108 protein-coding genes, 1 tRNA gene and 4 pseudogenes (1 of these 113 running past the window's edge) are annotated in these 115,343 nt (G+C 52.7%); 42 read left to right on the forward strand and 71 right to left on the reverse strand.

From position 1 onward, the window contains the following. Positions 1-112: 112 nt before the first annotated feature. Positions 113-730: pseudogene (locus AAZT04_RS12215) on the forward strand (IS3 family transposase); the annotation flags it as partial. 349 nt (positions 731-1,079) lie between these two features. On the opposite strand, the gene AAZT04_RS12220 reads toward AAZT04_RS12215, so the two are convergent. Beyond that, positions 1,080-1,997: a restriction endonuclease gene (locus tag AAZT04_RS12220; RefSeq protein WP_261255916.1), complete on the reverse strand. Its 918-nt coding sequence runs from the start codon at positions 1,995-1,997 to the stop codon at positions 1,080-1,082. 92 nt (positions 1,998-2,089) lie between these two features. On the opposite strand from AAZT04_RS12220, the gene AAZT04_RS12225 reads away from it, so the two are divergent. After that, positions 2,090-2,992, forward strand: coding sequence for a bacteriophage abortive infection AbiH family protein (locus tag AAZT04_RS12225; protein ID WP_169403192.1), 903 nt, complete (start codon positions 2,090-2,092; stop codon positions 2,990-2,992). 631 nt (positions 2,993-3,623) lie between these two features. Here the strand turns inward: AAZT04_RS12225 and AAZT04_RS12230 are convergent. From AAZT04_RS12230 to AAZT04_RS12280, 11 genes and pseudogenes are all read right to left on the reverse strand, one after another. Further along, a complete protein-coding gene (locus AAZT04_RS12230; protein ID WP_145526035.1) occupies positions 3,624-4,598 on the reverse strand; it encodes a hypothetical protein in 975 nt (324 codons plus the stop codon). An 11-nt stretch (positions 4,599-4,609) separates the two neighbouring features. Then, a pseudogene (locus tag AAZT04_RS12235) lies at positions 4,610-4,820 on the reverse strand (helix-turn-helix transcriptional regulator). Between the two features lie 378 nt (positions 4,821-5,198). Next, entirely contained in the window at positions 5,199-6,176 is a 978-nt protein-coding gene (locus AAZT04_RS12240) for a hypothetical protein (RefSeq protein ID WP_434680263.1), read from the reverse strand. A 3-nt stretch (positions 6,177-6,179) separates the two neighbouring features. Beyond that, a complete protein-coding gene (locus AAZT04_RS12245; RefSeq protein WP_434680265.1) occupies positions 6,180-8,111 on the reverse strand; it encodes a hypothetical protein in 1,932 nt (643 codons plus the stop codon). A 1-nt stretch (position 8,112) separates the two neighbouring features. Next, positions 8,113-10,311 (reverse strand): hypothetical protein, encoded by a 2,199-nt coding sequence (locus AAZT04_RS12250; protein WP_434680267.1) that lies wholly within the window; start codon positions 10,309-10,311, stop codon positions 8,113-8,115. Positions 10,312-10,736: 425 nt separating this feature from the next. Next, entirely contained in the window at positions 10,737-11,126 is a 390-nt protein-coding gene (locus AAZT04_RS12255) for a hypothetical protein (RefSeq protein ID WP_021536972.1), read from the reverse strand. 145 nt (positions 11,127-11,271) lie between these two features. Continuing rightward, positions 11,272-11,697 carry a hypothetical protein gene (locus tag AAZT04_RS12260; RefSeq protein ID WP_434680270.1) on the reverse strand — a complete coding sequence of 142 codons (426 nt, stop codon included), beginning with the start codon at positions 11,695-11,697 and terminating at the stop codon, positions 11,272-11,274. A 788-nt stretch (positions 11,698-12,485) separates the two neighbouring features. Further along, positions 12,486-12,698: pseudogene (locus AAZT04_RS12265) on the reverse strand (transposase); the annotation flags it as partial. 232 nt (positions 12,699-12,930) lie between these two features. After that, the gene (locus AAZT04_RS12270; protein ID WP_434680272.1) at positions 12,931-14,517 is read right to left on the reverse strand and encodes a hypothetical protein; all 1,587 of its coding nucleotides are present in this window, start codon (positions 14,515-14,517) and stop codon (positions 12,931-12,933) included. A 75-nt stretch (positions 14,518-14,592) separates the two neighbouring features. Continuing rightward, positions 14,593-15,456, reverse strand: a complete 864-nt coding sequence (locus AAZT04_RS12275; protein WP_434680274.1) for an FRG domain-containing protein — start codon at positions 15,454-15,456, stop codon at positions 14,593-14,595. Positions 15,457-15,549: 93 nt separating this feature from the next. After that, a complete protein-coding gene (locus AAZT04_RS12280) occupies positions 15,550-15,888 on the reverse strand; it encodes a hypothetical protein (RefSeq protein ID WP_434680276.1) in 339 nt (112 codons plus the stop codon). Between the two features lie 462 nt (positions 15,889-16,350). On the opposite strand from AAZT04_RS12280, the gene AAZT04_RS12285 reads away from it, so the two are divergent. Beyond that, the gene (locus AAZT04_RS12285; RefSeq protein WP_434680278.1) at positions 16,351-16,545 is read left to right on the forward strand and encodes a hypothetical protein; all 195 of its coding nucleotides are present in this window, start codon (positions 16,351-16,353) and stop codon (positions 16,543-16,545) included. Between the two features lie 17 nt (positions 16,546-16,562). Here the strand turns inward: AAZT04_RS12285 and AAZT04_RS12290 are convergent. From AAZT04_RS12290 to AAZT04_RS12310, 5 genes and pseudogenes are all read right to left on the reverse strand, one after another. Then, a pseudogene (locus AAZT04_RS12290) lies at positions 16,563-17,137 on the reverse strand (PhzF family phenazine biosynthesis protein); the annotation flags it as partial. A gap of 5 nt (positions 17,138-17,142) precedes the next feature. Further along, on the reverse strand, positions 17,143-17,685 hold the full coding sequence (locus AAZT04_RS12295) for a DUF3916 domain-containing protein (protein ID WP_434680281.1): 543 nt from the start codon (positions 17,683-17,685) through the stop codon (positions 17,143-17,145). A gap of 29 nt (positions 17,686-17,714) precedes the next feature. Next, positions 17,715-18,578: a hypothetical protein gene (locus AAZT04_RS12300; protein WP_232103201.1), complete on the reverse strand. Its 864-nt coding sequence runs from the start codon at positions 18,576-18,578 to the stop codon at positions 17,715-17,717. Positions 18,579-18,947: 369 nt separating this feature from the next. Then, on the reverse strand, positions 18,948-19,739 hold the full coding sequence (locus AAZT04_RS12305; protein WP_434680283.1) for a PhzF family phenazine biosynthesis protein: 792 nt from the start codon (positions 19,737-19,739) through the stop codon (positions 18,948-18,950). A gap of 218 nt (positions 19,740-19,957) precedes the next feature. After that, on the reverse strand, positions 19,958-20,911 hold the full coding sequence (locus tag AAZT04_RS12310) for a LysR family transcriptional regulator (protein WP_129983393.1): 954 nt from the start codon (positions 20,909-20,911) through the stop codon (positions 19,958-19,960). A gap of 139 nt (positions 20,912-21,050) precedes the next feature. Between AAZT04_RS12310 and AAZT04_RS12315 the strand changes: the two genes are divergently transcribed. Both AAZT04_RS12315 and AAZT04_RS12320 read left to right on the forward strand, forming a co-directional pair. Then, positions 21,051-22,220 carry a M20 aminoacylase family protein gene (locus AAZT04_RS12315; RefSeq protein WP_308530278.1) on the forward strand — a complete coding sequence of 390 codons (1,170 nt, stop codon included), beginning with the start codon at positions 21,051-21,053 and terminating at the stop codon, positions 22,218-22,220. Positions 22,221-22,255: 35 nt separating this feature from the next. Next, a complete protein-coding gene (locus AAZT04_RS12320; RefSeq protein ID WP_129983395.1) occupies positions 22,256-23,044 on the forward strand; it encodes an ABC transporter substrate-binding protein in 789 nt (262 codons plus the stop codon). Positions 23,045-23,113: 69 nt separating this feature from the next. On the opposite strand, the gene tmaR is transcribed toward AAZT04_RS12320, so the two are convergent. From tmaR to AAZT04_RS12335, 3 genes are all read right to left on the reverse strand, one after another. Beyond that, positions 23,114-23,431 (reverse strand): PTS system regulator TmaR, encoded by a 318-nt coding sequence (gene tmaR / locus AAZT04_RS12325; protein ID WP_020827737.1) that lies wholly within the window; start codon positions 23,429-23,431, stop codon positions 23,114-23,116. Between the two features lie 161 nt (positions 23,432-23,592). After that, positions 23,593-24,660: an FUSC family protein gene (locus AAZT04_RS12330; RefSeq protein ID WP_020827738.1), complete on the reverse strand. Its 1,068-nt coding sequence runs from the start codon at positions 24,658-24,660 to the stop codon at positions 23,593-23,595. Positions 24,661-24,759: 99 nt separating this feature from the next. Then, a complete protein-coding gene (locus AAZT04_RS12335) occupies positions 24,760-25,527 on the reverse strand; it encodes an N-acetylmuramoyl-L-alanine amidase (RefSeq protein ID WP_129983396.1) in 768 nt (255 codons plus the stop codon). A gap of 214 nt (positions 25,528-25,741) precedes the next feature. Here AAZT04_RS12335 and AAZT04_RS12340 point away from each other — a divergent pair, with 214 nt between their 5' ends. Further along, positions 25,742-26,488 carry a LexA family transcriptional regulator gene (locus AAZT04_RS12340; RefSeq protein ID WP_020827740.1) on the forward strand — a complete coding sequence of 249 codons (747 nt, stop codon included), beginning with the start codon at positions 25,742-25,744 and terminating at the stop codon, positions 26,486-26,488. Between the two features lie 40 nt (positions 26,489-26,528). Here AAZT04_RS12340 and AAZT04_RS12345 read toward each other — a convergent pair whose 3' ends face one another. Then, positions 26,529-27,638, reverse strand: a complete 1,110-nt coding sequence (locus AAZT04_RS12345; RefSeq protein WP_434680288.1) for an SDR family oxidoreductase — start codon at positions 27,636-27,638, stop codon at positions 26,529-26,531. A gap of 257 nt (positions 27,639-27,895) precedes the next feature. Between AAZT04_RS12345 and AAZT04_RS12350 the strand changes: the two genes are divergently transcribed. The 3 genes from AAZT04_RS12350 (at position 27,896) to sbcB (ending at position 29,904) form a co-directional block, all read left to right on the forward strand. Further along, positions 27,896-28,102: a hypothetical protein gene (locus AAZT04_RS12350; RefSeq protein ID WP_020827742.1), complete on the forward strand. Its 207-nt coding sequence runs from the start codon at positions 27,896-27,898 to the stop codon at positions 28,100-28,102. Positions 28,103-28,181: 79 nt separating this feature from the next. Next, positions 28,182-28,376 (forward strand): DNA polymerase III subunit theta, encoded by a 195-nt coding sequence (locus AAZT04_RS12355; RefSeq protein ID WP_020827743.1) that lies wholly within the window; start codon positions 28,182-28,184, stop codon positions 28,374-28,376. 100 nt (positions 28,377-28,476) lie between these two features. Further along, on the forward strand, positions 28,477-29,904 hold the full coding sequence (gene sbcB / locus AAZT04_RS12360; protein ID WP_434680291.1) for an exodeoxyribonuclease I: 1,428 nt from the start codon (positions 28,477-28,479) through the stop codon (positions 29,902-29,904). Positions 29,905-29,957: 53 nt separating this feature from the next. On the opposite strand, the gene AAZT04_RS12365 is transcribed toward sbcB, so the two are convergent. Together AAZT04_RS12365 and AAZT04_RS12370 are read right to left on the reverse strand one after the other, a co-directional pair. Continuing rightward, positions 29,958-31,325: an APC family permease gene (locus tag AAZT04_RS12365; protein WP_020827745.1), complete on the reverse strand. Its 1,368-nt coding sequence runs from the start codon at positions 31,323-31,325 to the stop codon at positions 29,958-29,960. A 533-nt stretch (positions 31,326-31,858) separates the two neighbouring features. Then, positions 31,859-33,277 (reverse strand): glutamine synthetase family protein, encoded by a 1,419-nt coding sequence (locus AAZT04_RS12370; protein ID WP_020827746.1) that lies wholly within the window; start codon positions 33,275-33,277, stop codon positions 31,859-31,861. Between the two features lie 394 nt (positions 33,278-33,671). On the opposite strand from AAZT04_RS12370, the gene puuR reads away from it, so the two are divergent. The 6 genes from puuR to AAZT04_RS12400 all read left to right on the forward strand — a co-directional run bounded on the left by puuR (position 33,672) and on the right by AAZT04_RS12400 (position 41,401). Next, positions 33,672-34,229, forward strand: a complete 558-nt coding sequence (puuR, locus tag AAZT04_RS12375; RefSeq protein ID WP_020827747.1) for an HTH-type transcriptional regulator PuuR — start codon at positions 33,672-33,674, stop codon at positions 34,227-34,229. 20 nt (positions 34,230-34,249) lie between these two features. Further along, a complete protein-coding gene (locus tag AAZT04_RS12380) occupies positions 34,250-35,530 on the forward strand; it encodes an NAD(P)/FAD-dependent oxidoreductase (protein ID WP_434680294.1) in 1,281 nt (426 codons plus the stop codon). Positions 35,531-35,651: 121 nt separating this feature from the next. Next, positions 35,652-37,163: a sugar ABC transporter ATP-binding protein gene (locus tag AAZT04_RS12385; RefSeq protein ID WP_434680296.1), complete on the forward strand. Its 1,512-nt coding sequence runs from the start codon at positions 35,652-35,654 to the stop codon at positions 37,161-37,163. Next, complete coding sequence (locus AAZT04_RS12390) at positions 37,160-38,155, forward strand: ABC transporter permease (RefSeq protein WP_020827750.1); 996 nt, start codon at positions 37,160-37,162, stop codon at positions 38,153-38,155. Before AAZT04_RS12385 ends, AAZT04_RS12390 begins: the two co-directional genes overlap by 4 nt. Positions 38,156-38,400: 245 nt before the next feature. After that, positions 38,401-40,395 carry a ligand-gated channel protein gene (locus AAZT04_RS12395; protein ID WP_261102667.1) on the forward strand — a complete coding sequence of 665 codons (1,995 nt, stop codon included), beginning with the start codon at positions 38,401-38,403 and terminating at the stop codon, positions 40,393-40,395. A 58-nt stretch (positions 40,396-40,453) separates the two neighbouring features. Next, complete coding sequence (locus AAZT04_RS12400) at positions 40,454-41,401, forward strand: siderophore ABC transporter substrate-binding protein (RefSeq protein ID WP_434680299.1); 948 nt, start codon at positions 40,454-40,456, stop codon at positions 41,399-41,401. A gap of 50 nt (positions 41,402-41,451) precedes the next feature. Here the strand turns inward: AAZT04_RS12400 and AAZT04_RS12405 are convergent, their stop codons facing one another. Then, positions 41,452-42,240: an ABC transporter ATP-binding protein gene (locus AAZT04_RS12405; RefSeq protein ID WP_434680302.1), complete on the reverse strand. Its 789-nt coding sequence runs from the start codon at positions 42,238-42,240 to the stop codon at positions 41,452-41,454. After that, complete coding sequence (locus tag AAZT04_RS12410) at positions 42,237-43,319, reverse strand: FecCD family ABC transporter permease (protein WP_020827754.1); 1,083 nt, start codon at positions 43,317-43,319, stop codon at positions 42,237-42,239. Before AAZT04_RS12410 ends, AAZT04_RS12405 begins: the two co-directional genes overlap by 4 nt. Before the next feature lie 352 nt (positions 43,320-43,671). Here AAZT04_RS12410 and AAZT04_RS12415 point away from each other — a divergent pair, with 352 nt between their 5' ends. Then, positions 43,672-44,769 (forward strand): GGDEF domain-containing protein, encoded by a 1,098-nt coding sequence (locus AAZT04_RS12415; RefSeq protein ID WP_129983400.1) that lies wholly within the window; start codon positions 43,672-43,674, stop codon positions 44,767-44,769. A 55-nt stretch (positions 44,770-44,824) separates the two neighbouring features. Here AAZT04_RS12415 and AAZT04_RS12420 read toward each other — a convergent pair whose 3' ends face one another. Both AAZT04_RS12420 and yieE read right to left on the reverse strand, forming a co-directional pair. Beyond that, complete coding sequence (locus tag AAZT04_RS12420) at positions 44,825-46,303, reverse strand: amino acid permease (protein ID WP_041414759.1); 1,479 nt, start codon at positions 46,301-46,303, stop codon at positions 44,825-44,827. Between the two features lie 200 nt (positions 46,304-46,503). Then, entirely contained in the window at positions 46,504-47,376 is an 873-nt protein-coding gene (gene yieE, locus AAZT04_RS12425) for a DNA-binding transcriptional regulator YeiE (RefSeq protein ID WP_129983401.1), read from the reverse strand. Between the two features lie 261 nt (positions 47,377-47,637). Here yieE and AAZT04_RS12430 point away from each other — a divergent pair, with 261 nt between their 5' ends. Further along, positions 47,638-48,726 carry a YeiH family protein gene (locus AAZT04_RS12430; protein WP_434680307.1) on the forward strand — a complete coding sequence of 363 codons (1,089 nt, stop codon included), beginning with the start codon at positions 47,638-47,640 and terminating at the stop codon, positions 48,724-48,726. Positions 48,727-48,829: 103 nt separating this feature from the next. Then, positions 48,830-49,669: a deoxyribonuclease IV gene (gene nfo, locus AAZT04_RS12435; RefSeq protein ID WP_020827759.1), complete on the forward strand. Its 840-nt coding sequence runs from the start codon at positions 48,830-48,832 to the stop codon at positions 49,667-49,669. 56 nt (positions 49,670-49,725) lie between these two features. Here the strand turns inward: nfo and fruA are convergent, their stop codons facing one another. From fruA to fruB, 3 genes are read right to left on the reverse strand one after another with little or no spacing between them, the layout of a single operon-like run. Next, the gene (gene fruA, locus AAZT04_RS12440; protein ID WP_020827760.1) at positions 49,726-51,417 is read right to left on the reverse strand and encodes a PTS fructose transporter subunit IIBC; all 1,692 of its coding nucleotides are present in this window, start codon (positions 51,415-51,417) and stop codon (positions 49,726-49,728) included. An 11-nt stretch (positions 51,418-51,428) separates the two neighbouring features. After that, a complete protein-coding gene (gene fruK, locus AAZT04_RS12445; RefSeq protein WP_012145945.1) occupies positions 51,429-52,370 on the reverse strand; it encodes a 1-phosphofructokinase in 942 nt (313 codons plus the stop codon). Next, positions 52,367-53,500 carry a fused PTS fructose transporter subunit IIA/HPr protein gene (fruB, locus tag AAZT04_RS12450; RefSeq protein WP_048759223.1) on the reverse strand — a complete coding sequence of 378 codons (1,134 nt, stop codon included), beginning with the start codon at positions 53,498-53,500 and terminating at the stop codon, positions 52,367-52,369. The genes fruK and fruB overlap by 4 nt, the downstream gene beginning before the upstream one ends. A 247-nt stretch (positions 53,501-53,747) precedes the next feature. Here fruB and AAZT04_RS12455 point away from each other — a divergent pair, with 247 nt between their 5' ends. The 4 genes from AAZT04_RS12455 to AAZT04_RS12470 all read left to right on the forward strand — a co-directional run bounded on the left by AAZT04_RS12455 (position 53,748) and on the right by AAZT04_RS12470 (position 59,426). Further along, on the forward strand, positions 53,748-54,170 hold the full coding sequence (locus tag AAZT04_RS12455) for a nucleotide triphosphate diphosphatase NUDT15 (RefSeq protein WP_020827763.1): 423 nt from the start codon (positions 53,748-53,750) through the stop codon (positions 54,168-54,170). Positions 54,171-54,429: 259 nt separating this feature from the next. Further along, positions 54,430-55,590 carry a NapC/NirT family cytochrome c gene (locus tag AAZT04_RS12460; RefSeq protein WP_020827764.1) on the forward strand — a complete coding sequence of 387 codons (1,161 nt, stop codon included), beginning with the start codon at positions 54,430-54,432 and terminating at the stop codon, positions 55,588-55,590. Between the two features lie 12 nt (positions 55,591-55,602). Beyond that, complete coding sequence (gene torA, locus AAZT04_RS12465) at positions 55,603-58,083, forward strand: trimethylamine-N-oxide reductase TorA (protein ID WP_020827765.1); 2,481 nt, start codon at positions 55,603-55,605, stop codon at positions 58,081-58,083. A gap of 164 nt (positions 58,084-58,247) precedes the next feature. Then, positions 58,248-59,426: a sugar efflux transporter gene (locus AAZT04_RS12470; protein WP_129940882.1), complete on the forward strand. Its 1,179-nt coding sequence runs from the start codon at positions 58,248-58,250 to the stop codon at positions 59,424-59,426. Here AAZT04_RS12470 and AAZT04_RS12475 read toward each other — a convergent pair. After that, positions 59,423-59,677 carry a YkgJ family cysteine cluster protein gene (locus tag AAZT04_RS12475; protein WP_044552526.1) on the reverse strand — a complete coding sequence of 85 codons (255 nt, stop codon included), beginning with the start codon at positions 59,675-59,677 and terminating at the stop codon, positions 59,423-59,425. The genes AAZT04_RS12470 and AAZT04_RS12475 overlap by 4 nt on opposite strands. Positions 59,678-59,961: 284 nt before the next feature. Here AAZT04_RS12475 and mtr point away from each other — a divergent pair, with 284 nt between their 5' ends. After that, a complete protein-coding gene (gene mtr / locus AAZT04_RS12480; protein ID WP_020827768.1) occupies positions 59,962-61,206 on the forward strand; it encodes a tryptophan permease in 1,245 nt (414 codons plus the stop codon). A 281-nt stretch (positions 61,207-61,487) separates the two neighbouring features. After that, positions 61,488-62,060: an elongation factor P-like protein YeiP gene (yeiP, locus tag AAZT04_RS12485; RefSeq protein WP_020827769.1), complete on the forward strand. Its 573-nt coding sequence runs from the start codon at positions 61,488-61,490 to the stop codon at positions 62,058-62,060. Positions 62,061-62,098: 38 nt separating this feature from the next. Here the strand turns inward: yeiP and uxuA are convergent, their stop codons facing one another. Then, positions 62,099-63,289, reverse strand: coding sequence for a mannonate dehydratase (uxuA, locus tag AAZT04_RS12490; protein WP_020827770.1), 1,191 nt, complete (start codon positions 63,287-63,289; stop codon positions 62,099-62,101). Between the two features lie 337 nt (positions 63,290-63,626). Here uxuA and AAZT04_RS12495 point away from each other — a divergent pair, with 337 nt between their 5' ends. Further along, positions 63,627-65,108 (forward strand): mannitol dehydrogenase family protein, encoded by a 1,482-nt coding sequence (locus AAZT04_RS12495; RefSeq protein ID WP_197821157.1) that lies wholly within the window; start codon positions 63,627-63,629, stop codon positions 65,106-65,108. Positions 65,109-65,174: 66 nt separating this feature from the next. On the opposite strand, the gene AAZT04_RS12500 is transcribed toward AAZT04_RS12495, so the two are convergent. Next, the gene (locus AAZT04_RS12500; RefSeq protein ID WP_041414761.1) at positions 65,175-65,483 is read right to left on the reverse strand and encodes a type 1 fimbrial protein; all 309 of its coding nucleotides are present in this window, start codon (positions 65,481-65,483) and stop codon (positions 65,175-65,177) included. A gap of 317 nt (positions 65,484-65,800) precedes the next feature. Between AAZT04_RS12500 and AAZT04_RS12505 the strand changes: the two genes are divergently transcribed. The 8 genes from AAZT04_RS12505 (at position 65,801) to yejF (ending at position 76,074) form a co-directional block, all read left to right on the forward strand. Continuing rightward, positions 65,801-66,775, forward strand: coding sequence for a CobW family GTP-binding protein (locus tag AAZT04_RS12505; protein WP_434680319.1), 975 nt, complete (start codon positions 65,801-65,803; stop codon positions 66,773-66,775). 52 nt (positions 66,776-66,827) lie between these two features. Next, complete coding sequence (locus AAZT04_RS12510; RefSeq protein WP_020827774.1) at positions 66,828-67,532, forward strand: phosphatase PAP2 family protein; 705 nt, start codon at positions 66,828-66,830, stop codon at positions 67,530-67,532. Between the two features lie 415 nt (positions 67,533-67,947). Continuing rightward, positions 67,948-68,523 (forward strand): bifunctional murein DD-endopeptidase/murein LD-carboxypeptidase, encoded by a 576-nt coding sequence (mepS, locus tag AAZT04_RS12515; protein WP_041414762.1) that lies wholly within the window; start codon positions 67,948-67,950, stop codon positions 68,521-68,523. A 345-nt stretch (positions 68,524-68,868) separates the two neighbouring features. Further along, entirely contained in the window at positions 68,869-70,455 is a 1,587-nt protein-coding gene (locus AAZT04_RS12520) for a cyclic di-GMP phosphodiesterase (protein ID WP_046373088.1), read from the forward strand. Positions 70,456-70,544: 89 nt separating this feature from the next. Next, positions 70,545-72,353 carry an extracellular solute-binding protein gene (locus AAZT04_RS12525; RefSeq protein WP_261449203.1) on the forward strand — a complete coding sequence of 603 codons (1,809 nt, stop codon included), beginning with the start codon at positions 70,545-70,547 and terminating at the stop codon, positions 72,351-72,353. A 10-nt stretch (positions 72,354-72,363) separates the two neighbouring features. Next, the gene (locus tag AAZT04_RS12530; protein WP_048759238.1) at positions 72,364-73,458 is read left to right on the forward strand and encodes a microcin C ABC transporter permease YejB; all 1,095 of its coding nucleotides are present in this window, start codon (positions 72,364-72,366) and stop codon (positions 73,456-73,458) included. Then, on the forward strand, positions 73,455-74,480 hold the full coding sequence (locus AAZT04_RS12535; RefSeq protein ID WP_434680326.1) for an ABC transporter permease: 1,026 nt from the start codon (positions 73,455-73,457) through the stop codon (positions 74,478-74,480). Before AAZT04_RS12530 ends, AAZT04_RS12535 begins: the two co-directional genes overlap by 4 nt. 1 nt (position 74,481) lies before the next feature. After that, positions 74,482-76,074 (forward strand): microcin C ABC transporter ATP-binding protein YejF, encoded by a 1,593-nt coding sequence (yejF, locus tag AAZT04_RS12540; protein ID WP_434680329.1) that lies wholly within the window; start codon positions 74,482-74,484, stop codon positions 76,072-76,074. A 9-nt stretch (positions 76,075-76,083) separates the two neighbouring features. Here the strand turns inward: yejF and AAZT04_RS12545 are convergent, their stop codons facing one another. The 3 genes from AAZT04_RS12545 to rsuA form a co-directional block, all read right to left on the reverse strand. After that, positions 76,084-76,428: a YejG family protein gene (locus AAZT04_RS12545; RefSeq protein ID WP_020827781.1), complete on the reverse strand. Its 345-nt coding sequence runs from the start codon at positions 76,426-76,428 to the stop codon at positions 76,084-76,086. 603 nt (positions 76,429-77,031) lie between these two features. Beyond that, entirely contained in the window at positions 77,032-78,240 is a 1,209-nt protein-coding gene (locus AAZT04_RS12550) for a Bcr/CflA family multidrug efflux MFS transporter (RefSeq protein ID WP_041415525.1), read from the reverse strand. A gap of 39 nt (positions 78,241-78,279) precedes the next feature. Beyond that, complete coding sequence (gene rsuA / locus AAZT04_RS12555; protein ID WP_020827783.1) at positions 78,280-78,993, reverse strand: 16S rRNA pseudouridine(516) synthase RsuA; 714 nt, start codon at positions 78,991-78,993, stop codon at positions 78,280-78,282. A 309-nt stretch (positions 78,994-79,302) separates the two neighbouring features. Between rsuA and AAZT04_RS12560 the strand changes: the two genes are divergently transcribed. Further along, positions 79,303-81,060: a DEAD/DEAH box helicase gene (locus AAZT04_RS12560; protein ID WP_048759244.1), complete on the forward strand. Its 1,758-nt coding sequence runs from the start codon at positions 79,303-79,305 to the stop codon at positions 81,058-81,060. 162 nt (positions 81,061-81,222) lie between these two features. Further along, a complete protein-coding gene (gene rplY / locus AAZT04_RS12565; RefSeq protein ID WP_020827785.1) occupies positions 81,223-81,507 on the forward strand; it encodes a 50S ribosomal protein L25 in 285 nt (94 codons plus the stop codon). Between the two features lie 84 nt (positions 81,508-81,591). Here rplY and yejK read toward each other — a convergent pair whose 3' ends face one another. After that, entirely contained in the window at positions 81,592-82,602 is a 1,011-nt protein-coding gene (yejK, locus tag AAZT04_RS12570) for a nucleoid-associated protein YejK (RefSeq protein WP_044552555.1), read from the reverse strand. 304 nt (positions 82,603-82,906) lie between these two features. Here yejK and AAZT04_RS12575 point away from each other — a divergent pair, with 304 nt between their 5' ends. From AAZT04_RS12575 to AAZT04_RS12590, 4 genes are all read left to right on the forward strand, one after another. Beyond that, a complete protein-coding gene (locus AAZT04_RS12575; RefSeq protein WP_020827787.1) occupies positions 82,907-83,134 on the forward strand; it encodes a YejL family protein in 228 nt (75 codons plus the stop codon). A 9-nt stretch (positions 83,135-83,143) separates the two neighbouring features. Beyond that, complete coding sequence (yejM, locus tag AAZT04_RS12580; protein WP_129983410.1) at positions 83,144-84,925, forward strand: LPS biosynthesis-modulating metalloenzyme YejM; 1,782 nt, start codon at positions 83,144-83,146, stop codon at positions 84,923-84,925. Between the two features lie 78 nt (positions 84,926-85,003). Further along, positions 85,004-85,080, forward strand: a tRNA-Pro gene (locus AAZT04_RS12585). A gap of 343 nt (positions 85,081-85,423) precedes the next feature. Then, the gene (locus AAZT04_RS12590) at positions 85,424-85,666 is read left to right on the forward strand and encodes a DinI family protein (RefSeq protein WP_434680337.1); all 243 of its coding nucleotides are present in this window, start codon (positions 85,424-85,426) and stop codon (positions 85,664-85,666) included. Between the two features lie 262 nt (positions 85,667-85,928). Here AAZT04_RS12590 and AAZT04_RS12595 read toward each other — a convergent pair whose 3' ends face one another. Together AAZT04_RS12595 and AAZT04_RS12600 are read right to left on the reverse strand one after the other, a co-directional pair. Beyond that, complete coding sequence (locus AAZT04_RS12595) at positions 85,929-87,335, reverse strand: phage head spike fiber domain-containing protein (protein ID WP_434680340.1); 1,407 nt, start codon at positions 87,333-87,335, stop codon at positions 85,929-85,931. 2 nt (positions 87,336-87,337) lie between these two features. Continuing rightward, complete coding sequence (locus AAZT04_RS12600) at positions 87,338-89,413, reverse strand: right-handed parallel beta-helix repeat-containing protein (RefSeq protein ID WP_434680343.1); 2,076 nt, start codon at positions 89,411-89,413, stop codon at positions 87,338-87,340. Positions 89,414-89,582: 169 nt separating this feature from the next. Between AAZT04_RS12600 and AAZT04_RS12605 the strand changes: the two genes are divergently transcribed. Beyond that, positions 89,583-90,587 carry an acyltransferase gene (locus tag AAZT04_RS12605; RefSeq protein WP_434680792.1) on the forward strand — a complete coding sequence of 335 codons (1,005 nt, stop codon included), beginning with the start codon at positions 89,583-89,585 and terminating at the stop codon, positions 90,585-90,587. 24 nt (positions 90,588-90,611) lie between these two features. On the opposite strand, the gene AAZT04_RS12610 is transcribed toward AAZT04_RS12605, so the two are convergent. The 24 genes from AAZT04_RS12610 to AAZT04_RS12725 all read right to left on the reverse strand — a co-directional run bounded on the left by AAZT04_RS12610 (position 90,612) and on the right by AAZT04_RS12725 (position 110,462). Continuing rightward, complete coding sequence (locus AAZT04_RS12610; RefSeq protein ID WP_434680345.1) at positions 90,612-91,463, reverse strand: phage tail protein; 852 nt, start codon at positions 91,461-91,463, stop codon at positions 90,612-90,614. 45 nt (positions 91,464-91,508) lie between these two features. Further along, positions 91,509-92,183, reverse strand: coding sequence for a YmfQ family protein (locus AAZT04_RS12615; RefSeq protein ID WP_234529144.1), 675 nt, complete (start codon positions 92,181-92,183; stop codon positions 91,509-91,511). Further along, complete coding sequence (locus AAZT04_RS12620) at positions 92,180-93,328, reverse strand: baseplate J/gp47 family protein (protein WP_434680347.1); 1,149 nt, start codon at positions 93,326-93,328, stop codon at positions 92,180-92,182. Before AAZT04_RS12620 ends, AAZT04_RS12615 begins: the two co-directional genes overlap by 4 nt. Before the next feature lie 3 nt (positions 93,329-93,331). After that, positions 93,332-93,769: a phage GP46 family protein gene (locus tag AAZT04_RS12625; protein WP_234529142.1), complete on the reverse strand. Its 438-nt coding sequence runs from the start codon at positions 93,767-93,769 to the stop codon at positions 93,332-93,334. Further along, positions 93,766-94,356 carry a phage baseplate assembly protein domain-containing protein gene (locus AAZT04_RS12630; RefSeq protein ID WP_234529141.1) on the reverse strand — a complete coding sequence of 197 codons (591 nt, stop codon included), beginning with the start codon at positions 94,354-94,356 and terminating at the stop codon, positions 93,766-93,768. Before AAZT04_RS12630 ends, AAZT04_RS12625 begins: the two co-directional genes overlap by 4 nt. After that, on the reverse strand, positions 94,356-95,426 hold the full coding sequence (locus tag AAZT04_RS12635) for a phage baseplate assembly protein (protein ID WP_434680349.1): 1,071 nt from the start codon (positions 95,424-95,426) through the stop codon (positions 94,356-94,358). Before AAZT04_RS12635 ends, AAZT04_RS12630 begins: the two co-directional genes overlap by 1 nt. Beyond that, positions 95,423-96,826, reverse strand: a complete 1,404-nt coding sequence (locus AAZT04_RS12640; RefSeq protein WP_434680351.1) for a DNA circularization protein — start codon at positions 96,824-96,826, stop codon at positions 95,423-95,425. The genes AAZT04_RS12635 and AAZT04_RS12640 overlap by 4 nt, the downstream gene beginning before the upstream one ends. 55 nt (positions 96,827-96,881) lie before the next feature. Further along, positions 96,882-97,241: a hypothetical protein gene (locus AAZT04_RS12645; RefSeq protein ID WP_234529138.1), complete on the reverse strand. Its 360-nt coding sequence runs from the start codon at positions 97,239-97,241 to the stop codon at positions 96,882-96,884. Positions 97,242-97,325: 84 nt separating this feature from the next. Further along, the gene (locus AAZT04_RS12650) at positions 97,326-99,200 is read right to left on the reverse strand and encodes a hypothetical protein (RefSeq protein ID WP_434680353.1); all 1,875 of its coding nucleotides are present in this window, start codon (positions 99,198-99,200) and stop codon (positions 97,326-97,328) included. Between the two features lie 121 nt (positions 99,201-99,321). After that, positions 99,322-99,612 carry a phage tail assembly protein gene (locus AAZT04_RS12655; protein ID WP_234529136.1) on the reverse strand — a complete coding sequence of 97 codons (291 nt, stop codon included), beginning with the start codon at positions 99,610-99,612 and terminating at the stop codon, positions 99,322-99,324. Between the two features lies 1 nt (position 99,613). Continuing rightward, on the reverse strand, positions 99,614-99,982 hold the full coding sequence (locus AAZT04_RS12660) for a phage tail tube protein (protein WP_062790459.1): 369 nt from the start codon (positions 99,980-99,982) through the stop codon (positions 99,614-99,616). Between the two features lie 9 nt (positions 99,983-99,991). After that, a complete protein-coding gene (locus AAZT04_RS12665) occupies positions 99,992-101,497 on the reverse strand; it encodes a phage tail sheath subtilisin-like domain-containing protein (RefSeq protein ID WP_259189560.1) in 1,506 nt (501 codons plus the stop codon). Further along, complete coding sequence (locus AAZT04_RS12670; protein ID WP_129940355.1) at positions 101,494-101,688, reverse strand: DUF2635 domain-containing protein; 195 nt, start codon at positions 101,686-101,688, stop codon at positions 101,494-101,496. Before AAZT04_RS12670 ends, AAZT04_RS12665 begins: the two co-directional genes overlap by 4 nt. Before the next feature lie 4 nt (positions 101,689-101,692). Beyond that, a complete protein-coding gene (locus tag AAZT04_RS12675) occupies positions 101,693-102,235 on the reverse strand; it encodes an ATP-binding protein (RefSeq protein ID WP_259189562.1) in 543 nt (180 codons plus the stop codon). Further along, positions 102,232-102,576 carry a head-tail joining protein gene (locus tag AAZT04_RS12680; RefSeq protein WP_259189563.1) on the reverse strand — a complete coding sequence of 115 codons (345 nt, stop codon included), beginning with the start codon at positions 102,574-102,576 and terminating at the stop codon, positions 102,232-102,234. Before AAZT04_RS12680 ends, AAZT04_RS12675 begins: the two co-directional genes overlap by 4 nt. Beyond that, complete coding sequence (locus AAZT04_RS12685) at positions 102,576-102,980, reverse strand: hypothetical protein (RefSeq protein ID WP_434680358.1); 405 nt, start codon at positions 102,978-102,980, stop codon at positions 102,576-102,578. The genes AAZT04_RS12680 and AAZT04_RS12685 overlap by 1 nt, the downstream gene beginning before the upstream one ends. 1 nt (position 102,981) lies before the next feature. Next, the gene (locus AAZT04_RS12690; protein WP_259189566.1) at positions 102,982-104,031 is read right to left on the reverse strand and encodes a major capsid protein; all 1,050 of its coding nucleotides are present in this window, start codon (positions 104,029-104,031) and stop codon (positions 102,982-102,984) included. A 101-nt stretch (positions 104,032-104,132) separates the two neighbouring features. Continuing rightward, positions 104,133-104,534 carry a head decoration protein gene (locus tag AAZT04_RS12695; protein ID WP_211130801.1) on the reverse strand — a complete coding sequence of 134 codons (402 nt, stop codon included), beginning with the start codon at positions 104,532-104,534 and terminating at the stop codon, positions 104,133-104,135. Continuing rightward, on the reverse strand, positions 104,534-105,133 hold the full coding sequence (locus tag AAZT04_RS12700) for a hypothetical protein (RefSeq protein WP_434680360.1): 600 nt from the start codon (positions 105,131-105,133) through the stop codon (positions 104,534-104,536). The genes AAZT04_RS12695 and AAZT04_RS12700 overlap by 1 nt, the downstream gene beginning before the upstream one ends. 3 nt (positions 105,134-105,136) lie before the next feature. Next, the gene (locus tag AAZT04_RS12705) at positions 105,137-105,997 is read right to left on the reverse strand and encodes a S49 family peptidase (RefSeq protein ID WP_259189569.1); all 861 of its coding nucleotides are present in this window, start codon (positions 105,995-105,997) and stop codon (positions 105,137-105,139) included. Further along, entirely contained in the window at positions 105,994-107,640 is a 1,647-nt protein-coding gene (locus tag AAZT04_RS12710; protein WP_434680363.1) for a phage portal protein, read from the reverse strand. Before AAZT04_RS12710 ends, AAZT04_RS12705 begins: the two co-directional genes overlap by 4 nt. Next, a complete protein-coding gene (gene gpW, locus AAZT04_RS12715; protein ID WP_145549823.1) occupies positions 107,640-107,903 on the reverse strand; it encodes a gpW family head-tail joining protein in 264 nt (87 codons plus the stop codon). The genes AAZT04_RS12710 and gpW overlap by 1 nt, the downstream gene beginning before the upstream one ends. Positions 107,904-107,911: 8 nt before the next feature. Further along, on the reverse strand, positions 107,912-109,891 hold the full coding sequence (locus tag AAZT04_RS12720; RefSeq protein WP_259189953.1) for a phage terminase large subunit family protein: 1,980 nt from the start codon (positions 109,889-109,891) through the stop codon (positions 107,912-107,914). Then, entirely contained in the window at positions 109,863-110,462 is a 600-nt protein-coding gene (locus AAZT04_RS12725; protein WP_259189571.1) for an RNA polymerase subunit sigma-70, read from the reverse strand. Before AAZT04_RS12725 ends, AAZT04_RS12720 begins: the two co-directional genes overlap by 29 nt. A gap of 211 nt (positions 110,463-110,673) precedes the next feature. On the opposite strand from AAZT04_RS12725, the gene AAZT04_RS12730 reads away from it, so the two are divergent. After that, a complete protein-coding gene (locus AAZT04_RS12730; RefSeq protein WP_434680366.1) occupies positions 110,674-110,808 on the forward strand; it encodes a hypothetical protein in 135 nt (44 codons plus the stop codon). 13 nt (positions 110,809-110,821) lie between these two features. Here the strand turns inward: AAZT04_RS12730 and AAZT04_RS12735 are convergent, their stop codons facing one another. The 7 genes from AAZT04_RS12735 to AAZT04_RS12765 form a co-directional block, all read right to left on the reverse strand. Next, positions 110,822-111,481 (reverse strand): hypothetical protein, encoded by a 660-nt coding sequence (locus tag AAZT04_RS12735; protein WP_434680368.1) that lies wholly within the window; start codon positions 111,479-111,481, stop codon positions 110,822-110,824. A gap of 80 nt (positions 111,482-111,561) precedes the next feature. Continuing rightward, positions 111,562-112,155: an HNH endonuclease gene (locus tag AAZT04_RS12740; protein WP_434680370.1), complete on the reverse strand. Its 594-nt coding sequence runs from the start codon at positions 112,153-112,155 to the stop codon at positions 111,562-111,564. A gap of 192 nt (positions 112,156-112,347) precedes the next feature. Next, the gene (locus AAZT04_RS12745) at positions 112,348-112,599 is read right to left on the reverse strand and encodes a hypothetical protein (RefSeq protein ID WP_434680794.1); all 252 of its coding nucleotides are present in this window, start codon (positions 112,597-112,599) and stop codon (positions 112,348-112,350) included. Positions 112,600-112,742: 143 nt separating this feature from the next. Beyond that, positions 112,743-113,009: an Rz1-like lysis system protein LysC gene (lysC, locus tag AAZT04_RS12750; protein WP_434680372.1), complete on the reverse strand. Its 267-nt coding sequence runs from the start codon at positions 113,007-113,009 to the stop codon at positions 112,743-112,745. Continuing rightward, positions 112,897-113,283 carry a hypothetical protein gene (locus tag AAZT04_RS12755; protein ID WP_434680374.1) on the reverse strand — a complete coding sequence of 129 codons (387 nt, stop codon included), beginning with the start codon at positions 113,281-113,283 and terminating at the stop codon, positions 112,897-112,899. Before AAZT04_RS12755 ends, lysC begins: the two co-directional genes overlap by 113 nt. Continuing rightward, entirely contained in the window at positions 113,280-113,714 is a 435-nt protein-coding gene (locus AAZT04_RS12760) for a lysozyme (RefSeq protein WP_434680375.1), read from the reverse strand. Before AAZT04_RS12760 ends, AAZT04_RS12755 begins: the two co-directional genes overlap by 4 nt. Next, positions 113,701-114,048 carry a phage holin, lambda family gene (locus AAZT04_RS12765; protein ID WP_153860781.1) on the reverse strand — a complete coding sequence of 116 codons (348 nt, stop codon included), beginning with the start codon at positions 114,046-114,048 and terminating at the stop codon, positions 113,701-113,703. Before AAZT04_RS12765 ends, AAZT04_RS12760 begins: the two co-directional genes overlap by 14 nt. Positions 114,049-114,249: 201 nt before the next feature. On the opposite strand from AAZT04_RS12765, the gene AAZT04_RS12770 reads away from it, so the two are divergent. Continuing rightward, entirely contained in the window at positions 114,250-114,696 is a 447-nt protein-coding gene (locus AAZT04_RS12770; protein WP_434680376.1) for a hypothetical protein, read from the forward strand. Positions 114,697-114,966: 270 nt separating this feature from the next. Here the strand turns inward: AAZT04_RS12770 and AAZT04_RS12775 are convergent, their stop codons facing one another. Beyond that, a protein-coding gene (locus AAZT04_RS12775) for an antitermination protein (protein WP_013813827.1) crosses the window boundary here: on the reverse strand, positions 114,967-115,343 show its end. The gene runs 445 nt beyond the window's last position; 377 of the gene's 822 nt are visible here — the last part of the coding sequence; the start codon falls outside the window, past its right edge; it ends in the stop codon at positions 114,967-114,969.

Genomic DNA, 115,343 nt, shown 5'->3' on the forward strand with positions numbered 1-115,343 from the left:
TACCCCTGCGGGAATCACATAGGAATGAAGACGACGTCTGGCAACATGTTGTAGCATCTAAAAAATGACTACGAAGACGACAAAGACCCCATCTGATCCAGATATTGACTGATTAGACGACAAACGTATCTACCGGCTTTACAGCGAACAGGGCCTGTCGCTGCGGCTCAAACGTCCCCGCCGAAACAAATCAGGACAACGCCGACAACCACAGCCTCAGGGGCTGTATCCGAATCACGTCTGGGGCATGGATTTTGTCTCGGACGCGCTGTTTGACGGGCGACGACTGCGCCTGCTGACGGTTATCGACCTGTACACCCGCGAATGTCTGGGGATCAGCGTGGGGCAGAATCTGCGGTCAACAGAAGTCGCGGAGATGCTGGACAGCATAGCGCTCAGACGTCCTTTGCCACAGTTGCTGAAAACCGATAATGGTTCTGAATTTGCAGGAAAAATGCTGGACAGATGGGTGTATGAAAGAGGCATCAGGATCGACTTCTCACGCCCGGGCACTCCGACCGACAACGCGACGGTGGAGTCCTTCAACGGCAGGCTACGGCAGGAATGTCTGAACGAGAACTGGTTCATGTCTCTGGAAGATGCACGGTGCAAAATCGAGGCCTGACGCATACACTATAACCAGAGTCGTCCCCATTCTGCACTGGGCTGGATGACGCCCTCCGAATTCGCCGAAAAATCTGCCGATTGCCAGAATATGCAGCCAGATTGAAGCCGGTTATTCCTGATTATGAATGGATCACATACGGGGAGCGGGTCATTTTTCTGACGGGGTGACCTCATGTTGTATTAACAAACGGGGAGCAGGTCATGGCCATGTACATGACCGGTGAGCTGGTACATCATATTGATGAAATTATGACACTTTTTTACGTTGGGAGCCCCTCAGACGTACTGCTCTGCGGGGTGATTAGCTGATGAATAACCGTCTCGCCAGCAAACTCTGCCAAATCACCAGGGGATGCCTTTCGAGCCTGATGGTTTGGGGCTACGCGTAAGATAGCATTGCTGGTTTTGTCACGTAGATGCACTGCATAGGCGTGAACGGGAAAGTCGGAATATCACGAAACTTTTTTGCGAAGCCATCTTGTTAAGCCACTGTCCAGAATGAGTTCGGCTAACTTATCGGGGCCAATTAATGTAATGCCGTCGGCTTTGATACTTTCGGATAAAGATCCGCTGTGCCAGATAAAAAACATTCTTTTATAAGCAGTAGTTTCCCTGAAAACTTTTTCATACTCTCTAAGAGCGTCAACGTTCGCTCGCGATTTTATCTGCACAATTGCTTTCTCACTGGTAGTGGGCAATTCAAGCTCGAGATCCAGCGTTTTTTGTGTTTTTCCGACAATGCTGGTGCGTCGCCAGCCACTGGTTGAAAAAATAAGGTCAATCAGTAGTTCGAAATCCTGCCAGGTCAACAGTTGACACAGATTTTTAATCGCGGTCAGATACGCCTCCTCAGCCTTTTTCGCAGCTGAAACGGCAGGTAGATCCTCATCGTTTATTTTTCGAATAACATAATCCTGTGCGCTTACGTTGCATATCGTTCCCCGGTATCCCTGAACTTTTAAGAGGTCTCCGCTCAGGTGATCTGTCGTTAGCTGCACACCAGCGATACTTGTATTCTTCCACCCCTCAACTGTCTTTCGGAGTCGACTGCCATCCTCCAGGACATCTACCGGGCCAGTGGGAAGACACCAGTAGAGAAACCCACCCCAAAAAGTGATGAATACTGTCTCTGCTCCTGCCGTGTAGAAAGTTTTAATCTGCCTTAAATCACTGGTCGCGACGGCTTTCCGCATATCACGGATATTGAGCCAAATATCATGGACTTCTTCCCATCGCCCCTCAACACAGAGATTGTCCGGGGTTTCATGATAACCAAACCGAAGTGTGCCATTCGAAAGACACTCGCGCTCCCATTCACCAGCCTCGCCAAGCTTGATAAACTGCACTACTGTCGGGGTGATTTTTTCCATAATGTTCCGGCGGGGTTAGGGTATCTGCTGATATAAAACAGGAGATGTTCAGTTATTTCAATCCAAACTGGCAATGCGTCGTGAGAGAATCTATGCAGACTTCAACACTCTATGTCATCGGAAATGGCTTCGATCTGTGGCATTCCATCCCGTCAAGCCTGGGGCATTTTAAGGACTTCCTCCGGACATCAAGTCCGGCTATCTACCTGGACGTTGAAGAATATTTGCCCGTGGGTGATGACTGGTGTGATCTTGAAACTGCCTTAGCTGGTTTTGATGCCGACATGCTTATCGACAATCTTGGCCATTTCATGAGTTCTTACGACGATGAGGACTGGAGTGATGCCGGTCATCATGATTTTCAGTATGAGGTGAAGCAGGTAGTCGGACGCCTTTCTAAGGACCTGCGTTTCCAATTCGGAGTGTGGATCCGACAGTTGCCGATACCCTCGTTTACAAATGCACCTAACCGTCTGTCAATGCTGGATCCACAGGCTTTTTTTCTGAGCTTTAATTACACCGATACTCTCAGGCGAATCTACAGAGTCGAACCAGAGCGTGTTCTTCACATCCACGGTTCTGCTGAAACGAGGGACGATGATTTAATTCTGGGGCATGCCTGGGAACCTGGATCCCGCCGCTCTCTCAACGAAAGATCCGATATAGCAGAGATTGATACCCGGCTCATGGAAGCGAACAGCACTATTGATAACTATTTCTTCACGACTTTTAAGCCTTCACAGAAGCTCATAGCTAAACACCGGTTTGTTTTTGAGGAGTTGAGTGAAGTAAAGAAGGTGGTGATTTTGGGACATTCTCTTTCTGAAGTTGATGCGGCTTATTTCCAGGCTCTTTTTCAGCAGAAATCCGTTGCAGCGGCACAATGGGTAATAGCGTGCCGCAGCGAAGAAGAGTGGGATGAGAAATCCCGCAACCTTGAACTAATGGGTATCAGACCAGCTTCTGTCAGAAAAGCGGTCTGGGATAAGCTGTAATTGTGTCCAGCACCTGATAGGTTCGATCGTATCCCCATCTGAAACTCGAGCCAAAGAATTACGATCTCCTTTCAGAGGCAAATTAACGACAGCTTAGAGCGTAAAACTGGCGGTCAGATACTTAGAGCCTCTTAACAATCATTCATTTCACATGGACAAAATGTCCCTGGGCGGCGTCAGTCCGGCGGCCTTTGAACAGGCCTCATCGTTAGAACAGAATTTGTCTACAGGTTTGGGGTCAGTCCAACAACGGCTCGGAAGTATCTTGATTATCCGTGGCGATTCCGTTACTCCAGTTAACGGTTTGGTTAATAGCCAAGTTATGTTGCCGCACTTCTGGGTTCCGCTAAATTCATGGTTGCACAAAATCAACATGGTACGCACCAATGCAAGATAAAAGTTCCAAACCTGCTTTCGAACGTTCAGGAAGCACTAAGAAAACATTCGTTTCGAACATGAATTGATTGAGGAAATTAACAAAGCTGCTGGTCCTGGGCAGTTCAGCTCATGGGTAAAAGAAGCTAGCTGGGAAAACTAGCTAAAATAGAGATGGAGTCGACAGGGAGTAAAAAGTAAAGAATGTTCTCTCCCTGTAATAAAAGAAGCTAAGTAGTGTTTTCTAAAACACCTCTTATCTCTTCTTTTTAGGCTTAATGTGAAGTTTAATATCATTTAGCTTCTGAAATCCATTTTCAATCGCTAAAATCACAGCCGAAACGTAAATATACATTTCTTTTGCTGAGTCAACGTCTATATTATCAATTATCTCATCATCATCTCTACCATGCGCAATGGTGTTTCTAACAAGTGTATAATCGCTTAACAGTGAATTTAACTTAGAGAAAGTTTCATGGGTTGTTAATCCAGGCACTGTATCATATGCTTTTTTAAACTTATCTGAAAACCGCTCATCGGTATCTTGACCGTATATTTTTTGATTTATATAACTCTCTAATGCCGCATATGACATAAAACAGGACATTTTGAAATTATTCTCATTGAGTAATGCGTATGCTTCTATGAGTAGCTCAAAGTAAAAAGGCTGGTGGTTTTTAGCCCCTACAATATTTAACTCGCAAACAACTTCATCTGAGTTTCCATGATCCATACCCGTAGAGTAATATGAACCGCTATAAATAATCTTGCTTAAATTATTATCTATAGCATCAATTTCCATCGCCGATATATATGGCGGGTTATTACCATCCATGTGAAATATGCAATCATCAAATTCAGATAGATTTTCTTTGTGAGGGTTGCTCGCGAAATATGAATTAATAAAGTCATCAGAATTCAATGAGTTTATATTAGAAAAAGCCGCTTTGGTTGCAGGGCAAACAGAATTTATCTTTTGTTTTATTTCATCCAAAACAAAAATCTTGTTCACAATCTCCACTTCAAAAACCTTAAAGAAATCGTAATCAAATCCCCAATTTCCTTTGAAGTAATAGTTCTTTTCTGCATAGCCATCATAACCATTGGAGTATGAATAATCGGGATCGACAGATGTAGTATAAAACAACCTATATTTCTTTATAATACCCAAAGATGAATTCACCAAGTCAATATCATCACGTAAAGCATCATACATTTCATTAATTTTCATTTCACACCTTATTAAATTAACCACTCACCTCTAATCCAAGCTTGCACTTCAGATAGACGATAAGCAGTAGCACCAATTTTAATACGTTTGGGGAACTTACCTTCCTTCCCAAGCTTACAGCGTGAGCTGCTCGCAAGAGTAGTCAGCCCGACAATCTTTCTCACGAATCATACGGTCATTGTTAGAAATGTTCTCAAGACCCTTTTTATCAACAACTGCCATTTTTTCATATTAGCCAGCCTTTTGTTTGAGGATTGTCACTTTTGACTCAACGCATGAGATGTTATTGAGGTATGTCGTCCAGAGATCTAACGCTTCCAGTTTCTTCACCATAAATTTACTTCGGTTGTAAATACCCGCCACACCGGGTAATGCAAGGCCTAACTGATCTGTTCCCTATTTATTCATACAGGCAGAGGCTAGCAACGTCGGCTTCAGACACAAAGCGTACAGCCTACAACACCGTAAGGTCTGTTCAGAGCGATCTGCGGACATAGCTAACAGCATTCAACGGGGAGCAAGTCACAAGGCTGTCTAACCTTATACACAACTCAAAAAATAATGGCTCTGTCGCGTTAGACGCCACGCAATTTCGCCCTGTCAGGGAGTTAAATTTTTCCAGATGTCATAGCCGATATAAGCTAGCGTTGAGGTAGCAAACAGGGCAAAAATGATGACAACGTAGCTGAATCTACCCTGACTTGCGGCAATTTGCGCCTCCAGATAGCTCTTTTGCTGGCTCACTGCCTCGGTCAACGCCTGCTGGCTGGTTTGCAGAGACTCAATTGCCTGGGTTAGTGGGGTCAAATGCTGCACCAGTGCTGCCGGGACGTCGGAAGACAACGTTTCAAGGCTGCTTAACACTTGCCTCCGATCGCTTTCCTGCCGTTCCGCGAGCATGGTTCGCGTCGTTTGCACTCCTTGGCTCACGCCCTTGAGCTGCTGGTCAAGTTCGCTTATCGACTGCTTTATTTGCTGCTGGGCCTGCATGATACTTTCCAGCCGTTCAGCCAACCGCTGGTCACGCTCTCGCGTCGACTGTTGCTCGCTGGCTTTCGCGGCGCAGGTTTCCTCCAGGAAGCGGTTAGCATTCAGCAGTTGCTGCAATAAGGCCTCAGCACTGTCGATACCCGTTTGCTGATACTGCTGTATTGCTGCCTGGACACTCTCATTTTGCTGGCCAAGAACATCCGACAGTTTTTCAAAGACCTCACCGGTCGCGGCTTTCAGCTGGCTATCATAGTGTGCCGATTGTTGGCTAAGCGCGGCACTAATATTCTGTTTTTTTTCTTCAACTTGCGTCGAAATAAAATCTCTCAGCTTACTTATCGCCCCAGGGACATCGTCGTCTTGCAGCTCACGTAACGATTTTTTCAGTGGATTAATGATTTCTTCGGTGTTTGCACCTACCGCATTAATGGCATCATTGATTTCTTCAACCTTATCTTTGGTGTCCAGAACCTCTGTGTTGAGTTTTTTTAACGAACTCTCAAGGGGATTGAGCGGCTCCTTGAGTATTTTTACCATTAACTCGGCGAGCGATTTTTCTTTATTTTTTATTTCACTGGTCACGTTCATGCCTTATCCAGAATACTTTTCAGTTAAATTCATTAAATCTTCCCGCTGATTTTTCAACGCAACGCAGGAGAAAACTTGTAATAACGCATCACAATCATCACGTTCCTGAAAGACTGAATCCAGACGCGTACTTAATGTTTTGAGATACTCTTCATCAAGAAAGTGAACAAACTGCTCGCAGCGGACAAGATCCTCTTGTGATTCAACAGCAATTCTCTTTAACTCGTCTTCGCACGATACGGCCTGTTGCTTAAGTGATATCTGTTTCTGAAGGGATTTATTCTGCTCTACCCGCAACTCCTCGAGAATTACCCCATCTTTGGTGAGTTCGCTTTTGTATTGATTATGGACGTTCTCTGCGGCAGCCATCCATTGTGAGGTCCACAACCGAATGACTTCCACTTTGGCATTATCAGCGGCATGGATGACACTGTTTTTATCCGATAAATAATTCGCAGAACTAAGATAGGTGTCGATCCAGTAGTCATTGAGCCTATAGCGAATAGCACTGAAGTTTTCATCAAGAATATCCTGAACCGCCTGTCTCGTAGGTTCAACTTTGTTGCGGGCCACTTTTTGCCAGTAGACCGCCTTATTTTTCACATCCAGCTGGATATTCTTAATTTTAGAGCAATAGTCGGCGATCATGCTATGTAAAGTGGTACATTTTTCACTGCTGTAACTTCCCTTCAATTTAAAGTTTGCGGCCTCTTCCGCAGCTTTATCGATAAGCCGTCGGCTGACAGGTAAAGCGTTATCTTTTAATAACCTCTCCGTTTTTTTTAATTTCTGCTGCGTCTGAGTAATAGCGTTTTTCCAAACCGTCAGTTTATCTTTTGTCTCTTGTTGCTGTTTTTTTAGCCCCAGCAGTTCTCTTTCGATTGCCGCCGTTTTTTCCTCCTGGATATATTTAACGCTGAGGTGGGTATCCAGGGTACTTCGCAGCCGTCCGAGTGGGCTTGTCGATGTTGCAATTTGTTCCAACAGTTCGCTACGCAAGTGGCTGACCATGGGGGCAACCCGGGCGTAAAGGGCGGTATCGTTTTCGGCCATACTCAGCCAACTGCTGCCAAACTCGAGCGGAAAGTAGAGGTTCCGATCTTTCGCCGCGTCGCTCAGGTTGCTAAAGCGTTCAATCTGTTCAATAAGGCGCTGACGTAACTGCGCGATATCGATAGCCGGATCGTTGCGAATCAGCGTCTTCACCGACTGCGCTGAGTAAGAATAGGTCGTCACGATACGAAACCGATGCGGCATCGCCTGCCAGTCCTCAATACCCGGCAGCGTGATAACCTGTGGCTGCAGGAAGCTCAAATCGTCGCCACGACCAATCAGCAGGACCAAATCAGCGAAGGGAAGATAGGTCTTCGCCATGTGATTTACATGCTTTTGCTCTTCCATATTGGCGGGATTATCACCAGGCAGATCCAGAATACGCACGCCGGGCGCTCCCGAAGTTTTTATCCTGAAAAAACGCCTCGGAATATGCACAATACAGGGAGAATCAACAACCAGTTCACCCCGTTCCATCTGCTTTCTGAGCTGCGCTAAGGTCTCTGTCATATCGTCGTCAGAGGCAAACCAGTGCGTTTTCGATTGCACAAACAATCCCCAGCGCTGGTCCGTTGAACGACGATATTCCATGGCGGTGGCGGTGGATGATTTTCCGGCTTCCCGCCGGCCGCGTAGCACGTGCGATAGCGTTGCCATCTGCTGCAGATCGATATCCATCAGGTCGAGCAGTAAGGTGGTTTTGCCGACCTGCGTCTTACCAAATATGACCACGTACGGTTCGGCATCGCTTTCCTTAAGTTGTATCCTTTCCTGAACGTCATGACTTAATGTCTTAATCAGCCGATCGTAGGCGCGAAAAGCCCACTCCGACTGCCGTGACTCTAACCGCTGCCAATAATCAATAACTTTCCCGGACGTCATCTCACTCACCACGGCTGGTGATTAATACTTGCAGGCCCGTAGCCGATGAACCCAGCTCATTGCGCAGGTCGTCGATAAGGGCATTCACATCGGCGATGGCTTTCGCGAGCCGATCCTTGCGCATCAGCATTTCGTCCATGTGATAACGCGCACGTAACGTTTCGCTAATCCGCTTACGCGCCGCGCTCATCGTGTCATCGAATTGATTGCGTAAATGCTCAATATGGTGGTCATGAACACTGGCAAGCATGACGTGTGCCTGGCTGCTCGCTTTTTTCTCAAAAGTACGCATTCGCGTTACTGCAGCCGCGGTCACGTAGGCCGCCGCCACAACGGCTGTTACCGCAACGGCAGCAGGATGCATCATCACCGGTGCGGGGGGAAGAGGTGAACCCGTCGGGTCAGCAGAAGGCTTATCCTGGCCAAAGAGCGCGCCGAGGATATCGGAATCGCCATCGCTGACAACGTCAATCGCCAGCACCGCGGCCAGTGATTTTATTGCGGTCTTGCCAAGATCAACCCCTGCGTTGAGAGTTTGAACCCCTTCTGCCGCGACGTTATCCGCGGATGTCTCGCCATCGTCCTGCTCAAGCGTGACGTAGGGCCGCAGCTCTTTGCAAATCTCAGGCATGGCGTACACAAGGCGGGTGTACTCTAGCGAGAGCACCGGGATCAATTCCACGCTCTTCCTCAGCTGTTTATTCACCACTGGGATGTTTTCCGCATTCGACGTGGCACCATGACTTAGCAACATTTTGATATTACTTATTTTTTCCGCATCCAGCTGTTCGTGTTGCACGGGCTGCCCGGCGCTATTCATATAGCCAAGTGCTACCAGCTTCTCCAGCTTCGGTGATGCAGGCAAGTTTGGGCGATCGTTGCCGTTTGGAATGGGCTTGAGTTTCGCCGCCGTCAATTGTTGCAGACTGTTCACATAGTCGTCGAAGAAATCAGCTGATGCGTCCTGCCATGAATCCTGAACCAGTTGCTGCAATTTGCCTTTTGTCTCACTGGTGGTATCAAATGCATTCGATATCCAGTTGGCAAATCCCTCATGCTCCTTGACCAGCCTACGGTCCATATTAGCCTTCGCCGCCTCAAAAGTTTTAGCGATGCACATTTTTACCTTTTTGGTATGCTCCTCCCGCAGTCCCTGCACGGCAGTGTCAAACACTTCCAGAGCTTCGGCCAGCACCTGGCTGCCATCGTCCTGGCCGCCTTTATCACTGTGGTAATACAGACGTGACTGGGTGCGGATCATATTCATGACGCGCGGCAGATCCTTACTAACAATCCCAGTAAGGTGGGTTAACTGGAGATAACGGTTGGTTTGTCCGGAAAAGTTAAGGTCGTCAATGGCCCGACGAAGGTGCGGCATCCATTCTGTTACGTATTCCGGATCGTCGGTGCCGGTTAAAATAATGTTGTTATCGGCATATTCGGCAGCGACATTGAAGGTTTCGGCCGCGCTTTTTCTTAATTCAGCTTGACGTTGCGGATTGTGGCGAAACGCTTCTGTCTTGGAGATAACAATATAAGGTTTACAATTCTTAAGCTCTTTTTCCAGCATATCTTTGACGATTTCGAGCTGCTGCTGGTTTGCCAGTCGCGTCTCATCGGTCACGATAATACAACCGCCTGCCGCTATCATCGCCTGACGCATCAGTTCCTGCCACTCACGATTTTCACGCTCTTGTTTTTCATAACCAGGAAGCAGTAACCAGGCCTGGTTATTGCGGGTAAAATAACGCTGCGGTACCTTCAGTATCGGCAGTAAATCCCCGGCATCAGGATCGCAGACCGCGTGCTGAAACTCGTTGACGTCGACGCCGATATCATCCAGCGTCAAACCATTTCCAGTTTCGACCAGGCGGCGGACATAACCCTGCGCTACTTTAGTCCCACGACTCTCGAGGATCAGTACCGGCATTTTCTCGCCGCGTCCTTCATTACTGCGTAACCAGCCGCTATTGTCATGATGCAGGTTATACAGGCTCGCCATCAGCGTCGTTTTACCCGCCCCTTGCGAGCCGCCTATCGCCACGATCCAGGTATCGGCGAGCACCTCAGCAAGCAGCAGTCGTCGCATGACCTCAAGTAATTTTTCATCAAGCTCCTCACCGTCAAGTGCGGAACAGGCCCCACGTAAACGACGCAAAGCATTATTCAGAGCCTTGAGCTGAATTTCAGGTGATTCCATTGGCATTTCTTATCCTCAGCAGGTCTTAATTATCCATCCTTATCGGTCGGCCCGTAGCCTGGTACGATAAGAACAACGGCGGTTGGTTTTGAAGTTGGAGTGAGTAACGTCCCTTTCAAAGAACCTTTTGTCCCAGCAGCATCCACGACAGTTTCGGAAAAGGTCACCGGCACAGCCACCAGTCGTACAAATGCACACGCGCTTAAAAAAGCAATGGAAGCGGTAATATGTATCGGTGATGTTCCTGTAATAATTAGCGCACCAGTCAATTTATATTAAAAATATGACCTGCTCTTCATGGATTAATACATCAGCGGCGTTAGTAAAGTCCGCTCCTGGCACACGTCAAAGGTCTCATCCGCATAGTCAAATGCGCCCTGAAGGGACCAGTCGCTCACAGGCTATAATTAGAAGCTTGTGTGTAGTCACTGTAGTTGCTTCAACGGATAAGAATTGGAGCTGCTGGAACCGTCGCTGTAGGCCTCAGTAATAATGATTTTTTTACCCTCAACAGCATATCTGACCGTGCTGTCTGCAGGATCATCCCGCCAGCGACCGGTGCTGTCAGGATTGTCAGATGCCCACATCACTTGATTGCCGATAAGTTTGCACTTGATGGCCCAGCGGGTTCCATCGTTCTGTCGGATATAATGTACGTAAGCAATACCTGACTCGACTTTATCCAGCCGCATGATTTTGAGGTCACGACCGAACATTGCCGCAGAAACAGCCTTGCAAACCTGACCCACCGTCACTTCAGAAGCCAGTACCGGAGCAGCAAACACGAGCGGAACAAGAAGCAGCAGTTTCTTCATATGGATCCATCCTTTTAGTTATGTTCTTGAATAACGCTTATCGTATATTTCGGCAACCTGAAGCATTTCTTGACGAATATTTAGCATTAGGATGACAGGACTGACTAATAAAATCCCTGGCGTAATCTCACGCACTCCCTGACGGTTAGCCCTGCTCCTGCTGTACATCCTCAGCGTGGTACGCGAACAAAACATCGGGCATGAGGCCCGTTTTCTCTATGGTTGCCAGCACGGACTGCGTTGAAGCCTCAGCGATAACCTTCATCGCTTCATCACGAATTTCGACATACGCTGGGTCTTCACGGGGCACGAAAGGCTCAAGGAGGTGGGCGATGGCTTTACCGTTAACAGAAAGGCTGAACGTGCCAGCGGCACGATCCACATTCCAGATGTAGATGAGTGGCCATAAACCCAGTTCGTCGCATTCGGCCTCACTGCGTATCCCCGGCAGATACACAGGCATTGACAGCTTTTCATCACTCAGCGTCAGCGCGATAAACTGTTGCGCCGTCAGTCGGGAACCCTGCCTGGGCGCAGCGTCAGGTTTTTTCTTTTTAAAGAATCCGAACATGGTCTTTCCTTGTTTATGATGAATCGGAGGGATAGTCACTGTCTTACAGAGCGGATGAATCAGAGCGTCACGGACCACAGCGCAGACTCGCGGTAACTCTCATTCGGCAAAAGTGATTTTTACACATTTCATGTCACCAGAAACGAGAATTACTTATCGCTTTTCCTGGCAAGATAGCCATGATGATGGCCAACACATTGCTAGCGTGGATGCTGGCACTATCACGAAGAAACGAGGGAGATTCCTTCGATTACATATGCAGCATTATTGGTTGCCGTTTTATTGGGAAGTGGAGTCGTCACTTTTCTTAACGTCCTTCTGCCCTCTTCCGCCAGATCGAACCTCATAAAGTTGTTTAGAAATCAGCAGGTATTCAATGGCAGGCCATGCTGTGGTTCACGCTGCATTTCAAAGGCGTCACCAACATCAGCAAATGCTCCGGACAAAGACGCGCTGTTCATGTGGGCCAGATGCCCAAACGTCCTCTTCCTGCTACTAACCAATCCTGTCATGCATCCATTTGATATGGCCGCTTTGAGCGAGGAGCGGAAGTTGACCGCGGTCAAATGACTAGCTAAGTCGTAGCGATACACTATTTGGATCTCAGTTATGTTGGTGTATTGTTAATATCTTACAAGTGGTTATCTGCCCCAGGAAGTAGAAATGCATCAGAAATACGTTTTTGTTAACACAGTTCCACCTGCAGAAGATTTTTGCCGTTTACGCGTCACTTCCGGAAGGTAACAGCTGAATGTCTGATGAACAGGAAACAAGACTAGAAACCGCCCTGCAAACATCTGTTTGAGGCGCCGGTTTTCATCCTCCAGATCCTTCATCTTTTTGATATCAGAGGCTTCCATGCCACCATACTTCGCTTTCCAGTTGTAATAGCTGGCTTCAGAGATGCCGGCTTCACGGCAGACATCCTTAACGGTACGTCCGGCTTCGACGGATTTCAGAACGGCAATGATCTGGTGCTCGGTGAATCGGATCTTACGCATAGCGATCTCCTCAGGTGACATAATCAGTATGTCGGAAGATCTCTAAAAATGAATGGGACGTTTTGGTGGGATACTTACAAGACCTTGGGCAGTTATGAGCGAGGAGCGGACAATGGTGCAGTTGAGCTGTTTAATTGCTCATAACTCGCTGATTCATATGATACTGGAAAAATATCTGATTGGAGCGAAAAGCAGGTACACCTGTTTTTCACTCCAATCAAATCACGCTAACTCAAGAAATATAATGTATATGCAGTTTGGGGGCCTCTTTTAGCACTTCATTCAATATTTCAGATTGAGGTTTTAGGTCAGTGATAAGATGTATGCTAATATTTGAACCAAAATGGTTTGCTCTATCTATTCCGGCCAGAAAAAGATCCACACTCTCGATATTATAAAATGATGTGTAATCAAAACGATTTATATTCTCGACATGAACATTACCCCCTCTGAGCCATATGACTTCATCGAAGGCGCCCAATACTTTATGGATTTCTTTGATATACTCTTCAGATTTGACGAGGGTTTTCAGCATGCTCTGTGAGCCATCAACTACAAGTACAATTTGACGAGGTTCTTCATTCGCAGAATACTCATCAAGTATTGAGCTGAGTGCCCCTTTTAAAGGCGACATATTTTGTGGTTTGAAATCATCAAGAAGTGCATAGTTTGTAGTAAAATCGACTTTATCATAGTTTAATAGTACCAGCTTACCGTCGGGGCCGATAGAATCATTATAAGCTTCAGCAACAGCATCGAAATATCTCTTTTTAAGGAGCAAAAACCTCTCATTCTCAGGCATCTTATGCTGTTTGCATTCAACTATTGCTCGAACAATATTAGGAGTGAGAGCTTCCGGGTGTCCCTGAACAACTACAATGTCAGGATGAACACATTGCCCTGTCGTCCTGCGATATGAAGGTTGGTAAATAATCTGCCCTAGTGGATTCGAATTTTTTTCAGCAACTACTACTTTTTGCCCCAGTTCAAGCAAGGAAGCACCGTCAGAGGACTGTACTAGTGTAAAGCCACGAGACTCAAAGAGTTGCAGGGTGATTATCAAACACCATAGTTCGTAAATTTGCCAGCGAAATGTCCAGAATGGTAAAGCTAGAATATCTTCTAGCTTTGTACTATTATAAAATTCTTCTACTAATGGCTTTAATTCTGCAAAGTCTTCTTGTCGCCAGAGGTTTTTGCTCCGTATGGCTGACAGGTAAGGAATTGCGTCTGTCGCTCCATAATACCCATCGTCAATTAACCCTTCTTCTTTGACGTGCTTACACATATCATGAATTCTCGAAGCAACACTTGTTGGGTCTGCATCATCGGGTTTTAGTGGCATCGGGGCATATCTAATATAACCCTTTCCATCATTATGTTTACAGCAAACAGTAGCAAATTCATTACAAACCTCGTTGAATTTGTCTTTGTCAAGGGTCTTGTTGAGCAGCTTTTGATATTTCCTGAACGCTTCGAAATTTATTGCTATCGACTCCCCATTAATATTGAAATTCCATTCAATATCGAGGGCATTTTTTGATGTTCTAATTAATGTACGTTCGCAATAAATCCAAATATCTTGGAACATTTGAGAAAGCGGTTCCATTGTCTCAAGCATAGCTGTCAGATACTTCTGAGCTGTGATTTTTTTACTCTCGTCGGAAGTGATAAATTTCTCGTCCGGTATACCTAGTTTATTAGCAAGTACAACCAGTAATTCACGATCCCGTGGAGAAGGGCCATACCCCTGTGCGACTCCAAGATTTTCGGTGTACCACAGTGCTCTGTGGATTTCTGCGCATTCTTTTATTGTCATGTTTACCTTCATAAATTATTAATTAATATTAGTGAAATTAAACTCCTCCAACAACCATAGTTAATCAAAGAACTGTTATGCTGATTCTTTGTCAAACTTATATTTTTCAGCAATATATTTTTCCGAGTTTTCAATGTACGGAAATACAGTACTTTCATTTATATTTAACAGATCGAGTTCTTTAAGAATTTGTTTCTTATTTTCAACAGTGATTCTCGTTATGGCAATTTCAGCCGTTCCTTCTTCGAGCATTACTGCATCTAGACCATACAATATAAATGCCCCAGACTGTGATGAAATCCTAGCATTACTTTTCTTTCCTTTTACACAGATTATCCTCCTTAAGTCCTCAGCAAGTATATTCATCTCAAAATACGATTTTTCTTCTCGTATGAAATGTCCTAGTTTTTTTATTGCTATTTGTTTGTTAAAATTCGGATGGTCAAAATCAATATCATCCTTATCTTTTTTTGGTAATCTAGCTAAATTCGCAATGCAACTTGCAACATCGGAGTCAAAATACTTAACATCACTACGCTTCATTGAGAAAATGATGACTTCTCCATCTTCCGTATGTGCTGATTTGCAAGAAAAATACAACGCAATAAGTGGATTTGATGTTATATCTAACAACCTTGTAGGCAACGAATAATGCTGCATACGAACAAGAGTATCTAGAGTATTCACATAGGATTGGAAGTCAGCTGAGTTTGATACTATCAATTCTTTATATAAGAGATGTTCACTTTCAAGGTGTAAAGGATTCCCTTCATCATCTTTTCTAAATAGGGATGGCTCCAGTTTGTATTTACTTTTATTTGAATGACCTCTATAAAAAACTTCTGAACCAACCTTTCTTTCAGCCGAAATAACTTTTGCAATAAAACCCTGAACAGTTGTAATCTTAGGGTTGTTATACTTTTTTGCAGACAATCTCACTGATTTTTCCGGCTCGAGAACATGCTCATCATTTATTATTCCTGCGTCTTTAAGCCGTAAAAAGAGATCTTCATCTTTGACGGCCCAATGAGTTCAGTTCATTTCCCAATTGCGGAAATCAAGTAGCATAGCTAAGGGCTTAATTCTTTCAAAAGGAATAGGTGGGAGATTTTCATTCAGCTCAAACTCTATAAATATTTTCCTCCCTCTTTCTTTGATTGAATTTAATTTTCCAATCCGCAGATCATTAATATCGCCTTCGTACGCAAATAAACAAGGATATCCTTTCAAAGTTTCAATTAAATCCGGGGTAAGAGACTGAAAAATGGCAGCAATAGATTCAGTCGTATATTCTAGGAATCTGCTTCTATCAAACTCGTAGGATTTTTCATCCCAAGCACCTTCTCTTGCGGTGACTAAAAGGTTGTACATGATGAAAGACGCTCCATTAAAGTTATCTTACATGCGGCAAGCAATCTATGTAAAAATATTATTAACTCTAAAATTTGATTAACATCTTGATTCGGGTATTAGAAATTTATACCTCGAAAAATTCAATAAAACAACAAATTAACCTGATGTAAATATCTCGCTAAGTGGACCATGAGACTTTACACATCGGACACGACGTGGTGTAACGTTCGTAATTTATGCATCTAACACGTTCCTGACTGGCTGCCCCAGTATCGTCATCAGCGGAGAAGTAAAGGTCCATGGTTACTCTTGAGAGTCCGCCCCTGACACTCAGCCGACAGTTAAACCTCTTTGCACACAGTTCCACATAGGATAAACGCCTTCGACGTTACCTCTAACTATGCTTCATTTTAAGAGTAAAACAGTAATGTTCACCCATGCTGCGGAACGCTCGTACCAGATTTATAGAACCCGCAGCTATTGGTGGTCATTCTGGTGGTCTTGACAGGATTAGAATTGAGAGTTAGCTTAATTATTAGCCAGTTACTGGCAAAGGCGATCCCAGTCAGAGGAGCCAAATTTAGAAAAGCCCGCTTAAGGAAACTTAAGCGGGCTTTTTGGTTTTGGAGATTGGGAGAACGGCGGCTAAGGGTGGCAGCAGACCTTATATTTTGAGCAGCATTCCAGCCGGTCTAGCGCAACAGCACTTTGCCTATCAGATAGGTTGTTGCCTGTCCGCCGATGTAAACGCGATCGCCCACTAGCTGGCAACGTAAATCCCCGCCACGCTCTAATCCCTGGTGCGCCAACATCTGCGTTTTATTCAGTTTTTCAGCCCAGTAAGGAATGAGCATGCTATGCGCCGAACCTGTAACAGGGTCTTCCGCTACGGCTTCGCCTGGGCAGAAGAAACGGCTAACAAAATCGTATTCACCGTCACCTGCAGCCGTTATACACACCATTTTTCCCAGGGGGGCATGCCATTGATATTCGGGCGTACAGTTTCGACCTGCTGCCGATTCTCCATTACTACCAGGTAATCACGCGCCACGCGCACTTCTTTGCATTCTGTGATGCCCAACGTGTCCAGCAATAATGCCGGTGGCATGACAGGCTTGGTTTCCCATGCAGGAAAATCGAGCGTCAGCCATTTATCGTTGCGCACCACCGTCAGCGGGCCAACAAATCGGGTAGCAAAATGAATAGTCGAACCTGGGTAATCAAGATGTTCAAAGATAACGTGCGCAGCTGCCAGTGTGGCATACCCACCAATCACTGTAGCTGCCCATAATACCAACGCTCTCCTGAAAACCACTCATCTGGGTCATCGCCTCCATAGTAATCAAGTGTAATACCTAACTCCTGCACGCCATCAGGAAGGATCAGTCCCCATTCCTTAGCAAGACTTCGTTCTCGGAGGAGTACCGATGAACTATTTTCAGAACATCCCTCTGCTATAAAACTTTGGAAATATTCCTCAGAGCGAAATAGACAGACTTCACTTGTAAACATATCCGGGAGGCAAATTACGGCAGTAATTCGAGGAGTGCCATCGCAATCTGCGGTGGAAAGCATAAAATTGGAACAGGCATTGATCATGGCCTGCGCGCATTCTGCCTTGGTATTCTGTTTACTGTATTTACCCTGAACAAGATTAATTTCTACGGGTATCTTGTAATTCCAGCAATACTGTTCTTCAGGGAAAACAGCACGCTCTGTGTTATGAAAAAATTCGGCCCAGCGATTAAGCGATTTTATACGGCGCGGAATGTTTCTGATTTTTGAACGATAATCTCTATTCAGGCGCCTGCTCATTTTAAAATCCTTTTTAGATTTATTTCAAATCAGTAAACATAATTATATTTCACATCAGCATTATGATTGTAAACATGCTCTTTTCCATCTTTATTATTTGCTATTGACGTAGAAATATTCTGTTTGGCATTAGTGCACCTTCCAAATTCATTCCATTTATCACAAATTGTTGTCGTTGTTTCTGTAGTAAAGAATTTTTGAACTTTTTTACTACCTAACTCTCTGTTATCATTTCCATAATTCAAATCCACTGTCGTAGCGTCTGATTTCGTTTGTATTAGACGATTAAGAGCATCATAATGATAAACTGTATTTCCACTATCATTTTTCAATGTGCTAACTCGATTTGATTCAGACACTCTATCTTTATCATCAATTAAAAATACTGTTTCCGCTCGACCTGTTTCCTTTGCTTTTCCAACAAGAATATTAGAGGTATCTTCAGATTTATTTATCTTCCCATTAACATCAGTTAAGAATACCCCCACCATTTCCTGTTTCATAATATCTTTTTTAGAACCACCCTGTTCAAGATAATACATTTCAAACGTCATGTTATACCTCCATGTTTTATCCTTTTTATCCATTGAGGTGTTAGTTTTGGTTACTAAAAAACCATCTTTATTTCTGCTTTTAATTATTCTATCACCTCGAAGATTCAATAGTGCACCACAGTCATCAAATTCCACATGCGAGTTGTCATTTATATAGTCATCTTCACTATTTATATGCATACTACTTTTTTTCAAAGAGTCACCAAATGATTGCTCTTGAACTAATATGAAATTATTAAAAGCATTAATTGAAATCACATCCTTTGTGCAGATATTTTCGTTTGGATATGCACTATATGGAAAAACAAACACCAGCCATAGCATCAATCTTTTTCTCAAAATAAACCTTCCTTATAATATAAAAACATCACTGTTTAACGATTATACACAGACATAGTTCCTTACTGTAAGGCATAGGGATGTGGCATGCAAATCTGGAGGCTGTAACGTTTAAAGCCTATCTTTATGGTGATAGGCTTTAACTATATAAAATATCTACATCTTGTCGCCTGAACACAACGTTATCAGAGTAAATAGCCTTACCTGCGACAAAACCCACAATAGCGATTATAGGTAAGCTGATAGTAGTGACCCGCTTCCCGTATGTGATCCATACATAATCAGAAATAACCGGTTTTTGGGACTGAGCTACCTGAAGCAGTTATAGCGAACAGCAGTCCTTATATTTTGAGCAGCATTCCAGCCGGTTTAGCGCAACAGCACTTTGCCTATCAGATAGGTTGTTGCCTGTCCGCCGATGTAAACGCGATCGCCCACTAGCTGGCAGCGTAAATCCCCGCCACGCTCTAATCCCTGGTGCGCCAACATCTGCGTTTTATTCAGTTTTTCGGCCCAGTAAGGAATGAGCATGCTATGCGCCGAACCTGTAACAGGGTCTTCCGCTACGGCTTCGCCTGGGCAGAAGAATCGGCTAACAAAATCGTATTCACCGTCACCTGCAGCCGTTATACACACCATTTTTCCCAGGGGAAGCATGCCATTGATATTCGGGCGTACAGTTTCGACCTGCTGCCGATTCTCCATTACTACCAGGTAATCACGCGCCACGCGCACTTCTTTGCATTCTGTGATGCCCAACGTTTCCAGCAATAATGCCGGTGGCATGACAGGCTTAGTTTCCCATGCAGGAAAATCGAGCGTCAGCCATTTATCGTTGCGTACCACCGTCAGCGGGCCAACAAATCGGGTAGCAAAATGAATAGTCGAACCTGGGTAATCAAGATGTTCAAAGATAACGTGCGCAGCTGCCAGTGTGGCATGCCCACACAGATTTATTTCAGCCAGGGAGGTAAACCATCGCAACTCAAAGCCAGTATAATTTGCGACAAAGAATGCTGTTTCTGACTGGTTATGCTGCTGGGCCATTTTCAATAATGTCTCATCAGGCAACCATTCTGTTAACGGGCATACCGCTGCGGCATTACCGCCAAAAGTCGTGTTGCTAAAGGCATCTATCATGTAAAAATCAATTTGTTGCATGGCGTAAATCTCTAATCGATCTTCGGGCAGCTCACACTCTATCACGCCACGACAACATGCAATTTCGTATTTTTCATGTATCCACATCCCCCCGAAAAAATGAAGATAGCGTCTAACTAACACTGAATACGGTATAGCGTTTTCTTGCGATATGAAGACCTCTGCTTCACGCCCTGAATAGCCGGCCCTCCAACCCGCTCCTACTGCGCTCTATTCGCCTAAATCAACAGCCGCACCCGATCATAAATCAGTCGGTCCTCCTGTCGTGCGGAGCGGGCGTGCTGGCGCAGAGTGCGAATCAGGTTATCTATCAGCGCATGAGCGGCGGTGCTGAGAATGCTGTTGCGCCGAGTCACGATATTCAGCCGTGCCGGATCGCAACTTTCCCGCAGCGCCAACGGCTGCAAACGCCCGGCAAACTGCGGCAGGCCGACCAACGGCGCCGGACACCAGGTACACATGTCCGCCGACTCTACCATCGCCTGCAGCATGCCCAGGGAATGCGCATGAATAATACGATTCGGATCGAGGTGAGCGCCGTGTTGGCTGAACAGTTGATAAATTAAATCGTCATGATTTTCCGGTGTGTAGTTCAGCACCCAATCCTGCTCCAGCAACTGGTGAATCGAGGTGCTTTGGCTCAACGAATGCCCCTGCCGCACCATCACCGCCGTTTCATAATCGAGCAAGGGTTCGCAATGAAACTCCTGCGGTGCCATCGAAACCGGAAGCGGGGTGATGGCAAAATCCATCGTGCCCTCACGCAGTTGTGATTGCGCGTTGGCCATCAGGCTTTCAAACAGTTCAAGTTTGACCTTGGGCATCTTTTTGCGAAAGGCCAACACCGCCGTCGGCAACACCGTCAACATCAACCATGGCGTAATAGCCGCTTTCACCTGCTCTTGCGCTAACCCGCGTAACCCCGCCATTTCATTATTAGCCTGTTCCAGCTGATTCAGCACCAACCGGGCATGTGCCAACAGCGTTTTCCCGTACGGCGTAAACCCCAGACCGCTCGGAGAGCGAAGCAGCAACGGCAGTTCCTGTTGTTGCTCCAGTTCACGCAAAGCGCGCGTAACCGCTGCCTGTGAAAGCCCCAATTGCCTCGCGGCGGCGCGGATACTGCCGCCGTCAGCGCTGGCCACCAATGCCTGTAACTGATGCAGTTTCATGACGCCCCCATGACAACCTATTGTTGTCAGCATAACCGAACGGCGGCTCCCCGACCAACGGGTTGTTTGCTAGTGTCAGGAGTATCTTGTTTTCCGCTTATCGAACGTCTGAAATCGAATATTCAATCAGGATACCGCGATGAATAATCCGCTTGTCTTACCTGAAATAGCGGCAGTTAAGCATGAAATGGTCGCTATCCGCCGCCATATTCATGCTCACCCCGAATTGGGGTTCAACGAGTTTGCCACCGGCGAGTTGGTCGCAAAACTGCTGTCCAACTGGGGCTATCAGGTTACACGGGAATTGGGGCAAACAGGCGTTGTCGCCACCTTGCGGCGAGGCTCGGGAAAATCACTGGGTTTGCGTGCCGATATGGATGCATTGCCGATTGAAGAAACCAGCGGATTAAGCTACACCAGCACCCACCGCGGCGTGATGCATGCCTGCGGTCATGATGGCCACACCACTATGCTGCTGGCAGCGGCGCGTTATCTGGCGCAACACTCTGATTTTACCGGGACTCTGCATCTGATTTTTCAGCCGGCGGAAGAAGGCGGCGGCGGCGCCAGAGTGATGATTGAAGACGGCTTGTTCGACCGGTTTCCCTGTGATGCGGTGTTCGCCATGCACAACGTACCCGGCTTTCCGGTCGGCCAGTTGGGCTTTGCCAGCGGCGCTTTCATGTGTTCGGCCGATACGGTCAATATTACCCTGCACGGTCATGGCGGCCACGGCGCGGTGCCGCAGCACACGGTCGATCCGGTGGTGGTTTGCGCCGCCATTGTGATGAGTCTGCAAACCATCGTCTCCAGAAATATCGATCCGCAGGAAACGGCAATCGTGACGGTTGGCGCGATCCAGGCAGGCCGTGCCGCCAACGTGATCCCTGCCACCGCAACCATGACGCTAAGCGTACGCGCACTGGATGAAGGAGTTCGCCAACGGCTGGAAAACCGCATTACGGCGCTGGTAGAAGCGCAAGCCGCCAGTTTTGGTGCTCGGGCGGACATTGATTACCAACAGGGTTATCCGGTTTTGGTAAATCACGTGGCAGAAACTGAGCTGGCGCGCACAGTCGCATTGGACTGGGCGGGTGAACAGCAGTTGATCCCGTCTCTGCGCCCCTTTACCGCCAGCGAAGACTTCGCATTTATGTTGGAAAAATGCCCCGGCAGCTATATCTCGATCGGCAATGGGGAAAGTACGCCCGGCAATTCGCTACATAACGCCGGTTACGATTTTAACGACGAGTGCCTGCCGATTGGCGCCACTTACTGGGTCAAGCTGGTCGAGCGCTTTTTGGCTTGATCCCTTTTGCACACCATTACGCCGAGGAACATAAAATGAAAACAAAGATTAGCCTGGTTCTCCTGCTGCCGCTGGCGTTAAGTTTCGCCGTTTCTGCTGGGGAATTCAGTGGCAAAGTAATTAAACTCGGCGTGGATCCGACCTATCCACCGCTGGAATTTAAAACGCCGCAGGGGGCGTTGACCGGATTTGGGGTCGATATTGCACAGGCAATGTGCGATCAAATACAGGCCAAATGCGTTTGGGTTGAGAGCAGTTGGGACGGAATGATCCCGGGGTTGCTGGCGAAAAAATTTGATGCGATTGCCTCGTCGATGACCATTACGCCGCAGCGCCAGGCGCAGATCGCCTTCTCGGATAAGGTGTCCAATGCGCCTGCACGATTAGTGGCCCGTAAAGGCAGCAACCTGCAACCCACGGCGGCTTCGCTGAAAGGTAAATCCATTGGCGTGCAGCAGGGATCCAGTCAGGAAACTTATGCCAACGCCCTGTGGCGGCCGGCCGGTGTTAACGTGGTGTCCTACCAGAGCCAGCAGGAAGCCAATGAGGATTTGATCAACGGCCGCTTAGATGCTTCGTTGCTGGCCAGCGTCAGTGCCAGCGAGTTTTTCCACACCCCAGCAGGAAAAGACTTTGCCTTTATCGGTGCCAAACTCAGTGACAGCAAATATTTCGGTATCGGTGACGGCATTGGGCTGCGTAAAGAGGATATCGCACTGCGTAACGCGTTCAATGCTGCGCTGCAGGCGATCATCGCCAACGGCACCTACAAGAAGGTGAACGATAAATACTTTGATTTTGACGTGTACGGCGCAGGCCACTAAAGGGGCTGGAATAGGGATACAGGGAAAACAATAAAAGGGCCAGGCGAATGCCTGACCCGATAAAAACGGTTACTTCACTTCGCCCATAGCCTTCAGCTTTTTGGACAGTTCGCGGCGTTCTTTGGACAAATCGGCATTTTTGATGATGTAATCATCAACGCGATCTTCATAGTCGCTGCGCATATTGGCAATGATGCCCTGAACGTCTTCAATGCTCATGCCCGGCTTGATGTACTCGCTCAGGTTATCGAGCAGCAGCACGCGTTTTTGGTTATCACGAACTTTCTTCTCGTTGTCGACAATTTCACGCTGCAGCTTATTTTTACGTCGGAACATACGCACAAACTCCAGAACGTCCTGGAAACTCGGCTTATTTGCATTATCCATCTTCATACCCTTGCTTTAGTAATACACAGATTCATTTGCTTACGGCCACAATGGTACCAAGATACAGGTTTGTGGCGGTCAGGCACAACACTCATCGCCCTATCTTACTCACTTTGGCGTCATGACAAAAACCCGAAGCGCCCGCTTCATGATCTGACCCCCTATTCACGCCCGCTGGCGGTACACACCTTGAGCAGATCGCCCAGTTCTTCCAACTGTTGCGTCAGTTCCATGCTCAACCATACGTAGCCATAAATTGGCGCTTCGCCGTGCTGACTGAAGCTGGCCTCCTGCATCAGGGTTTTCAATTCGGCGGCAATTTCGCTCAGTTGCCCCGCTTCTGCCGACAACTGTGTCTGCGGGCCGTCACGCATCGTTACTGCCAGCGACTGCAACGAATTCAGCGTTAGCAGTTGCGCACTGCGCAGCGTTTTGGCATTCAGCATAATAAAGTGGGTTTCGCGCGAGGCCCAATAAGCGTCGGCCAGCAATTCCAGCGTACAAACCAGGTTGCGGCTCAGCGTCTGCACCGCCTCGAAAACCGCTTTGGGGATGTGGGTCTCTTTGCTGCTGGGGACAATCAGGCCGCGTAATTTAACGACCTTATTGAGCAGGTCTTTCAGCTGTGGCTCCAGCCGCGGCCGTTCTATCATATTTGGTGACAGGTAAGCGCCGTAGATCTTGCTGACGTTTTCCAGGCAATCCGCCATCTCCATACGCCACAAAATATAAGCACGTTGCGGATAAATGCTGGTGAACAGCAACGCCAACAGCGAACCAAAAATGACGTCACCGCTGCGCCACAGTGCGGTATGCATATCACCGGCCCCCGCACCGCAAACCACCGCCAGCGTGATCCCCACCAGCAGCGCCATATAGGGCCGCTTACCGAGCGTCAGATAGCCACAGAAAAACATCACCACCCCGCACCACACCAGCATCAGCGGCAATGAGTAAAGCTCGAGATACAGGGCAATCAGCCCCGAGGCGGCGCCAAATACCGTACCTGCGATACGCTGCAACGCCCGTTGCAGCACATTGCCCCAGAACGAGATCGGTCCCATCACCACCACCAGCGTAATCAGTGGCCAGGTGCCTTCCGGCACTTCGAGCAGGCGGATCAGCATAAAGGTCAGGATAAACGCCAGCCCAATGCGCACGCCGTGCACAATGCGGTAATGGCGATAGGTCAGACGTTCGAACGAGGATATTTTTCTGTCGAGGCGCACGATGCATCCCGTTATCAGTGGCGAGAAAGAGCATCAGTTTAGCGGAGGAAAGGGTTGGGAGAAAAGGCGGATAAGGCGTCCCTCATCCGCGCTCAAGCCTTAAGCGGCATATTTATCCACCAACGCGCGTAAAATAGCGGCGGTTTCGGCATCCATCACACCGTCATATTTGCGTTGACGGAAATGCAGTTGGAAGGCGCGAACCAGCTGGCGGTAACCCTCTGCATTGGTCGCCGCCGAGGTGTCGTACCCATACCTGGCAAATAGCGCCAGTAAATCTTGCTGTGTAGGTACCCCCTGGCATTGATACTCATGCTGATAACGCTGCTTCACCGCGTCGTCATACCAGGCACCGACACCGGCCTGGTACAGCTGATGCCAAGGAAATTGCGGGCCGGGATCGCTTTTGCGGCCGGGGGCAATATCGGAATGTGCCACTACGTTAACCGGCGTGATATCCGGATAGCGCTGCAGAATATTTTGCGTCAATTGAGTTACCGCCGCGATCTGCTGCGGGTTAAAGGGTGGGAAAGTGATGTCTTCACCATCGCCGCTCGCCAGATTGACGATCTCAATGCCAATCGCGGTATCGTTGAGATTCGAACGATTGCCCCACTGGCTGGTGCCGGCGTGCCAGGCCCGCTCGACTTCATCGACCAGATTGAAAATCCTTACGCCGCTAAAGCCTGCCGCCTTATAGGTTGGATCTTCGGGATCCGGCACCAGATAATGGGCGCTGACCGACTTGCCGGTCAATGACTGCACCGAGTCGGCAAAATTCTGCGCGGTATAGTGCAGCACCAAAAAGCGCACCCGGTGGCCGAAGCTGGCTACCGAACGGTAGCTGTTGTAATCCATACTGAACATCGTAGATTCCTTGTGGGTTAAACACGTGTAATCCAACCACTGTAAAGGGCAAGAGTATTCGCCCCGGTTCATACTGGCGCAACTTGCAGCGCCCTACAATTCCTTCATGGACCTTGTCCACCCGTCAATGTTTAGCCAATTGCTAAATTTAAAGCAAGCTAAATTTAGCAAAAACGATATTTACCTTTTTGCTAAAGAATGCGATCATCCGGCCATGGAAACCAAAGAAATAAGACGCAATAATTTGCGCGAGCTGATGGCCAGCTACGCCCGGCAGGGTATCAACCAGAATGATTTTGCGGTGCTGGTTGAGTCCTCTTCGCCCACGTTGAGCCAAATCAGCGGTGAAAAGTCCTCCCGTAACCTGGGCGATAATCTCGCCAGGCGGATCGAGGCCAAACTGAACCTGCCCAAGGGTTGGTTCGACGTGTTCCATGAAAAAGAATTGGTGCGCCCGTTCGATAACGTGGCGGCAGAGTCGGATTTTCAACCTGCCCGCCTCAAGCCGGTGGTGTGGGAAGATACCGAACAGGACAAGGAAGAGTTTGTGGAAATTCCCCTGCTGGATATCAATTTTTCTGCTGGCGATGGCTGTTATGAAATTGTCGATCGTGAAGAGTTTTCGCTGATTTTCCGCCGCTACTACCTGCACAAGATGGGGGTGGCGGTGAATGCCGCGCGGATCATCCGCATTTCAGGATCCAGCATGGAGCCCCGGCTGCAAGACGGCGACGTGGTGGGGATCAATACCGATGATACTCGCATCCGTGAAGGGAAAACCTACGCGATTCGCCACGGTAACCTGCTGCGGGTAAAAGTGCTGATCGAACAGCCCGACGGTGGCGTCACTATTCGTTCGTTGAACCGGGAAGAATACCAGGACGAACACCTGAGCTACCCGCAGCGTAAAGACCAATTGGTGGTGCTGGGGCGCGTTTTCTGGTCGTCTTCGTCCTGGTAATGCGAGGATGCAGCAGGCGCCGCTAACCGGCGCCGTGCTGTTATTTGAAATCCACCACCATCTGCTGCTGAATGGACAGGCCCCGGGTCGACTGCACGCAACAGGCGATGTAGTCGGTAAAACGCGGCGGTTTCGGCATGCCCAGCTTAAGGATTTTGTCATTGCTGAACCGCACGTTGAGCATGGCGAAAGATCCATACAGGCGCATCGCTTTCAGCATCAGGCGTTCATTGCACGGCCCGAAAATATCTTTGAGCTGCTTGCGCATTTTCAACAGGGCTTCATAACTGACCTGCGCATAGTGATCGCCGAGCGGAGGCTTCTCCAGCGCAGCGGCAATGGCGCGATCGATGTCCGCGAAGCTAACGCTGCTCTCTTCACCGGCGGAGATATGGTAAACGTCGTTATCCAGCGTCTCGCTGTTCAACAGCATCACCATCGCATCAGCACAGTAATCAACCGGGATCACATCGATATTGTCCTGCAGCGAGCACATAAACTTACGCAGCATCAGCGCCATGCTGAACACCCAGAAAATACTGCTGGAAGGCTGACAGCCCAGGCGAGTATGCCCTACCACGATCGAAGGACGAGCAATCACCAGCGGTAGCTGCGGGCAATGTTGACGCATGAGCTGCTCAATGGTGGATTTGGAGCGGGTATATTCCACCAAATGCTCGGCCGTTTCTTCAAATTCACCGCTTTCCGCGACCAGTGAACCGGGTTCCGGCGCGCAAGACATTGCCGTCCCCACATGCAGGAAACGTTTTAATCCAGACACCTGCGCCATTCTTTTGGCGAATGCCAAAGTGCCTTCCACGTTAACCTTCCAAATAAGGGGGTTATTACCGAAAGAGGCTACGGCGGCACAATTAATAACGTGCGTTACATTGTTAATCCTTGTGTCTGCTAAAAAGTCAGCTGGCTCACTCAGATCCCCCAACAATATATTTTCTATCGTGATTTTAGAAAATAGTTCGGCTTCAATACTAAACTTCTCCATATTCATCCGAATACGGTCTAGCCCCTGCTGTGCATTATCAGCCCGCACTAACAGAAGATAGTTAATCGCCTGATTTTCTTTCAGTAATTTCTCAAGCACTGCACCACCGAGAAAGCCGGTAGCGCCGGTTAACAGCAGAGTTTTCATAATGCGTACCCACATTGGTATTGAATGTTGCTGATTGTATGTGGGGGTAATTAAACGGATATTAAATAAAACTCAGTAGTCTTATCTTATCTTTTCTTAATATTATCTTAAGGAATGTTTTGAAACATCGCAGCGGTATTTAGTAACACATTAATAAAAAACAAACCATAATAAACACCGCCGTTGACAGAGCATTGATATAAACTCTGATTTAATTCCCTGGTCAATATCATTCTCTTTATCCATCAGGAGTTTTTATGAGCTATAACCAAAAAGTCTGGTTGGGCATCCTAGTCCTGTGCAGCCTTTTCTGGCTGGCGGTGATTGGTGGTGTGTTATCGGCCCATAAAGCCTTTGATCGCGCACAGTTGCAAAATCAGCAGGAATATACGGCCAAATACTCTCAGCATTATCAGGGGGCAGCGGCATCAAGCCAGCCCCTGCAGGCACGTTCACACACTTGATGCGCCTCCCCCCTGAATGGGGTAGGGACAAGCTGGGTTAAGGATCCTATGATGCCCCTATGATCACAGGGAGAATAATATGGGTCGAAAGCTGGATAGCTTGCCACAAGCAGAACGTGAAAAAATTGAAGCCGATTTACTCGCTCTCAGCGTTATTTATAACGAACGTTATGGCATCAGCCCCAACAACAACGGTGCCAGTGCCGAAGAACAAGTGCCCGATTATTTACGTCCCTACTTTCGTCTGCGCCTGAACTACTACCGCAATGCGTAATGCCACTCATTTCGGTGATTAACGCTAACGACTGCTTGGCATCGCACATCTCGCCGTTACAATAGAGCAATATTCCCTACGCCACCTGAGAGATGCGATTTTGAGCAGCAAGGCACCGGCCACATTTTATATCCACGACTACGAGACCTTCGGTAAAAGTCCCTCTATGGATCGCCCGGCGCAGTTTGCCGGTGTGCGTACCGATATGGATTTCAACATTATCGAAGAGCCGTTGGTCATCTACTGCACCCCGGCCGATGACTACTTGCCCGATCCTGAAGCGGTGATGATCACCGGTATCACGCCGCAGCTGGCGCTGGCCAAAGGCGTCAACGAGGCCGAATTTGCGCGGCAGATCCATCAGGCGTTCAGCGTGCCTGGCACCTGCATTCTCGGTTACAACAACATCCGCTTCGATGACGAAGTCAGCCGTAATATTTTCTACCGCAGCTTCTACGATCCCTACGCCTACAGCTGGCAGAACGGTAATTCGCGTTGGGATCTGCTCGATGTGATGCGCGCCTGCTATGCGCTGCGCCCGGACGGCATCGTGTGGCCAGAAAACGAAGACGGCTTCCCCAGTTTCCGGCTGGAACACCTGACTCGTGCCAACGGCGTCGAGCATGAGCATGCCCATGACGCCATGTCAGACGTTTACGCCACTGTCGCCATGGCCAAACTGGTCAAACAGGCACAACCACGACTGTTTGATTTCCTGCTGCAACACCGCAATAAGCATAAGCTGAACGCCCTGATCGACATCGCAGAGATGACGCCATTGGTGCACGTTTCCGGCATGTTCGGCGCCGCGCGCGGCAACACCAGTTGGGTATCGCCGCTGGCCTGGCACCCGGACAACAAAAACGCCGTCATCATGTGCGATTTAGCCGGTGACATGACGCCATTACTGACGTTGAGCGCCGATGAACTGCGCGAACGGCTGTATACCCGCCGGGAAGATCTGGCGCCCGAACAATCACCGGTACCGATCAAACTGGTGCATATCAACAAGTGCCCGGTACTGGCGCCGGCCAAGACCTTGTTGCCGGAAAACGCCGAGCGACTGGGGATCGACCGTCAGGCCTGCCTGCAAAACTTGCAGTTGCTGCGCCAGCATCCGGAGGTGCGCGAAAAAGTGGTGGCGTTGTTCGCCGAAGCCGAACCTTTCAAAGGCTCTGACGACGTCGACGCCCGGCTGTATGACGGTTTCTTCAGCGATGCCGACAAGGCTGCGATGAAAATCATCCAGCAAACCAAGCCACAGAACCTGCCGGCACTGGATCTGACTTTCAGCGATGGGCGCATGAAGGAACTGTTGTTCCGTTTTCGTGCTCGCAACTATCCCAATACGCTGGACGACGCCGAGCAACGCCGCTGGTTACAGCACCGCCAGGAAGTATTAAGCGCCGAGCGAGTGCAGAGCTACGTGCTGCAACTGGAGTCGTTGTATAACCTGCATGAAGGCGATAAAGAAAAGACCGCGCTGTTGAAAGCGCTGTTTGAATACGGCAAAGAGTTGGTGGGGTAACAAAAACAATAAAGGGCGCCAAGGCGCCCTTTTTAATGCTTAGCGATAAAGGCTTAAGCCACGTCTTCGCTAGCCTGCGGTACCGGCAGACGGAAGCTGCGCGTCACGAAGGCCAGATAAATCAGACCAATCGCCGCCCATACCAGACCCAACGTCATTGAGCTGGCTTCCAGATTGATCCACAGTGCGCCAACAGTTAGCGCCCCCAATACCGGCAGGATCAGGTAGTTGAAGGTATCTTTAACGGTACGGTTCAACTTGTCGCGGATATAGAACTGCGAGATAACCGACAGGTTCACGAAGGTGAACGCCACGAGCGCACCGAAGTTAATCAACGCCGTCGCAGTCACCAGGTCAAACGACACCGCAGACAGCGCAATCACGCCGACCAACAGCACGTTAAGCGCTGGAGTACGCCATTTCGGGTGTACATAACCGAAGAAGCGCTCCGGGAATACGCCGTCACGGCCCATCACGTACATCAGGCGTGAAACACCGGCGTGCGACGCCATGCCTGAAGCCAGTACGGTTACGCAGGAGAACACCAGGATCACCGACTGGAAGAACTTACCGGCCACGTACAGCATGATTTCCGGCTGGGACGCATCAGGATCTTTGAAGCGCGAGATGTCCGGGAAGTACAGCTGCACGAAGTAAGACACCACGATAAAGATGATGCCGCCGATCAATGCCGTCAGGAAGATAGCTTTCGGGATCACATTCTCTGCATCTTTGGTTTCCTCAGACAGCGAACTGATGCCGTCAAAACCGAGGAACGAGAAGCACAAAATGGTCGCGCCGGTAATCATCGGTACCACGTGCGCATTCTCAGACCAGAACGGGCGGCTGCTGATCAGCGTGCCTGCACCTTCGCCATGCGAAATGCCATTCACCACCAGGAACAGGAACACGATCATGATCGCCACCTGCACCACCACGATAATGGAGTTCAGGTTTGCTACCAGCTTAATGCCGCGCAGGTTGAAAATCGTCATCAGCCCGACCAGCGCTGCCACGAAGATCCACGAAGGCACGCCCGGGAAGATGGCTTCCAGGTAAATTTTTGCCAACAGAATGTTGATCATCGGCATGAACAGGTAGTCCAGCAGTGATGACCAGCCCACCATAAAGCCGACGTGCGGGCTGATGGCCTTCTGGGCATAGGTATAAGCAGAACCGGCGGACGGGAATTTCCGTACCAGTTTGCCGTAGCTCAGTGCGGTAAACAGAACCGCCAGCAGAGCAAAGGCGTACGCCGTCGCGACGTGACCATCGGTCAGGCCGGAAACGATGCCAAAGGTATCGAAGATGGTCATTGGCTGCAGGTAAGCCAGGCCCATCATCACTACCGGAACTAAAGTCAGGGTTTTACGCAGCTGTGCGCGTTGAGCCGGTGCGGCGCTGATGATGTTATCGGACATTGCGCAGCCCCCCCTTACCTTCTGCCTTGCGGAATATAGACACGCCAAGACTTAAGGTTGCGGGGAAACTTCGCAACTTGCGACTGAATTCAAAAAGAAGGGGATTGGAAGCTGGATAACGAGTCAAGGCTGCCTTGGCTGCTCCATAATCGCTGCGACCGCAGCGGAAACCGGCGGGCACCGGTGCTAAAGTGAAAAATTGCCCCATCTTTCTTATCCTCATGAGTCACGACCATAAAGTTTTGTTTGATCGCGCACGAAACTATTTATCTATCCGGATCGGTGTCCGGCCTCGCTTGGTGTATGAAACGCACAGTTTGTAGAACATAAATGCAAAAAAAATAACCGACGCGTTAAAACGTCGGCTATCTGCATTAGGGATATTTTGCACCAAAAACCCTCCTGATGACAAGATCAGGAAGGCTTCTTAAACAAATTCTTTTCGCGATCGTTCGGAAAACAACCCTTACAGGTGAATTAATCCGCTATCGTTCTATCGCACATCAAGTTAATGCCACACATTTTACGCCCCTTCAGGCATTTTTCAACATCCAATCAATCTCGGTTTCAGTCACCAGACGCTCAAATTGCATCAGTTCATCCATCTTGCAGGCATGGTAAACGTGGGCAAAACGTTCGCCCAGATACTGCGTCAAGGCTTGCTGATGCTCAAACTCGTACAGCGCGTCGCTTTGGCGAATGGGGAACGGCACCCCTTCTTGTTCAAGACCATTACCGGTCACCGGCTCAGGCAATGGCAATTCATTGTCCAGCCCGTAAAGTATGCCTGACAGGATCGCCGCCACCACCAGATAAGGGTTGGCATCTGCCCCCGCTACGCGGTATTCCACGCGATGATTCTCCGGCTCGCCGCAGGGAATGCGCAGCGCCACGGTGCGATTGTTGTGCCCCCAGGACGCCTGAGTGGGTACATACATGCCCGGCTGGAAGCGGCGAAAGGCATTCACATTGGGAGCCAGCAGCGCCATCGAGGCCGGCATCAGGGTGATCATCCCCGCCAGCGCACGGTGCAACAGCGCCGAGTCTTCGCCATCGGGTTGCACGAACAGATTATTGCCGTTGCCGTCCAGCATGCTGATATGCACATGCATGCCGCTACCGGCGTATTCCTCATAGGGCTTTGCCATAAAGGTGGCGTGCAGGTGATGATTTTCCGCCACCAGCCGTACCAGGCGTTTCAACGACAGCGCGTGATCGCAGGCCAGCAGCACGTTATCGGTATGCTGCAGATTTACCTCAAACTGGCCGGGTGACGCTTCCGCCACCGCACCGTCCGCCGGTAAGCCCTGCATCTGCGCCAGGGTGTCGATGTCGTTGAGTACTTCGGCAAAATGATTCAGATTGTCCAGCGAGTAAACCTGGCTCTGCATATTGCGCTCCTGGGTGCCGGGCGCACAGGGCGGTTGCAAATACCCCTCAGAGTCTCGCTGTCGATCAATGAGATAGAACTCCAACTCTACCGCTACCACCGGGAACATGCCGCGCTGGCGCAATGCCTGCCAAACTCGATTCAGGACATTACGGGGTTCAACGTCAAAGGGAGTACCATCTTCATCCAGCATGGTCAGCAACACCTGACCGATATTGTCCGGATCCGCCGCTGACGGCGTCAGCGTTCCTGCCACCGGCATACACACGCGGTCCGGTTCGCCCAGTTCCTGACCCAGGCCCGCCTCTTCCACCACGTTGCCCAAAATATCCATAGCGAATACCGAGGCGGGGAAGTAGCAGCCTTTTTCCAATTTTTTCAGTCCGGAGACGGGAATACGTTTACCGCGGAAGGAACCATTCAGGTCAGTGAGAAGGATGTCGATATACTGCGTTGAGGGATGGCGTTCCAAATAGTGAGCAACCTCACGTTGGAACGCGCTACTTCGCCTCTCTTCATTATGCTGTGCAAAATTTTCAACTGCTGCGATATTGGTTTGCATACATCACCCGCCATTATGCTTTGAGAACGCTGCTGCGTCCGCCTGCCGATAGGTTCAACACATGGTCTGATTTCTCTGTAGACTGCGCCACAGCGGGCGCTCAAAATAACATCCATAATATGAAACATAGCCTTAACACAAATAGTTTGCAAATGTTACAATCCTGTTTGATTATTCGCCACCGGCTGCTAAATTGATAAAATATTGACCGAAAAGGCGTTAACACTCTTTTTACGTGCAGAATTTCGTCCGCCAAAACGGGGGTGGTCATGGGCAATATATTTTCCAATTCCGACACAACTACCGATATCATGCTGTGCCGATATCACTCAGGCAGGCACCTGATACCCATATTCATTTCTGCCTGTCGTCCCTACCAGAAGGAAGTACCGCTATGAGCGAAGTCAGCTTGGCGCCGGGTAAGCGCCTGTCACAGATCCGTCTGCAATTGGGTTTGTCGCAGCGCCGGGTCGCCGAACTGTCCGGGTTAACCCACAGCGCAATCAGCACCATCGAACAGGACAAAGTCAGTCCGGCTATCAGTACGCTGCAAAAGCTGCTGAAAGTTTATGGGCTTTCGCTGTCTGCCTTCTTTGCCGAACCTGAAGCCGCCAATGAGCCCAAAGTGGTCATAGAAGCCGAGGATCTGATTGAGATAGGCAGCCAGGGGGTATCGATGAAGCTGGTGCATAACGGCAGTCCAACGCGCAATCTGGCGATGATGCTGGAAACCTATCAGCCCGGCACTACCACCGGCGAAAAAATAAAGCACCAGGGCGAGGAGATCGGCACCCTGCTGGAAGGTGAGATCATGCTGACGATCAACGGCCAGACCCATTGCCTGACCGCCGGTCAAAGCTATGCCATCAACACCGGCATTCCACACAGCTTCAGCAATACCTCGGCGCGCGTCTGCCGCATCGTCAGCGCACATACCCCGACTACCTTCTGACCTTGTTCGGCGGAGGCCCCATGACGGAACACGTTGCCAGTTATTATGCCGCCACCGCCAACACGTTCGCGCCCTACCCGGCGCTGAACGAGGGTATCCGCTGCGACGTCTGCATTATTGGCGGCGGCTTCACCGGCCTGTCGTCGGCGTTGCATCTGGTCGAAGCCGGTTATGACGTGGTGGTATTGGAGGCCGCACGCATCGGCTGGGGTGCCAGCGGCCGCAACGGCGGGCAGGTAGTCAACTCTTACAGCCGCGATATCGACGTCATTGAAGCGCGTTATGGCGCTGACACCGCCGCCATGCTCGGCAGCATGATGTTCGAAGGCGCAGAGATTATCCGCAAGCGCATCGATCAATACGCCATCGCCTGTGACTACCGGCCCGGCGGCATCTTCGCCGCTTTGAACCCTAAACAAAGCCACGCGCTGCAGCGGCAACAGGCCCGTTGGCGGCGCTATGGCAATAACCAATTGGAATGGCTGGATCGGCAGGCTATCCGCCGCGAGATCGCCAGCGATCGTTACGTCGGCGGTTTGCTGGACCGCAACGGCGGCCATTTGCACCCGCTCAATCTGGCGCTGGGCGAAGCCGACGCGGTGCGCCGTCACGGTGGGCGGCTGTTCGAACAGTCAGCCGCCACGCGCATTGATTACGCGGAACCGGCAAAGGTGCACACCGCCCAAGGCTCGGTCAGCGCCAACTTTGTGATCGCTGCCGGCAACGCCTACCTTGGCGATCGGCTTGAGCCGCGGCTCAGCCGGTTGAGCATGCCCTGCGGCTCACAAATCCTCGCCACCGAACCGTTATCCAAAGATATGGCGCTGTCGCTGCTGCCCAATAATTTCTGCGTCGAAGACTGCAATTACCTGCTGGACTACTTTCGTCTGACCGCCGACAACCGGCTGCTGTATGGCGGCGGCGTGGTATACGGCGCTCGCGATCCCGCCGATATCGATCCGCTGATCCTGCCCAAAATGCTGAAAACCTTCCCGCAGCTGAAACAGGTGCGCATTGATTACCGCTGGAGCGGCAACTTTCTGCTGACGCTCTCGCGCATGCCGCAATTCGGTCGCCTGGAAAACAATGTCTATTATATGCAGGGCGATAGCGGCCACGGCGTCACCTGCACTCATTTGGCCGGCAAGCTGATCGCCGAAGTGCTGCGCGGTGATGCCGAACGTTTTGACGCCTTCGCTCGCTTGCCACACCTGCCTTTCTTTGGGGGCCGCCAGCTGCGTGTGCCTTTCACCGCCCTGGGAGCGGCCTATTATGCGTTGCGCGACCGCCTGGGATTCTAGCGTCATCCGCCAGGAATTTTTTCATCTCAGTTATGCCTTTTAGTTTGTTGCGAAATACGCAATCTGTGTTACAAAAGACTTACTTTAGCCATCTAAACACCTAAACGTCTTTAATTACACTATGCCAACCCCTACGCCCTCACGCCTCGAGATGCGCAATATCTCGATCGCCTTTGCCGGCTTCAATGCCCTGCAAAACGTCGATTTCACCCTGCAAGGAGGCTCAACACACGCATTGGTCGGGGCCAACGGGGCAGGAAAATCCACCTTGATGGCGATCCTTTCCGGCGCGCACGACCATTATCGCGGCGAGATTTTTATCGACGGCCAGCAAGTGGATATTCATTCCCCGCTGCAAGCCCGGCAATACGGCATCCACGTGGTGCAGCAGGAAGTGGACGTGGCGTTGATCCCCACGCTATCCGTGGCGGAAAACATCATGCTCGATTGGCTGAACGAACCGGGCCATCTGCTTAACTGGGCGCAACTGTACCGTCAGGCGGCGCAGCTACTGACACAGCTGGATTTGACTATTAACCTGCGCCAGCGTTTGTCGGAGTGCACCCTGGCGGAAAAACAGCAGGTGCTGCTGGCACGCGCGCTCTCCCACCGCTGTCGTTTTCTGGTGCTCGATGAACCCACTGCCCCGCTCGATCGCGCCGAAAGCGAACGCCTGTTTCGCGTGGTGCGCCGCCTGCAGTCCGAAGGTATCGGCGTGGTGTTTATTTCCCACCGTATCCACGAATTGAGTGAAATTTGCGACCGCCTGACGGTGCTGCGCGATGGCCGTCACGTCAGTGAGGATGCCATGCAGGGCCTGAGCGGCGAGCAGATCGTCGAGAAAATGCTCGGTCACCGGCTGGACGATATTTTCCCGCCCCCACGCCCACCGCACGGTTCTCGCCCGCTGCTACGGGTGGAAGGCCTGCACGATCGCCATAAGCTGCGCGACGTCAGCCTGCAACTGCATCAGGGGGAAATTCTTGGCATCGCCGGGCTGGCCGGCGCGGGAAAAACCGAACTGTGCAAGGCGTTATTTGGCGCCTCACCTGCGCGAATTGAACGGGGGGAACTGCTGGGGAAACCCTGGGCCCCCCGCGCTCCACATCTTAGCGTCGAGCAAGGGCTGGCGCTGGTGCCGGAAGAGCGGCGTAAAGAAGGCATTTTTATCGACGAAGCTATTCCGATGAACCTGAGCGTCAGCGCCGACGACAGCTTTTCCCGCTGGAGCCTATTCAGCCGCCGCCAGGAACTGCGTTGGGCGCGCGACATCATGCAGCACCTGAATATTCGCGCCTCCGGACCGCAGCAGAAGCTGGCGCGGCTTTCCGGTGGCAATCAGCAAAAGGTGGCGATTGGCAAATGGCTGCGCGGCGACGCTAGCGTACTGATTTTCGACGAACCAACCAAAGGTGTGGACATCAAGGCCAAACAAGAGCTGTTCACCCTGATCGACGACCTGGCACGCAACGGCAAAGGCATTATTTATGCTTCCGGCGAGTTCTCGGAGCTGGTCGGCCTGTGCGATCGCATCTGCGTGCTGTGGGATGGCCGGGTCGTCGCGGAACTGAATGCCGCCGACATTGATGAAGAAACCCTATTACTGTATTCCACCGGAGGAACCCCAGCGTGAGTAAAGAATTGTCCCTGCAAACTGCGCAACCCTGGCGCCATCAGCTGTTTGAGTTTCTCTACAAATGGGGGATGTTACTCACCGTTGTCGCGCTGATTGCCCTGTTCGGGATAGCGTCGGACAACTTCCTCGATCCGAACAACATCATCAATATTCTGCGTTCGATTGCCATCGTCACAGTCATCGCCATCGGAGTATCGATATCGCTGTCGGTCGGCGGTTTCGACCTCTCCGTTGGCTCCACCGCTTCACTGGCCAACGCCCTGGTGGTTTCGCTGTTCGTCTGGTACGGCTTCGGCACCACCGGTGCGATTGTGCTGACGTTACTGATTTGTACCCTGGTCGGCCTGTTCAATGCATTCCTGATCGTGGTGTTGAAAATCCCCGATATGCTGGCGACGCTGGCCAGCCTGTTTGTGATCCAGGGCGTGGCGATGACCTACAGCTACGGCGGATCAATCACCCAGAATATGCTGCTGCCGAACGGCGATATGGCCGAAGGCCTGATCCCGGAGGTCTTTTCCTCACTGGGCCAGGTGCCGGTGATCGTGTTGATCATGCTGGCAGTCACGGTAGTGGTGCAGCTTTTCCTGTCGCTGACCAAACATGGCCGCCGCATGTATGCCATTGGCGGTAATCCGGAAGCCGCGCGCCTGTCGGGTATTCGCACAGTACGTTACAGGGTTGCCGCCTATGTTATCTCTGCCCTTCTGGCCTCGCTTGGCGGCATATTGCTGGCGTCACGTATCGGCTCTTCGCAGGTGAACGCCGGTGGCGGTTATCTGATGGATGCGGTCGCTGCCGCTTACATTGGTTTCTCGCTGGCCGGCTCCGGCAAGCCCAACGCGCTCGGCACACTGGTGGGCGCGGTGATCCTCGGCGTGTTGCAAAACGGCCTGGTGATGCTCTCCGTTCCCTACTATGCCATGGACATTATCAAAGGTTTGGTGTTGGCCCTGGCGCTGGCAATAACCTACATCCAGAAACGCTAACTCCCTCTCTCGGCGCAGATTCTGCTGCGCCCTTTTTCCCTTGTATTCATGCGGTTAATGATTCCCCTCGCCTAAACACATACAAATGATACGAATTATCATTTGCGTTTACATTTTGTCGAAAATCCTTACAATAGCCTGACGAAACGGCGAACCCCGCAATGACGGGGCAAGTTTCTAATTATTATTCAACACGTTAAAACGACACTTTGTCGATTTACATCAGACCAGGAAAGGTTTGCCTCATGGAAAAGCCACGTTATAACAAATTAACCGCATTGATCATTGCTACATTGACCAGCGCCGGCGCCGTCGCTGCGCAACCAGACGCTCAGGACACCATGGTGGTAACCGCTTCCGGTTTCCAGCAGAAAATCCAGGACTCCCCGGCGTCCATTTCGGTCATCCCACGTCAGCAAATTGAAGACAAAGCCTACCGCGATATTACCGATGCGTTGAAAGACGTGCCGGGCGTCGTGGTAACCGGCGGTGGCAGCAGCAGCGATATCAGCATCCGCGGCATGTCCTCCAAATACACCTTGATCCTGGTCGACGGCAAACGCGTAGACACCCGCGGCACCCGCCCGAACAGCGACAACGCAGGCATTGAACAAGGCTGGCTGCCGCCGCTGGAAGCGATTGAACGCATCGAAGTGGTACGCGGCCCGATGTCTTCGCTGTACGGCTCCGACGCCATGGGCGGCGTAATCAACGTCATCACCCGCAAAACCTCCACCACTCAGGCATGGAAAGGTTCACTGCACGGTGACGCCACCTTCCAGGAAAACAGCAATTCCGGCGATATTTTCCAGACCAACGCCTACGCTTCCGGCCCGCTGATTGAAGGCCTGCTGGGCCTGCGGGTCAACGGCCTGCTGTCGCGCCGCGCCGAGGACCAAATCCTCAACGGCTTCAATGAACAGCGCATGCGCAGCGGCACCGCGGTATTCAGCCTGACGCCAAACGAACAGAACGACTTCGATTTCGAAGTCGGCCGCTCTTTGCAGGATCGTAACAGTACGCCGGGTAAATCCATGGCGACCGAAAACTGCCGCAACAAAAAGTGTACGCCGAACAGTGCCAGCGACAGCCTCTACACCCGTACCAACTACGCGGTAACCCACAACGGTTATTACGACTTCGGCAACACCACCAGTTATATTCAGCGCGAAGAGACCAACAACCCCGGCCGCGATATGAAGATGTACAACACCATCTTCAATACGCAAACCCAGTTTGATCTCGGCAGCCATATGCTGAACCTGGGCGGCCAGTACCGTTACGAAAAATTGAGTGATGGCGGTAATCAGTTAGCCGCAGCCGATAAGCTGAACCAGCTGACGCGCTGGAGCTGGGCGCTGTTTGCCGAAGACGAATGGGCGATGACCAACGACTTCAGCCTGACCAGCGGTATCCGTATGGATCAGGACCAGAACTACGGCAACCACTGGACGCCGCGCATGTATGGCGTCTGGCACCTAACCGAGCAATTTACGTTGAAAGGCGGCGTCTCCGCGGGCTATCGCTCACCGGATCTGCGCCAATCCTCCGCCGGCTGGGGGCAAATCACCGGCGGTGGCCGTACTTCAATCATTATCGGTAACCCGGATCTGAAGCCAGAGAAGAGCCTGAGCGAAGAGATCGGCGTGATGTGGGATAACCAGCAAGGGCTGAACGCCAGCGTTACCCTGTTTAACACCGACTTCAAAGACAAAATCACCGAAGTGCGTCGCTGTGACAGCGGCGACGGCGACGCGCAGTGCATGATCGGCAATACGCCGTATTACTTCATCAGCGACCGTACTAACGTCGATAAAGCCAATATGCGCGGCGTAGAAGCCACTTTCGGTTGGGAAATCACCAAAGATTGGCAGTTGACCACCAACTATACCTACACCACCTCCGAACAGAAGAGCGGGGATTTCCAGGGCAAACCGCTGAACCAAATGCCGAAGCATATGGTTAACAGCGTCTTGGACTGGCAGGCCACGCATGACGTCAGCCTGTGGTCGCGCGTTAACTTCCGCAGCAAGACTTCGGACTACATGAGCCGCTCTTCGATGGCCAAGAGCACGCCGTCTTATACCTTTGTTGACGCCGGCCTGAGCTACCAGGCGAATAAAAATCTGATGGTGACCGGCGGGGTTTACAACATCCTCGACAAGACCGTCGATTACGATAACTACAATACCGTGCTGGATGGCCGCCGTTACACCGTCGGCATGACCTACAACTTCTGATGCCACTTTGGGCGCGCGCTGCGCGCCCTTTTTATTTCTCTCACCCAAGGAAGCCACAATGACATTACGCCGCTCCCCTATGGTTCTCGCCCTGCTGGCCTGTATCGCGCTGGCCGGCTGTAACGGCAAGGTTCGCACGCCGGCCGCGGATGCTCCTGCGACCGTCAGTTTTCAACATCTGAACGGCACCACCGAAGTGAAAAAGCACCCACAGCGCGTAGTGGTGCTGGACTATGCTTCACTGGAAACATTGCAGTTGCTGGGCGTAGAGCCGCTGGCACTGCCGGGCAACCGCACCATGCTACCGGACAGCCTGAAACAGTACCAAAATGCCAAATACCTCAATGCCGGGACCCTGTTTGAGCCGGATATGGCCACGCTACGCGCTGCCAAACCGGATCTGATCCTGATCGCCGGTCGTTCCTCCAAGGCCTATGCCGAACTCAGCGGCATTGCGCCGACGTTAAATATGGCAATCGATCCGCAGGATCAACTGGGCAGCCTGAAACAGCGCACCCTGCAACTGGGTGAGCTATTCGATAAACAGCCGCAGGCTCAGGCTGCAGTAGACAAACTGGACGCCGAGATTGCGGCGATCAAACCGCAGGTGGCCAAAGCCGGGCGTGGCCTGGTGGTGTTGTTCTCCGGCGGGAAAATCAGCGCCTACGCGCCCAAGAGCCGTTTCAGCTTTACCTATGACGCCCTCGGGTTCCAGTCTGCGCTGCAAAGCGACAACGCCGATGTCCGCGGCAATAAACTCACCCCGGAACAAGTGGCTCAGTTGAACCCGGACTGGCTGTTCATTATCGATCGCGATGCAGCCACCGGTCGTCCGAACGCGGTAGCTCCGCAGAAGATCCTCACCACCACGGCGTTGAAAAATACCGTAGCGGTCAAGAAAGGTCAGGTGGTTTATCTGCCGGCGGCTGAGGTCTATCTTTCCGGCGGCATCATCACCAGCCAGCATATCGTCGAACGCGTCGCCAAAGCGCTGAACAAGAAGTAATAAAAAACCCGGCGCTGTGAAGTGCCGGGTTTTTTGCTATCCACCAGGGATCAAATCGACGGTTGGTTCACCAACCCGTCAATCAGCACCTGCGGCGTTCCCTGCGAGCAACGCTCAATGCGCCCACGAACGCCATACACCCGCGCCAGACTCTGCGGCGTGATCACCTCTTCCGGCGCACCGTCGGCAATCAATTCGCCATCCTGCAGCATCAGCACGTGATCGCCATGACGCAGCGCTATATTGATGTCATGCACCACCACCACCGTGATGATATTGCGTTTGCGCGTCTCTTTGCGTACCAAATCCATCACGTGGAACTGATAGTTAAGATCGAGCGCGCTCAGCGGTTCATCCAGCAGCAGCAACGAAGGCTGACGGATCAGCGACTGCGCCAACCCCACCAACTGTTTCTGTCCGCCGGAAAGCTGATCGAGATAGCTCAGCGCCAGGTGGGCAATGCCAAGCTGCTCCAGCAGCGCCATTACCTCGGCCTCGCTGCCGGCATTGCTGCGGCCGCCCGAAGCGCGTTGCGCCACGATGATCGATTCCAGCACGTGCAGATGCACACCGGCTGGCAATGACTGTGGCAAATACACTACCTTCTCCGCACGGCGGGCGAATGGCATCTGCATCAAATCGATATCGTCCAGCCACAGTTTCCCCTGTGCAGGGTTTAAACCCGCCAGCGAGCGCAGCAGCGTTGACTTACCGCTGCCGTTCGGCCCCAGCAGCACGGTGATTTGCCCGCGCGGCAGCATCGGAACCGCCAGGTTGCTGATAACCTGACGCTTGGAGTAACCAGCGGAGAAGCCTTCAATACGCAATCCCTGATTCATACATTCCCCCGATGACGCAGAATAATGCTCAGGAAGAATGGCACGCCCACCAGCGAGGTAACGATGCCCACCGGAATGATAATGCCCGGGATCAGGTTTTTCGACGCCACGGAGGCCATCGACAGTACCAGCGCGCCAATCAACGCACTGGCCGGCAAATAGAAACGGTGATCTTCACCGAAGATCATTCGGGCGATGTGCGGCGCCACCAGGCCGATAAAACCGATAGGCCCAACAAAGGCCACCGCCAGCGCGGAAAGAATGCTGATGCGCAACAGGGTCGTCAGGCGCAGGCGGCGCACGTCGATACCGAAGCTCACCGCACGATCTTCACCCAAACGCAGCGCGGTCAACTTCCACGAGCTCATCATCGACAATGGCAGCAGCACGACGAATACGCCGAGCAAAATGCCCAGTTTGTCCCACGAAGCCCGCGCCAGGCTGCCCATAGTCCAGAACACCAGCCCCTGCAGCGTATCTTCGCTGGCAATAAACTGCATCATGGAAACCAGGGCGTTAAAGGTGAACACCAGCGCGATGCCAAACAGCACCACGCCAGAGGTGGCCACCCGTGTCCAACGCGTAATGCCGTCCAACATCAATGCGGCGAACAGGGCGAAAATAAACGCGTTAGCGGAAATAAACCATTGATCGGGGATGCCCGGAACGCCAATCCCCAACACGATAGCCAGCGCCGCACCGAAAGCCGCGGCAGAAGAGACGCCGAGGGTAAAGGGACTGGCCAGTGGGTTATTGAGGATGGTCTGCATTTCTGCACCGGCCAGGCCAAGCGCAAAGCCCACCACCACCGCCATCAAGGCGTAAGGCAGGCGGATATCCCAGACGATAACCCGCGTGCCGGCGTCGGCCGCCGCAGGATCAATCAGGGTTTGCCACAGGGAAGACAAAGAAAGCCCGGATGGGCCCATGGTAAAATCCAGCAGCAGCGAACCCATAATCGCCAGTGCCAACACCCCCATCATCAATAAACGGTGGCGGAGAATATGGTGATAACGCCCCATGGCGTTGACGTCGGGTTTCCCCTTGGCGTCAGGCATAGGATCGGTGGATACGCTCATTATTTCGGATACCTGTTACGACAATGACCACAGCGGCGCGGAAACGGCCGCCTGAACGGAATAAGCAGCCGCTAACAATAAAGCAAACGATAATACTTATCAATCATATCAATAGCTATTACCTGCCATATAAAGATGTAACACTTTATTTTATAACGTTATTAACCGACCCCTTGCCATACCCTCGCCGCAGTGCCCAGGGTTAACAATTCCGAAAATATCGCCCCACTCTGCACAGCTGTGACAAATTGCAATAAAACCACATAGAATCCAAATCCTGACTGGTCACTGGCGCCCGCGCCGGGCCGGATATTTAGGGCCGGTTTTCGGGACCCTTATCAAAGAGGCTGCAATGAGAAGTCGAACACCTGCGTTAACGCCTAAAAAACCCGCCCTGCTGCACTGGCTGGTGCAAAGCCCACGGCTGGCTGATGACGCCCAATTACAACGCCAGATGCGGCTTACCTTGGTGCCTTCTCCCGCCACGCCCTGGTTGAATGCCGCCGGGGTGGCGTTGCTGCTGCTGGGCTATATCTGGCTGAGCCACAAGGCGATCGGCGTGGGTCTGTTGCTGCTGCTGTTGTTGCTGACCGGCGGACGTTGGTGGCTGGCGCGAGCCAATCCGCTCCGTTGGCCCAACGCGATGCTGGTGACGGTACTGCTGTGGTGCGCACTGGTGGGCGCTGTCGCCCTGATGGCCATGCTTTCTGGCCGCATGGTGCTCATCTTGTTTGCCGGCTTGCTGATTACCGGACTGGCCTTCTGGCTGATGCAACGCCACGCCGCAGCACCGCGTTTTGCCCTGCTGGAAATCATGGTGCTGACGCTGCCCTATTTGCTGGCCGCGCCGCTGTCACGCGTGCAAAACCTGTTTTTACTGGCGGATATCATCCCGCTGTGGCTAGTGTTGGTCCATGGGTTGACCACGTCTTATCATCGCCAGCTCGCTGAGCGCGTCACCCTGAGCGCGGAAAAACAGCAAGCCGCCCATCAGGATCATTTGACCGGTTTCCTCAACCGTGCAGGGGGTGAAGCCGTGATGCAGGATATTTGTCGTCCTTCGGCAACGGTGCATCCGCTTTCCCATCTGTTTATTTTCGACTTTACCCCGCTGGCGGCGTTGTATCAGAGCCACGGCGTGCAGATCGGCGATGACGTGCTGCGCACCATCGGCGAACGCCTGAAAATGTTGGTGCGCCCCAGTGATTTTGTCTGCCGCTATACCGGCGGCCAGTTTCTGATCCTGGTTCACGACCTGCCTTACGGTTCCGAAGGTGAATTTTTGGCACGCTTCATTCCGGCACTGGAAGCCCCCTACGCTTTTGGCGCATTCGGTGAGGTATCGCTGCAGCTCAATACCGGCGTATTGGCGTTAACCCAGGATTATCAATCGGTTGACAGTTTGATGACCGCGGCGCAGCGGGCGCTGACGGTAAAAGGGAAGGAATAGCTAGTCAGGGGATAAGGATAACGCGGCGGGCTCCCGCCGCGTTTCATACAAGACGTTAATTCACGTCCATTTTCGGGAATTCCATTTCGCTGTACTTCACGACACGGGTGCCGCGCGTCAGCTTGTAACCGAACCAAATGATCAGGAACAGCGGAATGCCGATGTAGGTCGCGGTCACGCCGTACCAGTCGATTCGATCTTGCAGGAATGCCTGATAGTTCTGACCCAACGTGATGATCAGGCACAGCACAAAGGCAAAGATCGGGCCCAGCGGGAAGAAGCCGGAACGGTAAGGTAAGTCGTTCAGGTCATGCCCCTGGATCATATAGCCACGACGGAAGCGGTAATGGCTGATGGCAATCCCCAACCAGGCAATAAAGCCGGTCATACCCGAGGTGTTCAGCAGCCACAGGTAAACCGACTGGTTGCCGAACATCGAACTCAGGAAGCACAGGCCCGCAACCACGGTCGTCGCATACAATGCATTACGTGGCACCCCGCCCTTCGACAGTTTGGCGAAGATACGCGGCGCTTTGCCTTCCGACGCCAGAGTAAACAGCATACGGGTTGAGGCGTACATCCCGGAGTTACCGGCAGACAATACCGCCGTCAGGATCACCGCGTTCATCACCGCCGCCGCCGACAGCAAACCGGCATGCTGGAACACCAGGGTGAACGGGCTGACGCTGATGTCTTTCACATCATTGCGCAGCAGGCTCGGATCGGTATAAGGAATAATCAGGCTGATAATCAGGATCGCGAAGATATAGAACAGCAGGATACGCCAGAACACCTGACGCACCGCGCGCGGGATATTTTTGCCCGGATTTTCAGATTCGCCGGCCGCGATGCCGATAAGCTCGGTACCCTGGAACGAGAAGCCGACGATCATCGCCACGCCTATCATCGCCGAGAACCCTCCGGCAAACGGCGCGTCGCCGATGGTCCAGTTCTGCCACCCCGCGTGCTCGCCCCCTTTGAGGATGCCGAAAATCATCAGCACGCCAATGGCGATAAAGATGATGACAGTGGTCACTTTGATCAGTGAGAACCAGTATTCTGCTTCGCCGAAACCTTTAACCGAAATGTAGTTCAACAGGAACATCAAGCACAGGAACAGCGCGCTCCAGATCCAACCCGGAGTATCCGGGAACCAATAGGTCATGACCAACTGCGACGCTACCAGGTCAACGGCGATGGTCACCGCCCAGTTGTACCAGTAGTTCCAACCCAGCGCGAAGCCGAAGCCTTCTTCCACATATTTGGCGCCGTAGGTGGAGAAAGAACCGGACACCGGCATAAAGGCCGCCAGTTCACCCAGGCTGGTCATCAAGAAGTACACCATCAGCCCGATCAACGCATAAGACAGCAATGCCCCGCCTGGGCCTGCCTGCGAAACGGTCGCCCCAGAGGCGACAAACAGACCGGTGCCGATAGAACCACCAATAGCAATCATGGTTAAGTGCCGCGCTTTCAGCTCGCGCCGCAATCCGGGTGCTGGTTGCCCCGATGTTTTTATATCCTGCTGAGCCATTCTTACCCTATCTGCTGGTCAAAAAAAATAAGGGCGGATTGTAACAAATACCCGCCGGCGAACTAGTAACATTGCACTGATATAAGATAGCTTCATAATTCAGGGCTAATTATTAGCAACGGCCCTCTAGGCCTTACTTACTGTCATTAATGTGACAGGGTGCAGATTTTTATGCTTCGTTTCTGCTTACGGAGGCATTTTTAGGACACAAGCGTGCAGTAGCTGAGAAAACGCTGCAGGGCGTTGGAGATGTGCTTTTGCCGGTGATGGATCAGATAAAGCGTTCGCATCAAGGGCGGCAACGGCAGCTGCAGTTCCACCAGCGCGCCGCTGGCCAACTGTTCGCCTATCACCCGCCGCGACAGGCAACTGATACCAATGCCGTGGCGAACCGCATGTTTGATCGCTTCCGAGTTCCCCAGCTCCATCACCAGCTGAAAGTGCGGCAGATGCGCCAGTAACAGATGATCCAACACTTCACGCGTGCCCGAGCCCCGTTCGCGCAGGATCCACGGCGCATTCGCCAACATCGCCAAGGTTAAAGGCTGGCCCGCCAGCGGATTGTCCGGTGCAGCGAACACCACCAGCTCATCCTCCAGCCACGGCTGGGTGACCAGCTCTGGCATATGGCAAGGGCCTTCGATCAGGCCTAAATCGACCCTAAAATCTGCGACCGCGACAATCACGTCCTGACTGTTTCCCACATTGAGCTCCAGCGGCGTGGCGGGAAAATCTTGCCGATAACGGGCAATCATCTCCGGCAACATATAGTTGCCGATGGTACTGCTGGCCGCGATACGCAGCGCACCGCCGTCATGGCGGAAGAGTTGCTCAATCTCTCCGGCCTGCTCCAGCAACGCCAGCGCCTTCGGGTACAGCAGCCGCCCATGCTCATTGATGACCAGACGTTTACCGACACGATCGAACAACTGCACGCCCAGCTGCCCTTCCAAATCGGCCAGCGCCGCACTGACTGCCGATTGCGATAACGCCAGAACGACCGAGGCCTGCGTGGTCGAACCGCTTTTCAGCACTTCGGTAAAAACTTCCAATTGACGTAAGGTGATATGCATAAACTTCTCGATATACAAAAAAGCGGCCTGTCAGTAAAGCCACTGAAACTCATGCTAAATCTGCGCCACTGGCCGGCAGCAACGCACAGGGTGAATAACACTAAGGTTATCACGTTTGCAGAAATCGACATGGGGGTCACTCATGCTTCAGGCCGCAGACTAACCACTTATTCAGATAGGTTATAAATATATAATCAATTTCTCTTTTATGTCGCCAGCACGTAGTCTTTGGCTCAAGGATTTGATGACAAGGGCTGACTTATGGCGACCAATACCACACACGATTTTCCAACGCGGCAATTTCCGCTATTCGGTCTACCTCGGCTGGTGCCGGGGCTGCTGCTAACCGGTGCCATCACTGCGCTGGCGGTCTGGGTAGGTGATATTCCCTGGGTAGCCGGGCTGGGACTGGGCGCGCTGACGCTGGCGATTTTGCTCGGTATTTTAGTCGGCAATACGCTGTATCCCTGGCTACAACCGAGCTGCCATGGCGGTGTTCAGCTCGCTAAACAGCGTTTATTGCGTCTGGGCATTATCCTTTACGGTTTTCGCCTGACGTTTCAGCAAATTGCTGACGTAGGCACCACCGGCATCATTATTGATGCATTGACCCTGAGCACCACTTTCCTGCTCGCCTGCTGGCTGGGTAAAAGAGTGTTCGGTATCGACAGCCAGACCGTGATGCTGATCGGCGCCGGCAGCAGCATTTGCGGCGCGGCGGCCGTGATGGCGACCGAGCCGGTGTTGAAAGCCGACTCCAACAAGGTGGCGGTGGCGGTAAGCACCGTGGTGGTCTTCGGTACGCTGGCGATCTTCGCTTATCCGTGGCTGTATCAGTTGAACGAGCATTTCCAGTGGCTGCCGTTTAATCAGGAAAGTTTCGGCATCTTTACCGGTTCAACCATTCATGAAGTGGCGCAGGTGGTCGCTGCCGGGCACGCTATCGGGCCGGATGCTGAAAACGCCGCGGTCATCGCCAAAATGATCCGCGTCATGATGCTGGCCCCTTTCCTGCTGCTGCTCTCAGGCTACATCAGCCGCAGCCGTAGCGCAGGAAGCACCGGTAGCCAGGCAGAAAAATCCGCGATAACCATTCCGTGGTTTGCGGTGCTGTTTATCGCCGTTGCCGGGTTGAACTCATTCGACCTGATCCCGGCGGCGCTGGTAAAACACCTGATTACCGCCGATACCTGGATGTTGGCGATGGCCATGGCGGCGCTGGGGTTGACCACCCACATCAGCGCGGTGCGCCAGGCCGGGGTTAAGCCAATCCTGCTCGCCACGTTGCTGTTCGTTTGGTTGATTGTGGGCGGCGGCGCCATTAACCTTCTGGTGCAGTATTTTATCTGATTTGCTTCCCTTCAGGCCCGCAACCGCGGGCCTGCGCTTTTCCTGCCATTCAATCCTTCCGCTATCAATGCCATAATGACGCCGATTACACAGGAGAATGAAAATGAAGTTTGTCGGTGCACATGTCAGCGCGTCAGGCGGCGTGGATCAGGCGGTTATCCGCGCGCACGAATTGGAGGCGACCGCATTCGCCCTGTTCACTAAAAATCAGCGTCAATGGAAGGCCGCCCCGCTGCCTGCCGACGTGATCGATAAGTTTAAAAGCGCCTGTGCGCAGTACGGCTACGGCCCAGGGCAGATCCTGCCGCACGACAGCTATCTGATTAACCTTGGCCATCCGGTGACCGAGGCGTTGGAAAAATCCCGCGAAGCCTTCCTTGATGAAATGCAGCGCTGCGAACAGCTGGGGCTGACCCTGCTGAACTTCCACCCCGGCAGCCACCTGTTGCAAATTGAGGAAGACAAATGCCTGGCACGCATCGCTGAATCCATCAACATGGTGCTGGACAAGACCGAGGGCGTGACGGCGGTTATCGAAAACACCGCCGGTCAGGGCAGCAATCTGGGCTTCAAATTTGAACATTTGGCGGCGATTATCGATGGCGTGGAAGACAAGAGCCGCGTCGGCGTTTGCATCGATACCTGCCACGCCTTTGCCGCCGGTTACGATTTGCGTACCGAAGAAACCTGCGAGCAGACGTTTAAAGAGCTCGGCGACATCGTGGGGTTCAAGTACCTGCGCGGCATGCACCTGAACGACGCCAAGAGCGAGTTTGGCAGCCGCGTCGACCGTCACCACAGCCTGGGTGAAGGCAATATCGGTAAAACAGTATTCAGCTATATCATGCGTGACGATCGTTTCAACAATATCCCGCTGATCCTGGAAACCGTAAACCCGGATATCTGGGCGGAAGAGATCGCCTGGCTGAAGGCGCAGCAGTAATTGCCAGATAAAAAAACCGGAGCCTGAGCTCCGGTTTTTTATTGCCTGCGCCAGCATTACGCTACCGTAGCCGCAGGGACTTCAGCGCGTTTCAGCAGTGCGTAAGACACCCCTGCCAACAGCGTACCGGCAACGATCGCCACCAGATACAACAGCACCGGTGTGATAGCGCCAGGGATCAGCAGAACGAACAACCCACCGTGCGGTGCCATCAGCTTGGCGCCGAATGCCATCGACAGTGCGCCGGTCAATGCACCACCCGCGATGCAGCATGGCAACACGCGCATCGGATCACGGGCTGCAAACGGAATGGCGCCTTCGGAGATAAAGCACAGGCCCAACACCAGCGCTGCTTTACCGCCTTCCTGCTCGGACTTCTCGAACTTGCGACGCGCCAGTAATGTTGCCAGACCCATCGCCAGCGGTGGCACCATACCGGCCGCCATAATGGCCGCCATAGGGGCATATACCGACGAGCTCAGCAGCGCCACACCAAAAGCATAGGCCGCCTTGTTAACCGGACCGCCCATATCGGTACACATCATGGCACCGAGGATCGCCCCCAGCAGCACCGCATTGGCGGTACCCAGTGATTGCAGCCAGTGAGTCAGCCCTTCCATAATTTTCGCTACCGGCGTGCCGACGATGAAAATCATGATCAAGCCGACAATCAGGCTGGCGACCAAGGGAATGATCAGGATCGGCTTCAGCGCTTCCATACTCTGCGGCAGACGCAGTTTGGTGCTGATAAATTTGGCCACATAGCCCGCCAGGAAACCGGCAATGATACCGCCGAGGAAACCGGCGCCGGTGCTGACGGCCAGCATGCCGCCAATTAACCCTGGTGTCAGGCCCGGACGGTCAGCGATCGAGAAGGCAATAAAACCGGCCAATACCGGCACCATCAGCGCAAAGGCTGAGCCGCCGCCGATCTGCATCAACGCCGCTGCCAGCGTGCCCTTGACTTCGAATGCCTTGATACCGAACACGAACGACAATGCGATACACAAACCACCCGCCACCACCATCGGCAGCATGTAAGACACGCCGGTCAACAGGTGACGATAAGGACCGGCGCTCTCTTTCTTCTTACCGGCGGTGGCCGGCGCACCGCTTTTTTGCGGTTGGAAAATCTCGGCCTCGGCCTGCGCCTTGTCCAGTTCCTGCGCCGTTTTTTTCAGCGCCAGACCGGTAGAGGTACGGTACATCGGCTTGCCGGCAAACTTATCCAGATCCACTTCAATGTCCGCCGCCACGATCACCAGGTCGGCCGCCGCCACTTCTTCTGGCGTAATGGCATTGCCGGCGCCGACGGAGCCGCGGGTTTCAACTTTCACCCACCAGCCACGCTTTTTGGCTTCGCTTTCAATGGCTTCGGCCGCCATAAAGGTATGGGCCACGCCGGTCGGGCAAGCGGTGATCGCCACGATACGTTTTTGACCGGCGGCTTTAGCCGGTTCGACGGCTGCCGCGGCCGGTGCCTGATAGGCTTTCGCTTCGGCCATCGCCTGCGCCAGGAAGGCTTCCGGCTCACGCACCGCATGCGCCACGTCACCCACATAAACCCGTTTGCCGTTCAGCGCGGCATCAGCAGGTACAGTTTGCCCTGCCACCACCACCAGTTCAGCCTCAGCGGCTGACTCAACCAACGTCAGGCCGGTTTTCACCGCAGCAGCGCCAAGCATGCGTTTCGCCAGGTGACTACGTGCCTGCCCCAGCGAATTGTCTATCATCAGCAGTGTTTTCATTCTGCCTCCTGCTATTGATTAAAAGGTTTCAGATCGACACGCGCCATCATCGCGGCCAACTGTGGACGGTCGGTCACGCCAACGTTGCTCTGGCTTACCGCCAGCGCAGCCACGGCGGTGGCCAAACGCAAAGTGTGTTCACTGGATTCACGCATCAGCAGGCCGTAAATCAGGCCGCCGACCATCGAGTCGCCGGCACCCACGGTGCTGACCACTTCGCAGGCCGGTGGCTTGGCAATCCAGGCGCCGGACGCGTTGACCCACAGCGCGCCTTCGGCACCGAGGGAGATAACCACGTGGGCAATGCCCTGATCGCGCAGCGCATGCGCCGCTTCGACCACGTCAGCCAGCTGCGGCAACGGACGCCCGGCCCAAATTTCCAGCTCGCGGCGATTCGGTTTCACCAACCACGGCGCCGCTTTCAAGCCGGCAACCAGGGCTTCACGGCTGCTGTCGAAAATGATGCACGGGCACTGGGCACGCAAACGGATCATCCAGTCGGTGAAAGCGTCGGGATCGACCCCCGCCGGCAGGCTGCCGCTGACCGCGACCATGTCGAACTGGCCCAGCCAGCTCAGGGAATCGGTCACGAAACGTTCCCAGTCCTGCCCGCTGACTTCAAAACCGGAGAAATTGAAATCGGTGACTTCACCGTCTTTTTCGGTCAGTTTGACGTTAATACGGGTCCGTCCCGGCACCACCTGGAAGCGGTTGGCAATGCCCAGATCGCTGAACAGCAGTTGGAAACCGTCCTGGTTGTCTTTTCCCAGGAAGCCGCCCACCGTCACATCAATACCCAGATCCTTCAGCACCTTGGCGACGTTGATGCCTTTCCCGGCGGCGTGAAGGCCGGCGGTTTTGACCAGATTCACTTCACCGCGCTCGATCTCCGGGCAAAAGCCCACCAGATCGTAAGCCGGATTCAAGGTAATTGTTGCTACTCTTCTGCTCATGCTGCGCCCTCGCCCAGTCCTTCGTTAATCGCTTCACCGATCGCCTTCAGCGCCGTTTCAGCATCTTCACCTTTGGCGGTAAAACGCAGGTGATGTCCTTTCTTCACGCCCAACGCCACCACCTTCATCAGGCTACGTCCGTTGGCCGGTTTGCCACTGCCATCCAGGTTAGTGACGGTAATTTCACTGCTGAATTGCTTGATTACATTGACCAGCGCCGTGCCCGGACGGGCATGCAGGCCATGTTCGTTACGGATCACGTACTCAGCGCTCAGCGTGGTATTTTCTTCTTCCACCTCACTGGTCAGCAATGCCAACAGCGTGACGGCATCCGCGTTCAGCAAGCGTTCAGCTTTGTTCGCCAACAGCAGATCGCTGAGGTAGTTCAGCACCGCCAGCGGCTGCGAGTCAGCCACCGACAGCGTCAGCAACAGCGCAACCTGCTCGCCCTCTTCATCAAACGGCTGCGCCGGACGGCTTACCGTAGCCGCGCTGGCCAAGTTGCCTTCGGTGCTGTCACTCAGCCAAATGCCCTGCCCCAGATTCAGCGGCTTGCGGGTGATGACGTCGCTGACGAATTGAGCGTTAACCGCACCGATTTTCTGCAGGCGGCCCGCATTCAGCGCCTGCAGCGTCATCAGGCTGTCGGCGGCCACGTCTAGCGCAATCAAGGAAGCGTCGAACTTGAATTCCGCCGTCAGCTTTTCGCCCATCAACAAGCTGCGTAACTCTTCTGCCGAGGTGGTTTTCGCCAGCTGTTCGGCTACGCTGTCGTCGCTCAGAACGTGGGTCAACTGACGCAACAGCGCCAGGTGTTCATCGGAACGTGCGGCAATGCCGATCACTACGTAAGCAGTTTGGCCTTCGCCCCACTCGATACCCTGAGGGAACTGAAACACCTGCACGCCGGTGTTCAGCACCAGATCGCGGGTATCGGTAGTGCCATGCGGGATGGCGATACCGTTCCCAAGATAAGTGGAAGTTTGCAGCTCACGCTGCAACATGCCGTCCACGTAAGGCGCGCTGACGCAGCCGGCCTCGGTCAGTGCGGCAGCCACCTGACGGATGGCTTCCTGTTTGTTACTCGCGGTAGCACCCAGGTGAATATCTTGCTGAGACAACTGGAACATGATTCTCCTCTCCTGCTGAATTGAATCGTTTCAGCTTCGTTGGGAAAAAGGAGCGTTACCGGTACGACATTATCGCGCCCATAACGCTGAAACGTTTCAAGGAGTGTGTAAGGCCCCATGAGCGAAAGCAAGTTTTCTCAATTTTGACGTGATAGATTTTTGACCTTACGCACACTTTTCCCTTAGGGTTACCAGTCGCAGCGCTAAAATGACATACTGTGCTGAAATTTTGCTGACGGAGGGAAACATGACTGTAGTGGCGGGCGTAGGCGTAATCATTGTCAATGAACAAGGGGAAATTTTGCTGGGCAAACGCTGCGGCAAGCACGCCCCCTTCTGGTCCATCCCCGGCGGGCATCTGGATGCCGGCGAAACCTTTGAACAGTGCGCACAGCGCGAGATCGCCGAAGAGACCGGGCTGATCATCGCCCCACCGAGCTTTGTCGGCATCAGCAATAATCTGCAAACCTGGCGCGCCGAGGGAAAGCATACGGTTTCCATCTGTTTGCTGACGCCCCATCCTGGCGGGGAAGCCGAGCTGAAAGAACCGGAAAAATGTGCTGAATGGCGCTGGTGCCTGCCGGATGCATTACCTGAACCGCATTTTGAAGCCAGCCGTAATGCCATTCATCTGTGGCAAACGGGCCAAACTTACCTACCGGCAAAATAGCTGTTTTCAATCACGGTTTAGCTCTCCTTTCCGTGATCTCGCTCATAGTCTGATAAATCCACATGAAAAATGCGTTATATAATCCAGAGTATAACGCTGAAAAATCCCCCGAACGACCATTTTTCTTCTAAAAATACCCCTATAGTATTAGATGACTTTACCAATAGTACCTATACTTCCTCAGGTATGTCGGCGCTCGTCCGGCACTTTTTTTTGGCAAGGTTTTCCTTGGTATTTCATAATTATAAGCGGATTCAATATGACCAATAAACTCACTGGCTTGATAAAAAAGCACCGCTGGGGATGGCTGTGGATTTTGCTGCTCGGAATTATCCTCGGGGCAGCATTATTGGCGGGTACCGCCACCGTATTCCATAAAACCAGCGACACCGCCTTCTGCGTCTCCTGCCACACCATGCAACAACCGCTGGCCGAATATCAGGGCAGCGTTCACTTCCAAAATACCAAGGGCATTCGCGCTGAATGTGCCGACTGTCACGTTCCCCATGAGCCACTCGACTACCTGTGGACCAAAATCCGCGCGGTAAAAGACATTTATGGCGAGATGGTGGGCACCATCGATACGCCTGAGAAATACGAGGCGCACAAGCTGGCCATGGCGCAGTCGGTCTGGAAAACGCTCAAAGAAAACGACTCCGCCACCTGCCGCTCTTGCCACAGCTTTGACGCAATGGACATCACCGCCCAACGGCCTGAAGCGCGTATCCAGCATCCGGTGGCCATCAAGCAGGGTGAAACCTGTATCGACTGCCATAAAGGCGTCGCACATATCCTGCCGGACATGAGCGGTGCAGCCCAGGCCGGAGCCGCCGAGTTGGCGAAAGCCGCCGCTGAAACCTCGCCAACCGCCACCACGTTGTACACCATTGCCACAGAACCCTTCTTCCTCAAACCGGACGACAGCCACAATGCCGGCAACCTGATGCCATCCACCGAAGTGCAGGTGGTGAAACAGGAAGGCGACAAAGTGCTGGCCAACGTCACCGGCTGGCAGCAAGACGGTGTCGCTGAAGTGTTCTACGCCGCGCAGGGCAAACGCATCCTCAGCGTGCTGCTGGGTGAAGACGCTCGCAAACTGCTGAAAACCGGCACCACCATGACCGATGCCGAAACCGGTCTGGTATGGCATCAGGTTTCTCTGCAAGTTTGGCTGCCGCGCAAACAACTGATCGACGATCAGCAAAAAATCTGGCGCTACACGGCAGATATGATGTCGGCCAACTGCACCGGTTGTCACGGCCTCACGGCCCTCGATCGCTTCAACGCCAACCAGTGGATCGGCGTAATTAAAGGTATGGCTCCACGCACTTCGCTGACGCAGGAACAGCTGCGCGTTCTGACACAGTACGTGCAGAAACACGCCAGTGACATGCAGCCAGCCGCACCAGCCAAGCTTTAAGGGAGAAGCGAAATGAGCAAGTATCAACAACAAGCGTTAAAAATGAGCCGCCGCCGCTTCCTGACTGGCGCGACCGCGCTGGCCGCAGCACCGCTACTGGCGGGCCTGTGGCCCAAGTCAGCGTTGGCCCAGGCCATCAGCCAGGCGCTGCCGCAATTCGTCGTGTTGCGTCAGGCACAAAAAGGCATTTTGACCGGCGCGCACTGGGGCGCCTTCGAAGCCATCGTCCAGGACGGTAAAATGGTCGGCGTGCAGCCGGTCAAAGACGATCCTTATCCGAACGAACTGATCACCATGGCGCCCTATCAGGTGCACGCCGAAAACCGTATCAAATACCCGATGGTGCGCAAAAGTTGGCTGGAAGGCGGCCCTGGCAGCCGTACCGAACTGCGTGGTCGTGACGAGTGGGTACGCGTTAGTTGGGACAAGGCGATTGATTTGGTCTGTGGTGAGATCACCCGCTTGCAGAAAGACCATGGCCCGCAGTCCATTTATGCCGGTTCTTATGGCTGGAAAAGCGTCGGGATGCTGCATAACAGCCGCACGCTGCTGCAACGCCTGATGAACCTGACCGGCGGCTTCCTTGGTTACGCGGGCGACTACTCCACCGGTGCCGCGCAGGTGATCATGTCGCACGTGGTGGGCTCCATGGAGGTTTACGAACAGCAGACCGCCTGGCCGAACGTGATTGAAAACAGCCAACTGGTGGTGCTGTGGGGCTGTAACCCGATGATCACGCTGAAAAACAGCTGGAACGTCCCGGACCACTACGGCCAGACGGGCTTTGAGGCGCTGAAGAAGAAAGGCACCCGAGTGATCAGCATTGATCCGGTACACAACGACAGCGCAAAATTCGTCGATGCGCAGTGGATCGCTCCGCGTCCTTATACCGACGGCGCCATGCTGATCGGCATCGCCCACACGCTACTGACCGAGAAGCTGCATAACCCGGACTTCCTGAAAACCTACACCGCCGGTTTCGACAAGTTCCAGGCTTATCTGTTGGGTGAAACCGACGGTACGCCGAAAACTGCCGAATGGGCGGCCGATGTGTGCGGCGTCGATGCTGACGTGCTGCGTCAGTTAGCACGCGACATGGCGAAAAATCGCACCATGATCATGGGCGGCTGGGGGATCCAACGCCAGCATCATGGCGAACAGCAGCATTGGCTATTGGTTACCGTGGCGGCGATGCTCGGCCAGATTGGCCTGCCGGGCGGCGGCTTCGGTTTCAGCTATCACTACTCCTCCGGCGGCAGCCCGACGGCGAAAGGCGGCATCATCTCCGGTATTTCTGCCGGTAACGCGCCGAAGAACTCACCGGCACCGATCCCGGTGGCGCGCATCGCCGAATGCCTGACCAACCCGGGCAAGACAATTAATTTCAACGGCGCACAGGTCACCTACCCCGAGGTGAAAATGGTGTATGTGGCGGGCGGCAACACCTTCCACCAGCATCAGGACACCAACAATCTGGTCAAGGCCTGGCAGCGGCCGGACACCATCGTGGTGAACGAGCCTTATTGGACCGCCACCGCCAAGCATGCCGATATCGTTCTGCCGGCCACCACCAGCTACGAACGCAACGATCTCGAAATGGGCGGCGATTACTCACAGCTTTATGTGTTCCCGATGCACCAGTGCGTCGCGCCGCAGCATGAATCACGCAGCGATTTCGATATTTTCGCGGCCATGGCGGCTAAGCTGGGGGTGCAGGACGCCTTTACCGAAGGCAAAGATGAAACCCAATGGCTGAAAGGCATGTACGATGACATGAAAACTCAGGCACGTGCTGCACGGGTAGCCCTGCCACCGTTCGATATGTTCTGGGAGTCCAACAACTACGTGCGCTTCCCGGTGCCGGAGGCCAATACCCAATGGGTGCGTTTCGCCGACTATCGCGAAAACCCGCTGCTCAATCCACTGGGGACGCCATCCGGTAAAATCGAGATCTACTCCGACGCCATTGCCAAAATGAAGTATCAGGATTGCCCAGGCATTCCGACCTGGATGCCGCCGCATGAATGGTATCGCGGCCCGGAAGCGGTGAAATACCCGCTGTCGCTGAACACCGCGCACCCGATCAACCGCCTGCATTCGCAGCTCGACAACACGCCACTGCGCAAGAAATACGCGGTAGCCGATCGGGAAGCGATTGTGATCCACCCGCAGGACGCCCAGTCACGCGGCATTGCCAATGGCGATCTGGTGCGGGCCTTTAACGATCGCGGCCAGATCCTGGTGGGTGCGGTGGTGAGCGAAGACGTGCGCCCTGGCGTGGTGCGCATCAGCGAAGGTGCCTGGTTCGATCCGGCCGATCCGTCACAGCCAGGTTCGCTGTGCAAGAACGGCAACGTCAACTGCCTGACCTTCGACGTCGGCTCCTCCAGCCTGGCTCAGGGTAACTGCGGGCAAATGGCACAGCTTCAGATCGAGAAGTATCAGGGCGAGGTGCTGAAAAACACCGCGCACGACGTGCCGGCTGGCGCCTAACGTCGAAGTTTGTCATACCCAGGGCGATGGTGACATCGCCCTTTTTTTAGCCTGATGCAGGAAAGAACTTTTTACCATTAAGCAGAATGAAACCGGTTTTTGTTCTTTTTAAACAGGCGTATTATGCGCGCGACTCCCTCATTTACGGCTATTTGCTGACCTCTATGCCTACTTCAACTGCGGTAACGCGACGCTCGCCCGATCTGACCTCGCTGGCCTTTTTAGTGGTGGCGTTCCTCACCGGGATTGCCGGTGCGTTACAAACCCCGACTCTGAGCCTGTTCCTGGCAACCGAGGTGAAGGTGCGCCCTTCCATGGTTGGGTTATTTTTCACCGGCAGCGCGGTGATCGGCATCCTGGTCAGCCAGTTTCTGGCTCGCCGCTCAGATCAAAAAGGGGATCGCAAAACGCTGATCTTCCTCTGCTGCATGTTAGGGGCACTGGGCTGCGTACTGTTCGCCTGGAACCGTAATTATTATCTGTTGCTGGCAGTCGGCGTAATGCTGACCAGCTTCGGCTCGACCGCCAACCCGCAGATGTTCGCTCTGGCGCGCGAACACGCCGACCGCACCGGCCGCGAAGCGGTAATGTTCAGCTCTATCCTGCGGGCTCAGGTTTCTCTCGCCTGGGTTATTGGGCCGCCTATCGCCTTTGCGCTGGCATTGGGATTCGGTTTTAAGGTGATGTATCTGGCCGCCGCCGCAGCGTTTATCCTGTGTGGCGTGCTGGTGTGGAAAATGCTGCCGTCGATGCGTAAAACGCCGGTGGCTTCCAGTACCACGCTGGAAGCTCCGCGGAAAAATCGCCGCGATACGCTGCTGCTGTTTTTAACCTGCACCTTTATGTGGACCGCCAACAGCATGTATTTAATCAATATGCCGCTGTATATGGTGCATGAGCTGCAACTGCCGGAAAGGTTAGCCGGAATATTGATGGGGACGGCGGCCGGGCTGGAGATACCGACCATGTTGCTGGCCGGCATGGTGGCGAAACGCTTCGGTAAACGTTTCCTGATGCGTTGCGCGGTAGCGGCGGGCCTGCTGTTTTACTTCGGGTTACTGTTTATCACCGGTACCTGGCAACTGATTGCCCTGCAATTGCTCAACGCGGCGTTTATTGGCGTGCTGGCAGGCATTGGTATGCTCTATTTTCAAGATTTGATGCCCGGTCAGGCTGGGGCAGCAACCACTTTGTTTACCAACACTACGCGCGTGGGCTGGATTTTTGCCGGTTCAATCGCCGGCGTGGTGGCGGAGGTCTGGAACTATCACGCGGTGTTTTATTCCGCGTTGGCGATGGTGGTCGGCGCGGTGCTGTGCCTGTGGAAACTGAAAGAGGCTTAAGGTGCAGTATCCGCTTCCAGCTTGATCAGATAGACCAATGCCTGGTCGCGGTGGTCATGGCACATTTCGCGGCTGGCCTGCAGGCTGCCGCAGACCTTGGGCCGCAGCGGTGAATGAAACAGACCGCAACGCAGCTGCTCGCTCAGATGAATGCAGCGGGTGTTGGCGGGCTTGCCGTTAGGCATGCCGGGGATCGGGCTGGATATTGAAGGCGCAATACAACAGGCGCCACAGTCGGTACGACAGTCCATCAGCGAGTCTCCCGGTGGGCTGGCGGAATTGAAGCGCGACAATATCAGTCGCGCTCATCGGCCGCCAGCATAATCCGTGTTGGCGCGCGAATCTTTACATCTCGCGTTTTAAATCGTGAATCGCCCCGTTTTCTCACCCGCCCGCAAATTGCCATAAGCTCCCCTTCCGCCGCCAATTAATGCATGAAACAAGCGCATTAGCGGCTTTACATGCGCTAACCGCACATGTACCATTGAGCTAGTACAAAAGAATCCACGGCCGACGAGGCCAATCAGGAGCAAAAATGTCCGCGGACACCATCCAGAAGCTTTCCCGCCCTTCAGTGCTTGGCGGCGCGATGATCATTGCAGGCACCGCCGTCGGCGCCGGCATGTTCTCCATTCCCATCGTCACTTCTGGCGTGTGGTTCAGCGGCTCCGTCGCGCTGCTGGTTTATACCTGGGCCTGCATGCTGATTTCTGGCCTGATGATCCTGGAGGCCGCCCTGCACTACCCAAGCGGCGCCAGCTTCCACACCATCGTCAAAGATCTGCTGGGTAAAGGCTGGAACGCCATTAACGGTATTTCCATCGCCTTTGTCCTGTACATCCTCACCTATGCCTATATCTCCGCCGGTGGCTCTATTATCGCCCATACGCTGGAAGGTATCGTCGGCGTCGGGCAGTCCACCGCCGGGTTGGTGTTTGCCGTGGTAGTGGCGTTTATCGTGTGGCTCTCCACCCGCGCAGTTGATCGCCTGAGCACGATCCTGATCGGCGGTATGGTGATCACCTTTGTGATGTCGGTGGGCGACATGTTCACGCATGTGCAGCCGGCAGTACTGTTCAATCGCGGTGACGACCAGGCCAGCTATCTGCCTTACGCCCTGGCGGCGCTGCCTTATCTGCTGACCTCCTTCGGTTACCACGGCAACGTGCCGGGACTGGTGAAGTACTACCACAAAGACAGCGGCGCAGTCGTGCGCAGCCTGGTGTACGGCACCCTGCTGGCGCTGGCGATCTATATCCTGTGGCAGTATGTGATTCAGGGCAACATCGCCCGCGATGCCTTCAAACAGGTGATTGCCGAAGGCGGCAACATTGGCAGCCTGCTCAAGCAGATGGGCAACGTTTCCAGCAGCCAGACCGTCGGCCAGCTACTAAACGCCTTCTCTTATATGGCGCTGGCGAGCTCATTCCTCGGGGTGTCGCTGGGATTGTTCGATTACCTGGCAGACTTCTTCAAATTCAGCGATGACACCGTCGGACGCAGCAAAACCGCGCTGGTGACCTTCGCGCCGCCGACCATTGCCGCCCTGCTGTTCCCGAACGGCTTCCTTTACGCCATCGGCTTCGCCGGCCTGGCCGCCACCGTTTGGGCGGTAATAGTACCGGCCATGATGGCGCGTGCCAGCCGCCGCCGCTTTACCGAAGCGCAATATCGCGCTCCCGGTGGCTACGGCATGATCCTGTTCATCATTCTGTTCGGGGTGATCAACGCCGTCGCGCACGTGTTGGCACTGCTGGGTCTGTTACCGGTGTTCCAGTAATACCGTAGGGGATGGCGCCCGCCGTCCCCTTAGTCTGATGACAAACACCCGAAAAACGTGGTTTTCGGATGTTTGAGGTAAATCAGAAGACACCATCCTTTGTTTTTTTAGTCCCTAGATCAGAACTTTTAACTGCAAAGGACGTTGTCAGCAATTTGAGGGGATGGCGCCCGCCATCCCCTTTTTCTGTCACTGTTTTTGCTCGATCTGCTTGCCTGAAATCAGCGGCGCGAGTAACTTGTCGCAACTTCCCAAATACTCTTCATTGCAGGTTATTTTATATGGCAAAAGCTAACGAAATTAAGCGCGGCATGGCGATCAACTACAACGGCAAACTGCTGCTGGTGAAAGACATTGATGTGCAAAGCCCAAGCGCGCGCGGCGCCAGCACCTTGTACAAAATGCGCTTCTCCGACGTCCGCACCGGGCTGAAGGTTGAAGAGCGTTTCAAGGGCGACGATATTCTGGACACCATTAGCCTGTCACGCCGCAAGGTGAACTTCTCTTATATCGACGGCGAAGAATACGTGTTTATGGATGACGAGGATTACACCCCGTATATCTTTAAGAAAGACCAGATCGAAGATGAACTGCTGTTTATTCCCGAAGGCGGTCTGCCGGGCATGCAGGTACTGACCCTGGATGGCCAGGTGTTGGCGCTGGAACTGCCGCAGACCGTGGACATGGAAATTGTCGACACCGCACCGGGCATCAAAGGTGCCTCTGCCAGTGCCCGCAACAAGCCAGCCACCATGGCGACTGGCCTGACCATTCAGGTACCGGAATACCTCAGTGCCGGTGACAAAATCCGCATTCATATTGCCGAGCGCCGCTACATGAGTCGCGCTGACTAGTCGATATTCTGGGGCCTGTATGGCCCCTTTTTAATGGCTTAGGGCAAATCCGGGAAGAAGCGGCGTTTAAGCGCCAGCTCCACCCCGCGCAGTTCCGCCAACCCCTTCAAACGACCAATCGCCGAGTAGCCCGGGTTGGTTTTTTTCTTCAGATCGTCCAGCATCTGGTGCCCATGGTCGGGACGCATCGGGATCGGCCGGCGATCGCCTGCCTGATGGCGCCGTTGCTCCTCAGTGAGGATCGCCTCGATCACCGCCACCATGTCCACGTCGCCTTGCAGATGCGCCCCCTCGTGGAAACTTTTCGGGTTTTCTTCGCGACAGGTAGCACGTAAATGGGTGAAGTGGATGCGATCGCCGAAGGTTTCGATCATCCGTACCAGATCGTTATCCGCCCGTACGCCGTAAGAGCCGGTGCACATGGTGAAGCCGTTATACCGGCTGTCGACCGTTTGCTTGAACCACTGCATATCCTCAATGGTAGAGACGATGCGCGGCAACCCCAAAATCGGCCGCGGCGGATCGTCCGGATGCACTGCCAAACGCACGCCAACCTCCTCCGCCACCGGCACAATGGCGCGCAGGAACACCGCCATATTCTCTCGCAGCTGCGCCTTGTCGATCCCATCGTACTCCGCCAGGCGAGCGCGGAATTGATCGAGGGTATAGCCCTCTTCGGCCCCCGGTAATCCGGCGATAATATTGCCGGTCAGCTTGGCAACCTCCGCCTCGTTCATCGCGGAAAAATAGGTTGCAGCCTGCTCCTGTTCTTGCGGCGTGTAATCCTGCTCTGCGCCAGCGCGTTGCAGGATATGCAGATCAAAAGCCGCGAAGGCGGTCTGATCGAAACGCAACGCTTTCGACCCGTCCGGCAGTAAATACTCCAGATCGGTGCGCGTCCAGTCCAGGATCGGCATAAAGTTGTAGCACACGGTGTCGATGCCGCAGGCCGCGAGGTTACGCAGCGATTGCTGATAGTTAGCGATATGCTGCCGGTAATGGCCGCTGTGGGTTTTGATCTCCTCATGCACCGGGATACTTTCCACCACCGACCACACCAAACCTTTCTCCGCCAATAGGGCCTGACGGGCCTTGATCTCTTCGACCGGCCACACCTCGCCATTCGGGATATGGTGCAAGGCGGTGACGACGCCAGTGGCGCCGGCCTGGCGCACATCATCAAGAGAGACCGGATCGTTCGGCCCATACCAACGCCATGTTTGTTCCATTATTTATCCTTGTAAAAATTGCCCAGTATCGCGGAAGTGATAAAGATCGCCCTGCTCCGGCCATCTTGTTATACCAAAATAAAATAGATATCGGTTATCTTTCACCTTACTCTTTCGCCAATTGCTGTCAAAAGTGAAACCGCGATTGGTTGATCCACTTCACGGATCTGGCTTATTTTGCACGCGCGCATGTAATTAGTGCGCTTACAGCCTTACACTGGCGGCAGAAAATTCGTGCAGCCCCGGCAGAAGGAGTGCCGTATTCTGCACAAAAAAAACTGGTCTGATAACTTTTAAAGTTAACCCCCAACACATCTACTCAGCCTTGGAGCTTTGCATGAAGACTATCGCCAACACGCCGCTTCCGGATGCCGTCCAGCAGCCAGGTTACGATCGCAGCGCATTACAGAGCCGCATGGTGCACATTGGATTTGGTGCCTTTCACCGTGCCCACCAGGCGCTACTGACCGATCGAGTGTTGAATCGTCAGGGCGGCGACTGGGGGATCTGCGAAATCAGCCTGTTCGGCGGTGATAATTTGTTCCGGACGCTGCGCCAGCAGGACCATCTTTACAGCGTGCTGGAAAAAGGCGCGGCGAGTAATCAGGCTATCGTGATCGGTGCGGTGCATGAGAGCGTACACCGCAAGCTGGAAGGGATTGGCGCCGTATTGGAAAAGCTGGCGGAGCCACAGGTGGCGATTGTCTCGATGACCATTACCGAAAAAGGCTATTGCATTGAACCCGGCAGCGGAAAACTGGATCTTCAACATCAGGCGATCCGCGCCGATCTGGCGAATCCCGGCGAGCCTTCTACCGTGCCGGGGATCCTGGTGGAAGCGCTGCGCCTGCGTCTGGAACGTGGGCTGCCCGCCTTTACCCTGCTCTCTTGCGACAACATCCCGGAAAACGGCCACGTGCTGCGTAACGCGATCGTCGGTTTGGCCGAAGCGCGCGACGGCGCGCTGGCCGACTGGATTGCCCGCGAGGTGAGCTTCCCCAGCACCATGGTAGACCGTATCGTCCCAGCCGCTACGCCAGAGACGCTGGATGAAGTGGCCGAGGCGCTCGGCGGCGTTCGTGATGAATGCGCCATCGCCTGCGAACCCTTTATCCAGTGGGTCGTTGAGGATAACTTTGTCGCCGGCCGCCCAGCCTGGGAACGGGCCGGTGCACAGTTGGTCAATGACGTGCTGCCTTTTGAGCAGATGAAACTGCGCATGCTGAACGGCAGCCACTCTTTCCTGGCCTATCTCGGGTATCTTGGGGGCTATCAGTACATCAACGACTGTATGGGCGATGAGTCTTATCGCCGCGCCGCACTCCACCTGATGCTGGCCGAACAGGCGCCGACGCTGAACGTTAGCGGCATCGATTTGCCCGCCTATGCAGCACAGCTGATTGAGCGCTACAGCAACCCGGCGTTGCAACACCGTACCTGGCAAATTGCCATGGACGGCACGCAAAAATTACCGCAGCGTATGCTGGACTCGGTGCGTTGGCATCTGCAGCATGGCGGCAGCTATGCCGGTCTGGCTCTCGGGGTAGCGGGCTGGATGCGCTATGTCGGCGGCGTGGATGATGCCGGGCAGCCAATAGACATCCGCGATCCGTTATTGGCTACGCTGCAACAGACAGTGGCTTCAACGCCGGATGATGAACAACGGGTAAAAGCCCTGTTGGGTCTAACGGCTATTTTTGGTGAGCAATTGGCGGCCAACGAGGAATTTGTCACGGCGGTCACCCACGCCTACTTGTCATTACGCGATCGCGGTGCGCGTCAAACGGTGCAAAACTGGGTGTCGACTCAGCTGGCTTAGCCATTGAACAAGGCGTAAAGCGGGGAAAATGACGATGCCGGATATCATCCGGCATCGCCGAACGACTTAACGATAAACTACCGTCATCACTGCAAGTTTTTTCTGTTGATCCACCCACTTCATTTCGGTCGAACCTAAATTCAGCGGCAGTTCTTTGCGTGTAGCATCAAATTTCGACAGGGCCTGTTGGTCTTGATAGTGCTGCCCATTTCGGTAACATTGCGTATTGGCCGTTGAAGCGGTAACTTTCACCGTACAGGGGCTTTCCACAATAGATCCGACAAAACGAATAACTCCACCAGTGGTTCCTGCATGACTTACTGCCGTCCATGAAAACAACATTCCTGCGATCAAAAATAACCGAAAGACATTCATGGCAACCTCATTTTTTGTTAAGCCAATTTAAACATAGAGGATCTTCTTAGGAATAATCGCAAGGTAAGGGCATTTATTTGGCGGGTAATCGGGCAATTAACAAAGTTAAAACAAGCTACTAACAACTATTTCCCTTAGGTAATATCCGGTTTTTACTGGGATTTTTCCTAATAATGACCGCCATTTGGTTGCTTTAAAATGACGTATCTCAATCTGTCGGATTTGTGACTTAACGCAGGGAGAGCAGCGCCATCCTGCCAGGTGAAGTAGAATGGCCAAACTATTGCCCTTAAATTCATTAACATCAGGAATAATTAATGACTAAAACTAACCTGATCACCGGTTTTCTCGGCAGCGGCAAAACCACCACCATCCGCCATTTGCTGGCTAACAAGCCGGAACATGAACGCTGGGCTGTGCTGGTGAATGAGTTCGGTGAAATTGGCATCGACGGCGCGCTGCTGGCTGACAGCGGCGCAGTGTTGAAGGAGATCCCTGGCGGCTGCATGTGTTGCGTGAACGGGCTGCCGATGCAGGTCGGGCTGAACATGTTGCTGCAACAAAACAAGCCTGATCGCTTGCTGATCGAACCCACCGGGCTCGGTCATCCGAAACAGATCCTGTCATTGCTGACGCAAGACAGTTACGCCGGTTGGATCGATCTGCAGGCCACGCTGTGCCTGTTGGATGCACGCCAACTCAGCGAACCGCGCTACCGCGACAACGAAAACTTCCGCGATCAACTGGTGGCCGCCGACATTATTCTGGCCAGCAAAAGCGACACCTATCAGCCGCAAGATCTGATGGCCCTGCAGCAATGGATGGAACAGGATGGCCACCAGCGTCCGCTTTATCATATTGAACGCGGTCAGGCCGATGTCGCGTGGCTCGACCAACCTCGCACTAATCGTACAGAATTACCCGATGCACAACATCATCATAGTCATGCCAAAACGCAGGGCCTGGCCGCATTGCGACTGCCGGAAACTTCCCGCTGGCGTCGAGCGCTTAACCAGGGCCAGGGTTTTAACAGCTGTGGTTGGATTTTTGACGCCGATACGGTGTTCGACACCGTTGGCATTATGGAGTGGATACGTCTGGCGCCGGTCGAACGCGCCAAAGGTGTGGTACGTATTGCTGAAGGTACACTTTTAATCAACCGTCAGGGGCAAGATCTCAATATCGAAACGCGCCCTGTTACACCGCTGGACAGCCGAATTGAACTGATTCACAGCGAGAATGCGGACTGGAACGCGTTGCAATCCAAGCTGTTTAGTATTCGTTTAAGTTGAGATCTTTACCGTTAATGCCCTTTTACTCTTTAGACAGACTACAGGTTATGCCATGACTCGCCGCAACTTACCCCTCATCATTTTCTTCAATATATTGGGCATTGTGCTGTTCTTGTCCTGGTTCCTGCCGGCGAATCACGGTTATTGGTTTACTCTGGATTCGGAAATTTTCTTCTTCTTTAATCGTCATCTGGCTACCGATCCCGGTTTTCTGCATCTGGTGGCTATCACCAATAACCGCGCCTTTGACGTCATTTCGCTGCTGGCCATGGGGTTGTTGTACCTGTGCTTTTACCTGCAGCAGGATGGCGCCGGCCGTCGCCGCTTGTTGATTACCGGCGTTGTTATGCTGCTGACCGCCGTGGTGCTGAACCAGCTTGGGCATTTACTGCCGGTCAAACACCCTAGCCCGTCGCTGAGTTTTGAGAACATCAACCGCGTCAGCGAACTGACCGGTATTCCGACTAAAGACGCTTCAGGCGACAGCTTCCCCGGCGATCACGGCATGATGCTGATGATATTTTCCTGCTTTATGTTGCGTTACTTCAACCGTCGCGCGTTCGCCGTCGCGCTGCTGATTACGGTGGTATTTTCATTGCCGCGCGTGATGATTGGTGCCCACTGGTTTACCGATATTGCCGTCGGCTCGCTGTCGGTGGTGCTGGTTGGCGCCAGCTGGTGTCTGATGACGCCGTTTAGCGATGTGCTGATCCGGGGTCTGAATCGCCTGCTACCCGGTAAACACCGTCCAGCATAGTCATAACTATTGGTTATGATCCCCAGGAGGCCCGCCGGCCTCCTGATTATTTCCCCACCGCATTTCGTTTATTTCCCCATCAGCGCGTTAACGCTTTCGCCACCTGATTTCACGCAAAACCAACACAACGGACAATCAGCGTTTTTTATATGAAGATTTACATTATGTTACATCACAAATTCATATAAAAAAGGGTGGAAAAAGGCTCGCAATCCCCAATTCGTTACGGTAATCTCGGATGCGTTTGTGCCTGGTTTAACCTGACTCAGCTTCAAATCCACTAAAAATGTGCGTTCCAGCACGTTTTCAGAGGTAACTGATTGTCGTTAAAACAGCTGCAGATTAGTCTCGTTCCGTTTGGCATTTTTCAGGTAGCGACTGACGTCGTTAAGGACTTCAAGGGAAAACAATAACAATGGTCAAATCTCAACCGTTTCTGAGATATTTTTTGCGGGTAGTACCTGCAATTGCCGCAGCGGTAATGCTCTCCGCGTGCAGCACGACTCACACTTCGAACTTGAATAACGCACAAACTGAGATGCGTGCAGTTAATGACAAAGACGGTCTTTTACTGCAAGCCTCTCAGGATGAATTCGAAGCAATGGTCCGTAACGTTGACGTCAAGTCAAAGATTATGGATCAGTATGCAGACTGGAAAGGCGTTCGCTACCGTTTAGGCGGTGAAACCAAGCGCGGCATCGATTGCTCAGCGTTTGTACAGCGTACTTTCCGCGAACAGTTTGGCATGGACTTACCGCGTTCGACCTACGAACAGGAAGACATGGGCAAGAAAATCTTGCGCACCAAACTGCGTCCTGGCGATCTGGTGCTGTTCCGCGCCGGCTCAACCGGGCGCCACGTCGGCATCTATTTAGGTAACGATCAATTCGTTCATGCCTCTACCAGCAACGGCGTGATGATTTCGAAACTGAGCGATAACTACTGGAATAAACGTTATCGCGAAGCCCGCCGGGTGCTTACCAGCAGCTGACGGCGCCTGACCTGATTGTCCTGAATACCAAACGAGCGATAGAACGCTGCCTTCGGGCAGCGTTTTTTTTTGCACCGCTGTCTGCTCCGGATTGAGATCTTATTATCCGTTCGCAGCGCTTTGCCCCTACCCCAGTATTTCGCGATATTATTTGTAGGAAACTACGCACCGATGAAAAACTCACCTATTATCGTCAAATGGGATAATGGTAGTCATGCCTGATTTAAACGATTAACAACCGTTAAATAATCGATGAATAATGACTGCAACAGCGCCGTTGGGATATATTACGCAGTCACTCTATAACAAAAACAAATTGATACGCCGTGCTCAGGGGGCAGGTTTATGGGCTTGAAAAGGGCATTTGCACGCCACGTCTCTCACAGACGACGCAGTTTGGCTAAAAGCGCCATCGTAGCCCTGGTCTTTTTTATCCTGTTCATGGCGATTACACTCTCTCTGATTGACCACCAGCGCACGCAATATCAACATCGGGTCGAGCAACGCACACAAAAATTCACAGCCGATACGCTTAATGATCTGACAACCATCATGCAGCAGTTAATGCCGCTGATTGACCGCCCCTGTTCTGCCAGCCAACCGGATATTACTTACCAGGCTGCTTTCCATTCCGGCGTACGCACTTTTATGCTGGTAAAAAATGGCTTTGCCTATTGCTCTTCGGCCACCGGCGAAATGATGCTGGCGCTGAAAAACATCTATCCGGAGATTGACCCGCATCAGTCGTTGGATCTCAAATTGCAGCAGGGAACGCCGCTGGTACCGGGGAAACCGGCAGTAGCCGTCTGGTTACGTCAACCAGGAAAAGAAGACACCGGTGTGCTGGCGACGCTGGATATCGCGCTTATGCCCTATCAGTTGTTTACCTCTCGCCCGGAGCGGGCACCGGCGATCGCTATTATCCTGGGCGATCGTGCGCTGACCAGCTTTAGTCCGAATTTAATGCCGGTGAACCAGTTACCGAACGAGAAAGCCGATCGCATCTCTATCGCCGGCACGCCGATGACCATTCTGTTTTATAACCAAAAGCTGACGCCCAACGATATCCGCCTGACCCTGATGGGCAGCCTGGTACTGTCATTAATGATCGGCGTGCTCTGCTATTACATGCTGTTGCTGCGCCAGAGCCCGGAACGCGCCCTGATGCGCGGTATCAAGCGCAACGAATTCTTTATCGAATATCAGCCGGTGTTCCATACCCAAAGCGGCACCATCGGCGGACTGGAAGCCTTGATCCGCTGGCAGCATCCGATTGAAGGCCGCATCCCGCCGGATCTGTTTATTCCCTATGCCGAAAGCGAAGGGCTGATTGTGCCGCTAACGCGCCATCTGTTCCGCCTGATTGCCGAAGATGCACCCAAGCTGGCGACGGCGCTACCGCAGGGGGCCAAGCTCGGTCTGAACATCTCCCCTTCCCACCTTAGCGCCCCCTCCTTCCATCACGACGTGTATGAATTGCTGGCGCAACTGCCGGGCGATTACTTTACGTTGGTCTTTGAGATTACCGAGCGCGGCATGGTGGAAGAAGGCAATGCGCTGGCGGAGTTCGACTGGCTGCACCAGCAGGGCATCGAGATCGCCATTGATGATTTCGGTACCGGCCACAGCGCGCTGATCTATCTGGAACGCTTTAGCATGGATTATCTGAAAATAGATCGTGGTTTCGTTAACTCCATCGGCCAGGACACGGTCACCGCCCCGGTCCTGGACGCGGTGATTTCGCTGGCGAAAAAGCTGAAGATGCAAACCGTAGCGGAAGGCGTAGAAACCGCAGAACAGGTGAGCTTTCTGCAGGAACAGGACGTGAATTTCATGCAGGGATATTATTACAGCAGACCACTGAGCATCGACAACTTCGTGGCCTTCTGCAATGCCCATACCGTAATGGATCATCAGGCGCTAAAGGGCTGATCTTTTAACTTCTTTACCCTGCGGCGCGGCGGCAAATGTTATGCTGGCCGCAGGCTTAATTGACTTTACAGCAGGAGCTTACCGTCAAGATGTCCGTGCGCGTTTTTGCTGCCCTGGTGCTCTCAGCACTGAGTTTCGGTCTGCAGGCTGAAACCCTCAATGAAAGCTATGCTTTCGCCCAGCTCGGTGAGCCCAAGTACTCCACCGACTTTAGCCATTACGACTACGTTAACCCGGCGGCGCCCAAAGGTGGCGATGTGCGGCTGGCAGCGATTGGCACCTATGATAACTTCAACCGCTACGCCCCCCGCGGCGTGCCCGGCGAACGCACCGACGCATTGTATGACTCTCTGTTTACTACCTCGGACGATGAAATAGGCAGCTACTACCCGCTGATTGCCGAATCTGCCCGCTTCCCGGCCGACATGCGCTGGGTAGAGATCGATATCAACGCCCGCGCCCGCTTCCACGATAGCACGCCCATCACCGCCGCCGACGTGGCCTTCACCTTTAACAAGTTTATGACCGAGGGCGTACCGCAGTTTCGCGTCGCCTACAAAGGCATTACGGTCAAGGCTATCTCACGTCTGACGGTACGTATCGAATTCCCGCAGCCGGATAAAGACAAACTGCTGGGGCTGTTTAGCCTCCCCATATTGCCGCAAAGCTTCTGGAAAGATCACAAGTTGAATGACCCCCTGAGCACGCCGCCGCTCAGCAGCGGGCCGTACAAGATTGCCAGCTACCGCCTAGGCCAATATATTACCTATCAGCGCGTGCGAGATTATTGGGCGGCTAACCTGCCGGTTAACCGTGGCCGTTTTAACTTCGACAGCATCCGCTACGACTACTACCTGGACGATAAAGTTGCGCTGGAAGCCTTTAAGGCCGGTGCCTATGACTTCCGCATTGAAGGCTCGCCAAAAAACTGGGCAACCCAGTACCAGGGGGGCAATTTCGCCCGCAACTATATAATCAAACAGGACGAAACCAACCAGTCGGCGCAAAATACCCGCTGGATGGCCTTCAACATGAGACGCCCGCTGTTTGCCGACCCCAAGGTTCGCGAGGCGATCACACTGGCGTTTGATTTTGACTGGATGAACAAGGCGCTGTATTACAATGCCTATCAACGCACCAACAGCTATTTCCAAAATACCCCTTACGCCGCCAGCGGTTATCCTGACGCGGCAGAATTGGCGCTGCTGGCACCGCTGAAGGGCAAGGTACCGGCGGAAGTCTTCACCAGTATCTACCAGCCACCGTCCTCCGACGGCAGCGGCAACGATCGCCAGAACCTGCTGAAAGCCACGCAGTTGCTGAACCAGGCCGGCTGGGAAGTGAAAAACCAGCGGTTGGTGAACAGCAAAACCGGCCAACCCTTCAGCTTCGAACTGATGCTGCTGAGCGGCAGCAACTTCCAGTACGTATTGCCGTTCCAGCACAACCTGAAACGGCTGGGCATTGATATGCAGATCCGTGAGATCGACATATCCCAGTTCACTAAGCGTATGCGAGACGGTGATTTCGACATGATGCCGACGGTCTATTTGGCTATGCCCTTCCCAAGCTCCAGCCTTGAGACGCTTTGGGATTCCAAATACATCAACTCCAGTTGGAATACCCCCGGCGTCACCGATCCGGCCGTCGACAGCCTGGTCAGGCAGATCGCCGCGCACCAGGGCGACGAGAAAGCCCTGCTGCCGCTGGGCAGGGCGTTGGATCGGGTACTGACCTGGAACAGGTACATGCTGCCGATGTGGTATTCCAATCACGATCGCTACGCGTACTGGGACAAATTCTCCACGCCGCCTATCCGCCCGGCCTATGTGATCGGCTTCGATAACTGGTGGTTTGACGTCAATAAGGCGGCGCGTTTGCCGACTCAACAACAATAAGGAATCTGCGATGGCGGCTTATTTAATTCGCAGACTGCTGCTGATTATCCCCACCCTGTGGGCGATCATCACCATTAACTTTTTTATCGTGCAAATTGCGCCCGGTGGCCCGGTCGATCAGGCCATCGCCACTATCGAAATGGGCCAGAGCAGCGGCTTCGGCGGCGGCGGAATAGGCGACGGCCTGGGGCATGCGCGCACCGGCGTTGCCAGTGCCACGGACAGTCAATACCGCGGCTCACGCGGGTTGGATCCGGAAGTGATCGCCGAAATCACCAAACGCTATGGCTTCGACAAGCCGCTGCACGAGCGCTATTTCACCATGTTGTGGAATTACATGCGCCTCGACTTCGGCGACAGCCTGTTCCGCGGCGCGTCGGTGATGCAGCTGGTTGGCCACAGCCTGCCAGTCTCCATTACGCTGGGGCTGTGGAGTACGCTGATCATTTACCTGGTGTCGATCCCGCTGGGGATCCGCAAAGCCGTACATAACGGCAGCGCCTTCGACACCTGGAGCAGCACCCTGATTATCATCGGTTACGCTATTCCCGCTTTTCTGTTCGCCATTCTGATGATTGTGCTGTTCGCCGGCGGCAGCTATCTCGACTGGTTCCCGCTGCGTGGTCTGGTTTCCAGCAATTTCGATACCCTGCCGTGGTACAGCAAAATCACCGACTACCTGTGGCATATCACCCTGCCCGTTCTGGCGACGGTGATTGGCGGTTTCGCCACCCTGACCATGCTGACCAAAAATTCGTTCCTCGACGAGATCCGCAAACAGTACGTGGTTACCGCCCGCGCCAAAGGGTTAGACGAGAACAAAATCCTTTATCGCCACGTGTTTCGCAATGCCATGCTGCTGGTGATCGCCGGCTTCCCGGCGACCTTTGTCAGCATGTTTTTCACCGGTTCTTTACTGATCGAGGTGATGTTCTCGCTTAACGGGCTGGGCCTGTTGGGCTATGACGCCACGCTGCAGCGCGATTATCCGGTGATGTTCGGCACGTTGTATATCTTCACCCTGATTGGCCTGCTGTTGAATATTCTCAGCGATATCACCTATACCCTGGTCGATCCGCGTATTGATTTCGAGGCCCGCCAATGAGCCGCTTAAGCCCAATTAACCAGGCGCGCTGGGCACGTTTTCGCAGCAACCGCCGCGGCTACTGGTCGCTGTGGATTTTTCTGGTGCTGTTTGTCCTCAGCCTGGGGGCCAACCTGATCGCCAACGACAGACCACTGCTGGTGCGCTACGAAGGGCGCCTGTATCTGCCGTTCATCATCGACTACAGCGAGACCACCTTCGGCGGCGAGCTGAACACCGCCACCGACTATCAGGATCCCTTCGTAAAAAAACAGATCGACAGCCACGGCTGGGCGGTTTGGACGCCGATCCGCTTCAGTTATGACACCATCAATTTCGCTACCGAAGTGCCCTTCCCCTCCGCGCCTTCACGCCACAATCTGTTGGGCACCGACGGCAACGGCAGCGACGTGCTGGCCCGCGTGCTGTATGGCTTTCGTATTTCGATGCTGTTCGGGCTGGCGTTGACGCTGTTCTCCAGCGTGATTGGCGTTTGCGTCGGTGCCGTACAGGGCTACTACGGCGGGCGCATAGACCTGTGGGGCCAGCGCTTTATCGAGGTGTGGTCGGGCATGCCGACGCTGTTTTTGATCATTTTGTTGTCGAGCATCGTACAACCCAATTTCTGGTGGCTGCTCGGCATCACCATTTTATTCGGCTGGATGAGCCTGGTGGGCGTGGTGCGCGCGGAGTTCTTGCGTACCCGCAACTACGACTATATCCGCGCCGCACGCGCCATGGGGGTGCAGGATCGGGTCATTATGTATCGCCATATGCTGCCCAATGCGATGGTGGCGATGCTGACTTTCTTGCCGTTTATTCTGTGCGGCTCCATCACGACCCTGACCTCGCTCGACTTCCTCGGCTTCGGCCTGCCGATAGGCTCCCCGTCGCTCGGCGAACTGTTGCTGCAGGGCAAGAACAACCTTCAGGCGCCGTGGCTCGGCATCACCGCTTTCCTGGTGCTGGCGGTGCTGCTGTCTTTACTCATTTTTATCGGCGAAGCGGTACGCGACGCCTTTGACCCCAGCAAGGCGCATTAATATGGCTAGCACTCCTCTGCTTTCAATTCAGGATCTCGGCGTGGCTTTTCGTCAGGGAGAGGTATTGAACCCGGTGGTCAACGGCCTTTCGCTGCAGATCGAAAAGGCAGAGACGCTGGCGTTGGTGGGTGAGTCCGGTTCAGGCAAAAGCGTCACTGCGCTGTCGGTATTGCGCCTGCTGCCCTCGCCTCCGGTGGTCTATACCGCCGGCGATATCCAGTTCAACGGCAATTCGCTGCTGCATGCGCCAGAGGGCGAGCTACGCAAGGTGCGCGGCAACCAGATTTCGATGATATTCCAGGAGCCGATGGTGTCGCTCAATCCGCTGCACACCATTGAAAAACAGCTGGCCGAAGTACTGGCGCTGCATCGCGGCATGCGGCGCGACGTCGCACGCGGCGAGATCATCCAATGCCTGGATCGCGTCGGTATCCGCAATGCCAAGGGACGGTTGAAAGACTATCCGCATCAGCTTTCCGGCGGCGAGCGGCAGCGGGTGATGATCGCCATGGCGGTGCTGACCCAGCCCAAATTGCTGATCGCGGATGAACCCACCACAGCGCTTGATGTGACTATCCAGGCGCAAATTCTGCTGCTGCTGAAGGAGCTGAAGCAGGAAATGGGCATGGGACTGCTGTTTATCACCCACAACCTGAATATTGTGCGTCGCCTGGCGGACAACGTGGCGGTGATGCGCCAGGGCCAATGCGTTGAGCAGAACGACCGTGTCCGCCTGTTTAGCCAGCCGCAGCATCCTTACACCCAGCAATTGCTGGCGGCGGAGAACGTGGGCGATCCGCTGCCATTGCCGGCGGATGCCGCTCCGCTGCTGAAGGTGGAAAACCTGCAGGTCAGCTTCCCGATCAAGCGCGGTTTGCTGCGCCGCACGGTCGGTCATCATTATGCACTGAAGGATTTGAGTTTTGAGCTGAAGGCCGGGGAAAGCGTTGGGCTGGTAGGAGAATCAGGTTCGGGGAAAAGCACCACCGGGCTGGCGCTATTGCGTCTGCTGAGTGCCAAAGGCGCTATGTGGTTTAACGGCCAGCCGCTGCACCAGTTCAGCATGAAGCAAATGCTGCCGTACCGCAGCCAGATGCAGATTGTGTTCCAGGATCCTTTCTCGGCGCTGAACCCCCGGCTGAACGTGCTGCAAATTATTGCCGAAGGTCTGGAAGTACACCAGAAACTGAGTGCCGAGCAGCGAGAACAGCGGGTGACCGAGGTATTGCAAGAAGTGGGATTGGATCCTGCTTTGCGCCACCGTTACCCTACCGAGTTTTCCGGTGGCCAACGCCAACGTATCGCCATCGCACGTGCGCTGATTTTACAACCGCAGTTGCTGATCCTGGATGAGCCAACCTCGTCGCTGGATAAATCGGTGCAGGCGCAAATCCTGACGTTGCTGAAATCACTGCAACAACGCCACCGGCTGGCCTATCTGTTTATCAGCCACGATTTGCAGGTAGTGCGTTCGCTGTGTCATCAGGTCATTGTATTGCGACAGGGAGAGGTGGTTGAGCAAGGCGATTGTCAGACGATCTTTAACTCGCCCGCCGCCGCTTATACGCAGCAGCTATTGCAGTTGGCGGACTAGCGGCGGGAGTCAGAAAGGATATTGCGCACTCATGGGTTCGGCGATAGCGGCACCGACGTTTTTGAGCCGACACAGGGTGGTGCTTTCGTCACAGCGTTGCACAAACAGGCAAGGCTCCCCTTCCCACTCCACGATGGCGCAGTCGACCTGAATCTCCTGCAAAGACAGATTAAGCTGCTGCATGACCTGCCAGGCGTCAGCCCCTTCATGGCTGAGCAGTTTCAGGCCAATCAGGTTGTTATCTTCGTCTATTCCGCTGAGCGGAATCGGTTCGACCTTGACGCCGGTAGAGCCTGATAGCCAACGATAACTTTGCGGCAAGCGATGCACTACCGAAAGTTGGATACTTTCCACATGAAATCCCTAGTTTGAAAAATGAAACGCTTTTAACCTGACAGGGTAACTAAGTTATAGCCGCTGCGTCCCGACTCTGCCGCCCATGAATGTTATTTAAATGTAAATAATGTCACAGACAGTTAACTTACCCCTGCGCTTACTGATGTCCTGCCGTTTTTCAGACACTCTGCGTTGTCGTTTCACAGCATTTTGCGACTCAGCTCGCATTTTTGCGTTATATGTAACCCTTTCCCGCCGCAATCTCAACTCTTTTTTCTCTCAATGCGGTTACTTTTCGCTCTTTATAATTTTACATTGTGGAAACATTTAACTTCTTGACGCCGAGCTCAACCTTAAGTTAATGCCTTGATTATCAATGACCCTAACCTAAACACCCGCCGATTTCCCCTCAAAACCCGGAGTGTAAATACCCGCCGCCGCTTGCCACAGGCAGAGCAATTTATTTAACAAAAAGCACACAGCATGAACGGCAACCTGTTGATTGGCGCACGGATGCTTAGCAATAAACCGACTGACGTCATTGAAGTTCAGGGAGGCAAAACGGAAGGTGCAACCCACTCAGGCCCAAACGTAACGTTGAGCCTGAGTCAGGGAGGAGAACTACGGCGTGTTCGGTGAGGCTTTATGGCGCGGCCGGCTGGCGTATAAATAGAACAGTACCGCAACGATACTGCACAACGCCATCGAAGAGACCATCGGCCAGGCGCTCTTGCCGGGCGCCATCGCCAGTATCGCGCCCACCAGCGCACCAATACTGAAACGTAGCGTACCGGCCAGAGAGGAAGCGGTGCCCGCCATATGCGGGAAATCGTCCAGGATCACTGCCATGGCGTTTGACGAAATCATGGCGATACAGCCCAGATACACCGCCACGCCCAGCACCAACGCCCAGAAGCCGAGGCCGATTGCGCTAACCGCCAGTAACCACAACCCCATCGCCAATTGAACAAACAGGCCCAAACGGAACATTTTGATCGCCCCCAGCCGCCGCACATTGCGGCTGTTGACCAGCGTCGTCAGGAACAAAAACACAATGTTCAGCGCAAAATAGTAACCAAAATGCTGCGGCGATACGTGATTAAGCTCGATATACACAAACGGCCCGGCGCTGAGGAACGAGAACATGCCGGCAAACGAGAAGGCGCTGGCCAGCATGTAGCTCAGCACCCGCTTGTGCCGGAACAATGAAGCGAAGTTGCCCAGCGTGGTTCGCAGATGAAATTTCTGCCGTCGCTCCTTCGGCAGCGTCTCCTTGATAAAGAACGCCACCAGCAACGACCCGATCAGGGCCGCCGCGCCCATGGTCCAGAAAATCGCATGCCAACTGAACCACAGCAGCAGCGCACCGCCAATCATCGGCGCCAGCAAAGGGGCGATGGTCATCACCAGGATGACGAACGACATCATGCGTGAGAATTCGTCCTTGGTGAACATATCGCGCATCAGGGCGTTAATCACCACGCTCGCCGCCGCCGCCGACAGCCCGTGCAGGAAACGCAGGTTGATCAATTGGTCGATCGACTGCGCCATTGCACAGGCGCCGCCGGCAATCGCGAAGATCAGCGTTCCCCACAGGATCACCGGCTTGCGGCCAATACTGTCTGACATTGGCCCGTAGAACAGCTGCCCCAAAGCAAAGCCGAGCATATAGGCGCTGAGCGTCATCTGCACGCTGCCCGCCTCGACGCCGAACTGTTTGGCAATCACCGGCATACTGGGCAAATACATGTCGATAGCCAATGGCATCAGCATGGAAAGCAGGCCCAGAATAAAAATCAAACCGAGGTGAGATGACCGGTTCTGTTGCACGTTCAACGACTCCTTCATCAGCCGTAGTGAAGTAATGAATTAATCCTGCAGGTGCGGTGCGCCCACGCTGGCAATCTCTTCTTCGGTCAGCGGACGGTATTCGCCCTCGGCCAAATCCTCATCCATCACGATGGCACCGATACGTTCGCGGTGCAGTTCGATAACCCGGTTGCCGACCGCCGCAAACATGCGTTTCACCTGGTGATAGCGCCCTTCGCTGATGGTCAAACGCACCAGGTTGTCTTCTATCTTTTCCAGTTGCGCAGGACGGGTCAGATCTTTTTCGTTATGCAACTGCACGCCTTCGGCAAAGCGCTGCGCGGTGTCTTCCGCCAGCGGATGCTCCAGCGTCACCAGATAGGTTTTCTCACAGTGGTGTTTCGGTGAGGTGATGCGATGCGACCATTGACCGTCGTCGGTCATCAGCACCAAACCGGTGGTATCGATGTCCAGGCGACCGGCGGCGTGCAGCTTATAGGCAACCGGCTCATCGAGGAAATACAGCACCGTCGGATGATCGGGATCGTCCGTAGAACACACGTAACCCTGCGGTTTGTTGAGCATAAAGTAGCGCGGGCCCGTGAGCTGCTGCAGCGGGTTGCCGTCAAACGCCACCACCTGCTCCGGAGTCAGCTTCAGGGCTCCGCTCTTAACCACTTCACCGTCGACGGTGACGCGTTTGGCCCGAAGTTCACGCGCTACCAGCGCACGGCTAACACCTAACTGCTGAGATAAAAACTTGTCCAGTCGCATTGAATCTGCTTTGCCTGTCGTTGTTATGATCGCATTGATCGTATTGCTAAAATATGACACCCACCGTTGCACCAGGTGCAACAGGGCAGGTTCGAAGAGGGGGGAACAGCGATTACTGTCACACGAGTATAGCGGCGGAAACGGCCCCCTGACAGAGGTAATTTCCACGCTTCTCGCACCGCGCGCGCTCAGAAGGCATAATAATAGAAATTTTTTAGCCATCAGGGGAGTAGAATGTCACTGTTTTTGTGGGTTCAGATGTTACAAAACCTGTTCCCGATGGCCCTTCTCAATCCACGGCGTTAATTTATGGCCTTTACTCTGCGCCCCTACCAACTGGAAGCGGTCGAAGCCACCATTAAACATTTCCGCCAGCACCCGCAGCCGGCGCTGATTGTGCTGCCGACCGGCGCCGGTAAAAGCCTGGTGATCGCCGAACTGGCGAAGCGCGCGCGCGGCAGGGTCCTGGTGTTGGCCCACGTGAAAGAACTGGTAGCGCAAAACCACGCCAAATATCGCGCTTACGGACTGGAGGCGGATATCTTTGCCGCCGGTCTGCAGCAAAAAGACAGTGCCGGTAAGGTGGTATTTGGCAGCGTTCAATCGGTGGCGCGCAATCTGTCGCTGTTCGACGGTGCATTTTCCCTGCTGATCATCGACGAATGCCACCGCATCAGTGACGACGACGAAAGCCAGTACCAACAGATTATTCAGCATCTGCAGAAAACCAACCCACAGCTGCGGCTGCTGGGACTGACCGCCACCCCGTACCGGCTGGGAAAAGGCTGGATTTATCAGTATCACTATCACGGCTTTACCCGCGGCGATGCCAGCAGCCTGTTCCGCGACTGCATTTATGAGCTGCCGCTGCGTTACATGATCAAGAACGGCTATTTGGTGCCGCCGGAACGGCTGGACATGCCGATTGTGCAGTATGACTTCAGCCGTCTGGAGGCCAGAAGCAACGGCCTGTTCAGCGAGGTGGACCTGAACCGCGAACTGAAGCAGCAAAATCGCATCACTCCGCATATCATCAGCCAAATCGTGGAATACGCCGAAACGCGTAAGGGGGTGATGATTTTCGCCTCCACCGTTGAGCACGCCCGTGAAGTTCACGGTCTGTTGCCGTCAGGCGAGGCCGCGTTGGTCAGTGCAGAAACCCCTGCCGCCGAGCGCGATGCCCTGATTGAAGCGTTCAAACAGCAGCAATTGCGCTATCTGGTGAATGTGGCGGTACTGACCACCGGTTTTGATGCACCACACGTTGATCTGATCGCCATCCTGCGCCCAACAGAGTCCGTTAGCCTATATCAACAAATCGTCGGCCGCGGGCTGCGGCTGGCCCCCGGCAAAGAGGATTGTCTGATCCTCGACTACGCCGGGAACCCGCACGACCTGTTCACGCCGGAGGTGGGGGTCAGCAAGCCGCACAGCGATAGCCAACCTGTGCAGGTATTTTGTCCCGGCTGCGGCTTCGCCAACCTGTTCTGGGGCAAGTGCACCGAGAATGGCGATATCATCGAACATTACGGTCGCCGTTGTCAGGGTTGGCTGGAGGACGATGAAGGCCATCGCGAACAGTGCGATTACCGTTTTCGTTTCAAAAGCTGCCCGCACTGCGGTGCGGAGAACGACATTGCCGCTCGCCGCTGCCATCAGTGTCAGGAGGTGCTGGTCGATCCCGACGATATGCTGAAGGCGGCGCTGAAGCTGAAAGACGCCCTGGTATTACGCTGTGGCGGCATGGAGTTGCAAAGCGGCCGCGATGAAAAAGGGGAGTGGCTAAAGGCGACCTATTACGACGAAGATGGCACCAGCACCAGCGAACGTTTTCGTTTGCAAACGCCGGCGCAGCGCAAAGCCTTCGACATGCTGTTCCTGCGCCCACATCAGCGTGCGCCTGGGGTGCCGTTCGCTTGGCAAAATGCCGCCGACGTGCTGGCTCAGCAAGCGCTGCTGCGTCATCCGGATTTTGTTGTGGCGCGCAAACGCGGTCAATTCTGGCAGGTACGAGAAAAAGTGTTCGATTATCAAGGACGCTTCCGCCGCGCCAATGAGCTGTACTGATCTTTGCCCCTTGCAAATCAGGCAGGTTTCCATTGCCCTGTGGGCGGCTTTCCGTTAAAATGCCGCCCGCTTTGCCTGGGTTCGCCCGGTGCTAAAGCAGGTTATCGAACTTGCTACTGGGTCGCCTGTAGCAGGGTAAATTTTCTTTTAAGAGAAAAAACAATGTTCACTATCAATGTAGAAGTACGTAAAGACCAGGGTAAGGGTGCGAGCCGCCGCCTGCGTGCAGCAAATAAATTCCCAGCTATCGTTTACGGTGGCGAAGAAGCTCCAGTTTCCATCGAGCTGGACCATGATTCTGTTAAGAACATGGAAGCTAAAGCAGAATTCTACAGCGAAGCTGTAACTCTGGTTATCGACGGTAAAGAAACCAAAGTTAAAGTTCAGGCTGTACAGCGTCACCCGTTCAAGCCGAAGCTGACCCACATCGACTTCGTTCGCGCGTAATCGCAACGTATTCGAGCTTTTCGGGACGCCGAAGTAGAAAACGCCGCAATTGCGGCGTTTTTTATTGTCTGCGATCCGGCGAAATTATTTGTTGCCACCGCCCAAACGACGTTGCAACTGATCGCGCAGGTTCGGCGGCGTGCCTTTAATGGTTAGCGTGTCGGTCGCCGCATCCCAGAATACACGTTCCCCCAGCAGCATGGCGTCAAAGTTCATGCTGATGCCGCCGCCGCTGCCGGCAAACTTGGTTAACTGACGCAGCGTACCGCGATCGGCCGGGAAGCTGTCTTCCAACTGATAGCCCTGCTCGCTGGAAAACTGCAGAAAATCTTTCTCGCCCACCGGCGCAATCTCTTTCGACAGCTCCTGCAGCTCAATCTCTTCGCCTGCCTGCAGCTGTTCGTTGCAATAGCTGTAAACCTGCTGGCGCACCGACTGGCGCTCATTTTTATCCAGCTGCGCATCAGCACAATAATCGTCAACCGCCTGCAGCAAGCCGCGGTTCTGAGCCTTGGTGTCCAGCCCTTCCGCCGCCGCCAGGAAGTCCATAAAGAAATCGGAAACCTTACGGCCCACACGTCCACGCAGGAAGGTCAGGTAACGGGTCGATTCCGGATTGGTTTCCCACTCGGTCAGATCGATACGCGCGACGATGTCGGCGTGGTTGATGTCCAGATAATGGGTGGTGTTGATATCCAGCTCTTCGTTAACGCGCGAACTGTTGCGGCTGTTGAGGACCGCAATCAATAAATACTCCGCCGCCAGATAACGGTACTGGCCAAACAGCACCACGCCACCTTCGGCAAACGGATATTTGGCCAGCTCATCGCGCAGACGGCCGGTCGCTGCACGGCTGAAAGCCAGAAAGTCCTTATCTTCCTTGCGGCAGGTGCGCAGCGCTTCCGCCAGTTCACTGCCCTCGTTGAACAGGCCGTAAGCCTTGCTCTTGGCGCTATAGACACGATGCAGCTCTTCCATCATCTCTTCTACCGCCGCATTGGTGGGCAGCAGAGTATCGCGCAGCACCACGTCCAGCGTTTGTTCGTCACGTTTGATCAACTGGTGCAGAGCAATCTGGTCGATATCCAGACTCATGGTAAATCCTCCTGTTCTTTTAGCGCGTATTCAAACACTGAAGGCCCCTGCGCTGCAACTTTAAAGCGGTGTTCAACCCGTCGACGATCAATATATTTCCACCATCCATACAGGCGCGAAATACCTCGATTCACCGACGTATTACAGGCTATACACCGGCAATCGCGCAGAATCCTTGACGGGGGAACGCAAGTGTCCCCGCCACGCTACGGTTTGAAAGACAAAGGGAATCGATAAAAGAGCAGAAAATCACTGTCCTATACGGTAAGATATGGGACTTTGTCAGGCTTTGAGCGCAATTTTTATGCCACAATCATCCCGTTACAGTGACGAACACGTTGAACAACTGCTCTCCGAGCTGGTTAATGTTCTGGAAAAACACCATACTCCCACCGATCTGTCTTTGATGGTACTGGGCAACATGGTGACTAATTTGATCAATACCAGCGTTGCTCCAGTTCAGCGGAAAACGTTGGCAAGATCGTTTGCAGAAGCCCTGCAAGCTTCTATTCGTGAAGATAAAGCGCATTAATAATTACTTATGGTGACAAACCGTCAGCGTTATCGTGAAAAAGTCTCCCAGATGATCAGCTGGGGGCACTGGTTCGCCTTATTTAATATCCTGCTCGCCCTCGGGCTGGGTAGCCGCTACCTGTTTGTCACTGACTGGCCCTCTTCCCTGTTGGGCCGGGTTTATGCCCTGGTCAGCTTACTGGGGCATTTCAGCTTTATCGTTTTCGCCGGCTACCTGCTGGTTATTTTCCCGCTCACCTTTGTGGTGATGTCGCAGCGGTTGTTGCGATTTATCTCCGCCGCGCTGGCCACCACCGGCCTGACGCTGTTGCTGGTCGACAGCGAGGTCTTTACGCATTTCCACCTTCACCTTAATCCGGTGGTGTGGGAACTGGTGGTCAACCCGGATCAAAGTGAGCTGGCGCGCGACTGGCAGCTGATGTTTATCTGCGTGCCGGTAATCTTTTTGGTGGAGATGCTGTTTGGCACCTGGAGCTGGCAAAAACTGCGCAGCCTGAACCGCCAACGTTTCGGCAAGCCTCTGGCGGTGCTATTTATCAGCGCCTTCTTTGCCTCGCACCTGATTTATATCTGGGCCGATGCCAATTTCTATCGCCCGATCACCATGCAGCGGGCGAACCTGCCGCTGTCTTATCCAATGACCGCGCGTAAATTCCTTGAGAAACACGGCCTGCTCGATTCGCAAGAATATGAACGTCGGCTAGTGCAACAAGGGAACCCAGAAGCCGTTGCGGTGGAGTATCCCCTTAGTGATCTTAGCTACGGCGACAAAGGCAGCGGTTATAATCTGCTGATGATCGTGGTAGACGGCGTTCGCGAACAGGATATGAAGCAGGATATGCCAGCCCTCAGCCGCTTCGCCCAGGAAAACATTCGTTTCGGCGATCACTACAGTTCCGGTAATCATGCGGATACCGGCCTGTTTGGCCTGTTCTACGGCATTTCACCGACGTATCTGGACAGCATTCTTGCCGCGCGCAAACCCTCCGCTCTGATCAGCGCGCTAAGCGCTCAGGGCTATCAATTTGGGTTGTTCTCATCAGACGGCTTTAACGCCAGCCTGTATCGCCAGGCGCTGTTGACCGATTTCACACTGCCGGCACCTGCCCAGCAAAATGATGCGGTGACCACGCAGCAGTGGCAACGCTGGTTGGCCGATCAAAACAGCAATGCCCCGTGGTTCTCTTACATCAACTTCCGGGGTGCAGAACCGGTAGCCAATGATAAAACACTGGCCCCGGCTGACTTTATTCAACGCTACCGAGCCGGTGCGCAGGATGTGGATACGCAGATTGCCCAAGTGCTCAACACGCTGAAAGAGCGTGGCGTACTGGATAAAACCGTGGTGGTAATCACCGCAGAGCACGGCGTTGAATTTAATGACACCGGTAAAGGCTATTGGGGCGCAGGCAGCAGTTTCAGCCAGCAACAGTTGCAGGTGCCGTTGATTATCCACTGGCCGGGTACGCCAGCGCAGACCATTAATAAATTGACCGGCCACAACGACGTGATGCGGACCCTCATGCAGCGTTTGCTGCACGTAAAAACCGCCCCGAATGATTATTCGCAGGGGGAAGACCTGTTTACTGCCCAACGCAGAAACAATTGGGTAGCGACCGGTGATAACAGCCTGTTGGTGATCACCACCCCAACGCAAACTCTGGTATTGGACAGCAGCGGCAACTACCGTGCGTACGATAAAAATGACAAAGAGATCAAAGACGAAAAACCGCAGCTCGCTCTGTTGCTGCAGGTCTTGACCGATGTGAAACGCTTTATCGCCAACTAATTGCTTAAAATACAATCAGTCAGGTGAATTCACTCTTGCTTTGAATCGGGGAACAGGTAGTATTATTTCCCATAGCGTCGGCATGTAGCGCAGCTTGGTAGCGCACCGTCATGGGGTGTCGGGGGTCGGAGGTTCGAATCCTCTCATGCCGACCAAAAATCCTTAGAGAAACCAACCATTTGCGGTTGGTTTTTTTATTTCTGAAGTTTTCCGATGGTAAAACAATGGTAAAACGATGGTAAAACTACCGACGAAACTAGGGATCGATCTCAATACGTCTATACCGTAATGAGCCTATTTTTGTCATCCCAAACAACACTGCTTATGCTATGTTTTTAATGAGTTTTTTATCTCTCCCGAAAAATCCAATCCCGATCAGAAACACCCATTTTTGCACTATCCATGCCCCATTTATGCCCCATTGCCTCGCTGAGCATTGAAAAAATCATCCACCCGAATATACTGTATAAAATTACAGTTAAATTTAGGGGTGCATAAATGTTCGTAGAGCTCGTGTTTGATAAACGCAATGTGGCAGAACTTCCTGGTGCCGCTGAAATGATAAAGGCAGAACTGACCAAACGGGTTCACGGTATCTTTCCTGCCGCTGTCGTTCGGGTAAAACCAATGCAGGCAAACAGCCTGAACACCGACGCCAGTAAAAGCGACAAAGAAAAGCTTAACCGCATGCTGGAAGAAATGTTTGAAGAAGCGGACCAGTGGCTGGTCACTGATGTCTGATGGGTAGCCTTAAAATAAATGGGCGACAAATTTTACTTCTGACAGAAAATGATCGGTATCCTTCACCAACGATCAACAGTCCTCCCATGTTCGCGTTGCGTGAAGATGAGGAGGGAAAGTTCTGGGTCTACTTTCTGCATAAAGGGCGCTGGCCACTCATCGTAGACACTCCATTTGAGACCCAGGGTAAAGCTGTTGAGGCCGCAATGGAATTCGACTATTACAAGCTGTTTAACTAGCCGGGATCCATCCCGGCTGAGTGTTAAGCAAGGTAAGAAATCGCGCGTTCCATTTCTTCTGTACTCAGCGCTGTAGGCCAGTACACTATCTTTTTGATGTGGCCGTTAAACCAGTTTTCAGGGCCGATATATGAACGACCGATAGCCAGGCGATTAAGTGCATCAGGCAAAGCGGTAACCGCTTGAGAGTACCAATTGAACCCGTCGAACAACTTCAGGTTCAAACTCGGTTTGTCGAACGAAAAAATAGCAGACTGCTCTGAGTCCCTGACGGGGGAAAGACTGTAAATTTCCAGCGATTGAGACACACCCGCAGCATCCGCCGCCGCCCACTGTGCCCGGCCATTACTGGTTGTCAGGTTTCGGTATGAGAAACGAAGGCTTGCACCTGCCGCTGTATTGTCAAGAACGGCCACGCATGCTAAGGCGTTATATACTCCACTAACTGATTGAATGCTGTGCGGATGTACACACGTAACCAGCACCGTTCCGCCTGTGGCAGAGACGAAATCAGCATTGGTTGGTGTTGTGCAAATGTCCGCCGCGCGTGAACCTTCTGCTCCAGAGGTAGGGATATACGACGACGCCCCATCCCTTCGTTCTGCCTGCGCCCCCCAAATCCACACTGAACCCGGAGTGGCTGGTATATATGAGGGTAAAGCCGCTGCGCTGCTGTCGCTGTTTGTCAGCGCTAGTGTGAACTGTGGCGATACAGATAATGTCGGGGCAATCGTAATAGCACACCGGTACCATCCGTTAACGTGTTGCTCCATAGTCGCCTGCAGGACTTGCGGAGAGGACTTCCCGATCTTCCCGCCGCCCAGGTCGAAGTTAACGAACTGCGTTGTAGCCACGGCCCCCTGGGCAGCAATTTGCAACACAGTACCGGTATGCGCTTTTGCCCAGATGCTGAAGGTGTACGGCTGTGATGCTGTTGCGGCCATCGTCGTAAGCGCCAGGAGTGTATGAACTGACGCCGTACTTCCTGTGGTCTCAATCAATTTGGTGGCTGTTACGTTTCCATCAGGTGACTTGTCGCCGTTGGCTGTCAAAGTGACACCTGAGGCTGTCCAGCTTGCCGCCTGCGTAAAATCTTGGCTGTATGCCAGACGGTTATTCGACACCGACTCAGTACGGATACCCAAGCATTTACCCGTGATCGGGTGGTATTCAATAGCAGGTTCGCCAGACTCCAAATATTCAATTAACCCTGACGCACCAACACGCGTGGCTGTACTGGCTCTCGAAAATCCAAGTACCTCTGCCAGATTTGCAGAGCGCTTGACCTGCCCAGTGGCATATTGCATCACAAACCGGGAGCTGGAGAAATCAGCAAAGATAGCGGCACCGGGTGGTAACGGCGCATTTGAACTGGGTAAGGTGCGCAGAGAGCCTTTAAAAGTCCCGTTACTTCTTAGTATCGTTGCCATGGTTAAATTCCCGCATTAAAGTTGGTTGTCACTCTTGTTTGTGAACCGGTCAAGTTAAGTGAATTTTTCGCGTTTCCGACGCAATGGTTGAACGAAATATCGACATCGGTTAACGCACCGGTAAGGTTCACCGGATATTGCTGCGTTGGCATAGCCTGTGTGTCTCGTATTTTGTTATTGTTAATTGAACATGCTGTAAATGGAACTGAGCTATTCACGCCGTGACCCAATTCCCTCTGGCCATTACCCCAAGTCTTATTGTTGGTGAAGTCACAGTTAATGACTTCTTTTGCCTCTTCAACATTAATGCCATGGCGCCCATTGCCATTAATGTGATTGTTATCTACTGTTTCATTTTGCATTACTACGCTCGGGTTTGTGTAACGGAAGTTCATCCCGTCCTTGCCATTATTTGTAATCTGGTTCTGTGCGTATATGTTCCATCCAATCAGTGGATCTGTTTTCGTACTATACGAATAAACACCATGCTCTATATTGGAATCTATAATATTGCTGATAAACTGCGCCCGTCGACCTGGCTTACCATCGTTATTGGTCCCCGGATAACGAAGGATACCGAATTTATTCAAGCGCATTTGATTGCCGATAGCTTGGAACCCATCCACGCCACAGTCAGCAAGTCCAGCATAACCGCCCATAAGAATATTACTTATGGCAATAGCGCCACGAGCTGCACCACCCCCCTGCGGCTCAAGGAATAACGGGAAGTTCGTCCCGTTCTTAACCGTATTGAACGCCATATACAAAGGTTCGTCATCAAGAGCGCCGGTTCCGATACCAATACCCGAAGCGCCAAGCGGACGCTCCCATATTCCTGCGCTACCAGCATTGGGGGCCAGGCGGCCAAAGTTTTCAATGCGACAGCGAATAATGGAACAGTTGTCGGCCATATCGTTACCCAGCGCTGTCGCGCCGATGTTCAACATCGTGACATTGTCCATTACGCAGTTTCGCCAGTGCTTAATATAGGTTCCTTTAATGTCTGGTACGTATTGCGCACCAGGAAGAAGAACCTGATTCTCACCCTCAATTTTAAAATTACTCATCAATACGTTTTCTAAGTAATTCGTCAAGGTTCCAACAAACTTTATTGCTGTATTCTGTTTGTATGGAAGCAGAACAGACTTATCACCGGAACCAATAATTGATACATTGTTACGCGGGATGATGAAAGTGGATTGTGGATAAAAAGCCTCTGGTAAATAAACGACTCCACCACCATTCCATCTCAACCAATCGATCGCCCGCTGAATAGCATATGTTGCATTTTCTCCGGTTTTTGCATTAAACCCGCACTCTCTGACATCAAGAACCCTGCGGTTTTTTATAATACCCTCAATCTTTTTCTGTTGAGATTCCATCATGTCTTGAATGGACGATTGCATACCTGGCAAATGGAGGTGCCCATATTCATCGATTGCACCATATGCGGCATTATCAGCATCGGACAGAAGATTAAGGTAAGGGCCTTTGTTTCTATCCAAAGAATCCATTTTTTCCTGAACATTACCTTCAACACCAACAATATGAGTCCCTCCGAACTCATCATTCACAGAAATGGTATTGCCTGCAGCATCAGATGATAACTCAATATTATCATTCCCATCATGGCTGACATATACAGCTAAGTCATTCGCCCCAAGCGAGCCGGCAACCTCAAGTGCCACGCCATCTTTGTTGATGTACGTTTTGAAGCCATTTCCAACACCCTGTCCCACACGGAATGATTTACCGTTCGGCGTCCCCGCTAAACCTGCGATCGTTCCGTCTGGGTCTTCTGGCGTGGTGTAGTAAGTATTGGCATCTGCGATGTTCTGGGCGTTCTCGGCCGACACCTTTGCATCCTTCGCATACTCTTCAGCATCCCTACTGGCTCCAGTTATCTCATTTATCCGATCGGCGACAGCTCTGCGCACCGTCGGAAATGGCTTTTCAAACCTATCATATGCTTCATCACCTTCACCGTTGATGTACTCGTCAAACGCTATTGCGTTATCGTTCACATCCTTCATGCTGTTTGAAGAACGAGGATTCCCGGTATTGTATCTTTGAGCCATATTAATTCCTATCAATGAGATAGTTGTATATATAAGATTGACAAATAACCTGATAAGGCTATCATTTGCATAATTAGATAATTTACACGAGTGAACTCACCCAGTGATTAATAATAAAAACATCATTATGAATAATTCAAACAATCCCTTTTTCAACTCTTTATATCTAATGAAGGTAATTGCATGCTTTGCCGTAATCGTTATACATTCGTGTATTTTTAACATTAACAGCATTAACGGTGAATGGTGGGCTTTAAATTTATTTAACTCATTTTCTAGATTTGCCGTCCCGATGTTTATAATGATTTCTGGCGCGCTACTAATAAATAACAAATACTCGTTATCATACTTCCTAAAAAAGCGAGCTGCACGTATCATTCCACCATTGATTTTTTGGTCAGTTATTTACTTGATTTGGCTGGGTGATTCACGCCTATTAAGCTTGAATGTCATTAAAACAATAATTGCCGGGCCGGTTTATTATCATTTGTGGTATTTATACTCTATGATTGGTGTTTTGTTATTCTCTCCAATTATTTCAGCGGCATATTTAAACTCAACAAAAGAAACAAAAACATACTTCCTTGTTATGTGGGCAATTATTTACTCTCTATACCCAGTCGCAAGGCAGTTTTTTGACATGCAATTTGATTTATTAAATGTATATGAACTGTACTCTTTCTTTGGCTTGATCGGGTGGTATTTCTTAGGAGCATTCCTTCGTGACCATATTACAGGAAAAAATGAAACACAAAAAAGCATAACTCCATTATTTATATTCATAGCATCTAGCCTAAGCATAGCTATATTGACTTATTCATATTCTTCTAGCATGGGTGTAATTACAAAAGATGTAGGCATAACATCTCCTTTATTCTTTGAAAGAAACTCCCCGCTGATAATTATCAGTACAGTTTCATTGTTTATTTATCTATCTAACATTAGACTAAACCCAGAAGGGAAAACCTTCAAGCTGACAAAGATAATATCATCATTCTCACTTGGGATATATTGCCTGCACTTAATGATTCTTCGTGAGTTGTTAGATCCTATAACTAATTTATTCCAAAACCGCTGGTTGTCAGTTCCGGCGTTGGCCATAACAGTAAGCATACTTTGCTTTGTTATAATTTATCCATTGAGAAAAATAAAAATCACTAAATATATATTATGAATAAGGGGCTTAGCCCCTTATTCATTACCACTCAATTAGCATCAGCCCTGGAGTTCCTGGGCTACCTTTCCCACCGTTAGCGGCTAAATCATACCCACCACCACCACCAGCGCCACCTGTTCCAAAGCCATAGCCTGAACTTGCATCTTTACCCCCAGTATTTCCAGCACGACCACTGCCACCAGCAGTTCCCAGCGGGCCGCCACCTCCCATGCCCCCGACACCGCCGCGGCTTCCTCCATCGCTACCATCACCACCACCAAGTCCACCGCCGATACCACCCCCGCCAGAAGATTGTGAACCTCCGCCTAAGCCGCCGCCTGAACCACCGGCGAGATTTAACAATGTCCCAAACGAGGTTGCCGATCCTGCTGTACCACTTTGCCCATCTGTACCTGAGTTTGTACCACCGATTCCACCTTGCCCAGCAGTGCCTATAGTCACCGCGTATGTTGCTCCTGGTGTTACCGTAATCGCTTTTTTAACCACTGAATATCCCGCGCCTCCGCCACCGCCAGAACCACCATACCCACCGGCTATACACCCACCGCCGCCGCCACCGCCGCCACCACCAGCGCACGCAGTGATATACACGGTTTTGATTCCAGCTGGCACAATGAAATTACCCGACGTTTCAAACCGGGCTTGTTTATTACCAACCTGCTGAATGATATTCTTAATTGCTAAAAGCAACTGTCCATCATTAGCAGGATCTAGAGAAATACCCGAGTTTTCGACCACACCCACTAATTCGCGTTGCCAAGTGTTGAATATCTCGGCTTTTAATATTGTAGGGGGAACCCCCTGTGCAACATTACCATTAGTAAACTCGCCGTTCTGATCGGCAGTTTCAGTTACACTTCCAACTTTTTGCATGTCTTATCCTCGCTCATTGAACGATAAAGTGAATGTCGAATTGAATTAAAGGTATCCGGAGGCGGTATCGAATATGTTTGCAAACTCAGGCGTTACGTCATAAACGCCTTCGTCGTTAAATCCAAAGTAGATATATCCAAATTTTACCAAAGTGTGAGATGGAGCCAATGCACTTATTCTGCACTCAAGCTGCCTGTTCCCCCAGGAGGCCAAAGGATCACCACAGTATGACATTCCACATCGTGCATACGTAATGGTTGTGTCTTCCGCTTCAACAAGCCAGACAAAAGGCCATTCATCCCCATTCAGCCCATCGCCACAAACGGACAAGCCTGCGCGGGCTTCACGATACTCTTTAATGGTGATGTTATAACCCAGCGCATTGGCTATACCGATGAAATAGGAGCGGGATTGGCCGCCTGTGCTGATGAATTTCGATACTACAGCGGCCTGACGCTTGGCAATGGTATCAACCTCTCCGATAGAACAGTCATCAGGTAATCCAAGCGTTTTTTCCCATTCGGTGAGCATAATTGTCGCCGTTTCTGGAAATGCACCGACCAACAATGCGATTGCATCAGTGTCACTGCGCTGAAAGCTGATAGACAACGCACGAATAACGGCGGCCTGAATGCTGTTCTGATCCCGTGGCCACGCCAACCCGGTTGGAATGAGTGCCTGCAAAGCCTGCTGATAATTCTCTGCGGTAAATTGGCTCATGTATAGTTCACCTCACCGCGCACCGGCAGTTCTCCCACGCCAAGTTCAATATTCGCCGCAGGCGATACCAGGATAAAACCAGCGGTACCATCAATATCCCCGATCGCCCTGTTCAAGTCAGAGAGAAAAATCTTTCCATTTCCTTCAGGCGTTCCCCCCTCAAAGAACACGTTATCAATGGCCGCATCGATTGCAGCAGTAATATCGCTGCCAACATGGCTGATACCGCTGATCTCAAAATTAATCGTCTTGGCCACAGGGGAGCAGACATACACCAGGGCAGTCACTGGCGCCAGTGGGTATATGTAGTCAGCCACCCGACCTTGATCACCTGTTGCCTTTTGCGCTCCCCAGTCATCCAACTGTGATATGCCGTCAGTCCCAACAGGAAAGCCGTGGTTGGTTTCATCGTTGCCATCACACATGATGTACACCCCAACGCTGCCTGCCCCCATCAACCGCCTCTTGGGCCAACAACGTGTAACGCCAGGCACCGCCAACGCCCATTGCTTATAATCCGTATCACTGCCGCCCTGCGGCGGGCTTTGGTATGCCAACAGCATGCGGGCGCGCAAACTTTCCTGCGTTTCAATATCAGCGCCACCGGTCGCGGGTTCAATCATTACACCGCTGGCATCAACACCAGGTAATGAGATATCGAGTGTCAAAGAAGTACCGGCATCAGCATTGCCGTCAATTCCTCCCCCATTGGGCGCATCAATAATATCAGGCAGGATAGCGGTAAGTTTCCCATGAGCGGTACCATCAGCACCGATCGTCACGGCATCAACAAGGCTGTAGCGATAACCATCACCGCGGCGCAATACAACCCCTTTGCCAACGGGTGCCCCTGCCGTCCCACTGAATTGATAGGAGGGTGTTGACGCCGGATTGGCGGCGTTCTGGTAAACACTTTTCAGGCCTGCCCATCCCGCCAGCCATTCATCGGTGGAATTAAAAGGTGTCGCCTGCAGCGCGATGTAATCCAGATAGCCGTAATGCAAATGAGCCAAGCCGGCATCGGCGTCGGCCAGCACGCGCATATTGGAATAACGCAATAACGCGCCAGTTTTTCTGAGCTCTGATTGAAGCTGTGTGCGGTTCTTCTCACGCAGCTCGGTTAATGTAGGCCGCTTGAATGGCATAATTTATTGCTCCCAAACCCAAAAAAAGCGCATATCCGTATCGTTACCATTCCCCGGCCTTTGATAGCGGATCACCATGTTCAGACGGCGGGGATAAACGATCTGAGTCGCGACAGAAAACGACGACACCACACCATCAGTCACCAACCATTGCAGCGCCTCCCGGGAGTAATCTTCAGCCTTTTGCGCGACTGCCTGAGTCAGTTTCTGCCGTCGCAGCAACCACAGGCGGGAACCAATATCATTTTCCTCGTCGGCATCCCCCCACCAACCCCGCCGATCATCACCATCAATATCGTCATCATCGCGTGCCACCCGATCGGTAAACAGGCTGATAATGATTGCGGTCTGCAGGTCGTCGCCGCTGACCAAATCGCCGCGCCCTTCTCGCCAATCAGCCGCCAGGCGTTCGACGTCCCAGAAAGAACTGATATCACTCATTCAACAGGCTCCCTGGGTTTCTCGCTGGTTTTCTCATCGTTGCCGCTCTGCACGTTTTTCACGATGTGGTCATGATCATTATGCCCATCACGCAGTTGTTTCAGCGTGGCTACATTGCTGTCGCAGTTGTCAATGACGTCACCTGTCACCTCAAGGCGTGGCGTATCAAGCCGAATTTTCTCTGTTGCTGTGACCGTTACCGTTGTTGCGTTGCTGACCGTCACCGGCTGGCCTTTGGCTTCAACTTCAATGCCGTTCTCAGTCAGTTTTATAAACATGCCCCACTGGTTATAAATGACCGATTCGCCGGGCTTTAAACCAGATTGCCGGTATTGCTGGTTGTTGCTGGCCACTATCACAGCGCTGGAGCGATCCCCCCCCAAATAGGCGAGCACAACATCAGTGCCCACCGGCAGACCTGAAGAAAAGCCAAATTCAGCCATACGCGGTGTTTCGCCACGCACTTCCAGCGGCGTCTGATACTGAAGCTTTTGTATGCCGCCAGCGTCGCTGTGTGCGGTGATCCGGCCAATGCCGAGCATCATGGACACGCGCCGGCCGAGTTGCCTCAAAATATCGCCACTCATCAATTAAGCTCCTGCACCTGGCTATAAAATTGGTAAGGTTGCACCGCGAAAGCCTCGGGAGGCATGAGCACCATCCGCGCCGTTGTCCCCTCCCAACCATTTCGAATAAAGGTCACTTCAGAGAGGAGCCACAGCTCATCCGGGAGTCCGAACGTAGGGATCTTGATGGGGATGAGGGTATTGGGTTCCCACAGCTTGCCGTCTTTGTCACGCCAGCTATCTACCGTCACCTGCAGTTGCCTTGACCGGCCATAGCGTCGGTTCATTTCCCAGTCGATGCAGCTTTGCGCCTGGCCATGAGAGTTCATCGTGCTTTCAACAATGATTATGCGGTTGCGATACCGCATTTTTGCCGCCTCAGGGTCTTGCGCTTTTGCCAGTGCAACCGCTGAATATCCACTGTCAGGTGACAGTTCCATCGCGGGCGTCATCGACATCGATACGCCGACATAATCGGAAAATCGCTCGTCCATCGAGTCCATCAATGACGCCGTTTCAATGTTCTCACCTTGAGCCACACCGCTGGCAGCCTTGCGAGTACCCACCCGGGTCAAACGCAGATCACCATCGGGCGTATCAAAATAGAGCAATGCCGCCCACCGGCAGATCCTGTCGATAATTTCTTGCGACGACTCGCCCCAGTTCAACGTGAATTGCGGCACCGTCACCAGATCGGTCACGTCAGAGGCAACCTTTATGCCGTAGGGCGTCGCCAGGCGCTGAGCTATTTGCAGCGCGTTAGCCTGGCTGATGACGTTATTGGGCCATTCTGCTGAACAGTCCACCAGGTCCTGGCATTTGTTTCGCCCGCTTGCCCTGACCTCATGGCGTGATTTCGAAAGCGTCGGAGACCAGCGATCGATGTATCCCGTTATCACCAGGTCGTTACCCAGCATGACCTGGCACGCGTCTCCCTTTTTAACGAGTTGTTTCTCGTCTGTACCTGGGTAGTAATCCATCAGAGACAAATCGAAATCAGAGGGTAAACGTTCAATGCCGCGCGTTACCCTTACCTCATCCCAGCCCTGAATGATTTTGTTGTCTACCTTCAATATCAGTTCATCTTTCATTTTCTCAGCGCCCTGAATTTTGTCGGCATAAAGGCTGGATGGCGCGGCTGAACTGACTGCACCAGCTCGTCACCGCGCGCGGCATCCTGGTAAAGGCGATTAGCCAGCGTCAACGCCGGCAATGACGCAGACAGAACAACTTGAGTAAGCGAGCTCAGTTCCGCGCCCTTCTGCCCGTACGCATTGACGAGGGCGTTTCGCGTTTCCAGCAAATTGAGATAGTCGTCATCGTCGCCGGCATCAGCTGCCATCAGTAAAACGTCATCCAGCGTGTCGCAGACGCGGTTTAACATCAAAATGGCATCGTCATAGCTTGAAGGCTCATAGTCGGCAGCAACCACAGCCAGGGCGCCAGCGGATAAAACGCAAAGTAGGATCGTGGCACTTTGAGCAATGGCATTTTCTGCATCCGTCGCGTAAAACGTCGCATTTCGGTATGAGGACAAGGTTTCCAGCATGCGGATCTTTTCCTCAACGCTGCCACTTACCGTTATCACCTCATCAATGATCGCCCTCGCATCGACAGGAAAGGCATCGACTGCGGCCACACTCTCGAAGGTGGCCGTGAGGGTCAGCAACGTTGCACGGCCAGTCACCGCCTCAGCCATTTTTTGATGAACCAGCCCAGCGTAATCCGCCGTATCGTCTGATCGGTTAATCGCACCGGTAGAACCGGACACCCCACCGCCCACACTCCCTTTGCTATACCTGCCATAGCGGGCGCTGCCGAAGGTAGATTTCAGGACGTTGCTGAGGTTCGTCACTTCGTTGGCCGTGCCTTTCACCATGTTTCCCCAAAACGCTGCCGTGTTTCGTAGCGTCTTGATGGTTTGGGTGACACTCCGGATCTCGCCCTTCACCGTTGCGATAAATTTGGTGGCTGCCATCAAGCCGGTGCGTAGCCAATTGGTTTGAACCAGGGAAGCAGCCTGTGTGCTGCCGGTAATGGCGAAAACCTTTAGACCGGACTCAATGAGGGTGAGTGTGAATTCGAACGATCGCCCGTTATCTACACTTTCCAGCACGCGCAGACCACCATCAGGAACGCTAACCGTGAGTTCCCCCAGCGTAGGATGGATCAGCGTACCAGCCCCCTCCATTTCACAGGCGGCCACCAGCGAATTTCGCTGAGTGATAACATCAGGCGCGTCATACGCCAGGCTGTTATGCACAATGAAACCACGAATGGTCATTTTTCGGGTGCCGCGGCCCAGATCTTCCACCCAGGCGGTGTTGCGGTAGGGATATTCATGCACCGCCTGCCGGCGGCCAAACACCCCTTCGGCGCTGACAACAGCAAAAGGTACGCCACGAAACGACGCAGGGTGAATATGCTCAAACCAGTCCCAACTCTCGCCACTGCCCAATAGTGAAGAAAGCGCATCAGTGATCAGAGCCATCATCCCTCCTGAAATAAAAAACCCGCCGAAGCGGGTATAAGTTAAAAGCAATTATTCATTGATCCCCAAGAGGGATCCTGCATCGTATTTTTCCGTCCCCATCAGGCATTGCAACATCCATAATCATTTTCCCGAGTTGGAGCGTGGTGAACCCATCTTCGCGATAGTCAAGAACACCCATTTTTTTGTTTTTGAAAATAAAGCTAACCTGGGTATGTGCCAACCCATCAATTACTTCTCTATTCATTCCGACATTTTTTGTCGTCTCATTATCTAAAGAGGCTCCATCCAACGCCATATTGGAGTTGGTATAAAGCTGCACATAATGATTTCCACAAACATATGACATAGGAACATTTGCTAAAGAAGCACTGCTATAGAATGCTAATAATATACAAGGTAAGATATATTTCACGTTGATTTCCTTTCAGCTTTTCCAATACTGTAAACTCAGATTAGCAATATAAAAGTCATAATCAACCTTAGATTTTTACACACCTCAACTAATTGATTGCATAGATAATGCTACTCTACCTCCCCCTTCTGTTTGCACTTTTCGGCGTTCCCCGGTCTGAGGATTCACCAGGGTAATTTCCAACTGGAACTTATTCTCGTCCATCGCCTTCGACATGGCCTCGGTGATCTGGCCCATCGCTGCTTCACCATCAGTTTTAGGGGTGAATAGTGAGACTGGCGTTTCAGATGCCTTTGGTGATTGGGCCGTTAGCGGTACCGTAGAATCACCCTGTTCGAAAACACCTGACTGACGCTGGCTAAATAAATTGTTCTGGTCTCGTAAACCACTCCAGCGCACATCATTCACAGAATCATTGATCCCTTTCGATATCTCGTCTGCTGTGTACGGCTGAGCACCATTTTCATGCTTGATGATGGCGGGAATAAGCTTTTCCAGCACCCCGGGAGAATGCAGGTCCAGCGGTTCAGATGGGTTAAAGCCCGTCTGTTTTGCCACAGCCTCAATATATGCCTGGGTATTGTTTTCACTTGAAGGCGCATAGGTTGGGATCATGCTATTTAGCGTATTTTTGCCACGGTCGCCGAATAACATCAGTTGGCGTGATAGTGCAGCCAACCCATCTTCGGGGGTTTCAAAGGTGACAAACCCGCCATTTCTTCCCGTGGCATTGGGGGCCGCTCGCAAGTTACCGGGGTTATTATTCCGCAAACCCAGCGCATTATTCCCAGGCTGGCCATACGGCGTAGAAACCCCATCTCCGGGCCCCGGCATACCAGAAATTTTATCCAAATCCCCTTTCAACCGATCCGCGCGCCAAACCGGCTTGTAATACCCATCGAGCTTTTTGATCAGATCTTCTGATGCATAACCCAGTTTTAAATCCAGCTTTTCTTTCCAGGAAAGCGTGTCTTTAAATTTATCGTCACCCTGTGCATTACGGATGATATCGGCCTGCTTTCCGCCACGGTTAAACGTCAGAATGGACCCGACCGCAGTGCTGTCCAGGCCGTTGGTCATAACCTGTTTAATCTGATCCACCGACGCCGCTAGCGTCTCAGATTGCCCCAGCCAGGCCTGCCCCTTCAGCAACATCCCATCATAGGCTGCACCGATCTGGTTCAGTTGCTGTTTAAATGCCAGGGCATTCTGCAGGTCCTTATCGCTAAAAATAAGGCCATCACGGCGAGCCTGATCCTTCAGGCGCTGCACTTCACTGGTGGTGTTGCGTAAATAGCTGAGCAGTTCAGGCGAAAGTCCCAGCTTATTGGCAAACAATGCTTGCTGGCCAGTTGGCAGAGACTGCATGGAGCGGTTGAGATCGTTAACCAGCTTGCCAACATCCGCCAGCCCATCCTTGGTTAGACTAATTCCCACCCCACGCTGTTTCAGGAGTGCCAAAAATCCATCATTACGCCCATGCGCTGCATCGTTCGCTTTCTCGAACAAATCGCCAACTGAGCCCTCGGCAGCTTCTCGTGCGCTGCCGTTCTCAATCATGGCACCCGTCAGTTCCTGAAAAGCATCCGCCGTCATGCTGACGTTTTTCGCAATGGTATCGATGCGGTAACCGGTGTTGGCAAAGTTGGTCAGGTTGTTTTTAACGACATTGACGACCGCCGCTGCGCCACCCAGTCCCAGAGTGAGACCGCCCACCATTTTCAGGGGCGGGACCAGATCACCAACAAACTGGACACCGCTGCGGGCGTTCTTTGCCAGAACGTCAAAGCGACTCCCCAAATCGTCCAGATTGTCTCTCGAATCCTGTCCACCCAACGCCAGGGCATCGCGCGTTTTATCCAGGAGCGGATTGAGGTTTTTTACCACCTCTTCAATGCGCAATATCGCGGCCGACGCCTCGTCATTAGCCTTCAGCTCAAAATCGAATGAGTTGGCCATTACTTACCCGCCTTCGCTTTGTTAATGCGCCGGGCTTGGTTAGCCCAAAAATCCAACCGGGTACGGGTCAGAGACCACGCATCACGTGGCCCCCACCCGTAATACTTCGTCACCTCAGCGGCTAACTGTTGCCATCCGTCGAGGGATCGAAGGTTAAAAAAGACATCAGAAAGTCCTCACATTTCCGGTAATCGGTAAATGCCATGGCACCCAACGCTTTTTCAGTCACGCCCGCATTCAGGGCGATCAGTAGCTTCATTGCGGCCATGCTGTTCTTGGCACGCTGAATGTCATAAAACTGTTCCACTTCAGCCAACGCTGGCTCTTTCAGGTCCAGATGTTCATAACGCGTATCGCCCACTGTCAGCACCTGGCAGAGCACAATCGTTTTGGTTTTATCAAGTACAGCCATATCAATACTCCGTTACCGAGCCGCCTTCCCAGCGCACATCAAACACCGCTTCTTCGCTATCAACATCTTGCGTGTTCACGGACCACATATTTTCGCCGATGATGGTTTTCCCGTTAGCCAACTCAACAACAACAGAAACATTGGTTGAGTCGTTGATTTGCGCGATCGACGTGCCGCCGCTGTCACGCGCCTGGTAAGAAATGAACGGTGCCCGTGGTTTTTCCTTGTAACCATGGACAGTATCCATCCCGGTCAACGTGGTCCGTTCCACTTTACCGGGGCTGTACTTGAACTGGCCGGCGACCATGACCGTTAGCCCATCGATGGTGACGTAAGCGGTACCGGCCAGGCGGTTAGTTGTATCTCCCATAAATCCTCCTTAGGCTGCTGTCTGCGCACGGCGCCATTGATTGAGTAGTGCGAAAATTTCCAGTTGGTCGATCAGCGTGCCGGTCCACAGCACATCGATGCGCTTGGTGTTGCTGCTGTTTCGCTCCACCAGCAACGTTTGGGCAAATTTCGCGGAATCCTGCACATAACCGTTGTATTCCAGCGTGCGATACTGGGCGATCAGTTCTGCGCGGATCACATTCGGCGTAACAATGGCCGAACCCGGCGCAAATCGCGTGCCATCATTGGCCAGCTTCATGCGGCTGAACTTGGAGGTGATCTGAGTGCGCAGGAAACGCGTCACAAACATCAACAGAAACAACGTCTCGATATTCAGATAGCTATCGTCCGCGTCGCCAAACTTGTTTTTCTGGTAGGTGGTGATCGTCTTTTCAACCTGCACAGAGCCGTCATCAGCCACGGTAAAAGTAGAAATACCGCTATAGAGCAGGTTATTTCGTTCCGTGAGTGTGAAGCGATCTTCTAACTGCGGCGCCAAAACACCACTGATGGTCAGCGTTTGTGTCGGACGCCCCGGGTCATTACGCAGGCTAGGTGCAATGGCGCCGGTTAACGCGGCTGCCCACAGGTAGGCGGGTGTTGGTGACCCGTTAATGCCTAACAGGGTTTCATGCTGGTTGTTGCGAGCCTCTCCGGCAGCAGACAGAGAGCCGTAGGTACCCGCCAGAGCGCCGAAAGAATGCCCATAAAGCTGCTGAGCATAGGACCAGCGGCCGGTGGCATCGGAAAGGAACTCTTTCACGGCATCCAGTGACGTGGTGTCCGTATACGGGTTGACGATAAAATCGAAAGCCCGATCTTGCAGATTACCCAGCGCGTCCGTCAGCGCTGGCGCACCGGCCCCACCTGCCATAACCGTTATTTTCAGTTCCATACCCTGAGGGGTTTCTTCTCCGCCGGCGGCCCCCTGATAATTCAGACGAATGTCGATGCTGTTACCGTGCGCACCTTTGTTCTTCGCCGTCAGCTTGACTGTGTCGGTAGCAGCGGAATCCACCTCGGCGATGACTGGCAATTTGCTTTGAGCGTTGATCACGGCCGCAATGGCGGCCGCCACAGCAACGTTGTCATCAGTGCTGACCACCGTCAGTTGCACACGCACGCCAGCAATATAGAGAGACAGCACGCCGGTAGCGGCTGCAGCTGTCACGACCTGCAATTTTCCGGTTGCTGCAGTGGTTCCCGTGGTGCCATCAGCCAGAGGCAAAATCCAGAGCTCCGCTGAAATGTCATTGGCCTGGTACGCGGTCATCATGTTGTGCAACATTGAACCGCTGCCACAGATGCCGGCGACAGCAGAATCAGACGATACCTTTTGCGGGATACCTGGCGTTGCAGTTGCCGTAGACAGCATTTGCCCGATCAGCAGCGTGCGCTGAACCGCAGTCGCCGTGTTGGCCATCGAGTTATCAAACTCAGCATAGAAAAATGGCGCGCGCTGATTGGAAGGAAGGCGATTAAATGGAACGGTCATTGATCATTCTCCTGGATTTTCTTCCCTGTCGCTGGCTTTGCGGCCGCTTTAGGGTCGAATTTTTCAACATCGCCATCCTTCAGGCGGCGCCCCCAAAAAATATTGTCGGGTACCTGTTCGCCGGATTCAGGCAAAAAGGTGCCTTTGACCGGATCGCGCACAATGCGCCCCGGTGCGGGTTTCACAAACATAGGGTTACTCCAGATCGATTTTTACGAGTGGTTCGGGGGTGCCATCAGGCATGGCGATCGTTGCGTCAATCCCCTCAAGAGGTTCAGTATCGATTTCATAGAACTCCTCAGGGCCCTGGTAATATTCAATATCCAGATCCATTAGCAATTGGGCTGTATGCCCTTCACCGTCGGCATCAATACCAATGGCAGAGCGCACCTGCAGAAACTGCTGAATCTTGCGAGTCAGTTCATAGCTATTGATTACCGCGCGCTCTATCTGCTCGCGCAATTCTTCCAACGCCTCTTCTGCCTTCTCTGCCCCATTGTCTTTCGCCGCATCATCCAACTCCTGCAGGCGGCCCGTAAGGCGAACCGTGGTCACAGTGTTGAACTGGGGAACATTTCGGCCCAGTGAGCTCTTAACGTCGATCGGCGTTTGCACCAGAATAACCGGGTACATGTCCGCTGTGGTCGGCCAGTCCCGTGGCGAATAAACCCGATCGCCTGCATCTGTTTTATTCTTCAGCGCCTCAATGACCAGTAGCCTTATCCCTCTGGCATTCATACTTTCACCTTATTGAGAATAAGCTTTGTCCCGCCATGGCTATCCGGTTGAACGTCCGACACGGCAAACAGCGTATTAACCGGTACCCCACCGACGATACCGACGAACACACGATCCCCCTGCTTTGGCCGAGCCCGGAACTCGCTATCACGCACTCCCAACACCGGAGAAGTGGTGTTGATAGTGCTGCCGTTGTCCAGCGGCTCGACCTCTTGCGTATAGGCACGATCAAAAATGCCGCTGACGGTGTACGGCGCACCGCCGGCTGGCCGGTAGTCAACCGGGTCACCAAAAACGCCGTGCAACGGTGCAAGCAAATGCTGATCCCAGTCGATACCCATTACTCCCCCGATTGCACAGTTACGGCCGGCGCACTGCGAAGCAACGCCAGCTTGCGGAGTTGTTCAACATCAGCAACCACACCCAGACCTATCAACCGCTGCGCATCCGCTACCGGCAACGTGAACGCCCGGTTTTCTGAATAGTCACAGCCATCATGGCGCACCGTATTACCTTTGGTGACAACCACTGAAAACATGCCGTCCGGCAGCTTTTCACCGTCCTCATCGTCATCCGAATCATCGCCGGTGTCGGTGTCGGTGTCGGTGTCGGTGTCGGTGTCGGTGTCGGTAGAATTATCGTGGTCCTGTGTGTCAACCTTCAACGTTTCCGGGCTTTCCTGCTCACCGACAAGTAACTCGGGCGGCAAGCCGCCCAGTTCGTTTTCTTGCGTTTTTTTTGCCATATCACACCACCGTAGCGCAGAGAGCGGCATTTACCCGACTTGGGATAACCAGAGGTGAAGACTGCATCATCAACAAGCGCTGTGCCGGGTCTTCTTTCACCCAGGTTTTAGGGGCATAGGCCAGAGGGCCGTAATTGAATTTTGGGTCAAGGATCACGCCGAATGCCCGAGTTCCCATCAGGTCAGCGCCGGACATGATTACCGCACCATCAGGGATCATCGGTTTTTCGATATTGTCCAGCGGGTCAATGAACCAGTCGTTATACAGCCACAGGTCGAAGTTGCCCCAACGGCCTTTATAAACAGCCCCTTTCTGTACCTGCGCGCCAGCATTAATCTGATTGCCGAACGGGCTCAGTGCCGGGAATGTAATGGCGTTATCCTTGATCGTGGTATCCAGTCGAAACGCTTTCCACGATTTGTTGGTAAAGACCAGGTCCGTCGGTACCGCGCCGGAGTTTTTGAGGATCAGTGTCTGCCATTCCTCAATATCGTCCGATGGATGGGTATTAGTCGCTCCTGCTGCGACGGTTAACGGCCACTTATCCGCGCCACTCAGCGTGATGGTCAGGTCTGGTGAGCGGCCAAAATCAACCACTTTAGTTTCATAACCGTCCCCTGCAACGGTGACTTTCCCTGACACCATGGCGCTGCTGGCCATCCATTCCAGACGACGGTTGATCATGTCAATCTGATCGGCCATCTCAAATTGCAGGTTCAGCATTTCACGTTCAGCAGCGGTAAATTCGCCGCCGATACGCTCACCGATCTGCCGGCGGATTGGCTTGCGCAGGTCCGGAGCACGCTTATCTTTGATGTACGCAGGCTTGAAGGTATTGGTCTGGTATTTACGACTCTCGACCAGTTTGCCTTCCACCAGTGGCGATACGAATGGCGCCATACGACGCAGACCCACGTCCACATCAATGGCTACTTCTTCCGTTTCGTACGTCACAACGTTTGGGAAGAAGCGATCCAGAAGCCAGTTCTGGCTGGTTTTCAGGTTAGGGACGACCTGCACCAGCACGCTGGTATCAAAAATGTTTTCCATATTCAGTCTCTTTATGATGCCGGCACCGTAGCCGGCCAGAATTCAGGACGAGTGCAACCCTGCCAAAGCACTGGCATCAGTTACGTTTCAAAAGGGTTAGATCAGGATACTGGCGACTGGATGCTATCGCGCAGGAAGATGGCCAGAGGGCGGAATTGCGCTTTCAGTTCAGCAATGGTCCAGGTCGCATCGAAGATCAGGCGATGCTGGTTAAATTCACCCATCAGATACACACCGCCAGTTTGTGCTGTAGTGGTGGTGTCTACGTTATCGACCAAAATGGCGGACGGCTTTTCACTGCCGTCGGTAGCGTCTTTTTTGCTTGGGATGTACGCGCCGGTCGCGGTGACCATGCCGAGTACCGTCCCACGTTTAAGCGCACCTGAAACACCGATCGTGACCGAGTCGGTGACCAGCTGTAACGGGCCGGAAACCAGCTGATCGGGTACGAACAGCGAACTTTCCATGCCCGGTGCGAATTGATTTTGTCCAAACTGGTCCATTACTTGATACCTCGTGCAGAGTCATAGAGGCTGGTCATCTTACTTGCCAGCGCATTTTTCCCCGGGGCGGGCTTGCCGCCATCCGGGCCCAGCCGTACCTGTTCGGCTTGCATACGCGAATCCAGCGATACACGCGCTGTTTTCGCCGGAGCAACAGCCCCCATCGTTGCCAGCGTGCCAATGGCTTCACCCGCGCTCATGCGGGTATTGAACGCCAAGTGCGCCGCCATATCAGGTCGGCCGGCGGCATGCTTACTGCCAAAGATAGCAGCACAGCGTTTACGCTCAGCCCGACGACCTTTTTTCACATCGCGGTTTTCGTCGTCTTCTTCTGCATCAGCGTCATCGTCTTCTTCCGCACGACGAGACTTAGCCTTTTTGCCCTTTCCTTTGTCGTCGTCCTCTTCGGCATCAGGATCGCTGTCATCATCGTCTTCCATGTCTTCGCGATCATCCTCCTCTTCGGCGTCCTCTTCGTCATCGCGCTCTTCTTCCGCACGGCGTGATTTCGCCTTTTTACCTTTCTCTTTGTCGTCGTCCTCATCTTCTGAGGCTTTTTTCTTAAAACCCATCAGGTGGGCAAATTTTGAGTAAGACATACGTTAAGCTCCTGCTTCGGTGAATAATTTTCGGAATGCGGCGTCAGGGGTCATGACTGCATCGGCAAGCCCCAACTTGACGCCATCAGCCGCCAGGAAACAGGCAGCCTGGGTGTTACGGATAGTTTTCTCAGAGATCCCCCGATTTCGGGCTACTGTGCTGACAAAAAGCCTACCCATCGTATCCACATCATCCTGAATCGCGGCGCGGGCCTGATCGGTCAGTTTGACGTAAGGATTGCTTTCGGCCTTGCGGTCGCCATAGGTGATAATGGTCACCGCCAGCCCGTCTTCTTTAATTCGCTGTGACCAGTCACAGTGAATTACGATGACACCGATTGAGCCAACGCCTCCGGTGCGCGGAACATAGATCCGGTCAGCAGCGCTGGCAATAGCGTACGCTGCGGAATAGGCATTTTCGGTCAGGATGGCGTGGATCGGTTTTGAGCCCCGGGCGTGATAAATCTCGTCCACCAGGTCAAAACATCCAGCAACCTCTCCCCCGGGTGAATCGATATCCAGACAGATGCCGTTCACCTCAGGATCATTCATTGCTGTGAGGAATGATTGGCGTATTCCGTCGTAACCGCTCATGCCGCTGTAGGGCCGCAACGAGCCGAGTTTCTGAACCAACGTCCCCTGAACGGGGATGACGGCAATACCACCGACCACGTCATAACCCGCATCCTGCTTACGTGCTTTACGGGTAAAACTGTCGTCTTCTCCCAGCCAGTCAGAGGCCAGGGTATTAATGCGGGTTATCCCGAACCGGTCCATCATGGCGGCCATGACGACTTCGGCTTTTTGTGGGTGCAGCGCCAGCGGCGTGTTAAATAGCCGCTGCGCCAGGTGCGGTAAATTCACTCTGCCTCCGGATCTTTTATCGTTTCTGGTGCGAAGATTTCGGCCTGAGCCCAAGTTGGCAACGGAAGCCCACGTTCTTTAAACGCGTCAATTTCGCGTTTCCGCTGGTCCAGCATTTCTTCCCAATCTTCGCCGGCATTTTCCGCCGCTTCCATTTCCAGCGTTGAAAGTCCGGCATCCATACCGAGAATGGCGCCTTTTTTCTCTGCCACCGGGTCCACCCAACCACGTCCAGGCCCCATCCAGCGTGCACGACAATAAGCCGCCCTAGCATCCAGAAAATGAGGAGCGCCATTCGGCAGTGGTAAATCTTCCGTGTCGTGAATTTCTTCGATAAATGCGGACAGGATCGGCTGGGCAAACCCGACAGAAAAATCATCACGCCGGCGGGTCAACGTTTTCCACGCCTCCAACATCGCAGAACGCGCAGAGCTGTAGTTAACGTCAGACCAATCTTGTGTTACCTGCTGGGTAGAAAGCCCGGTAGCAGCGGCGATGTTGCGCAATGCAGCGCTCTCAAACACCTCAAAATTGCTGTGTGGCCTCGAAGCGTTAACCGTTTCTATTTTTTCACCGGGGTACAAAATAGGCATTCTTGACCCATTTTGCAGCGATATGCGCCGATCATTATGGAACTCAATACGCCCGTCTTGATAAGCGCCAATACTGGTGTCGTCGAAGTTTTCCCCCATTGCCGCTTCAACCATCTGCGGATCATACGGCGAGGAAACATAAGCGCCGAATACCGCGTTCAGTATTGCCGCTTCCAGCTCTGTCTGATCGTACTTGATGAGCATTTTCAGTCGTTGTACGACCGGCGTTAATATCCCGTTCCCACGATGCTGGGCGCCACGCTCATGGTCATAATCATGCACAACATGCGGGCGCCCCCAGTCCGTTTCCCGCGGGATACGCCGCCAGGTCATCGTTTTGGCACCACTCCACCAGTCGCCGATATGCGCTTCGCGGATGTGGTAGGCCACAGGAGCGCCATCATCATCAATTTCGACACCGCCGCGGATGTTAGGCATATCAAAATTTTGTTGCGGGTTGCTCAGGCGGTCAGGGTCTACAATCTGCACCGTAGTGGCATAGCGCCCTCGCCCGTGGCCTAGTCGATCTGGGCGATATTGCAGAACAGCCAGCGCATCGCCATCAATCAGCTTGTGACGAAAACCCAGCCGCAGCATTTGCGACACCGTCTGTTTCCTCTCAACGTCACAATAACGCCCAGGGTCATCCTGCGCCCATGACCGCCAGTGTGCCTCGATCACTTTTCCGTATTCATCCGCCCAGGTAGCGTCAAACGAACTGTTACCCGTCATAAGCGCCAGCATGCGGTAATCAGGCTTTAGGATGGGGCGAAAGTTAGCGCCAACGGCGTTATCCAGCACACGGGTGATACTGCCACTGGCCCACCCATCATTGCGGGCCAAATCCCGTACACGGGAGACAATGCGATCGCGGTAAATATTGATCTCATTGTCGGGTGACCACAGTGCCGGCTGCCAGTTTGCTAACTGGTCACTGAAAGAGTCAGCCGCGTCGTATGGAACCCGACTTCCGCCCACCAGCATGGACGCCCTTGACCTTGATGGCGGTAGCGGTTGCCCATTTGGACCTAAAATCTTGATGTCACTCATCAGTATCTAAACCTCATCGGCCGGCGTGGGCGGGGAACAATACCCAACTGAGCCTGAAGCAACTGGATCAACGCCATCAGGTCTGCCATAGAGGCTTGTTGGTATGAAACGGAACGTGTGCCATCACCCTGCGTATACGAAAACGACACGCCGCGGGCCCCGGCAGCAAGGTCAATATAGGCTTGCTGCGCCTTTGCCAATGCAGCCCGCAATTGCTCAGGCGTCATCGCACCGGCCAGCAGGCTAGTGTTACGATTAAACATAGGGATCCTTAAGAGGGCAAAAGTTGTGACAGGCGTTTACGCTTCGGTTTTTCCGGCTCTTCTATGATGACGCCAGGCAGACGAAGGTTTGGTTTTTCTTCCGGTTGCTGCGGCGCCGGTAATAGACGTTCAGGATTCACTGAAATATTGTCAGCCAATTTATTCAGTTTCAGCCCGAGATAAAACAACCCGCACAATGCTGCATAGCTATACACCCGACAGTCCAGGGCTTCGTTAGCCCGCCCGGGTATTTGTTCCCAAACGCGATAACGCTGGCCACCGGAGACTTTGAGAACCGAACGCTCAGCTAACAGTTGGCTAAAGTAGTTCAAATCACGATCCGTCGGAAAATGCATGTAACTGGCTGCAGCCTCACCCGGCGCAGGTGGATCAATATGCAAGCGCCCGCGGATGGTATCTTTGGCCGCATTCACTCCAATGATAATTGGCTTAAAACTGGCTTTTGACTTGGACGTTGGCTTTTTCGTCGGCCACACCGGAGATCGTTTACCGCCGCGTGCAGATTCCCCCTTGATCGCCCAAATACGGCGGCCAAGACGTTCTTTGGCAAACTCGTAAACTTTCTGGGTGTGATGGCCACCGGAGTCCATACATGCCGCCATGATCGTGAAACCACGCCCATCAGCCCGGCGCCATATCTGCTTGAGATAGGCATCAAGGCGCTGCCACGGCTCATTGGTTTCCAGGTCACCTTCGATCACATCAAAGGCAACAGACCAGCTTTCTTCGTTACAGCCCCAGCCAGTGACTTCAATTTCAAAACGTCCGTCCTGGGTATCGATACCGGCTGTCAGCACTGCAACCCCATCAGGCACTTCAGCCGCATAAACTTCACAGCGTTCCAGCAACCGTTTCTCACTCAGCGCTTTCTCACCGCGATCTTCATACGGCTCACCCAGAACCAGGTTAATAAATGTTTGCCGCATCAACGGATCATTTTTAACCCGCAACCATTCGGCAACCAGGTATTTCCATGCGGCATTGGGGAACAGGCTATACCCTGCCCAGATGTGGAATCCGGCATGACCTTTAAACGGTTTGCTTGCCCGCCACTCTCCACGCCTCACCATCGACGCTTTTTCGTTATGGTGGATCACGCAACCATTGTGACGACACACGTAATAAGCCGTTTCAGGTATTCCCTCGCCGTGCTCATCCTTGTCCCATTTGATGCCGTAAGGTGTCTCAGGGCCTCCCCATTCCAATACCTGATGTTCACCACAATGCGGGCATGGCACGTAATATCGGCGCTGATCGCTTTCCTCATACGCCTTTTCAATACGACTGGTTCCTTTGACCGTCGGCGTCGAGCCCAGGGCAATCTTGCGGTTCCAGAAAGTTTCTGAACGCTTAATGCCCAGGGCTATCTGATCGCCCTCTACGCCGGCACCACCGGCCGGATAACCGTCCACTTCATCAAAAAGAATAATGCGGCAGGTGATTCGACGGAAGCCACCAGGGCTATTTGCCCCTACCAGCGTCAAATTAGCGCCGTTGGCAAACGTCTTTTTGAGGATGGTCTGGTTACTGTCTTTGGCCTTCGGATCACCGCATATTTCCGCCAGCACTGGGGTATCACGCAACATCGGCGCGATCTCGGTTTTACTGTAGTCCTCGGCATCTTCAACACGCGGCTGAACGATGAGGATCGGCGACGGGTCATGCGCCAGGTAATAGCCGACAACGTGGTCAAGGATCTTGGTGTAGCCGACACGCGCCGACTTCATTACAGAAACCTGTGTCACTGCCGGATCGGTAATGGCATCCATCATGCCATCCTGATAGGCGAAAGATCGGAATCGGCCTGTTTGCGCACTGGTTTCTTTCGAGAGCACCGCGTATTTGTTGGCCCATTCACTCAGTGAAAGCGGCTCTGGGGGGCGAACATCGGAGCGACGCTGGCGCAGCTCCCCTGTGAAATTCTGCCAGGCTGCAGCGTTAGTTCTCTCCTCGGTTGTTATCTGCATCAAGGCTCAATTCCTCCATCGCCTCGTAAACCACCTCCTGCAGTGCCTGGACAAACTCCGCGTCGTTGGTGGTAGAAGCCAGCACCCGCAACCGGGGGCCATGTTCAGGAGCAATAGCAATGAGGCGGGTGCGCATGCGGGCGTATTCATTACCTACGGCCTCAATCATGTCTTTGTACGGCAGCACCTGCCCGGATTTAATGTCGTACTCGAGCTGAGTAAGCAACGCGAGGAAGTTTTCTTTCATCTGACGCGCTTCATCAAGCGTCATTGTCACGCCGTGCTCGGCGATCATCCGCTCGACGGTTTTCGTCGCTGACTCGGGAAGATCCTTATCGTTTTTGTTACCTGACTTGTTACCCGGGGATCTGTTACCTGTTTTGTTACCCTGTCTGTTACCTGCTGCTTTTTTTTCCGGTCGGGTAACAGTTTTTCGGAAGCGCTCTATGTTGGCGTTTGACGCTTCGACATCAATGTCGTCTCCGGCCAGAACCAGCCAACCACGGGCCTTCCAGCTCGTTACCGTCTTTCGGCTGACGCCGTGAAGTTTGGCAAAATCTGACTGGTTCATCTGTTACCTCAGGTGTTACCTGTTACCCAAATTTCAAAAGTTGATAGCTAGACGCAGAACGCGGCGCGCAATGCCCGTGCTTTACAAAAGTGCTGGGAAGGACCCATTTTTTTCTGGAGGCCACGGGGAGGGGCATCGGCTCAAACTTTTTTGAACCGCACCAGGTAGGTCGCCCCATCACCCGGAAGAATGAGGTCATGACAGCAGCAATATGCTGTGCTCGGGTCAGGGCTTGGTGTTGGGTTGCCTGTTGTGTATGGCTTCGGTGGCGGCGGTGGAGGTGCTGGGCGCACGACTTTATCTCCACGTTTATACGGTGGTGCCGTTGGCGCTTTCATTCCCATGATTTACTCCTACTATCACTTGGCTGTTCTCATAGCCTCGGCCATTGCCCGGCTTAGCTCTGTAGGCATCAGTGCATTGGCCATCGCTTGCGCCCGGTCGAAGTAACCAAGCGTAGGCTTAACGGGCAGCGCATCACCAAACTGGATCAGCAGCTTCGGTGCTGGCATCTTCATCCGTGCCTGTCGTGTGCCATTGGCTGAGCGTTTCCGCCGCTTCTTGCCCTTCTTTCCTTTCTTGGCTTTCACTCGCTGCCATACACCATTTACGCCACTACCGTACCGAGTTGATAATTCACCAATGAACACATCCGGCTTTGCCTTTAACTGCGTCATCTTGTTGCGCGTCAGGTTGCCGTATTTGTTCAACTTTATGTTTTTGGGGTTCAACAGCGCCTGGCTATTTAGCTTATGCTGTCCACCGAATTCGAATGGCTCCAGATAGCTGGCGGCGGTATCCATCACGAACACCTTGGCCTTCAAGTTGCTTTTCCGAGCGCCAAACGACCTCACAGAGTTAACCGTGAACGGCGTGGGGTTCTCCAGATGGCGTTTAAACGCGGTTTTCTCCGCTGATTCTATCTTTCGGGCGACGCTGGTAAGCGCCAGCGCGGTGGCAAATGGAATTTGCTTGCGCACGCTCTGGAGTTGAGCCGACAGCTCTTTTAAACCTGCCATGCTACCCACCTTATAAAAAAGCCACCAACCTGCCAATGCGCTGGGTGCGCGGTAGGTGCAGGGTGATGGCTTTGGTTAACTCAAATGTATTTCCCGTTACACCAGCGCCCGACCATTGAAGCGCTTACGCCTAGGGCTTGAGATATTGTTGTATGAGAAAGGCCAAGTGAATTCATATTAATAGCTTTCATTTTAAATTCATCTGTATAACGAGGCTTAGTTTTCCCAACACCTTTTACCCATAAATTTATCGTACTGAAGCTAACCCCCAGTAATTTTGCAATGCTGGTCTGACCCATCCCAGATGCACATAACTCGCGGGCTCTTTTCACTAACAGGTTCCGTTCCTTATGGCTTCCGTGATGACTATGGAAAATATTCTCCGTTGTCGTCACCCACTCAAGATTTGATATTTTGTTGTTCAGCCTGTTTTTGTCTTTGTGATTGACTTCTTTTTTGTTCTCGGGGTTGGGAATATACTTTGTGGCGACAAGTCTGTGCTCGCTTAAATCGATTACCTCGCCATCAATGCATAAAGAATACCTGCGGTATCCACCCCTGATGCTTCCCTTTAAAATTCGCCCTTTCTTTCTTGAGTAAATAGTGCCGTTCTCATTAATTTCATACCCTTCTGATTCAAGGGCGGGAATATCGATAAATGTTGCATCACTCATAGCGTATCCTTTTAGAAAGCTGAACCTGTTCGCACAGAAAAGCCGCCCGAGATGGTCGCCACCATATTCGGCAGTTCTCAGGCTCAGCTTTCTGAAAGGCTCGGGTTTAATAGCGCATGCGACTGCGCAGTGAAATTCAGGTACAAAAAAGCCCCGCACAATGGCGAGGCTCGCAAAGGCCACCTGTAATGCTTACTCTTCTACCACTGCACCTTCTGGTAACTCACGACCGGCATAAACCGCGCAGCCCGGATGGTTCTCATCCTCGACAGCAAGCAGATCACTCTCATCGAACCATGCGCTTACAGCTCGGCCATCTCCTGCCTTGTAATGCACAAAATAAGAGTTCTCATGTGCTGAGTATTCGGCGCGACCTTTCACCTCACCCCATTCATCGCTGACGGAAATGTTTACAAGCTGAGTTAATTCGAATTTAAAGTTCATTGGTACCGTCAGGAGCTGCTCAGCCAGGGCGACGGAAAACGCAGCAGCATAAGTCTCCCCGCCGTTCGCCTCTTCCTCGCAGAACTCTGCTGGGTCGTATTGCTTCATGAACGCTTGAATGCGTTGAGCTAACTGGTCTTTCATTATTTTCTCCCGGCGGATGCCCGCCACTGTATAAGCGTGGCCACTTGGCCGGCGCAGATTGATAATGCTGTTTGAAGTTGCAACGTATAGCTGCCGATATCACCCCAGGTGTCACCCTGCAGTGTTGGCTGCTCGCATCGCTTGAATACTGACTCAGGGGGTAACAGGATGATCGGCGCTGGTGGTTGTACCTCTGGGCTGGCGCATGAGGTTAAGCACAGCACCAGGAGCAGTGCGACGGGCGCACTCATCGTTTTTGATCGCATCCCGGTATTTCCTTTGATAGATGTCGGCCTGTTGGCGCAACTGCTGTTCTTGCTGCTGCTGGACTGCCATCAGTGCACGATTCTGAGCATCCTGTGTTTGCAGAGTGGCGATCAACCCGGCCTGCTGTGCCAAGGTCTTTTGCTGCTCGACAGACTGTTGCCGCGCCAGATCCAACCGATGTGACAGCAACGAGCTGTAACCGCCGAGGCAGATCGACACCACCAATAGGAGCAGCAATCCCCCGCTGGTCAGCTTTGATATCCAGCCATTCATAACAAGAAAACTTCACGCTCAGCTGCACGACGCTTCACCAGCCCAGGCATAACCTCGCCACCGCTGAATTTCCAACGAGGGAACTGGTCGGCAGCACCCTGCACGTCACCGGTATTGAAGTTTTTCACCAAGGTAGACTGCGCGAAGTTCGGGCCGCCAATGTTGAACGCCAGAGAGACCATCGCGTCGAACTGGTTCTGTGTCATAGGGCGCTTAATGGCGCTGTTTACCGTCAACTCAAACACGGCCAAATCATCGGACAGGAATTGCTCCGCCTGCTCCCTCGTGATGCGGTCACCCTGCTTCACTCCCTTGGTATGGCCCCAACCAACCGTCCACGGCTTACCACCAGTGCCTGGGTCTGGATAAGCCACCAGCTCAAGGGACTCGAACCCTTTTATAAAATCACGACCCTTTTTACTTGTTTGCATCCTGATTGCCTCCACCAAAGCGGTTGCCAACGTACCCGGACAGGAACGAGCTGAGTTTTTTCACACCTACGAACCCGATAAAACCGCCGATGCCGACAGTGAGTGCCTTCGGCACATCGAAGTAATCCAGTGCGGAATACGTCGTCAGTGCCAGGGCGCCACACATCAGCCCTTCGAAAATGGTTTCTTTCCAACTGCTGCCAGAGTAAGCCATACGTAATACCGCCATCACGATAGCCATGATGACGCCACCGATCGGCACGTCGCCGCGCCACCAGGCTGCGAGAATTTCACTGATGTCCGCCCAGCTATGGGGACTGTTTGGCATTTTCATCCCTCCCCCTTGCCGGGGCTTGGCCCGATCTACGGGTGATAAAAACAGAAAAGGCCGCACCGAAGTGCAGCCCTGAATGTATGCAGTGTTGATGCATGATAATCTTCAACCACGCCAGGTGAAGGGCGGCCATCCCGTCCCACCCCCACAGATCCAACCGAATGAAAATGTGACGACCGGTAAAAGGAGCCACCAGAACTCATGAATGAAACTATAGAATTCCTGAAGCATTACTCCCCCTTGATCAGCCTATTTACCTTCCTGGCTGGTCTGTATTTTGGCAACAAGCAGGCTATAGGCCGTGATCGGAGAAAAGAATTCAACGATCTGGCAGAACCAATTATTGAAAATTTCAGTGAAATGCAGAAATGGCTTGAGAGGCAAACTTTCACATCTGCCCACCTGCTGCCGACATCGAAGATAGAAAAAATTAAACGGCGATTATCAAATCGGAAACTTAAACAATTTGAGCGCCTGTTAGAAAGATACCGAGCCTCTCTACAATCGATAAAAGAATCGCCAGAACCTGCCATCCATTTCGGAATGAGCGAGGCCGAAGAAAGCGCAGCTCGCAGCTCGTGGGTCAACCATTATCCTGAAGCCATTTCTATCATCGCAGAGCTGAACAAGTTTCTACGATTGAGGTAATCAGCACCACCAGAATGCAAAAGCCCCGGCGTTTATAGCCAGGGCTTGAATGGTTGCCGGTCTTCCCCGGCTGTCACTTCACATCGAGGGGCGCACTTAGAAACTCCCCACCAAAGGGTTCGATAGTGCGTATCAAAACTAAATGCGCCCTTCTGCTGCGTCCATAAAAAAACCTGCACATCGGCAGGTTTTCTGTAACGGGCGTATATACCCCATCGTTAAAGCTGATATTAGGAAAAAACGGCAACTATTGCAAGTGCACGTTTTCCATCACCGGGTGACCTTACTGAAAACACGCTCTAACTCACTCTCTTCCTGATAGCATTTTGTCAGCAGCGACTCATAGAAGGGTTTCCAGCTATACCGCCATGTGCGCTCTGGGAGCTCAGGGATTAGCTTTTTGACCGCGTGGTGGATCACTGACGGCTGAACCCGTTTGAAGCCTCTCCCCTTGCATTTCGGGCACTCCTTCATTACCGGCACGCCTTGCAGCTCGCTATTCTTCTTATCCAGCACGGTACCTGTACCCTGGCAGCGGCAACGTGCGCTGATATTGCCTTTACCATTACATACTGGGCAGGCCACCATCATAACGTCTTCCCACACTGTCTTTGCTGGCGGCTGGCATTGGTCTTTTATCATCCACA

The organism is Serratia sp. Je.1.23.a, from assembly GCF_051129805.1.
Taxonomy (GTDB): domain Bacteria; phylum Pseudomonadota; class Gammaproteobacteria; order Enterobacterales; family Enterobacteriaceae; genus Serratia; species Serratia liquefaciens.

Coding starts and splice junctions, on each gene's coding strand:
- AAZT04_RS12305 (WP_434680283.1), bottom strand. CDS start 19,739: ATGCAACAAATTGATTTTTACATGATAGATGCCTTTAGCAACACGACT.
- AAZT04_RS12625 (WP_234529142.1), bottom strand. CDS start 93,769: ATGAGTGATATCAGTTCTTTCTGGGACGTCGAACGCCTGGCGGCTGAT.
- AAZT04_RS12500 (WP_041414761.1), bottom strand. CDS start 65,483: ATGAATGTCTTTCGGTTATTTTTGATCGCAGGAATGTTGTTTTCATGG.
- AAZT04_RS12385 (WP_434680296.1), top strand. CDS start 35,652: ATGCCAACCCCTACGCCCTCACGCCTCGAGATGCGCAATATCTCGATC.
- AAZT04_RS12685 (WP_434680358.1), bottom strand. CDS start 102,980: ATGGCAAAAAAAACGCAAGAAAACGAACTGGGCGGCTTGCCGCCCGAG.
- AAZT04_RS12560 (WP_048759244.1), top strand. CDS start 79,303: ATGGCCTTTACTCTGCGCCCCTACCAACTGGAAGCGGTCGAAGCCACC.
- torA (WP_020827765.1), top strand. CDS start 55,603: ATGAGCAAGTATCAACAACAAGCGTTAAAAATGAGCCGCCGCCGCTTC.
- AAZT04_RS12510 (WP_020827774.1), top strand. CDS start 66,828: ATGACTCGCCGCAACTTACCCCTCATCATTTTCTTCAATATATTGGGC.
- AAZT04_RS12455 (WP_020827763.1), top strand. CDS start 53,748: ATGACTGTAGTGGCGGGCGTAGGCGTAATCATTGTCAATGAACAAGGG.
- mtr (WP_020827768.1), top strand. CDS start 59,962: ATGTCCGCGGACACCATCCAGAAGCTTTCCCGCCCTTCAGTGCTTGGC.
- AAZT04_RS12670 (WP_129940355.1), bottom strand. CDS start 101,688: ATGTTTGTGAAACCCGCACCGGGGCGCATTGTGCGCGATCCGGTCAAA.
- AAZT04_RS12270 (WP_434680272.1), bottom strand. CDS start 14,517: ATGACAATAAAAGAATGCGCAGAAATCCACAGAGCACTGTGGTACACC.
- AAZT04_RS12410 (WP_020827754.1), bottom strand. CDS start 43,319: ATGAGCGTATCCACCGATCCTATGCCTGACGCCAAGGGGAAACCCGAC.
- AAZT04_RS12240 (WP_434680263.1), bottom strand. CDS start 6,176: ATGAACGTGACCAGTGAAATAAAAAATAAAGAAAAATCGCTCGCCGAG.
- AAZT04_RS12640 (WP_434680351.1), bottom strand. CDS start 96,826: ATGGCTCTGATCACTGATGCGCTTTCTTCACTATTGGGCAGTGGCGAG.
- fruA (WP_020827760.1), bottom strand. CDS start 51,417: ATGAAAACACTGCTGATGATAGACAATTCGCTGGGGCAGGCACGTAGT.
- AAZT04_RS12635 (WP_434680349.1), bottom strand. CDS start 95,426: ATGAAAGATGAACTGATATTGAAGGTAGACAACAAAATCATTCAGGGC.
- fruB (WP_048759223.1), bottom strand. CDS start 53,500: ATGTTCCAGTTGTCTCAGCAAGATATTCACCTGGGTGCTACCGCGAGT.
- AAZT04_RS12505 (WP_434680319.1), top strand. CDS start 65,801: ATGACTAAAACTAACCTGATCACCGGTTTTCTCGGCAGCGGCAAAACC.
- AAZT04_RS12315 (WP_308530278.1), top strand. CDS start 21,051: ATGAATAATCCGCTTGTCTTACCTGAAATAGCGGCAGTTAAGCATGAA.
- AAZT04_RS12225 (WP_169403192.1), top strand. CDS start 2,090: ATGCAGACTTCAACACTCTATGTCATCGGAAATGGCTTCGATCTGTGG.
- AAZT04_RS12430 (WP_434680307.1), top strand. CDS start 47,638: ATGGCGACCAATACCACACACGATTTTCCAACGCGGCAATTTCCGCTA.
- AAZT04_RS12355 (WP_020827743.1), top strand. CDS start 28,182: ATGGGTCGAAAGCTGGATAGCTTGCCACAAGCAGAACGTGAAAAAATT.
- AAZT04_RS12615 (WP_234529144.1), bottom strand. CDS start 92,183: ATGAGCCAATTTACCGCAGAGAATTATCAGCAGGCTTTGCAGGCACTC.
- AAZT04_RS12320 (WP_129983395.1), top strand. CDS start 22,256: ATGAAAACAAAGATTAGCCTGGTTCTCCTGCTGCCGCTGGCGTTAAGT.
- AAZT04_RS12460 (WP_020827764.1), top strand. CDS start 54,430: ATGACCAATAAACTCACTGGCTTGATAAAAAAGCACCGCTGGGGATGG.
- AAZT04_RS12295 (WP_434680281.1), bottom strand. CDS start 17,685: ATGAGCAGGCGCCTGAATAGAGATTATCGTTCAAAAATCAGAAACATT.
- AAZT04_RS12655 (WP_234529136.1), bottom strand. CDS start 99,612: ATGGCTGTACTTGATAAAACCAAAACGATTGTGCTCTGCCAGGTGCTG.
- AAZT04_RS12665 (WP_259189560.1), bottom strand. CDS start 101,497: ATGACCGTTCCATTTAATCGCCTTCCTTCCAATCAGCGCGCGCCATTT.
- fruK (WP_012145945.1), bottom strand. CDS start 52,370: ATGAGCAGAAGAGTAGCAACAATTACCTTGAATCCGGCTTACGATCTG.
- AAZT04_RS12475 (WP_044552526.1), bottom strand. CDS start 59,677: ATGGACTGTCGTACCGACTGTGGCGCCTGTTGTATTGCGCCTTCAATA.
- AAZT04_RS12620 (WP_434680347.1), bottom strand. CDS start 93,328: ATGCCATTCAAGCGGCCTACATTAACCGAGCTGCGTGAGAAGAACCGC.
- AAZT04_RS12255 (WP_021536972.1), bottom strand. CDS start 11,126: ATGAAGAAACTGCTGCTTCTTGTTCCGCTCGTGTTTGCTGCTCCGGTA.
- yieE (WP_129983401.1), bottom strand. CDS start 47,376: ATGCATATCACCTTACGTCAATTGGAAGTTTTTACCGAAGTGCTGAAA.
- AAZT04_RS12220 (WP_261255916.1), bottom strand. CDS start 1,997: ATGGAAAAAATCACCCCGACAGTAGTGCAGTTTATCAAGCTTGGCGAG.
- lysC (WP_434680372.1), bottom strand. CDS start 113,009: ATGCGATCAAAAACGATGAGTGCGCCCGTCGCACTGCTCCTGGTGCTG.
- AAZT04_RS12630 (WP_234529141.1), bottom strand. CDS start 94,356: ATGAGTGGCGATATTTTGAGGCAACTCGGCCGGCGCGTGTCCATGATG.
- AAZT04_RS12770 (WP_434680376.1), top strand. CDS start 114,250: ATGAATGAAACTATAGAATTCCTGAAGCATTACTCCCCCTTGATCAGC.
- yejM (WP_129983410.1), top strand. CDS start 83,144: ATGGTGACAAACCGTCAGCGTTATCGTGAAAAAGTCTCCCAGATGATC.
- AAZT04_RS12660 (WP_062790459.1), bottom strand. CDS start 99,982: ATGGGAGATACAACTAACCGCCTGGCCGGTACCGCTTACGTCACCATC.
- AAZT04_RS12420 (WP_041414759.1), bottom strand. CDS start 46,303: ATGGCTCAGCAGGATATAAAAACATCGGGGCAACCAGCACCCGGATTG.
- AAZT04_RS12525 (WP_261449203.1), top strand. CDS start 70,545: ATGTCCGTGCGCGTTTTTGCTGCCCTGGTGCTCTCAGCACTGAGTTTC.
- AAZT04_RS12575 (WP_020827787.1), top strand. CDS start 82,907: ATGCCACAATCATCCCGTTACAGTGACGAACACGTTGAACAACTGCTC.
- rplY (WP_020827785.1), top strand. CDS start 81,223: ATGTTCACTATCAATGTAGAAGTACGTAAAGACCAGGGTAAGGGTGCG.
- AAZT04_RS12725 (WP_259189571.1), bottom strand. CDS start 110,462: ATGAACCAGTCAGATTTTGCCAAACTTCACGGCGTCAGCCGAAAGACG.
- AAZT04_RS12760 (WP_434680375.1), bottom strand. CDS start 113,714: ATGCAAACAAGTAAAAAGGGTCGTGATTTTATAAAAGGGTTCGAGTCC.
- AAZT04_RS12765 (WP_153860781.1), bottom strand. CDS start 114,048: ATGAAAATGCCAAACAGTCCCCATAGCTGGGCGGACATCAGTGAAATT.
- AAZT04_RS12600 (WP_434680343.1), bottom strand. CDS start 89,413: ATGGCTCAAAGATACAATACCGGGAATCCTCGTTCTTCAAACAGCATG.
- AAZT04_RS12730 (WP_434680366.1), top strand. CDS start 110,674: ATGCTGTGCTCGGGTCAGGGCTTGGTGTTGGGTTGCCTGTTGTGTATG.
- tmaR (WP_020827737.1), bottom strand. CDS start 23,431: ATGGATAATGCAAATAAGCCGAGTTTCCAGGACGTTCTGGAGTTTGTG.
- AAZT04_RS12340 (WP_020827740.1), top strand. CDS start 25,742: ATGGAAACCAAAGAAATAAGACGCAATAATTTGCGCGAGCTGATGGCC.
- AAZT04_RS12735 (WP_434680368.1), bottom strand. CDS start 111,481: ATGGCAGGTTTAAAAGAGCTGTCGGCTCAACTCCAGAGCGTGCGCAAG.
- yeiP (WP_020827769.1), top strand. CDS start 61,488: ATGGCAAAAGCTAACGAAATTAAGCGCGGCATGGCGATCAACTACAAC.
- AAZT04_RS12495 (WP_197821157.1), top strand. CDS start 63,627: ATGAAGACTATCGCCAACACGCCGCTTCCGGATGCCGTCCAGCAGCCA.
- AAZT04_RS12250 (WP_434680267.1), bottom strand. CDS start 10,311: ATGGAATCACCTGAAATTCAGCTCAAGGCTCTGAATAATGCTTTGCGT.
- AAZT04_RS12520 (WP_046373088.1), top strand. CDS start 68,869: ATGGGCTTGAAAAGGGCATTTGCACGCCACGTCTCTCACAGACGACGC.
- AAZT04_RS12675 (WP_259189562.1), bottom strand. CDS start 102,235: ATGAATGCCAGAGGGATAAGGCTACTGGTCATTGAGGCGCTGAAGAAT.
- yejK (WP_044552555.1), bottom strand. CDS start 82,602: ATGAGTCTGGATATCGACCAGATTGCTCTGCACCAGTTGATCAAACGT.
- AAZT04_RS12365 (WP_020827745.1), bottom strand. CDS start 31,325: ATGTCCGATAACATCATCAGCGCCGCACCGGCTCAACGCGCACAGCTG.
- AAZT04_RS12690 (WP_259189566.1), bottom strand. CDS start 104,031: ATGGAAAACATTTTTGATACCAGCGTGCTGGTGCAGGTCGTCCCTAAC.
- AAZT04_RS12605 (WP_434680792.1), top strand. CDS start 89,583: ATGAAGGTAATTGCATGCTTTGCCGTAATCGTTATACATTCGTGTATT.
- AAZT04_RS12310 (WP_129983393.1), bottom strand. CDS start 20,911: ATGAAACTGCATCAGTTACAGGCATTGGTGGCCAGCGCTGACGGCGGC.
- AAZT04_RS12395 (WP_261102667.1), top strand. CDS start 38,401: ATGGAAAAGCCACGTTATAACAAATTAACCGCATTGATCATTGCTACA.
- AAZT04_RS12755 (WP_434680374.1), bottom strand. CDS start 113,283: ATGAATGGCTGGATATCAAAGCTGACCAGCGGGGGATTGCTGCTCCTA.
- AAZT04_RS12405 (WP_434680302.1), bottom strand. CDS start 42,240: ATGAATCAGGGATTGCGTATTGAAGGCTTCTCCGCTGGTTACTCCAAG.
- uxuA (WP_020827770.1), bottom strand. CDS start 63,289: ATGGAACAAACATGGCGTTGGTATGGGCCGAACGATCCGGTCTCTCTT.
- AAZT04_RS12595 (WP_434680340.1), bottom strand. CDS start 87,335: ATGGCAACGATACTAAGAAGTAACGGGACTTTTAAAGGCTCTCTGCGC.
- AAZT04_RS12680 (WP_259189563.1), bottom strand. CDS start 102,576: ATGGGTATCGACTGGGATCAGCATTTGCTTGCACCGTTGCACGGCGTT.
- AAZT04_RS12590 (WP_434680337.1), top strand. CDS start 85,424: ATGTTCGTAGAGCTCGTGTTTGATAAACGCAATGTGGCAGAACTTCCT.
- AAZT04_RS12745 (WP_434680794.1), bottom strand. CDS start 112,599: ATGAACTTTAAATTCGAATTAACTCAGCTTGTAAACATTTCCGTCAGC.
- AAZT04_RS12650 (WP_434680353.1), bottom strand. CDS start 99,200: ATGGCCAACTCATTCGATTTTGAGCTGAAGGCTAATGACGAGGCGTCG.
- AAZT04_RS12700 (WP_434680360.1), bottom strand. CDS start 105,133: ATGTCTTACTCAAAATTTGCCCACCTGATGGGTTTTAAGAAAAAAGCC.
- AAZT04_RS12720 (WP_259189953.1), bottom strand. CDS start 109,891: ATGCAGATAACAACCGAGGAGAGAACTAACGCTGCAGCCTGGCAGAAT.
- gpW (WP_145549823.1), bottom strand. CDS start 107,903: ATGTTTAATCGTAACACTAGCCTGCTGGCCGGTGCGATGACGCCTGAG.
- AAZT04_RS12740 (WP_434680370.1), bottom strand. CDS start 112,155: ATGAGTGATGCAACATTTATCGATATTCCCGCCCTTGAATCAGAAGGG.
- AAZT04_RS12380 (WP_434680294.1), top strand. CDS start 34,250: ATGACGGAACACGTTGCCAGTTATTATGCCGCCACCGCCAACACGTTC.
- AAZT04_RS12335 (WP_129983396.1), bottom strand. CDS start 25,527: ATGTTCAGTATGGATTACAACAGCTACCGTTCGGTAGCCAGCTTCGGC.
- AAZT04_RS12710 (WP_434680363.1), bottom strand. CDS start 107,640: ATGAGTGACATCAAGATTTTAGGTCCAAATGGGCAACCGCTACCGCCA.
- nfo (WP_020827759.1), top strand. CDS start 48,830: ATGAAGTTTGTCGGTGCACATGTCAGCGCGTCAGGCGGCGTGGATCAG.
- AAZT04_RS12470 (WP_129940882.1), top strand. CDS start 58,248: ATGCCTACTTCAACTGCGGTAACGCGACGCTCGCCCGATCTGACCTCG.
- AAZT04_RS12535 (WP_434680326.1), top strand. CDS start 73,455: ATGAGCCGCTTAAGCCCAATTAACCAGGCGCGCTGGGCACGTTTTCGC.
- AAZT04_RS12345 (WP_434680288.1), bottom strand. CDS start 27,638: ATGAAAACTCTGCTGTTAACCGGCGCTACCGGCTTTCTCGGTGGTGCA.
- yejF (WP_434680329.1), top strand. CDS start 74,482: ATGGCTAGCACTCCTCTGCTTTCAATTCAGGATCTCGGCGTGGCTTTT.
- AAZT04_RS12350 (WP_020827742.1), top strand. CDS start 27,896: ATGAGCTATAACCAAAAAGTCTGGTTGGGCATCCTAGTCCTGTGCAGC.
- AAZT04_RS12280 (WP_434680276.1), bottom strand. CDS start 15,888: ATGTACAACCTTTTAGTCACCGCAAGAGAAGGTGCTTGGGATGAAAAA.
- AAZT04_RS12695 (WP_211130801.1), bottom strand. CDS start 104,534: ATGGACCAGTTTGGACAAAATCAATTCGCACCGGGCATGGAAAGTTCG.
- AAZT04_RS12260 (WP_434680270.1), bottom strand. CDS start 11,697: ATGTTCGGATTCTTTAAAAAGAAAAAACCTGACGCTGCGCCCAGGCAG.
- puuR (WP_020827747.1), top strand. CDS start 33,672: ATGAGCGAAGTCAGCTTGGCGCCGGGTAAGCGCCTGTCACAGATCCGT.
- AAZT04_RS12530 (WP_048759238.1), top strand. CDS start 72,364: ATGGCGGCTTATTTAATTCGCAGACTGCTGCTGATTATCCCCACCCTG.
- rsuA (WP_020827783.1), bottom strand. CDS start 78,993: ATGCGACTGGACAAGTTTTTATCTCAGCAGTTAGGTGTTAGCCGTGCG.
- AAZT04_RS12245 (WP_434680265.1), bottom strand. CDS start 8,111: ATGACGTCCGGGAAAGTTATTGATTATTGGCAGCGGTTAGAGTCACGG.
- AAZT04_RS12230 (WP_145526035.1), bottom strand. CDS start 4,598: ATGAAAATTAATGAAATGTATGATGCTTTACGTGATGATATTGACTTG.
- AAZT04_RS12370 (WP_020827746.1), bottom strand. CDS start 33,277: ATGCAAACCAATATCGCAGCAGTTGAAAATTTTGCACAGCATAATGAA.
- AAZT04_RS12400 (WP_434680299.1), top strand. CDS start 40,454: ATGACATTACGCCGCTCCCCTATGGTTCTCGCCCTGCTGGCCTGTATC.
- AAZT04_RS12610 (WP_434680345.1), bottom strand. CDS start 91,463: ATGCAAAAAGTTGGAAGTGTAACTGAAACTGCCGATCAGAACGGCGAG.
- mepS (WP_041414762.1), top strand. CDS start 67,948: ATGGTCAAATCTCAACCGTTTCTGAGATATTTTTTGCGGGTAGTACCT.
- AAZT04_RS12415 (WP_129983400.1), top strand. CDS start 43,672: ATGAGAAGTCGAACACCTGCGTTAACGCCTAAAAAACCCGCCCTGCTG.